We start from the raw sequence: 115,343 nt of genomic DNA on the forward strand, positions 1-115,343 counted from the left end.
GGCTCATCCATCCCCGATAAATCTATCTTTCCCCCGTAGGGCGTATGCGGTATTAATTCCAGTTTCCCAGAGCTATTCCGCAGAGATGGGTAGATTCCCACGCGTTACTCACCCGTCTGCCACTCCCCTTGCGGGGCGTTCGACTTGCATGTGTTAAGCCTGCCGCCAGCGTTCGTTCTGAGCCAGGATCAAACTCTCAAGTTGAGAATTCAATCATTGACTTAAATCACGTTATTCTGAATCGACGAGAACTTCACACCAATCCTTAAAACCAACCAAACGCTTCACAGCGCTCAATCAATCAGCAATCCGAAGATCGCCAAAAAGGACCAGGTGTATTCTCATTAAAACGTGACCGTCAAAGTCTCTTTCAAAGGACCAGTATCGCTACCAGTCCCGCAAGCCTCGCCGCCCACGTTTCTCTTTCTTCCATATTCAATTGTCAAAAAACAGACACACATTAGTGTCAAAACCATCAAACCAAAACTCGAAAGTTCAGCTTTCAAAGACCCAACAAACTCGCCAAGTCTTCCAGTTTTCTCCAGAACGAAGGACATCGTCGCTAGCAGCGCCGCCGCCCTCGTCAGTGAGCGGACTTATAGAGGAACACCTCAGACATAGTCAACAGCCCACCTGTAAAAAAACAGACATATTTTATAAATATATGATTTCAAACGATATTTTGGATTGATGACGGTCGAGCCGTTCGCTTGGCGGTCTAAAGCCCATACTGGCTCTTCCCTCTAAAACATGCGATATGGTGATCCACACTTGTCGGCGCGCCTGAACCGACGATCGCATTATAGAGAGAGATTGGACAATTCCGTGCGTGTTCTAGCAGAAGCCGTCATTCCTGAACTTCCACAGTATTATCGCGGCAAGGTTCGCGAGAATTATGACCTGCCCGACGGCAATCGCGTCATCATCTCGACAGACCGTCTTAGCGCCTTCGACCGTATCTTGACCTGCATTCCTTATAAGGGTCAGGTTTTGACGCAGACAGCGCGCTATTGGTTCGAACGGACCACAGACATCTGCCCGAACCATGTCGTCTCCTATCCGGACCCGAATGTGGTCATCGGCAAGAGGCTCGATATTCTGCCCGTCGAGATTGTAGTGCGTGGGTATCTGGCGGGGACGACGGGCACGTCCATTCTGACGCTCTATAAGAAGGGTGAACGCGATATGTATGGCGTTACCTTCCCGGACGGCATGAAAGACAATCAGGTCCTGCCAGAGCCGATCATCACACCAACCAGCAAAGAATTCGATGGCGGCCATGATGAGCCGCTCACACCGGCTGAGATTATCGAAAAGGGATTGCTGACGCAGTCACAGTGGGAAACGCTTTCAACCTACGCTCTGGCCCTTTTCAAGCGCGGACAGGAGGTCGCAGCCAAGCAGGGTCTCATCCTTGTCGACACCAAGTATGAATTCGGCACCGATGAAAACGGCACCATCATTCTGGCTGACGAAATCCATACGCCCGACAGCAGCCGTTACTGGATGGCTGACACTTACGGGCAGGCTTTTCAGGATGGCACCCGCCCTCAGAGTTTCGATAAGGATTTCGTTCGGGCATGGGTGGCAGAGCGTTGCGACCCCTATGAGGATGACATTCCGGAAATTCCTCAGGAACTGGTTCTGCAAACCTCCAAGGTCTATATCGAGGCCTTCGAGCGCATCACCGGGGAAACATTCAAGCCGGATGACAGCGAGACTTCGACCATTCAGCGTGTGCGGAAGAATCTGGAACCCTTTTTTCAGGGAGCGTAGTCTTGGCCAAAGCCAGCGCACAAACGTCATCATCACAGAAAAACGAAACGAGTGGACGGCAAATCCGTCCACGGCGATCTGGTGAAGAGACGCGCCGCGAGATTCTGGCGATGACCGAGCGGCTTTTTCGCGAGCGGGGGTTCGGGGCCGTATCGATCGCAGATATCGCCGCCGCGCTTGCCATGTCTCCGGCAAATGTCTTCAAGCACTTCAGCTCCAAGAACGCCTTGGTCGACGCCATCTTCCTGCAGCAAATTCGCTTGCTGGAACACAGGATCGATCCACTCGACGCAACTCATTCTCCCTTCCAAAGAATGCGGCATCTGGCACACAGCCTGATGGAGAACCATCGCCGTGATTTAAACGACAATCCGTACATTTTCGAAATGATTTTGATGACCGCTAAAAGAGAGCTTGCTTGCGGTCAACATTATGAGAATGTGATTACAGAGCAATTCGCCAAGATCATCCGCGATGGAATAAAGACGGGGACCTACCCTCCAACGGATATCGATCGATCATCTCGGACGGCTCTTTTTGCTTTGACCAGCGTTTTGCATCCTGCATTGATTGCCCATGAAGACGTCGACATTTTAGCAACACGATGTGATGAACTGATCCACTTACTTCATGCTGCACTGCGATATGGGATTGATAAGTGACGATAGCGACTATACGTCACTTTGCCTGATAATGTGTTGCGTCATGCGCGTTTTGACGCGCAATGAGCGCCGATAATTGCAAAAGATATGTATCCGCATTTTTGACCGCACAAGACAACCAATCGAGATTTGACCGCTGATATGAGAAAAACGATGAAAAGACGTCTATATCCTCTCTTCACCACATTGCTCGTGGCGGGCATTCTTGCCGGTTGCAGCGAAAGCGACGAGGCCAAGAAGGCTCCGGCGCAGGGCAATCAGCGCCCTCCCGCCCCCGTCAGCGTCGTTACCATGAAAAAGAGTGACTATCCGCTCACGACTTTGCTGCCGGGGCGCGCCGATGCCTTCCAGACGGCGGATATTCGTCCGCGCGTCGGCGGTATCATCAAGGACATCGCCTTCAAGGAAGGTAGCTTCGTGAAGTCTGGCGACCTGCTGTACAAGATCGATGACGACACCTATCAGGCGTCTCTCGCAGAAGCGCAGGCGTCTCTGGAGCGGGCAGAGGTCAGCGTGCCCGCCGCCGAAGCGAATTTGCAGCGCTACGAGCGCCTCGCCAATAGCGGTGCGTCGCAAAAAGAATTCGAAGATGCGCGCACGACGCTGCTTCAGGCGAAAGCCTCCGTTGCAGAGGCCCGCGCGACCTTGCAAACAGCACAGATCAATCTCTCCCTGACAGAAGTCCGCGCGCCCTTCGACGGCGTGACATCTGCTACCAATTTCTCGATCGGCAACGTCGTCACCGCCAGCCAGACCGGCTCACTGATGACCCTTCGAAAAATCAATCCAATCTATATTCAACTGAACGAGTCCAGCGTGAACCTTCTTCGCCTACAGTCTGCGATCAAGGCTGGAAAGCTGGAGCGACGCGACAACAGCGAAACGACGGACATTCGCCTGACGCTTGAGGACGGTTCAGAATACCCGAATGTGGGCAAGCTCGACATGTCGGAAATGGCCGTCAGCACGACGACAGGCACCGTTTCCATCCGCACCCTTTTCGACAATCCGGAAAACACCATTCTTCCAGGCATGTATGTGCGTGCAACGATTACCGTTGGTAAGGAAATCGGCTATCTCATTCCCCAGCGCGCGGGCAGCCGAAACGCGAATGGAGAGCTGACCGCAAAGTTCGTCACGGCTGAAAACAAAGTCGAGACCAGAACATTTCCAACCAGCCAGCTTTCTGGAAACAACTGGCTCGTCACGGAGAATGTTGCGGATGGCGACAGGCTGATCGCAGACGGATTTCAGTGGATAGCCGACAATGCCACGGTCAAACCCATACCGGCCGAAATCGATGAAAAGGGATCCATCATAGAAAAGCAGGACGCTCAGGCTGCTCCTGCTCCCGCGCCGAAATCATGATGTCTGAAGACATGCTCGGCAACATCGTGATCAGGAACTAGATATGTCAAAATTTTTCATTCGACGGCCGATCTTTGCTTGGGTGATTTCCATCGTCATCATGTTGGGTGGCGCATTGGCCATCAACACGCTGTCGATTTCCCAATATCCGGAAATTGCGCCGCCAACCATCCGCATCAGCGCAAGCTACACTGGTGCCAGCGCCGATACGGTGCGCAAAACCGTGACGCAGATCATTGAAGACGGCATGACCGGCCTTGACGGGCTGACCTACATGAACTCGTCTTCCACAACAGGATCTGCGAGCATCACCCTGACGTTCGACAACAGCGTCAATGGCGATATCGCCCAGGTTCAGGTGCAGAACAAGCTTGCGCTCGTGACGTCACAACTGCCAGCCGTGGTTCAGGATCTCGGCATCGGAGTCACCAAATCGACGTCGAGCATTCTGCTCGTCGGCGCGTTGGTTTCGACCGATGGAAAGCGTTCGTCAGCCGATCTCGGTGACATTTTTTCCACCCAGATCGAAGATCAGGTGAAACGCATCGAGGGTGTCGGCAACATCAATGCCTTCGGCTCCGCCTTCGCCATGCGCATCTGGCTCGACCCTTTCAAAATGAAGAAATTCCAACTCACGCCAGCTGATGTCACCTCGGCAATTCAGTCGCAGAACACGCAGGTGTCTGTTGGCTCCGTGGGCGGACTGCCGGCATTGGAAGGTCAGCAGATCAACGTCACGATGACGGCGCAAAGCCAGCTGACGACGGTTTCCGACTTCGAGCGCATCATTCTCAAGGTGGATAACACGGGTGCCAATGTTCGATTGAGCGACGTTGCACGCGTCGAGATCGGCCAGGAGACCTACGCCTCGACCTCGCGATCCAACCGTCAGCCAGCGTCGGGTTTTGCGGTGAACCTGGCCACAGGCGCAAATGCGCTGGATACGGCCGCTCTTGTCAAAGACAAGATGGCGCAGATCGCACCGACCCTGCCTCAGAACGTCAAGGTCATCTATCCCTACGATACGACGCCGTTCGTTTCGCTTTCGATCGAGAAGGTCGTGCACACGCTGATCGAAGCCATTGTGCTGGTCTTCGTCGTGCTGCTGGTTTTCCTTCAGAACCTGCGCGCCACATTCATCCCCATGATTGCGGTTCCCGTGGTGCTCCTTGGAACCTTCGGCATTCTCGCGCTCACCGGTTATTCGATCAACACGCTGACCATGTTCGCGATGGTGCTTGCCATCGGTCTTCTCGTCGATGATGCGATCGTCGTCGTTGAAAACGTCGAGCGTATCATGTCCGAGGAGGGGTTGGGACCGCTGGAAGCCACGGAGAAATCCATGGGCGAAATCACCGGTGCCATTGTCGGTATCGCGCTGGTTCTGACGGCTGTGTTCATTCCCATGGCCTTCTTCGGCGGCTCGACCGGTATCATCTACCGTCAGTTCTCCGTCACCATCGTATCTGCGATGCTGCTTTCGGCCGTGGTGGCCATCGTGCTGACACCGGCGCTTTGCGCCACGATGCTGAAGCCGATCGACCACAATAAGAAGAGCCGTGGCCCCGGCGCATGGTTCAACCGTAATTTCGACCGCACCACCACGGGATATGTGAGTTCCGTAGGTTACTTGCTGAAGCGTCCATTGCGCGTGTTACTCATGTTCGCAATCGTCCTGGGTGGATGTGCCTGGTTCTTCACCCGGCTGCCATCGTCCTTCCTGCCCCAAGAAGACCAGGGCGTTCTGATGACGATCATCCAGCTGCCAAATGGCTCCACGAGCACGCAGACGGCAAAGGTGATAGAGAAAGTCGAGAACTATTATCTCGACAAGGAAAAAGACGTCATCGACAGCATTTTTGCGGTCAACGGCTTCAGCTTTACCGGTAGCGGACAAAGCTACGCGCTCGTCTTTGCCAAGTTGAAGGATTTCGATCAGCGAACAGACCCGAAAATGGCCGCTTCGGCAGTTGTCCAGCGCGCTATGGGAACGTTCATGACCTTCCGCGAAGCGCAGGTCTTCCCGATCCTGCCGCCCGCCATTCAGGGCCTGGGTAACTCCAGTGGCTTCTCCATGTACCTGGTGGACAGCGGAAACCAGGGAAGTGAAGCGCTCGTGGCCGCATCGAAAGAGTTGATCGCAGCCGCAAATTCCAGCGGCAAAATCACGTCCATGCGTGCCAATGACCGTGATCAGGAAAGCCAGGTCAAGCTTGAGCTGGACCAGGAGAAGCTCGGGGCCATGGGCCTCAGCATTTCCGAAGTCAATTCCATGCTGACCACGATTTTTGCTGGCAGCCGGGTCAACGACTTCACGCTCAACAACAAGATCAAGAAGGTCTATGTGCAGTCTGATGCGCCCTACCGCATGCAGGCCGAAGACCTGAAATACTGGAACGCCCGAAATTCGGGCAACGAAATGGTGCCGTTTACATCCTTTGCGACCGCAAAATGGGTCAATGGATTGCCATCCGTCTCCGCTTATAATGCGGCAAATGCCTTCTCTCTGGAAGGTGCCGCCCCTCCAGGCGTCAGTTCCGGCGATGCCATGAACGAGGTGGACCGAATCGTCTCCCAGATGGATGGCGGCTACTCGGTGGCATGGACTGGTCTTTCCTATCAGGAACGACTTTCCGGATCTCAGGCACCATTGCTCTACGCACTTTCCGTTCTGATCGTCTTCCTGTGCCTCTCTGCACTTTATGAAAGCTGGTCGATCCCCTTCTCCGTCATCATGGCCGTTCCCGTCGGCGTGGTCGGTGCATTGCTCGCCGCACACTTCTTCGGACAATCCAACGACGTCTACTTCAAGGTGGGTCTGCTGACGACGATCGGGCTTGCCGCGAAAAACGCGATCCTGATCGTGGAATTCGCCAAGGAACGGCAAGAGCATGGATTAAGTCTGCTCGACGCGACACTCGAGGCTGCCAAGCTGAGATTGCGCCCGATCATCATGACTTCGCTCGCCTTCATTCTCGGCGTCGTTCCACTAGCCATTGCCAGTGGAGCAGGCTCTGCGGCGCAAAATGCGATCGGTATTGGCGTTCTGGGTGGTATGCTTTCTGCAACACTCCTCGGAATTTTCTTCATTCCCTCGTTTTTCGTCATGATTCGGCGTCTATCTAAACGTTAACAAACCAAAAATGTGCTAGCAAAGCCGGAAGACGCTGTTAGAAATGTTGGAAATTATGAACCGCATTTTTGTCAGCACGCAGCAGCACTCAGCTCGTTTTGACTGGTGTGTCATGTGCACCAAAATATTGGGATAACTTCATGCTGTCTATTCGCGCTACCATTCCTCTCACGTTGCTTTTGCTCTCGGGCTGTGTTGTCGGACCTGACCATAAAGAACCGGAAATTCAGCTGCCCGGCAAATTTGCCGAAGGTGGAAAAGCAACCAACGGCGACGTTGCAACAGTCGCTTGGTGGAACGCCTTCAACGACAGCCGTTTGAATGGATATGTCGCGACCGGCCTTGCGCAGAACCTAACCGTTCTCCAGGCAATCGAGCGCATCAATCAGGCTCAGTCGCAGATTACCGTTGCAGGAGCCGGCGCTCTTCCAAGCCTCACAGGCTCTGGCAGCCATACGACGTCTCAGACCAAAGGTAGCTTCCCAACCACCAGCAACGCGGTTCAAAACAACTCAAGTGGCGCGCTCGACGCATCGTGGCTGCTGGACCTTTTCGGCCAATACCGCCGCGCCAAGGAAAGTGCCAGCGCTTCCCTTGATGCAGCCTACTCGACTGCCGACGTACAGCGCCTAACGCTGATCTCTTCGGTTGTCGCGGCCTATATCGACGTTCGCTATTTTCAGGAACGCCTGGCAATTGCGCGCGAAAACCTCAAGTCACGTCGCGAAACACTGGACCTGACAAAGCTCCAGCTTGAAGCCGGCGCGGCTTCGCGTCTTGACGTCGTTCAGTCTGAAGGTCTGGTCAATTCCACGCTTGCAGATATGCCAGGTCTGGAAACCAGCTTCCGTCAGGCGGCACACCGCATCGCCACGCTGCTTGGCATGCCGGCATCGTCGCTGGTTGTTGAGTTGCAGCGCGGGGCACGTCAGCCTGTTGCCCGCAGGGCACCGCTCACCGGTATTCCGGCAGACCTTATTCGCAATCGCCCTGACATCCGCGTCGCCGAACGCAATCTCGCAGCGGCTGTCGCAGAAATCGGCGTTGCCGAATCGCGCCTCTATCCAAGCATCACGATCAGCGGCTCGATTTCGCCAAGCTACGTGAACCTTTCCAACAACGGTTCGCGCGGGACATCCAATTCCTGGTCCTTCGGCCCAAGTCTTGTTCTGCCTATCTTCGATGGTGGCAGCCTGCGTGCAAACGTCGATATCGCCAAGTCTTCAGCTCGCGAACAATATCTGGTATGGAAAGCCACCGTGCTGAACGGTATCGAAGAGGTTGAAAACGCGCTCGCTGCCGTGACCCGCGACAAGCAGACGGAAGATGCACTTCGCAGAACCGTCAAGTCCTACCAGGAAGCCCTGTCGCTCGCCACCGCAAGCTACCGCGACGGTGCGTCCTCTTTGCTCGACGTTCTCGATGCACAGCGTCAGGTGTCCACAGCGCAAGCCAATCTCGCGACTGCAGTTCAGACAACCGCTCAGGACTACGTGTCGCTTAGCGTTGCACTGGGCGGCGGCTATGCCGTCGGCAGCCCAACGACATCCTCTAACAACCGTATTGCAGCCAACACTCCCAAGGGAATGTAAGAGCCGCAATCCGGTTTGCAGACACATCAATCCCGCAACGAAAGTTGCGGGATTTTTTATGGGCAATGCAGCCAAAGAAAAAGCCTCGGATCACTCCGAGGCTTCTTTCAAAATAACAATGGCTGCGAAAATCAGTTCTTCGCGCGCTCGACGTAAGAATTGTCTTCCGTCGCGACAACGACGCGGATACCAGCATCGATATGCGGCGGCACCATGGTGCGGATGCCGTTGGACAGAATAGCCGGTTTGTAGGAAGACGAGGCCGTCTGGCCTTTCACGACCGGTTCGGTCTCCATGATTTCCAGCGTAACGTGACGCGGCAGGATGACAGCAAGCGGTAGACCTTCATGGATCGACAGAACGCAGGTCATGCCTTCCTGAAGGTAGGCTTTCTGGTCGCCCATGGTTTCCGTGTCCACCACGACCTGGTCGTAGTTTTCCGGGTTCATGAAGTGGAAGCCCTCGCCGTCTTCATAAAGAAACTGGAAGTTCAGGTCTTCAACAAATGCGCGTTCGACCTGCTCGGTCGTGCGCCAGCGTTCGGCAACTTTCACGCCATCCGAGATGCGGCGCATATCGACCTGCGTCACAGGTGTGCCCTTGCCGGGATGAAAGTTATTGGCGTTGAGAACGACGTAAAGCTTGCCATCGACGTCGATAACATTGCCCTTGCGCACGGATGAGGCGATAACCTTGACCATATGATTTCCTTGTAACTCAATGAAATGCGTCGTAAAGGACCGCGCGGCGGCACTGACCCAATGGACGTTTTGTATGTTTTCTGGGGCGCAACTACCTTAAATCCGTGGTAAATGCCAGCCTTCAAAAGCCTCGAACCGAAAACAGTGCTGCGGTTTTCGTATAAATCGATATCTGGGCGTGGTTGGCATCGGAAAGAAAGCAACAGATGGGCTCAGACCTCAACACAAAGTCCGCATGGTGGACGCCCGATGTGCATCAGGATCGCCGCCCGTTTCTGATAGGGCGAAACGCCATCCAGACCGCCATGCGTGGCTTTTTTGCTGCCAATGATTTTCTGGAGGTGGATACCGCGACCTTGCAGGTATCGCCCGGCAACGAAGCCCATCTTCATGCCTTTGCGACGACCGGGATAACGACGAGCGGTGAACAGAGCCCGCTTTATATGCACACATCACCTGAATTTGCCTGCAAGAAGCTGTTGGCCGCTGGCGAAAAACGGATCAACTGTTTTGCCCATGTTTATCGCAACCGCGAACGTGGGCCTTTGCACCACCCGGAATTCACGATGCTGGAATGGTATCGCACGGGCGAGACCTATGAGACGCTGATGCATGACAGCGCGCAATTGCTGGCGCTGGCTGCCGAGACCGCAAAAACCAAGACCCTGACCTATCGTGGGCACAGCGTCGATCCGTTTCTTGAACCCGAGAGGCTGAGTGTTGCGGAGGCGTTTCAGCGCTATGCCGATGTCGATCTGCTGGCGACGATTGACACGAGCGGCGAGACGGACCGTGATCATCTGGCATCGAAGCTCAAGGCATCGGGAATTCGCGTGGCTGACGATGACAGCTGGGCCGACTTGTTCAGTCGCGTGATCGTCGAGCGGGTCGAGCCAAAGCTCGGCTTCGGGCGTGCGACCATTTTGGATGAGTACCCGACGAGTGAAGCGGCACTCGCCCGCCGTTCGCCGAGCGACAACCGCGTCGCCGAACGCTTCGAGCTGTATGCCTGCGGTGTCGAACTGGCCAACGCTTTCGGTGAATTGACGGATGCTGCCGAACAGCGCCGCCGTTTCGAGGCCGAAATGGCGGAGAAGCAACGCGTCTACGGCGAAACTTATCCCATAGACGAGGATTTTCTGAAGGCGCTCGACATCATGCCGGCGGCCAGCGGCATCGCGCTTGGCTTCGATCGGCTGGTCATGCTGGCAACCGGCGCACCGCGCATCGATCTGGTCATGTGGGCACCGGTAACGGATTACGGCTCATGACGACGCGCAGCCTGAAATCGGCGGAAGACCTGTTCGATGCCGGTCTGATCGACAGCCTTACACTGGAGCGAATTCGCCCCGTGACTGAACGCTATGCTGTGGCGGTCACACCCACTGTCGCCGATCTCATCAATAACGACGATGCCAACGATCCCATCGGATTGCAGTTCATTCCACAGGAGGATGAGCTGTGGCATACGCCGCAAGAGCGTGCCGACCCTATCAGTGATGATGCGCATAGCCCTGTCCACGGCATCGTTCATCGGTACCCTGATCGCGTATTGTTGAAGGCCGTGCATATCTGCCCGGTCTATTGCCGCTTCTGCTTTCGCCGGGAGATGGTTGGACCGCAGGGCAATGGCACCATGTCGAGCGAAGAGTTGTCGGTGGCGCTTGGTTATATAGAGGCACACCCGGAAATCTGGGAAGTCATTTTAACCGGTGGTGACCCGCTCGTTTTATCCCCGCGTCGGCTGTCGGCCATCATGGAAGGTTTGAAGGCCATTCCGCATGTCAAAATCGTGCGCTTCCACACGCGTGTCCCGGTCGTTGATCCTGACCGGATCGATGCGGCACTTGTGGAAGCACTGAAATCCAGCGGCAAGACGACCTATGTCGCGCTCCATGCCAACCATCCGCGCGAGTTGACAGACGAAGCGCGGGCGGCCTGTGCACGCATGATCGACGCGGGCATTGCCATGGTCAGTCAATCGGTGCTTCTGAAAGGCATCAATGACGACCCCAAGGTTCTTGGTGATCTGATGCGGGCCTTCGTGGAAACGCGGGTGAAGCCCTATTATCTGCATCACCCGGATCTGGCACCCGGCACCAGCCACTTCCGGCTAGAGATCGAGGAAGGGCAGCGAATCGTCGCCGCCATGCGCGGACATGTTTCGGGTCTATGCCAGCCGACCTATGTTCTGGATATTCCCGGTGGCCATGGAAAAGCCGTCATAGGTCAGAATGCGGCGGCGAAACATGCCGATGGTTGCTATTCGGTTTCCGATTTCAACGGCAGGGATCACCGCTATCCGCCCTCGGAAGAATAAAAACCGCTAATAAACGCGGCTTTCCAGAGCGTTGTCTGCAACCTAGCTAAAGAAACAAAAATTTCACAATTCCGCCCCCATCCTGTCATCATAAAGAAAAATATTCTACCTATATTGATAATCATTGATTACGCCGCGAATCCGGAGTATCAGTGATTCAACTGGAGAGAGATTCTCTTCAGCATTCCGGATCCAACACCAATGCAGGGAGAGTGACATGTCAAAAATGAAACGCATCGCCGCGATCCTTGATCCGCGGTTTGTGAATGCCGGACACACATCCATGTGTTCCCGCTGCTGTCGAATGTGACTTAACCGTCCACCAATCTTCAAAATTCGATTCGACGAAATGCTGTGTGCCAAGCCACAGCGGGAGTATGTATAATGCAAAAGCAAGTTATTGAATTCGCTGGTGAACCCGTCGGCATCGTCGTGCCTGATGACAACCGCCTGAAGTTCATCGCCGTCAAGTTCCACGTCCATGACCTTGACGAGCAGCGCTTCGACAGTGCTGAAGACGTGCGTGTCGCCATTCGCAATCTCGTTCGCAACCAGAAGATTGCAGCGCTGGTCTGAGAAATGCGCATGTTTGCTCAATGCATGAAGGCGTTGCCTCCAGACGAGGCAACGCCTTCATTCGTTTGCAAATACCAGCATTAGAATGCGGTGAATGTCAGCGTCGTCAACGACCGTACGATACCTGGGATGCTAACGATGTTGTCGTTGATGAATTTGCCGGTATCCTGTTCGGGCGCAAGATAGATCTTCAGCAGAAGATCATATTCCCCACTTGTCGAATAAAGCTCGGAAACCAGTTCCGTCTTATAAATGGCATCGGCAACATCATAGGTCTTGCCGGGTGTGCATTGAAGCTGAACGAATATGGGCTTCATGATCTGTTTCCCGTCGCATATGGAATGATGCACAAAGCCAGTGAGCCTTGCGCGTGTGCTGCACTATTGTCCGAGCCGGGCGCGTGTTTCAAGCCCATCTGTTGATCGCCGATGACACATGCCAACGTCATCGCAGTTGCGAAAACCACATTCCGCACTGGCATGACATGATCACGATATGTCGGTATTCACTGATGCAACTGAGTTGTAAGCTGGTCAGCAGACAGCGCACTGCGCGCGAAGTTTCAATTCTTGGGTGATTTCGATGTATCATGATCCGCGCTCTCATGGCCTTTGGGAAAAAACCGCGCCGAAACCACCCGTGACATCGTCGCTTGAAGGCCAAGAAAGGGCGGATGTCGTCGTTGTGGGCGGCGGCTTTACCGGCCTTTCCGCAGCGCTGCATTTGTCGGAACGTGGCATCAAAGTCATCGTTCTCGAAGGCAAGGAGATCGGCTTTGGCGGTGCTGGCCGCAATGTGGGCCTCATCAATGGCGGCATGTGGGTCATGCCGAAAGAACTTCCCGATGTGCTCGGCCCCGTCTATGGCGAACGCCTGCTCGATCTTCTCGGCAACGCGCCGTTCCTCGTGCGCGAAATCATCGAAAAACACCAGATCGAATGCCAGCTTGAAAAAAACGGAACGCTCCATTGTGCCGTAGGTGAAAAGGGACTTGCCGAAATCCGCGAACGTTGCGCCCAGTGGGCTGCACGCGGAGCGCCCGTCAGGGTTCTCGACGCACAGGAAACCGCAGACCGCGTCGGCTCCTCCGCCTATAGCGGTACCTTGCTGGACGAGCGTGCAGGCACGCTGCAACCGCTTGCCTACGTACGTGGTCTGGCACATGCAGCGCAGACGGCGGGTGCCACGATCTACACCTCCAGCCCCGTCATCGACAGCCAGCCGGATGGTGAAGGGTGGGCGGTCAAAACCGTAAAGGGTTCGGTTCGCGCAGACTGGATCATCGTTGCGACGGAGGCCTACAGCACCGGCCCATGGAAAATCATGCGCGAAGAGCAGGTCTACCTGCCTTATTTCAACGTCGCGACCAAACCTCTGGGCGATAATGTACGCCAAACCATTCTGCCGAACCGCGAAGGCTGCTGGGACACAAACGAAATCCTCTCCTCCTTCCGCATGGACCAAGCGGGACGTCTCGTCTTCGGCAGTGTCGGCGCATTACGCAATACGGGTGCACGTGTTCACACTGCATGGGCAAAGCGCGCGATGAAGCGACTATTCCCGCAGCTGGGCGAAATCGAATTCGAATGTGAATGGTACGGCCAGATTGGCATGACCGACGATTCCGTGCCGCGCTTCCATAAATTCGCAAAGAACGTCGTTGGCTTTTGCGGTTATAACGGTCGCGGCATCGCGCCGGGAACCGTATTCGGTAAAACGCTTGCCGCCCATGTGGCAGGCGATATTGCCGAAGACGCCCTTCCTCTGCCAGTCACAGACCCGCAGGCCCGTAGCTTCCGCGCGTTGAAGGAAGCCTATTACGAGGCCGGCGCGCAGATCGCCCATTTTGCGAGTGAACGCATCTAAGCATCGATGGATGGAGGCCCCAGAGAAGGCCTTGTTTCGCATTAATCGATATATCCTTGAAAATATAATGCCCGCCGTCTAAACAGTTTCGATATATTCATCAGGATATGTCGCTAAAAGGGGCCAAAGGGCATGGGAATTCTTCGTCGCACTCTTATCAGAACCACTCTGGCAGCCATTATCGGCTCCGTGGTTGCAACCATCACCCTGTCGGCACCCGCATTTGCGCAGGACAAGGTCACCGTTTTTGCCGCCGCCAGCATGAAAAATGCGCTTGATGCGGCCAATGCGGAATGGGCCAAGGAAACCAGCAATGAAGCCACGGTTTCCTATGCGGCCAGTTCGGCGCTGGCCAAACAGATCGAAGCGGGAGCACCTGCCGATCTCTTCATCTCCGCAGATCTTGCCTGGATGGATTATGTCGCGGGCAAAAAGCTGATCAAGGAAGACACGCGCACCAACCTGCTCGGCAACCGTCTGGTGCTCGTGGCCCCTGCCGACAAGGCGACGCCTGTCGACATCAAACAGGGTTTCGACCTTGCAAAGCTGGTGGGTGATGGCAAGCTGGCCATGGGCGCGGTCGATAGCGTTCCGGCTGGAAAATATGGCAAGGCCGCGCTCGAAAAGCTGGGCGTCTGGTCTTCCGTGGAGGGTAAGGTTGCGGGTGCGGAAAGCGTTCGTGCGGCGCTGGTTCTCGTTTCTCGTGGCGAGGCCCCTTATGGCATCGTCTACCAAACCGATGCCGCCGCTGACCAAGGTGTCAAGATCGTCGGCACCTTCCCGCAGGACAGCCATGAGCCGATCATCTATCCGGTTGCCATCCTGTCTGAATCCAAAAGCCCGGCAGCGGCTGCCTATCTCGAATTCCTGAAATCGGCCAAGGCTGCCCCTTTCTTTGAAAAGCAGGGCTTTACCATTCTGAAGTAAGATTGACTTTCACGATCCTCATGGCTCCGGCAATCGTCGGGGCCATCACCTTTTGACGGGAATGGCGTATTGGACTGGCTCACCCTCAACGCGGAAGAATGGACGGCGATACGCCTAAGCCTCTGGGTGTCCAGCATCGCCATGTTCGCGAGCCTTCCCTTCGGCATATTGATCGCGCTTGCGCTGGCGCGCGGCCAGTTCTGGGGCAAATCGCTGCTCAATGGCATTGTGCATCTGCCGCTCATCCTGCCCCCGGTGGTGACCGGCTTCATCCTTCTCGTCACCTTCGGACGCCGTGGCGTTATTGGCCAATTTCTCGATCAGTATTTCGGCATCGTCTTTTCCTTTCGCTGGATAGGCGCGGCACTGGCCTGCGCCATCATGGCCTTTCCCCTAATGGTGCGCTCCATCCGCCTTTCAATCGAAGCGGTGGATCGCAAGCTGGAGGAAGCGGCCGGCACGCTGGGCGCTAGCCCAATCTGGGTGTTCCTAACCGTCACCCTGCCGCTCACCCTGCCCGGCATTATCGCTGGCATGATCCTCGCTTTTGCCAAGGCCATGGGGGAGTTCGGCGCAACCATCACCTTCGTCTCCAACATTCCCGGCGAAACGCAGACCTTGTCGGCCGCCATCTACACCTTCACCCAGGTTCCGGGTGGTGATGCTGGAGCGATGCGGCTGACGCTGGTTGCCATCGCCATCTCCATGGTCGCTCTGCTGGCCTCGGAATATCTGGCACGCATAGTTGGCAAAAGGGTGAATGCGGAATGACGCTGACACTCACTGTCAAACACCGGCTGGGTGCTTTCACGCTTGACGCGGACCTTACCGTTGGTAAAGGCGTGACCGCCCTGTTCGGCCGTTCCGGTTCCGGCAAAACCTCCGTCATCCGCATCATTGCGGGGCTGACGAAGCCCGATCACGGCACTTTGACGCTTGATGGAGCGGTGCTGGCAGACAGCGCCAAACGCCTTTTCACGCCCTGCCACAAACGCCGCTTCGGCACCGTCTTTCAGGAAGCACGCTTGTTTCCGCATCTCACCGTCGAGCAGAACTTGCATTATGGTCGCTGGTTTTCTGGCAAGGCAAGCAGCGCCACAGAAAGCGCAAAAATCATCGAGATGCTCGGCATCGGAGACCTGCTGAAGCGCCGCCCGGAAAAACTCTCAGGCGGGGAAAAACAGCGTGTGGCGATTGGCCGTGCGCTTTTGTCATCGCCGCGCCTGCTGTTGATGGATGAGCCGCTGGCCGCACTCGATGAGGCGCGCAAGGCGGAAATCATTCCCTATCTGGAACGGTTGCGGGACGAAACGAAAATTCCGATCATTTATGTCAGCCATTCCATCAGCGAAGTGTCGCGTCTTGCAGACCAGATCGTGGTGATGAAGGACGGCAAAGTCGAGGTCGCAGGCCCGGCAGCGGACATCCTCTCGCGCCCCGCTTTCACTGCCCAGTTGGAGCGCCGGGAGATCGGCAGCATTCTATCTGGCAGCGTTGAGGATTTCGATTCTGCGCACGGGCTTGCTACGATCAGGCTGGGCAAGGTGGCGTTACAAGTTCCCACATCGGCAGCTGAGGTCGGACACCGCGTTCGTGTCCACATCCCCGCCCGCGACGTGATGCTGGCGACGGTGACGCCGGAGGGGTTGAGCGCGCTCAACATTCTGGAGGGCCAAATCGCAAACATCGTGCTGTCGGCGGATGGCATGGCGATGGTGCAGGTGGATTGCGGTGGCGATATCATTGCGTCGCGTATCACTAAGCTGTCGGTCGAACGCCTGGCGCTGGAGCCGGGACAGCCGATCTTTGCCATCATCAAATCCGCAGCACTTGATCCTTACTGATCACGCTGTCTGTTCGCCTCAAGCCAATCGAGATCGGCTTTCAGGGTATCGTTCAAGCGCTGCTGCATGCCACGATAGCGCTCAAGCAATTCCTGCCCAAAGGCGGTCAAGCTAGCTCCCCCACCTTGGCTGCCGCCGCGCTGCGATTCGATCACCGGCTCCTTGAACATGTGGTTCAGCGCATCCACCAGCAGCCATGCCCGTCGATAGGACATATCCATGGCCCGCCCGGCAGCGGAAATGGAGCCGGTAGAGGCAATCAACTCCATCAGCTGAATTTTGCCCCGCCCAAGTCTATCGCCTGGTGGAAAATCAATGCGCAAAACCGTTTTCAGCGGCAATTTCTCGGTTTGATCGCTCATTCGGCACTCGCTCCGAAATGATCCCGCCAGGATTTTTGTGCTCCCTCATAGGGCAGAGCCGTCGCTTCATAAACGCCGCGCGCAATGGCACGGCTGACGACCATGCCTGCCAGATGGCAAAGCTCTGCAAAATCACTCGCGGCGCTCAATGCTCTTTTACCGGTTGCTGCCGCGAACATGGTGTCACCATCGCTGGCAAGATGTGACGGCAGAATGGCGCGGGTAAGCCCGCCATGCGCCATGATCGAAAGCCGATGCGCCTGCGATTTTGTGAGTACGGCATCCGTTACAACCGCACCGATTGTCGTTGCCGTTAGCGTCACACCTTTGATACGCATGGCAGTGTCGACAGGAGAAAACTGCGGCGGCAATCCAAGACCGCCGAATTCGTCGTCACGCTCGAAGGGGGCAGCCCAGAAATGCTGGCTTGTTCCCACAGTGGCGGAGCCCATTGCGTTAACCGCGACAATCGCCGCAACCTTATGACCGCCCGAAGTTACGGCACTGGCGGAGCCTAGCCCGCCCTTGAAAGTCGCAGTGGTAGCACCTGTGCCAGCTCCGACGCTGCCAAGCGCAAACGGCTGGTGAGTTACTGCCTTGAAGGCCTCATAACCCATATCGCGATAGGGCGAATGCAGGCCCCAATCCTTGTTGCCGCCATTCAGCAAATCCATCAGGATCGCCTGCGGCACGATGGGAACGTGGGTGGAGCCGACAGCAAGGCCACGCCCGATATCGCGAAGTCCGGATTGCACACCGCCTGCCGCATCCAGACCGAAAGCCGAACCGCCCGACAGCACGAAGGCATCGACCACATCCACCGTCATCGACGGGTCGAGCAGCGCCGTATCCCGCCCGCCCGGTGCGCCGCCAAGAACGCAGCCGGAGGCGATGGCAGGTTCGTCAAAGACGATGGCAGTGACGCCTGACCCAAGTTGGAGATCGGTGGCATGGCCGACAGCCACACCGTCGATAGCGATCAGCAGATTGTGCATGTTTTGGGTACCTCGTGAGGCTCATCCCTGCCGGTATCCCGCCGTCACCTCATCTTGTCAACGGCTCAGGAAAACACTGCCGTGCCGATAACGGGCGTAGACGGCACCGCCATATCGCGCGGCTCCAGCATGCCAGCAAGATAGGCCTCGCGCCCCGCCGTCACCGCCTTCGCAAAGGCACCCGCCATGATGACCGGATTTCCCGCACCCGCCACCGCCGTGTTGAGCAGCACGGCGTCGTAGCCCAACTCCATGACGGTCGCCGCATGGGATGGCCGTCCGAGACCGGCATCGACAATCATCGGCACCTCAGGAAAATGCGCGCGCATGGAGCGCAGAGCAGTAATGTTCAGCGGACCCATGGCGCTACCAATCGGTGCGCACCAGGGCATCAGCACCTTGCAACCGGCATCCACAAGTTTTTCCGCCACCACCAGATCATCGGTCGTGTAGGGAAACACCTCGAAACCGTCGTCGCTCAGAATGCGGGCCGCCTCCACCAGCGCAAAGACATCCGGCTGAAGCGTATCATGATTTCCGATCACCTCCAGCTTGATCCAGTTAGTCCTAAACACCTCCCGCGCCATCTTGGCCGTCAACACGGCTTCCTTGGCGGTGTGGCAACCGGCTGTGTTAGGCAGAATGCTTCGGTCCAACTCCCGAATCATCTCGAAAAACTGCCCACCCTGCTTGCCACCCGCCGTTTCCCGCCGCAGAGAAATCGTCAAGATATCCGTCTTGCTGGCGCGCACCGCATCCGCAAGAACGGCAGGAGATGGATACCGCGCAGTCCCGAGCAGCAGCCGCGACCCAACCTCACGTCCATAAAGTGTCAACATCGCCTATCCTCCCTGCATGGGTGAAAGAACTTCGATCCTATCGAATTCCTTCAACCGAAAATCATCGCGATCCTGCGCATGGACGAGATCGCCATTGACTGCCGTGGCCAGCCAGTCGCCTTCGTAATCCAGCGCGGTCAGCAGGTGTGAAAGTCTGTCGGTAGCAAGGTCATGCTCTTGCCCGTTGACGAGAATTTTCATGGGAAACCTCCTTTGACATCATAATATCGGTGGCCTGCCGCGCCATGGCTGGCGACAGTAGAAAGCCGTGCCGATGGGCACCGTTGATGAACAGCGTTCCTCGCCCTTCTCTGATCGCTGGAAGATTGTCGGCAAAGGCCGGGCGGATACCGGTGCCCGTCTCAATGATCTGCGCCTCACCAAAAGCGGGGTGTAGCGCGTAAGCCGCATTCAGCAATTCCATCATCGAACGGGCGGTGATCGGTCCCGCCTCATCCGTTTCGATCATCGTCGCGCCGACCATAAAGCGCCCTGCCTCGCGCGGCACAATGTAGAGCGGAATGCGCGGATGAAGCAGCCGCACGGGGCGTGACAGCTTCACCTCATAGGAAGAGAGATAAAGCATTTCACCGCGCACGCCGCGAAGTCCCGCAAGCTTGCCGGTCTGTGCCGCGCCGGTGCAATCGACCACGTGATCGAATGCACTCTCATCCATCGCTTCGCCGCCGAAGTGGAAGCCAACACCTATCGAAACAAGGCGTTCGTACAGTGCCGAGAGCGCCAGACGCGGGTCGAGATGCCCCTCGCTTTCAAAGAACAACCCACTACGAAAACGCCCGGCGAGGTCTGGCTCAAGCGCCGCAATCTCGTCCCCATCCACCCAACGATAGCCTGATGTGCGGGAGGCAAAGCGTGCAAGCTCTGCCTTGTCCCGTACCGAAGCCACGACCAGCGTGCCGTTTCGCTTCACCAGCCCCGGCGTCGCCTCCTCCCACCAGTCGAGCGCCGATTCGCCGAGCGTTAACACGGCTTCCTCAGCACTTTCGCGTTCACACCAGGGTGCCAGCATGCCGCCCGCGTACCAGGACGCACCGCGCCCTGGCTGCTCGGCGAGATCGCAAACTGCGATCTCCATTCCATGTCGGGCAAGCTCCAGCGCAGCCGTCAATCCGGCAACGCCTGCTCCATTGACGAGAATACGCATCTCATTCCCCTGCCACCGGTTTTTCCAATGGCATATAGAGATCACCACCCTGCTGGAATTTCTGCGCCATGGCCTCCAGACCTTCCTTCTGCGCCTCGGCGCGGATGTCATGCGAAATACGCATCGAGCAGAATTTCGGCCCACACATGGAGCAGAAATGCGCAACCTTATGCGCCTCCTTCGGCAAAGTCTCATCATGGAAAGACCGGGCCGTTTCCGGGTCGAGCGACAAGTTGAACTGATCTTCCCAGCGAAACTCGAAACGGGCGCGCGACAGCGCATTGTCACGGATCTGCGCTGCCGGATGCCCCTTGGCCAGATCTGCCGCGTGGGCTGCGATCTTGTAGGTGATGACACCGACCTTCACGTCATTACGATCCGGCAGACCGAGATGCTCCTTCGGCGTGACGTAGCAAAGCATAGCCGTGCCGAACCAGCCGATCATCGCCGCACCGATGCCTGACGTGATGTGGTCGTAGCCGGGCGCGATATCCGTGGTCAGCGGCCCCAGCGTATAGAAGGGCGCTTCGCCGCAGACCTTCAGCTGCTTGTCCATGTTTTCCTTGATCTTGTGCATCGGCACATGACCGGGGCCTTCAATCATGACCTGACAATCTTTCGCCCAGGCGATCTGCGTCAGCTCACCCAGCGTTTCCAACTCGGCAAATTGCGCCGCATCATTGGCATCAGCAATCGAGCCCGGGCGCAGACCGTCACCCAGTGAAAACGACACGTCATAGGCCCGGCAAATGTCGCAGATTTCCTCGAAATGCTCGTAAAGGAAAGATTCCTTGTGGTGATGCAGACACCACTTGGCCATGATCGACCCGCCACGCGACACAATGCCGGTGACGCGATTGACGGTGAGCGGGATGTAATGCAGCCGCACACCGGCATGAATGGTGAAGTAATCCACGCCCTGTTCGGCCTGCTCGATCAGCGTGTCGCGGAACACCTCCCAGGTCAGGTCTTCGGCAATGCCGTTGACCTTTTCCAGCGCCTGATAAAGCGGAACGGTTCCAATCGGCACAGGCGAGTTGCGGATGATCCATTCGCGGATATTGTGAATGTTGCGGCCGGTGGACAGGTCCATGACCGTATCGCCACCCCAGCGGATAGCCCAGACCATCTTGTCGACCTCATCCGCCATGGAGGAGGTAACGGCCGAGTTGCCGATATTGGCGTTGATCTTGACGAGGAAATTGCGACCGATGATCATCGGCTCGGCCTCGGGGTGGTTGATGTTGGCGGGAATGATCGCCCTGCCCGCAGCCACTTCCTGGCGCACGAATTCCGGCGTGACGAAATCGGGAATATTCGCGCCAAAACTTTCGCCATCGCGCATCAGCTTCTCCTTGATCGCCTCGCGGCCAAGGTTTTCACGTATGGCAATGAACTCCATTTCCGCCGTGATGATGCCAGCGCGGGCATAGGCAAGCTGCGTTACCGCCTTGCCATCCTTCGCTTTCAGCGGCTGGTGGCGTAGTGGAAACTCAGGCGTCAGGCGTTCGCCTGTGGCAAAACCATTATCCTCCGGTTTGACGTGACGACCGTCGTAAGCCTCCACATCGCCGCGCGCGACAACCCAGTCGTGACGCAAGCGCGGCAGACCACCGTCGATGCTGACGGCATGGGTGGGGTCAGTATAGGGACCGGAAGAATCATACACGATGACAGGTGGCTCGCCAGCGGTGGGATGTACGGCGATTTCTCGCATGGGCACGCGGATGTGTGGATGGATGATGCCGGGCTTGTAAACCTTGGTCGAAGCGGGCAGCGGACCTGTGGTAACGACAGGGGAGAGATTTTTAGCAGCAATGTTCATCGTGAGGCTCCAAAGCAAAAACAGTGGAGACCCAGTTCGAGCATGAAGACGAAAAACCACGGGAACGAATAGCGACGCATTCGGCAAGGCCGAACTGCTGTTCCCGCGTTTGCACCGTCCCTACGCCAGTATGAACTGGATCAGGTTCAACGGGTCACTGCGCGCGCTAGCAGTATCTCAGCCCCTTGCCGGAACTCCCCTGGTGAATGCTGCAATCAGAAACCCGACGCAGAAATTTGTCAAGCCATCTGTGGATGGCTGTCGAAAAACAGAAAGTTACGCTAAGTTAACCCATCCATTTATTTGAATGTTATTTTTTGGAGCGTAACTCGAAGAATGCGTTATGATGACGCGCTGTGAAGGGAGACTACTGAGAATGAATTCAACTATTCGTGAAATACTGTCGAAATTCGGCCAACTCCCGGTGCCGGTCGATACCATTGAAGATGAAGCTGACCTTTACGCAGCCGGACTTTCTTCTTTTGCATCCGTGCAACTGATGCTCGGCATAGAAGATGCGTTCGATATCGAGTTTCCCGATAGCATGCTCAACCGAAAGTCTTTTGCCAGCATCAAGGCGATCGAAGACACGGTCAAAACTATTCTCGATGGCAAAGAGGCGGCCTGATGAATCTGTCGGTCGCCCCGCCTGATGCAACGCTGACCGCGCGCGCCTCTCGCGTCGCGTCGATTGCCGCACGGCATGCCGACGATGTCGATACTGCCGCACGGTTTCCGATAGAGGCCGTTGAAGCGCTTCGGTCTGAACGGCTTTTGGGGATACAAGTGCCAGTTCATCTTGGCGGCGAGAGTGCAAGCATCGCGCAAATTGCCGATCTCTGCTGTATTCTTGGCCAATCCTGCTCCGCAACCGCGATGATTTTCGCCATGCACCACATCAAGGCATCCAGCCTTGTGGAACATGGCGAAGACAGCGAATGGCATATTGCCTTCATGCGCCGCGTGGCATCAGAACAACTGCTTTTGGCGTCTGCCACCACCGAAGGCGGCATCGGCGGAAACATGCGCAATTCCATCTGCGCCATTGAGGTCAGTGGCCCCGATTGCACCTTGGAAAAAGACGCCACGGTTATTTCTTACGGCGCGCATGCCGATGCCATTCTCATTACCTCGCGTGCCAATGCAGCAGCGGCACCGGCCGATCAGGTCATGACCGTTTTTCTGAAGGATCAATACACACTCGAGCGGACCCATATATGGGACACGCTTGGTATGCGCGGCACCTGTTCCGATGGCTTTCTGTTCAAGGGAAACGCACCTTCCGAGCAGATATTCTCCAAGCCTTTCGCTGAAATCGCAGCACAATCCATGCTGGCGACATCACATCTTTTGTGGAGCGGCGTCTGGTACGGCATTGCCTCCAACGCGGTTTTGCGGGCGCAAGCTTTCGTTCGTGCAGCCGCCCGTAAATCCCCTGGCGTAACGCCACCCGGTGCCATCCGTCTGGCAGAGGTATCGAGCAAGCTGCAGACTGTAAAATCGAACGTCATCGCCGGTCTCAAGGCCTATGAAGGCACCAAGTCCGATCCCGACAAGCTGATGTCGATGGGTTTTGCCATTGCCATGAACAACGTCAAGATTTGCTCGTCGGAAACTATTCTTGAGATCATCAATCATGCCATGCTGATCTGCGGCATCATGGGTTACAAAAACGGTACGCCTTACAGCTTAGGGCGGCATCTGCGTGATGCCCACTCCGCGCAACTGATGATCTCCAACGACAGAATTCTCAGCAACTCCGCCAATCTCCTGCTCGTCCAGAAGCAGGACACCAGCCTTTCGGGATAAGACCATGGACATGCAAACATCCTTTCTCGATCGCCTGTTTGAAAAGGGCCTGCTGATCGATACCGGCGTGGATGGCCTTTATGGCCGCAGCGGTCAGTTCGAAGATGTGATCGTCGCCTTTGAGCGCTTGATCGACAAGGTCGGCGGTCCAGACAAGGCTGAAGCCATCCGCTTCCCGCCCGGCATCAACCGCGCCTATTTCGAAAAAAGCGGCTATATGAAAAGCTTCCCGCAGCTTGCTGGCACAGTCCATTCCTTCTGCGGCTGCGAACTGGATCATGTCAGCCTGATCAAAAGCATGGACGAAGGCACGGACTGGACGAAAGACCAGAAGATCACCGACATCGTGCTGACGCCTGCTGCCTGCTACCCGCTGTATCCAACCATTGCCAAGCGCGGAAACCTGCCCGCTGGCGGCGGTCTTTACGACATTCAATCCTATTGCTTCCGCCATGAGCCTTCGAAGGACCCAGCCCGCCAGCAACTGTTCCGTATGCGCGAATATGTGTGCATGGGCACCGAAAGCGACGTGACGGAATTCCGTCAGCTGTGGATGGATCGCGGCGTGGACATGATGAAAAAGATCGGTCTCGATGTGAAGATCGATATCGCCAACGATCCGTTCTTCGGGCGTGCTGGCAAGATGCTGGCCAACAACCAGCGCGACCAGAACCTGAAATTCGAGCTGCTGATTCCGGTAACATCCACTACCAATCAGACCGCCTGCATGAGCTTCAACTATCATCAGGACGCTTTTGGAGCCAAATGGGGCCTGAACCTCGAAAACGGCGACGTTGCACACACGGCATGCGTCGGCTTCGGGCTGGAGCGCATTGCGCTGGCGCTGTTTGCCAAACATGGACTGGATGTCGAGGCATGGCCACAGCCGGTTCGAGACACGCTTTGGGGCTGAAGACGGCATGACGAGCATCTTTCCGGCCCTCAACGCTGAGACCTACGTTCCGCATCCGTTGCATTCGCTGGAGCGGATGTGGCCGGAAACCAATTGCTATGTCGATCTGTGGATCGAACTTCTGGCCTCAAGCAGTCTGCCGCCTGAAGCCATGCTCGGCTTTACGCTGGCCCAGGATTTTGAGGGCGACCAGTTCACTTTCTTCAAAGTGCCGCTGGAAGACCTCGAAGCGCTCTATGGCATCCGCGTCACCGAACTGGCTATTTTCGACAGGCTCGAAAGCCATATCGAAACGCAGTTGCAGCGCGGTCGTATCTGCCTGATCGAGATGGACAGCTTCTACATGCCGGATACACACGGCACCGCCTATCGCAAGGAACACGGCAAAACCACCGTCGCCGTCAACCGTATGGACATGGCAGGTCGGCAGTTGGAATATTTCCACAATGGCGGCTATTTCGCGCTGGAGGGAGACGACTTCTCCGGCATTTTCCAGCACCATCTGGCAGACGAAGACCTGCCCTTCCTGCCCTATACAGAATTTGCGAAATTTCCTGAAAAGCCAGTGTCCGATGTGGAAAGACGGGCGATAGCGCTGCGTCTTCTGGCATCGCATTTTTCAAGACGACCCACGCAAAATCCGATCAAAGCCTTCGCTGAAGTCTTTCCTGCGCAGGTGGAAAACGTGGCCGACCGGCCCTTCGGCTTTTTCCACAAGTATGCCTTCAACACGCTTCGGCAGTTTGGTGCGAACTTCGAACTGGCTGCCAGCCATCTGGAATGGTTGGGTGGTGAGCGACGCTTCGGCGAAGCATCTGCGCATGCACTTCGCATTTCGGAAGTGGCGAAAACCGTACAGTTTCAGCTTGCCCGCGCCATCGCCCGCCGCAAGTTTGATCCATTAGCCACCGCTCTTGATCCGGCGGTCGCGGCTTGGGAAGCACTGATGGCGGATTTGGAAACCTCGCTTGCCCAGACAAGCGAGGCCGCGTGACGGCTTCCTGCATCGATAAAGGGCAGTCTTTAAGCGAGGGCTGGACCCTGACGCTCACCGAGCCCGATGCCTATCTAACGCCGGTCGATATTCCTATCGATGCCGAGGAAATGACGGCACCCGTTCCCGGCACTGTTGCGCAGGCGCTGGAAACGCTGGGAAAGTTTGATCGCTTTCAACCAGAACCGCTGAACAACCTTGATGCCTGGTATCGACTGACATTGGTGTCTGGTGAGATCGGTCCGGCCATTCTGCGCTTTGAAGGACTGGCGACGATTGCCGAAATTTTCCTGAACGGCGCACTGGTTGCGCACTCCACCAGCATGTTCGAAGCACTGGATGTGGCCTTTGAACTAACCGGTGCCGACGAACTCGCCATCTGTTTTCGGGCCTTGGCACCACGCCTGGAAAAAACCGGACCCCGCGCCCGCTGGCGTCCGCAAATGATGAACTCTCAAGGCCTGCGGCTGATCAGAACGACAGCGCTCGGTCATATGCCCGGCTGGTGCCCGGAAATCCACGCCATCGGACCATGGCGACCTATTAGTTTGATCCGTGACAACAAGCGTGCATTCGAAATCCTGTCGTTTCAATCGCAACTGAATGAAGACGGCACTGGATTGCTGCATATCTCCGTCCGCAGCAAGTCCGCGGTCATAGAGCTGGAGTGCACGGGTGTTTGGGTGCCACTCCAGGCTGCGGCGGACAACACATTCAAAGGTGAACTAAGGCTCGAAAACATCGAGCCATGGTACCCCGCGACACACGGCAAGCCGGCGCTTTACGATGTGAACCTGCGCGTAGACGGCCAAACACAGCTGGCTGCAAGGACTGGTTTTCGCCGGATAGAGATCGACTATGGCGCGGATAAAAAGGGCTTTGGCCTGAAGATCAACGGCGAGCCAGTCTTCTGCCGTGGCGCGGTCTGGACGAATGCCGATATCGTCCGCCTGCCGGGTGACCGCGCAGATTACGAGCCCTGGCTTCGCCTCGCCGCTGAGGCCGGTATGAACATGATCCGCATCGGCGGCACCATGACTTATGAGACGCCGGAATTCTTCGCGATGTGCGATGAGCTTGGGCTGATGGTCTGGCAGGACATGATGCTGGCTAATTTCGATTATCCGGCTAAGGATGAGGCCTTTCTTGCCCATATCGAGCAGGAAATATCTCAGCTCCTTGCAAAAACTGCGCACTCCCCATCGCTAACCGTTCTGTGCGGTGGCAGCGAAATGTACCAGCAGGGCGCTATGCTGGGTTTATCGGAGCAGTTCTGGAAAGGTCCGCTGACGGAAGAGATTCTGCCTACACACGTCCGCCGTCTGCGACCTGATATTGCCTATGTGCCGAACTCCCCATTCGGCGGGGCGTTACCGTTCGTCCCGAATGAAAAAGTCGGCCACTATTACGGCGTCGGCGCCTATTGCAGGCCGCTGGAAGATGCGCGCCGCGCCGATGTGCGTTTTGCGGGTGAATGCCTTGCCTTCGCAAACGTCCCACATCAACGCACGCTCGACAAATACCTACCGGCAAAACCGGTTCACGATCCGAAATGGCGAGCCAGGGTGCCACGAGACAGAGGGGCGTCCTGGGACTTCGAGGACGTGCGCGACCACTATCTCAAGCTGCTTTATGATGTGGACCCGGTAATATTGCGAAGGGAGGATGTCGATCGCTATCTCGACTTTTCCCGCGCAACGATTGCCGAGGTCATGGAAGCGACGTTTGCGGAATGGCGGCGTGTCGGTTCAAACTGTCAGGGCGCGCTGGTGTGGACTTTGCAGGATTTGCTGCCCGGTCCCGGCTGGGGAGTTATCGATTCGACAGGCCAGCCGAAGTCTGCCTTCTACGGCCTGAAACGCGCGTTTCGGCCTCTGCAAATCAACCTCCTCGATGAGGGTACAAACGGTCTTGATATCCACCTCATCAATGAAACACCTGAAAATGTGGATGCGGTGATGGAAATCGCGTGTTTGCGCGATGGCCTCCAGCCGGTCGTCAGCGGCAGGCGTTCAATCAGTCTGCCAGCGCGCGCAAAGCAGGCGATTGCTGCGACCGACCTGTTCGGTGCATTTTTCGATACGACCTATGCCTATCGGTTCGGTCCACCATCACACGACGTCACGGTGGCAAAACTTCTGGATGCCCAAACCGGAGAATTGCTTGCCGACGCTTTCCATTTCCCAAGAGGCAGGCAAGCCGCTCTTCATCGTGCCAGCCTTGAAACCATCCTGACACAAACCGAAAACGGGCGGTGGATTTTGCATGTGACGACGGATCGTTTCGCGCATTCCGTCCAAATCGATGCTGACGGCTTCCGTCCCGCAGATGATGGCTTCCATCTTTCGCCGGGCGCAGGCAGACATGTCGAGCTTATCCCGTTCGGGTCTGCAAAAACCGAAATACCGCGCGGTGAAATTCGTATGCTGGGCAACGCCCAACTATTCCGTTTTTGAGGAATTGCGCTATAAGGCGCTTATTCATAATTCGTGAAAGAATGATCCGCGCCGTTTCCGGAGCCCCATCCCGCCTTTTCACGACAAAAGACGCATCTTCATTTATCTCTCTAATGTCCTTCGCCGTTACGCAACAGCGGCTTTGACGCAGTGACAAACATCAACTACCTTCCAGTCAGACCGGCAAGGCATAGAAGTCCTACATGGAAAAAAGTCTAACCCGCTACATCTGGAATCACACGCGGCGGCAGCAGCTTTTCATTCTGCTGATCGTCGCTTTTTCGATGATCCCCTATTTCCTTGCCTTCGATCTTCCCAAGCAGATCGTCAACGGCCCCATACAGGGAGATGGCTTCGAGGGCGTGAATTCCACTCAGCTCTTTATGCATCTGACGCTCGATATTCCCTATATGGGAACCGTTACGCTGTTCCCAGGCCTCGAGCTCACCCGTCTGGGCATGTTGATGGGTTTGAGTCTAACGTTCCTTGCGCTGGTCATCATCAACGGGCTCTTCAAATATTACATCAACACTTACAAGGGTCGCCTCGGTGAGCGTTTGCTACGCCGCATTCGCTTCCAGTTGATCGACCGTATTTTGCTGTTTCCCCCTTCCCATTTCAAGCGGGTCAAGGGTGCGGAAATTTCCAGCATGATCAAGGACGAGGTGGAACCGCTTGGTGGTTTTACAGGTGATGCGTTCGTTCAGCCGGCGCTTCTTGGCGGTCAAGCACTTTCGGCTCTCTTCTTCATTCTCGTTCAGAATTTCTGGCTCGGGCTGATTGCTGCTTTCATGGCGGCTATTCAGGTCGGTATCATTCCCCAGATGCGCCGCCGCCTGATAGAACTCGGCAGGCAGCGACAGTTGAGTGCGCGACAACTGGCTGGCAGAATCGGCGAAATGGTGGATGGTATCGGCACGATCCACGCCTATGACACCTCCAATTATGAGCGCGCGGATGCCGCCCACAGGCTCGGCGAAATCTTCAAAATCCGCTACGACCTGTACCAGTGGAAATTCATCGTCAAGTTCATCAATAATTTCCTCGCTCAGCTGACGCCGTTCTTCTTTTACTCGTTGGGCGGTTATCTAACCCTGAGAGGCAGCCTCGATGTGGGTCAGCTCGTTGCCGTCATCAACGCCTACAAGGAACTACCCGGCCCGCTGAAAGAACTGATCGACTGGGACCAGGCGCGCCAGGACGTTCAGGTAAAATACGAGCAGGTTTTTGAACAGTTCGATTCACCAACCATGATCGATTCGAAAATTCAGGCGCTGTCACCGGAAGCGGCAGCGGCGATCACCGGTCCAATCGTTATTGCCGGTCTGGCACTGGATGACGACAGTGGTACCCGGCTTCTGGATCAGGCATCTTTGACGATCAATCCGGGAGAAACCGTGGGAATTGTGGGCGGCTCAGGGGCCGAAGCCCTTGCCGATGCGCTGGGGCGGACCCTGTGGCCGACATCCGGAAAGATCACCTTCGGCGATAGAGACCTGCACGAATTACCGGAATCCGTAACCGGGCGACGCATTTCCTACGTTTCGGCGGACACGTATTTCTTCCATGCGAGCCTGAGAGAAAATCTCGTTTACGGTCTGAAACATGCGCCTTTGAAGGCTAAAGACTATGAGGGTGCGGAACTCGAACATAGAAAATGGGAAATTCGCGAAGCAAAGCTCGCCAAAAACCCCGATATCGATGTGAACAGTGACTGGATCGATTACGCCTCCAGCCCCTTTGGAAGCGATGAAGAGGAAAAATTCCTCAAGGCCATGCTGTCCGTTTTGGATACGGTTCAGTTGTCGCCCGACATTCTTGAGTTTGCATTGCGCTCGTCGATCGATCCTTTGACCGATCTGCATCTGGCGGCCAGGATCGTGGAGTTGCGGCAGGCGCTACGCATGGAACTCGACGAGGAAAATCTAAGCGGTCTGATCGTGCCGTTCGAACCGAACAGCTACAATGCCGAGGCCACCGTCGGTGAAAACATCATGTTCGGAACGATGCGCGATTCCTCGACCGCCAGTCGGAAAATCATCGACAGCGATTATTTCCGCTCGCTGATGCGCAGCAGTGGACTGTCCGAGACGCTTTACGATATGGGCTACACGATTGCGGAAAACGTCGTTGAAATCTTCAGCGATCTCGCGCCCGATCACCCGTTTTTCCAGCAGCTCACCTTTATGACGGCCGACGATATTCCGACCTATCAACAGACGCTGCAGCGCCTGCAGGGCAAGAGCTACAAGGATGCCAACGACGCCGATAGGCGCGCCATGCTACGGCTCAGCTTCTTCTATATCGAACCCAGACAGCGTTTTGGTCTTCTGACGCAGGACGTCATGGACAAGATCATCGAAGTCAGACACATGTTCCACCAGAACCTGCCCGATGATCTGCGCAGCTGGATCGAGCCATACGATCCCGAAAAATACGCGGCTTCGACCAGCCTTCTCGACAATATTCTGTTCGGCAAGATCAGCCACCGTTATGCCGATGCATCACGGCGCATCACCAAGATCGTTGCCGAAGCGATGAAAAAGCAGGGTCTTTACGAGAAGGTTCTGGCCGTCGGGCTTGAGTTCAATCTCGGCGCGGGCGGTAAGCGGCTGGGACCTTTGCAGCGGCAAAAGCTTAATCTGGCCAGAGCCTTGATGAGAAAATCGGACTACTATGTGCTCAATCGCCCATTGCCGGGTCTCGATCACCGCATGCAACAGGAAATCGTCGACAACGTGATCTCGTTCCTCAAACGTGATGAGGCCAATCCGGCGGTCATCTGGATACTCTCCAATGCTGCACTGTCAAAAATGTTCGACCGTGTTATCGTTATTAACCACACGACCATTGTTGCTGATGGAACATACGAGACTCTTCTGGAAGAAAACGGTACATTTAAAGAAATGATCGCCGCATAGTTGGTTTATCTTTGGTAGAACAGGAATACGGACGGGACAGGGCAATGCTTTTCAAAGACGAAATTCAAATGCTGAAACGCGTTCCCTTCTTCAGCGAGATGGAGCCTTCCAAGCTGAAGCTGTTGGCTTTCGCATCAGATCGCGTGTCCTATCACGCCGGTGACGAGTTGTTTCGGCAGGGTGATCTGGGAGATGCAGCCTATGTGCTTTTGACAGGCAAGGTGGACGTCCTGATCGATTCCCCTTCAGGTCAGATCAAGCTGACCGAGATGAGCGGCAATGCCATCGTCGGCGAAATCGCCATCCTTTGCGATAGCGTCAGAACCGCAACCGTCCGGGCCTCCACTTCGGTTGAGGCCTTGCGCATCGGTAAGGAGCAATTCTTCAAGCTTATGTCGGATTTCCCAGACGTAACGATCAAGGTCATGCGGGTGCTGGCGGAACGCCTGACACAGACAACCACCGAGTTGAGCAAAGCACGATCAAATTCCAACGCCTAAAAGAAACAGCCTTTTCCACCCACGTTTCTCAAAAGAAAAATAAAAGTGGCACTATCGTCATAAAACTGAAATGCTAACCCTACTAATGGCGGAGATATAACATGTCTCCCCGAACCGGGGTAACGGCAAAACAGATAAGACGATGCCTATCGGAAGAAGCCTTGCGGCTGTCCGTGGTAAATTGGGGTGTATCATGGCGTTGAATTCCGACGATCCAAGTCGGGACAATAAAGAAGAATTTCGGGTCAAGATTTGGGGAGCACGGGGAACGCTTCCCGTATCGGGAGACAAATTCCGGAAATATGGTGGCAATACGATCTGCATCGAAGTCAGATGCGGAGAGCATGTCCTTTTGTTCGATGCGGGTTCAGGGCTGTTGCCAGTCGGTCAGTCGCTCAAGGCGGAAGGCGTCGGCGACGTCAACATGTTCTTCTCTCACTGTCACTACGATCACATCATTGGATTTCCCTACTTCAAACCCTTCTTCAACCGCGAAAATGCGGTCCGCATATGGTCAGGCCATCTGGCCGGACAAAAGACGACACGGGAAATGCTGGCCGAGTTCATGAGCCCGCCATGGTTTCCGGCACCGCTCGATATCTGCTGCGCCCAGATCATCACCAGAGACTTTCATGCGGGAGACGTTCTGCCTGTCCATCCTGAACTGAACATCACGACCGGAATGCTCAACCATCCCGGAAATGCCATCGGCTACCGCATCGACTGGCAGGGCCGCAGCTTCGCCATCATCACCGATACGGAGCATGAAACGGGCAAGATCGACAAGACCGTTCTAAAACTCATCGAAAACGTCGACCTTTTCCTCTACGACGCAAGCTTCACCGAATCCGAGATGGAAACCTATCGCGGATACGGCCACTCCTCGTGGCAGCAGGCTGTTCATCTGGCCAAGCTGGCGAATGCAAAGAGCGTCGGTCTCATCCACCATGCCCCGTTCCGCACGGATGCTGAGCTTGATGTCATCGATGCCGATGCCAAAAAAGAGTTTGCGGGTGCATTTGCCGCATGGGATGGGCAGACGATACAGCTTTGACGCTGAAAAATGCCGATGACGTGATCGTTGATCTATTCTGCTTTTCCGACCGTTAGAGTATAGCGGCAAACGGCTATCAGCAGAGAACTCTCTGGCAATCTGCCGAACAACGAGCGCAAGCGGCAACCGGAGACAGTCAGCATGACCAAGATGGTGTCGGAAACGTCGCTAAGGCATGCGCGCCTTCTGTCCGGCCTGATTATGCTGAGCTTCGTGTTCACCCATCTGGCGAACCATGCGCTCGCGTTGATCTCGATCGATGCGGCAGAATATGGACGCATGTGGTTCAGCCTCGTCTGGCTCAATCCTCTCAGCAGCCTGATACTCTATGGTTCCGTACTCACCCATGTCGCACTGGTGTTGCGCTCGCTTTATCTGCGGCGCTCCTTCAAGATGCCGATCCGGGAAGCGCTCCAGATCATCATCGGCCTGCTCATTCCCTATTTGATCATCGACCACGCCACCGGCATCCGCATATCGCGCATGCTTTACGGCGTTGATGTCGGCTATGAAACCGTGATCCACAACTTCTGGATCCGCAATCCGTGGCTGGGGCTGCGTCAAAGCACGGCACTGGTGCTGATCTGGTTTCATGGCTGTCTGGGCGTGTTTTTCTGGCTGCGCTACCGCGAATGGTACAAGAAAATCTCACCCTATCTTTTGACCATCGCTGTGTTGCTGCCGATCCTTGCGCTTCTCGGCTTCAGCGATGCGGGCCGCGCGATGGAAAATAGTCCGCCACCGCTCCGTACACCCGTTGCAAATCAGGCCGAACTGGAAGCAACCGTCGACGCGGTTACCACCGGACTGAAAGCCACGTTCGGTGCCGCGATTGCTCTGGTTCTCGCCCTTCGTGGCCTTCGCAGTTGGCGGCAGCGTTCGAATTCGTTCGAAATCCGCTACGATCACGGCGCGCTGGTTCGGGCACCGGCAGGGTTGAGCATATTGGAAGCCAGCCGCTCCGGTAACGTCTCCCATTTTTCGGCTTGCGGTGGCAAAGGGCGATGTTCGACATGCCGGGTACGGATCATCGATACGGATGGGCCTCTGCCGGAAGCATCCTCGATGGAAAGAGCAACACTCCAGCGCATTCACGCGGACACCGATGTCAGGCTTGGTTGTCAGCTTCGCCCCAAACATAACCTCAAGGTGGCTCTGTTGCTCGCTTCCAAACAGCAACGCGACATTCCGGCCAGCGGCGAGCCGATCCGACCCGGTCGCGAAGAGGAGATTGCCGTTTTGTTTTGCGATCTTCGCAATTTCACGGCGCTGTCCGAGGCGCGCCTGCCCTATGACATGGTGTTTCTGCTCAACAGCTATTTTACCGTCGTGGGTCAGGCGGTGGAGGAGGCGGGCGGACGGCTGGACAAATTCATCGGAGATGGTGCCATGGCGCTCTTCGGTCTTTCAGGCGACACGGAAAACGCAAGCCGCAATGCGCTCAAAGCAGCGGCGCTCATTCTGCGCAACATCGAGACGCTCAACGAAGAATTGGAAAAGCAGTTCACAGTGAGGCTGCGCATTGTGGTCGGCATTCACGCAGGCCCATCCATCGTCGGTGTCATGGGCTATGGGGCTGCGAAAAACCTCACCGCTATCGGTGACACCGTCAATGTGGCGAGCAGGCTCGAAACAGCCGCCAAGGAGTTCAACACTGCCATTGTGGTATCGGAGCCGGTGTTGAAGCAGTCCGGGCACGACACCAAGGCGCTGCAAAGCCGTACCATTCCCATTCGCGGCAAAAGTTCGCAAATGAAGGTGTTTCTGATTTCAGAAGCGGAAAGTCAGCTCTTTCTGTAAGCCGCTTATATTTTCCGATAGAGGAAATAACGATCCGTCGGCACCGACGAAGGCACGGGCAGCGGATTGAGCGTTTTTTCTTCCAAGGGAAGACCGCTGATTGCCACCCCACCCTTGGCCAGCATGCCCGCAACCAGTTGCGGCAACCATGTCAGCGTCACGGCATCTTTTTCCGGATAACCTGTGCCGATATCGGCGTGCACCAGCGCCGCCTCTACACCCAGATAGGCCTGAGCGGTTTCGGCGATCTCGCCGATCACCAAATCCTTCTCGTCCGGCACCGATGACGCATGCGCACCCATGGCCCTGTCGAAAGCCACGATGCGGCGATCTGGAAACAGTTCGCGCAGATGGTTGAAAGTACGGCCGTTGCCAAGCCCAATCTCCATCACCGGCCCTTCAACCGGAAGGTCGAGATCGGCCTGGACATGGTTGAGAATATCCCGCTGCGCCGTCAGGCGACGAATGAAACTGTCCAGTCTGCTCATCTCTTATTCTTCCATCAGGCTTTGATGATGTGGCTTGCCACGATACCGCGCTTAGCAAAAGCGTTGCGCGTGTCGATGATCAGCGGCGACCATTCGCTCAGGCTTTTATAGTCGATATTGTCATGATCGGTTGCCACCAGAACCGCGTCGAATGCGCTGATGGTCTGCTGGTCCCATTTGACCGACTGCATGCCCAAAAGATCGATATATTCGCGGGTCCTTGGAATTTCCGCAACATAAGGGTCGAAATAGGAAGGCTGGCCGCTGCGCTCCAGAATAAGCTCGATCAGCTTCAAAGAAGGGCTTTCGCGAATATCGGGCACGTTCTTTTTGTAGGCCAAGCCTACGATCAGAACCTTCGAGCGGCTGAGCGCCTTGCCACGGTGAATATCCAATGCCTCCGCCAACCGGCTGACGATATGGCGCGGCATGCCGGTGTTGATCTGACCGGCGAGTTCGATGAAGCGGGTGGGCAACTCATATTCACGCGATTTCCAGGTCAGGTAGAACGGGTCGATGGGAATGCAGTGGCCACCAAGGCCCGGGCCGGGATAGAACGGCATGTAGCCGAACGGCTTGGTTTTGGCCGCATCGATCACTTCCCAGATATCGATACCCATCGCTTCGTAAACGACCTTCAATTCGTTGACGAGAGCGATATTGACGGCGCGAAACACGTTTTCGGTGATCTTTACCGCCTCTGCCGTGGCATTTGTTGAAACAGGAACGACCGTTTTGACAACGGAGCCATAAAAGGCCGTCATCAGTTCCGCCGCATCCGGACCTTCACCGGCCACCACTTTGGGGATGGTTGACGTCTGAAAATCGCGGTTGCCGGGATCTTCCCGCTCCGGTGAAAAGCCGAGGAAAAAATCCGCACCGGATTTCAGCCCCGTTTTTTCCAGAATGGTCTTGACGATACCATCAGTGGTGCCGGGATAGGTGGTGGATTCCAGAACGACAAGCTGCCCGGGGCGAAGCGTTTTGGCAATTTCACTGCAGGTATTTTCGACATAGGACAGGTCGGGATCGCGATATTTCGTCAGCGGTGTTGGAACGCAAATTGCAATCACGTCACAATCGGCAAGCTTGGAAAAATCACTGGTCGCGATAAAGCCGCCGTCTTGGCGCGCACCGTTCAACACATCGTGTGATACGGCTTCTATATAGCTTTCACCGGCATCGATGGCGGTAATCTTTCCCGGATCGATATCGAAACCGACCACCTTGAAACCGGAATGGGCGATGGTCATCGCCAGCGGCAGACCGACATAACCGAGGCCGATGACGCCTGCGGTCGCCTTTTTGGACTGGACAAGACCCAGAAGATGTTGTGCGTTAGAAGAGAAAGTCAAAGCTGATTGCGCCCCGCGCATGGAAGAACATGCCCATCAGTTGGGCGAGAACAGGCACAGTGTCAAGGTTTGCCCAGGTCAAATTCCCATTGACGAAACGTTGAATGGCGAAGCAAAACTCTCCCATGAAAATAGCATTCTATTGCCCACTGAAATCCCCCAACCACCCCGTGCCTTCCGGCGACCGATTGATGGCGCGCCTGTTGATGCGGGCAATGCGGCTTGGCGGGCATGAGGTGAAGGTGGTCTCCGAGCTTCGCAGTTTTCTGCGACAGCCCGATGGTGACGACCTGGAAAGCCTGAAACGGGAAGCGCAAGCAGAAAAGGAACGCATTGCTGCCGAATGGTTGCGAGACGGTAAGCCGGATATCTGGTTCTGCTATCACCCCTATTACAAGGCGCGGGATTATCTCGGACCCGAACTTTGCCAACGTTTCGGGGTGGCCTATGTCACCGCCGAAGCGTCCTATTCACCCAAGCGAAACAAAATGGGCTGGGCAGAAGCGCAGGCTGGACTTCTCACGGATCTACGCCTCGCCGCCGTCAATATTTGCTTCACCCACCGCGATCGGAACGGGCTGACAGAAGCCGACGCCGACATTCGCTGCACCATGCTGCTGCCCTTCATCGATGCATCCGCATTCACGAAGGTCGCGCTGTCGCCCACCAGCTATCGCTTGGCAACCGTCGCCATGATGCGCACAGGCGACAAACTCAGCAGCTATCAAGCGCTGGCCGGTGCCCTGAAGCTGCTACCGCAAGACCTGCCTTGGACACTGGATATCATCGGGGACGGACCCGAGCGCGAGACTGTCCATAGGGTATTCGACAAGATCGATCGATCACGTCTCATCTGGCACGGCGAACGAAATGCCGCTGATATCGCCAACATCCTGTCTCATGCCTCCATCTACGTCTGGCCGGGCCACGGCGAGGCCTATGGGCTGGCTTATCTCGAAGCACAGGCAGCGGGCTTGCCCGTGATCGCGGAACAGATCGCTGGCGTCCCGGAAGTCGTCAGAGACGGAGAAACGGGAATTCTGACCGAACCCGGTGATACGAGAGGCTATGCCGATGCCTTGATATCGCTCATGACGAATGACGACATGCGCAAAGGGATGGCGGAGACTGCGCGCCGCTTTGCGACTGATGAGCGCTCACTAGAAAACGCTGCCGCCACACTCAACAACATTCTCACGCAGCTGCCGGAACATACATCATGACCGAAAAATTGCTTCTGGACACATTGGATGATTTTGCCAGCAGAAACGCCATCGCAGACTTATGGCTGAGGGATGATGATGCCACTCAGCCCAGCTCCGCGCTGGACCGGCTTCTGGACCTGTCCGAGCGATTTTCGATACCGATGACGGTGGCGGTCATTCCTGAGCCGACGGACGAAGCACTGGCAAAAAGGCTTGAGCAGACGCCACACATCGACGTCGCGGTCCATGGTTGGGCGCACCAAAACCATGCTGGGCCGGAAGAGAAGAAGCGCGAGCTTGGGCTACACCGACCATTGGAAACCGTACTTGGAGAACTGCGGGCCGGGCTTGAGAAACTCGACTCATTGCATGAACCGCGTTTTGTCCCGCTACTGGTGCCGCCGTGGAACCGCATCGATGAAACCATTATCAAGCACTTGTCGGCGGCGGGTTATCAGGCACTGTCTGTTTATGGGCCTGAAAAGCCGGGCAAAATCCCTCTTCTCAACACCCATGTCGATGTCATCGATTGGCGTGGTAACCGGGGTGGCAAGGATCATGACCTGCTGTTTGCGGAAACTGCCGCACGGATGTGCGACGCGCATGATACAGGCGGCATGACGGGCATTCTGACACATCATCTGGACCATGACGAAAGCGTCTGGGACTTTTTACAGACACTTTTTACACTGACCGCGGATCATCCCGGATGCCGCTGGCGATCGTCGCGCCAATGGCTTGAGGCGTTGTCACCATGATTTCCAGGCGATCAAAAGGCCATCACCCTTCACATCCGCACGCGCAGCTTCCACCGCGCTGAGCGGCGAGCGATCTGGCAGGAAGGCCGCGACGAAATCTCCACCGGCCAGCGATACCGAGCCTGATCTTGCCACGACCGTGAAAATCAACGGTCCGGTTGCCCACCACGCGGGCGCTTTCGGCAGTGTCTCCAAAATCGCGGGGAAGGCCTCAAGCATCCGGGTAAAGACGGGATGGGAAGGTGGCGTGGCGATAAAGGAATTGGCCAACAGCGTGCTGCCCTGCCCCGTCTTGCGCGGCACATCTTCTGCAAAGGCCGTAAGACCGATCATCGGCAAAATATCGCCAAAGCTTAGATCGTCGCGGGCGGGATAAAAATCACAGTCGAGATAAATGCCGCCCAGCTTCGACAGGATGATGTATCGCGCTACGTCCACCGCACCGGGGTAATCCCGCTCAGCCAGCATCCCGGCAAAGATGGGATTGGAGAAGACGCCTTCCCGTTCAAGATCAGCCTCTCGCCACAGACGATATTCATAGCCGTGCTTTTCAGCATGAGCCGCCCAAGCCCCTGTCGATACCGGCACCGGTTTGTCGCCGATCCATATCTGGTGAATGATGTGAGGTACCGGCTCCCGATTTTTGGCGGCGATCAAACGCCGTTCATCCGCTGAAAAGCGGCCATAGGATTGGAAAACATCCGGCGAGGGAACGAGATGATATTGGTAGCCGACGCGGGAGACCGCGTCCCCTTGCGCCTTGACCAGAGCAAGACAGACGGAATGGAGCCTGCGGGGCAGACCCAGCGCGGTCGTTTCTCCCATCAGGTGGCCATCTTGCGCGTTAGAAAGTTCATCAAGAATAGCGCGCGCTTCCCCAAAATTCTTCTCGGCAATAGCGTGCCGGGCGGTGGCAAGCTTTTTGTCGAAATAAGCTTTGTCGGGCATGGCAGTCCCTCATGTCTTCATCACTCAGACATATCTTCGAAATAGATGTTTTTCCGCAAGCCCGATTTATTCGGAACTTCCTGAAATTTTCGTTGTTTCAGGAGCATAGACAGAAGTTGAGGCCTGCGATAACGTAACTTTTATGGCCCCTAAGTAACTGCCACAGGCAAAATAAAAAACGGTGAGGACACCCTTGGCATGAGTTCAGGCGCCGATCTGCTTCGCATCGAAAATCTGCAAGTATCGTTTTCCCTGATGGGCGAGAAAATCGATGCCGTCAGAAATGCCAGCCTCCGCATTTTACCGGGTAAAGTCACCGCACTCGTGGGCGAATCCGGCTCTGGGAAATCCGTCATCGGTCAGACGATCATGGGCATTCAACCGCGAACGGCACATGTTAAGGGCCGTGTCCTGTTTGCCGACCCCGAGCGCACATCCGGCGAGCCGGTGGATTTGCTGCGACTGGAGCAGGACGGCAGACCCATGCGAGCGATCAGAGGAAACCGCATTGGCCTGATCTTCCAGGAACCGATGACATCGCTTTCGCCGCTGCATACAGTCGGCAACCAGATCGATGAAGCGTTGCGGATCCATTCCGTTCTGACGCCAAAAGAGCGTCAGGAAAAGCTTGAGGAAACGCTGGATCTCGTCGGCTTTTCCAATCCGTCCAAGATTTGCAACATGTACCCCTTCGAGCTGTCTGGCGGCATGCGCCAGCGCGCGATGATCGCCATGGCGCTCATTTGCCGTCCGGCCCTTCTGATCGCCGACGAGCCGACGACGGCACTCGACGTGACGATACAGGCACAAATTCTGAAACTGCTCCGGGACCTGCAGAGCCGCCTGAACATGGGCATGTTGCTGATCACCCACGACCTTGGCGTCGTCGCCAATATCGCCGATGAGGTTGCCGTGATCTACCAGGGCGAGATCATGGAATCCGGTCCGGTCGATGAGATTTTTCGCAAGCCTTCGCATCCTTATCTCAAAGGGCTGATGGCGGCGGTCCCGCATTTCGACATGAAGCCCGGCGAGCGACTGAAGGCACTCCGCGATGTCGTCATCGACAAGGAAAGCCTGATCGGCAAGAAGACGGCGAACGTCGACAAGACGCAGGGCGTTCTGCTGACCGTCGACAATATCGGCAAGACCTTCACGACCCGCAAATCGAGCTGGTTTACCGCTGGCAAAGCTCACACGACCAAAGCGGTGGATGGCGTGAGCTTTGAAATCCATCGCGGCGAATGTCTTGGCCTTGTTGGCGAAAGCGGCAGCGGCAAGACCACCGTCAGCAAAATCCTCATGCGCGCCGTGAGACCGGATGAAGGCTCCATTACGTTCCATAGTCGCACCGGCGACATCGACGTTTTGAGTGCCAAGGACGACGATCTGCGCGAATTGCGCACAAAGATACAGATGGTGTTTCAAGACCCCATCTCGTCGCTGTCGCCGCGCATGACGATCAGCAATATCCTCAGCGAACCTCTTGAAATTCACGGTCGCGGCGATGGCAAGTATCGCGCTGAAAAAGTCCGCAATCTCCTCAAGGCCATCGGGTTGGGGGAAAGCGCGCTCAATCGTTACCCGCACAGTTTTTCCGGCGGCCAGCGGCAGCGCATCGGCATTGCCAGAGCGCTGACTTTGGGGCCGGAACTGCTGATCTGCGATGAGCCGGTATCGGCGCTCGACGTTTCGGTGCAGGCGCAAATCCTCAATCTGCTCAAGGATCTGCAGAAGGATCTGGGCCTGACCTACCTGTTTATTTCGCACAATCTGGCTGTGGTAGATTATATGGCGGACCGCGTTGCAGTGATGTGCGAGGGCAAAATCGTGGAGCTTGCACCGCGCGAAACACTGATGCGGAACCCGGTACACCCTTATACCAAGTCCCTGCTGGCTGCGGTGCCGTTCCCCGACCTCGACAGGCCACTCGATTTCAGCACCATCGCCAAGATCAGCGCCACCGGCAAATTCGACTGGGGCAAACAGTTCCGCGATAGCGACGAAGGAGGATTGGTGACTGCCGATCTGGGCGGCGGTCATCTCGTTCTCGCTAACGGAAATGTCGATGTTGCGGAGCTAAGATCGTGATTACGCGCCGAACCACACTTGCCCTCCTCGCCTCCGTTTTTGCGCCATGGAAAGCATTCGCAGCCTATAGCGATTCCGATTTCTTCAAGGAAAAGCTCGAAAAGGGTGATCTGCCGCCGGTCGATCAACGGCTACCCAAGAACCCTCGTGTCCTGAACATGAAGAGCCTTGGTCGTGAGCCGGGCAAGCATGGCGGCTCCGTGCGCATGCTGATTGGCGGGCAGCGTGATATTCGCCTGATGCCGATCAACAGCTATGCGCGCCTGGTAGGCTATGATGAGAGCTTCAATTTTCAGCCGGACATTCTGGAGAGCTATAACGTCGACCAAGAGCGTGTCTTCACGCTGAAACTGCGCGACGGCCACAAATGGTCCGACGGTAGCGATTTCACCACCGAAGACTTCCGTTATTTCTGGGAAGACGTGGCGCTCAACCGGGAGATTCACAAGGGTGGCCCACCGATAGAGTTGCTGGTCTACGACAAGCCGCCGATGGTGGAAGTCGTCGACCGCCTGACCGTGCGTTACTCCTGGGACGGTCCGAACCCGGACTTTCTGGCCAAGCTTGCCGGTGCATCGCCTGCACGTTTGTGCCTGCCTGCCGCCTATATGAAGCAGTTCCATGCGAAATATCAGACAGAGGAAAAACTCGCCAAGCTCATCAAAAAGAACAAGGTCGATGACTGGAGCAGCCTGCATGTGAAGATGTCACGGCAGGTGCGCCCTGAGAACCCCGATCTTCCGACGCTCGATGCGTGGCGCAACGTCACCTCGCCGCCATCCGAACAGTTCATTTTCGAGCGCAATCCCTACTACCACCGCGTCGATGAAAACGGTCTGCAATTGCCTTATCTCGACCGGTTCCTGCTCAACGTGACGTCATCGGAAATCATCGCTGCAAAAACGGCTTCCGGTGATAGCGACCTGCAATTCATGGGTCTCGATTTCAACGACTATACGTTCCTGCGAGACGCCCAGGATCGATATCCGATCAAGGTCAACCTGTGGAAACGCAGTCAGGGCTCGCGGGTCTGCCTGTTGCCGAACCTCAATGCGGCCGATAATGTTTGGCGCAACCTGTTCCGTGACGTGCGGATGCGCCGGGCTTTGTCGGTCGCCATCGACCGGCATGAAATCAACATGGTCTGTTTCTACGGATTAGCCAAGGAAAGTGCTGATACCGTGTTGCCGGAAAGCTCGCTATTCCGTCCTGAATTCGCGAAAGCCTGGGCCGACTTCAACCCTGCCATGGCAAATGCGTTGCTGGATGAACTGGGACTGACCAAACGCAACGACAAGGGCGTTCGCCTGCTTCCAGATGGCCGCCCCGCCCATATCATCGTTGAAACCGCTGGTGAAAGCACGCTCGAAACGGACGTGCTTGAGCTGGTGACGGATCACTGGCGGAAAATCGGTATATCCCTGTCCAGCCGACCCACCCAACGCGATGTGTTCCGCAAACGCGCCATGGGCGGAGAAGTGCTGATGTCGGTTTGGTTCGGCATGGACAACGCAGTGCCAACGCCTGATATGCTGCCAGCAGGCCTTGCCCCTACAGGCGACGATCAGCTTCAGTGGCCCGTCTGGGGCATCCATTATCTGTCCGGTGGACGCGAAGGTAAGGAACCCGATCTGCCGGAAGCCGAGCAGCTTCTTGCCCTGCTCAAAAAGTGGCGCATCAGTATAACGGATGAAGAGCGTCGCGAAATCTGGCTGGAAATGCTGTCGCTCTATTCGCAGCAGGTCTTTTCCATCGGCATCGTCAACAGTGCGCTGCAGCCCATCGTGCATGTGACAAAAATGCGTAATGTACCAGAAAAGGCGCTCTACGGATTCGAGCCTACCTCCTATCTCGGTGTCTATATGCCAGATGCGTTCTGGTACGACGGAGACGCATGACATGCTCAGATATATTCTAGGGCGCCTGCTTGTGATGATCCCGACGCTCATCCTGATTTCGATGCTCGTCTTCACCATCATCGAATTGCCACCGGGCGATTATTTCGAAAGCTACGTTTCTGAAATGCGCGCCATGGGTGAAACAGCCAATCTGGCCGAAATCGAAGAATTGCGCGCCCGTTACGGTTTCGATCAACCAGCGCCGATCCGCTATCTTCGTTGGGCATCCGGCATGCTGGTGGGCGATTTTGGTTATTCCTTCGAGTATCAATTGCCCGTCAACGAAGTGGTTGGCGACCGTCTCTGGCTGACCATTCTGGTGTCGTTCGTCACCATCATCGTCACCTGGATCATCGCATTTCCCATCGGCATTTATTCCGCCACCCATAAATACAGCTGGGGTGATTACGGCCTGACATTTGTCGGTCTTTTGGGTATCGCCATTCCCAACTTCATGCTGGCGCTTCTTCTGATGTATTTCGCCAATATCTGGTTTGGCACATCCATCGGTCACCTGATGGACCGCGAATATCTCAACCAGCCCATGAGCTGGGACAAGATGAAGTCTATCCTCGAACATCTTTGGATACCCGTTCTCATCATTGGCACCGGCGGCACCGCAGGTATGATCCGCAGGCTACGCGCCAACCTTTTGGACGAGTTGCAGAAGCAATATGTCGTCACCGCCCGCGCCAAGGGCCTGCACCCTTTCAAGGTGCTGACGAAATATCCCCTGCGCATGGCGCTGAACTTCTTCATTTCCGACATCGGCTCCATCCTGCCCGCCATCATTTCCGGCGCGGAAATCACAGCCGTGGTCCTGTCGCTGGAGACAACCGGACCCATGTTGATTCGCGCCCTGCAAAGTCAGGACATGTATCTGGCAGGTTCCTTCCTGATGTTCCTCGCCTTCCTCACCGTCATCGGCGTGCTCGTCTCGGATATCGCACTGGCCATTCTCGATCCGCGCATTCGCTTTGGAGGCGGTAACATCAAATGACCACTCTTCCTCAGCCCGGCGCGCCGCTGCCGCATTATGTGTCGACGGCACCTTTCGATCCCAACCTGATCGAACCGACGACATCGGGCATGGCTGCCTTCAGTAAAGCATCGCAGTTCAAACTGATGTGGTGGCAGTTCAAGCAGCACAGGCTTGCGGTGTATTCCGGGGCATTTCTGCTGTTCGTCTATTTGTCGATCGTGATCTGCGAGTTTCTGGCCCCGTATAATCTGCACACGCGCAATGTCGAAAGCATCTATACGCCACCGCAATCCATCCATCTGTTTCACGATGGCCAGTTCGTCGGTCCGTTCGTCTACGGGCGCACGATGAGCCTCGATATGGACAATCTCAAGCGGGTCTATAGCGACGTGCCGACCGACGTCCAGAAACTGCGGTTCTTCTGCCGGGGCGATGGCTACCAGTTTTGGGGCCTGTTCGATAGCGATGTCCATCTGGTCTGCCCTGCTGAAGGCGGACAGATGTATCTGCTCGGAACCGACCGTCTGGGCCGTGACGTTCTCTCGCGCATCATCTATGGCGCGCGCATTTCGCTGACCATCGGCCTTCTTGGTGTGGCGATGAGCTTCGTTCTCGGCATCGTGATCGGTGGCCTCGCCGGCTATCGCGGCGGCGTGTTCGATCTGATCGTACAGCGCATCATCGAGGTGCTGCAATCCATTCCGAGCATCCCGCTCTGGCTCGCACTCGCCGCCATCATGCCGGTCACGTGGAGCCCCATCCTCGTCTACCTCGGCATTACCCTCATTCTCGGGCTTCTGGACTGGACCGGCCTTGCTCGCGCGGTGCGCTCCAAGCTCCTGGCGCTGCGTGAAGAAGACTATGTTCTGGCGGCACAACTGATGGGCGCAAGCACGTCGCGCATCATCGGTCGACATCTCATTCCGGGCTTCATGTCCCACCTCATTGCGTCTGCAACGCTGACCATTCCGGGCATGATTCTGGGCGAAACCGCACTCAGTTTCTTGGGCCTTGGCCTGCGCCCGCCAATCACAAGTTGGGGTATTCTTCTCACAGAAGCGAGAAGCGTGAGCGTGATTGCCCTGTATCCATGGCTTCTTCTGCCCACCATACCGGTGGTGCTCGTCATCTTGGCCTTTAATTTCTTCGGCGATGGACTACGTGATGCGGCAGATCCTTTCAAATAACCACGGACCGTCCAGTGACATATCTACCCGATACGACGTGCTATCAGAGCCTGAACAAGAGGTGCCCGCTGTGAGCACCCGTCTGAACGATGCCCGCATCCTGATGTACAGCCATGATTCCTTCGGGCTGGGGCATTTGCGGCGCTGCCGCACCATTGCCCACGCTCTGGTCGAGGATTATCGCGGACTGAATGTCCTGATCATATCAGGTGCCACGATTGCCGGCGCTTTCGACTATCGCGCCCGCGTGGATTTCGTGAAAATCCCGAGCGTCATCAAGCTTAGAAACGGCGAATACACATCTCTCGACCAGCATATAGATCTTCAGGAAACGCTGAAAATGCGCCGGTCGATCATCTATCATACGGCAGAAAGCTTCCAGCCGGATATCTTCATCGTCGACAAGGAGCCTATGGGCCTGCGGGGGGAGGTCGAGGAAACCCTGACCTATCTCAAAGCCAAAGGCACCAAGCTCGTCATCGGCTTGCGCGACGTAATGGATTCGCCACAACTGCTGGAAGCGGAATGGAAGCGAAATGACGTTCTGAACAAGATAGAACGCTATTACGACCATGTCTGGGTATATGGCCCGCCGGACTTTCATGATCCTCTCATCGGTCTGGATGTGCCGCCCAAGGTACGCGAGAAGATGGATTTCGTCGGCTTCCTGCAACGCTCGAAGACGCAATCGGAAAGCACCTCGCACCGCACTGTAGGCGATTACATTCTGGTGACGACCGGTGGCGGCGGAGATGGCAGCGAATTGATCGATGATGTGATCAACGCTTATAAATCCGACCCGGAACTGACCCAAAAAGCTCTGATCGTGCTTGGCCCCTATATGCCCGGCGAACAGCGCCTTCGCTTCATGCAGAATACCTCCGACATTCCCTATATCGAAATCATCGAATTCGATAACCGCATGGAAGACATCGTGGCCGGTGCCAAGGCTGTCGTGTCCATGGGCGGTTACAACACGGTTTGCGAAATCCTGTCCTTCGACAAACCAGCGCTCATCGTGCCACGCATCGTGCCGCGTGAAGAGCAGTTGATCCGCGCCAGCCGCGCATCGGAACTGGGTCTGTTCGACATGCTGTTGCCGGAGGACGCCGAAAATCCGAAGAAGATGGCACAGGCACTCAAAGACCTCCTCAATCGCGCGCCACCATCGGCCAATGGCAGAAACCTCAAGCTTGATGGGCTGGAAAATCTTTCCAAACGGATTGCCGAGTGGCTTCAACCTGATGATACCGTCAAAGCCCTTAGCCCCAGCGCCTGAGTTCAGAAAGAGACGCGGATATAGTGACCGTCAAAAAGAAAATCGTGGTTCTTCTGAAGGGATATCCGCGCCTTTCGGAAACCTTTATCGCGCAAGAGCTTCTCGGACTGGAGAAAGCGGGTCTCGAACTGGAGCTCGTCTCCATGCGCCGCCCAACGGACAAAAAACGCCATCCGGTGCATGATGAAATCCGTGCCAATGTCACCTATCTGCCGGAATATCTGCATGAAGAGCCGTTGCGCGTGCTCAAAGCGCTCTGGGCCTGCCGGGTGAAACCTGGATTTAGCAAGGCCTTGCGCCGCTTAGCCCATGATCTGCGTCATGACTTCAGCCGCAACCGCTTTCGCCGCTTCGGACAAGCTGCCGTGCTGGCCCATGAATGGCCAACGGACGCGGGATGGCTGCACGTGCATTTCATCCACACGCCGGCATCGGTTGCCGCCTACACCCATCTGATGACGGGCACCCCCTGGACGATCTCGGCACATGCCAAGGATATATGGACCTCCGGCGATCAGGACCTCTCCAGCAAGCTGGATAGCGCCCGCTGGGCCGTCACCTGCACCGCAAGCGGTTTCAGGCATCTGCAAAGTCTCTCAGCCGATAAGTCAAAGGTTCACCTCAGCTATCACGGGCTCGACCTCACCCGCTTTCCGCATTTCGAAGGTCAGCGCACACCGCGTGATGGCTCCGACCTCAACGAACCCGTTCGGATTCTCAGCGTTGGTCGTGCCGTAAAGAAAAAGGGCATAGACATCCTGCTGCGCGCACTGGCCGCCTTGCCAACGTCGCTGCACTGGCATTTCACCCATATCGGCGGTGGTGACGAGCTCGCCACGCTCAAGGCCCTGGCCGCCGAATTAGGCCTTTCAGAGCGTATTGTCTGGACGGGTGCCATGGATCAGAAGCAGGTGCTTGACCATTACCGGCAAGCCGATCTGTTTGCACTTGCGTGCCGCATCACCAGCGATGGTGATCGCGACGGACTGCCCAATGTTCTGGTGGAAGCCGCAAGCCAAAACCTTGCCTGCATTTCCACCAACATCTCAGGCATCCCCGAGTTCTTCATCAACGGCGAAAACGGACTATTGACGGCACCGGAAGATGCGACCGCGTTTTCGCAGGCCCTGCAAAGCGCGATCAGCGATCCCGAACTTCGGTCACGTCTTGGAGCGGCTGCGGAAAACCGCGTGCGCACCTCCTTCGATCACCGCAACAGCATCACCGAGCTGAAAGCTCTGTTCGAGCAGGAATGGGAGAAGCCCCTGTGACCGCCACGAAATCTGCGCCACGCGTCTTCTTCTACGTTCAACATCTGCTCGGCATCGGCCATATTGCCCGTGCCAGCCGGGTCGCGCGCGCGCTGGTGGAAGACGGATTCGATGTGACGCTGGTGACCGGCGGCACACCTGTTCCCGGCTTTCCGGGTGAAGGCATACGCCACATCGAACTGCCGCCGATTGCCGTCAGCGATGGCAGCTTCTCCGGGCTCGTGGATGCAACGGGCCAGCCGGTGGATGATGCCTTCAAGGATAATCGCACCAGCATGCTGCTGGGTGCCTATCGCGGAGCAAGACCGGATATCGTCATCATCGAGGCTTTCCCATTCGGGCGCAGGCAGGTGCGTTTCGAACTCATGCCTCTGCTGAGCGCCATAGAACACAGCCTCGAGCGCCCGCTGGTGATGACGTCGCTGCGCGATATTCTTCAGGAACGGGCCAAGCCGGGTCGCGATGAAGAAACTATCGCGCTCGTGAAAAAGCACTTCGACGCCGTTCTCGTGCACGGCGATCCGAACTTTGTCCGTCTGGAAGATACATTTCCCCTGGCCGACCAGATAAGCCAGCGCATCGTCTATACCGGCCTTGTCGCACCCTCCAAGCCGCAGCCGCCGCAGGAACGGTTCGACGTCGTGGTTTCCGCAGGTGGTGGCGCGGTGGGTGCAGCCCTTATCCGTGCGGCTCTGGAAGCAGCACCCTTGATCAAAGGCATCAAGAACTGGTGCTTCATTACCGGACCCAACATGCCGCAGGCAGATTTCGATGCCATCTCGGCACAGGCCGGGGGTGACATCTCTGTTTTCCGCTTCCGTAAGGATTTTGCCAGCCTGTTATCCGGCGCACGACTTTCGATTTCTCAAGCGGGCTACAACACCGTTTGCGATATCTTGCAGGCAAAATGCCGCTCGCTTCTCATTCCCTTCGCCGCGGGCGGAGAGACCGAACAGGGCGCACGCGCGTCGCGGCTGGCCAAAATGGGACTGGCTCACGTACTGGAGGAAAGCGCCATATCTCCGCAATCCATGGCCGATGCCATGGAGCAGGCGCTGGATCTCCCGGAACCGGACAGCATCAATCTCGATCTGGACGGAGCCGCAGGTACCGCGAAAATATTGCGCCGCCTTTATGATGAGCGGTAAGCAGCGTTAATATTTGAGCTTTTCCCGCCTGAAGCCGAGGCCGATCAGCCTGCCGGCCAGATGCGCCAGCAAGGGAAATCGCATGATCGCCAGAACGAAAGCGGGCGGACCCTTCGCGCGCTTTACATCGGCTTGATCCTTTTTGTTGCGGCTTCGCATCATCAATTGCAGACGCTGTGTCGCCTTGGTTGGAAAGGAGCGACGCTTTTCGATCGCCGCAAGATCGGCGTCGGTTATCGAACGCCCGGACGACAAAACCGGAATAAGTAGATTTGCTGTCGCCACGGCGTCCTGAATGGCGAGGTTGACGCCGACACCGCCAATTGGCGACATCGCATGCGCGGCATCCCCGATACAAATGAGACCAGGCTTCCACCATTGTTTCAGCCTGTCGATGCGCACGGTCAAAAGATAAGCGTCGTCCCAGCTTGCGATTTCCAAAAGTCGCTCCTTCGGCAACGGGCAGACCTCCGCGACCCGCTCCCGGAAGGCTTCCATCCCCTGAGCCTTCAGCTCTGCAAACACACCCCTGCGGACCACATAACCGCACTGCCAGTAATCACCACGGTCGATCAGCACGAAACCCTGTTGCGGACCGGCATGACCCATGGTCTGGGTCGGGTCACCGGGCTGCTTCGAAAGCCGCATCCACACGACTTCGGTCGGAACGCCAAAACGCTGGACTTCCAAACCGGCCTTTTCCCGCACAACCGAGCTTCGCCCATCCGCGCCGACAACTAGATCAGCCTTGATCGTAAGTGGCCCCTGCGGTGTCTCGACACGAAGGCCCGTGACCTTGCCAGCATTTTGCACAAGCTCCATCACCGAAGCATTCATCAGCAGCCGGAAATTCTCGTATTGTCCGGCTTTTCCCGCGATAAAGTTGAGGAAGTCCCATTGCGGCATGAAGGCGATGAAGCGGTTCTTCACCGGCAACCACGAGAAATCGGCAATCGTTATCTTTTGCTCGCCGATGTCCGCATAGAGCTTTTCCGCCTTTGTGTGCGGTAGCGCCAGAAACTCCTTCATGAAGCCGAGTTGTTCGATGATCTCCAACGTCGATGGATGAATGGTATCGCCCCGGAAATCCCGCAAAAAATCCGGGTGTTTTTCAATAACCACCACATCCACATTGGCGCGCGCCAAGAGAAGCCCAAGCATCATGCCAGCGGGACCACCGCCCACTATTGCAACCGTCGTCCTTATCGATTGACCTGCTGTAATATCCAAGTTTTCCATTGGCAATACCAAACCCTCGCCGCTCAAATTGCGGCCTGTGGCACATTTTTTGGATGCGGCCAGCCGTTGACGTCGAAACGGAACAGCCATTCGGAACGTGCGAAGATGAAGGCGAACGCCATTGCCGTCCATGTTCCCAGCAGCAAACCTGCTGCCACGTCGCTCGGATAATGCGCACCGACAATGACGCGTGACACACCGATGACCAGCGCAAGTCCGATGAAAACGAAACGGAACCGCGGTACCAGCATGAAGAACGCGCCGAAGAAAGAACCTGCCGCCGCCGAGTGGCCGGATGGGAAGCTCTCATAGAGATTGTCATCGGTAAACGGCGTCAGGCTATAGGCACCCATGTCCATCAGCAGTTCTGGTCTGGCACGGCCGATCACGAACTTCAGCAGATGAACCAGAATACTGGCCGTGCCGATTGTCAGGAAGAAGTAGAGAAACAACCGCCACGCCGTTCGTATGCGGCTGGAATGGGTTGAGCCCGTCAGCACGCGCGCCGCGATATAGGCCGCGATCGCCAGCAGACCGGTGCTATAGAGCATCCAGCGAAACGTGCCGAAATTGGTAATTGCGTTGTTAAAGCCTACGATGGGACCGGGAAGGGCTTGCGCGCGTTGTGAGATAACCGGATCGAACGGAATGAAAACCAGTACCAGAATAAAGGTTGCCGCCAAAATCCAACCACTGGAAACAAAAAAGCGCCGCATGCTATTCCCTTGCGTTAACAGCCTCGAATATGCGGGCGGTGTGGGCCAAAGACAATAGTCGCTTACCTCCTTGTTATACCCACCTTTCGCTTGTAGAGGCTTCACGGAAACATTTGGAAAAACCGGATTGATATGACGCAACCGCAGGGCTCGACTTTACCTGAAAAACTGACCGTTCTGGGTGCCACAGGTTCCATCGGTACCAACACGCTGGATGTCATAGGCCAGCTTGGAGGCCGGGACCGGTTTGACATCATGGCTCTGACCGGTGCTGGAAACATAGCTCTGTTGGCGCAGCAGGCACGCACGGTGGGTGCGAGGTTAGCGGTGACGTCGGAAGACGACAATTATCACGCTTTGAAAGATGCACTGGCTGGCAGCGGCATCAAGGTCGCGGCGGGACGGAGCGGCTTGCAGGAAGCGGCCGAGATGGAGGCAGATTGGGTGATGGCGGCGATTGCCGGAACGCCAGGCCTCGAACCGACGCTGACGGCTGCCCGACGCGGTGCCAATATCGCACTTGCCAACAAGGAATGCCTCGTTTCCGCCGGAGACGTTTTTATCCGCACCGTCTCCCAAGGTGGTGGCCAGCTGATACCTGTCGACAGTGAGCACAGCGCCATTTTCCAATGCCTTGAGCCCGCAAACAAACAGAACGTCGAGCGCATCGTGCTGACCGCATCCGGCGGCCCCTTCCGCACCTTCAGCCGTGAGCAGATGGCGGGCGTGACGGCAGATATTGCCCGCGCTCACCCCAATTGGTCGATGGGCCTGAAGGTTTCCATCGGTAGTGCCTCCATGTTCAACAAGGCGCTGGAAATGATCGAGGCGAAGTACCTCTTCGATCTGAAGCCGAGCCAGATCGAAGCCATCGTCCACCCGCAGTCGATCATCCATTCGATGGTGGCCTATACGGACGGATCGGTCATAGCCCAGCTTGGCTGCCCGGATATGCGCACGGCAATCGCCTATGCCCTGACCTATCCGGCACGTGGCGAGATCAATGTGGAGCGACTGGACTTTACCAAGCTTGCGAGGCTTGATTTCGAAGCCACTGACGAGGTTCGCTTCCCCGCCCTGCGGCTGGCCAGAACTGCGCTGGAACGTGGCGGCGCGCAAGGTGCAGTCCTGAATGCCGCAGACGAGACCGCATTTCACGCCTTCGTCGATGGTCGGATCGGCTTCCTCGACATGGCCGATATCGTCGAGATCGTCATGGACAGAATGAACGACGGGCAGTCAGCACAGACGATAGACGCCGTGCTAGCCGCAGACGCTCAGGCGCGCGCCTATGCGCAAGAAGCTGTTCTGCAAAAGCAACAGGCCGCCTGAAGCCCTCACGCACAGATTGTCTTCCGCGCCTGCCTTGACTGGCATGCGAAATGTGAAGCCGTGTCAAAAAACTCCATAAAAATGTGGGTTGCCTGACTTCGCAATAGCGGCTATGTGCATTTTGTAATGTAATTACATTACATTCAATCTAGCACGATGAACGATTTTGAGGAACGCAAGATGATCACCAGACACGCCCTAGCGCTAGCGATCGGCACCACGTTGCTTCTCAGCACGGCAGCATTGGCAGAAGAAACCAAGGCACATTCTCACAGCCATTCGCATGATCATGCCAAGGGTTCGAGCGAGATTTACAAGGGCTATTTCGAGGACAGCCAGATCAAACCGCGCACGCTTTCCGATTGGGAGGGGGACTGGCAATCCGTTTATCCCTATCTGGTTGATGGCTCGCTCGATCCCGTCATGGCGCATAAGGCTGAGCATGGTGACAAAAGCGCCAAGGAATATCGCGACGAATACGACACCGGTTATAAGACCGACGTCAACCGCATCGTCATCAAGGGCGACAGCGTCACGTTTTTTCGCGATGGGAAGCCGTCAGAAGCGAAATACCTCTCCGACGGATACGAAATCCTAAAATACAAGAAGGGCAATCGCGGGGTTCGTTACATCTTCAAAAAGAGCGGCGGGGATGCGTCCGCTCCTGAGTTTATCCAGTTCAGCGATCACACGATAGCACCGCAAAAAGCCGGCCATTACCATCTTTTCTGGGGAAATGACCGCAGCACAGTTCTGGCCGAACTCACGAACTGGCCGACATATTATCCAGCCTCGCTCGATGCGAAGCAGATCGTCCATGAGATGCTGGAACACTAACGCGACACCAGCAATAAAAAAGGTCGCGACTTGCGCAAGTCGCGACCTTTGACCAGATGACTTGGCCGATATCAGGCCACAGCTCTTGCCAGAGCACAACGCGCCCAGAGCTGATGCAATGCGCCGACCAGCTGCTCCAGATCGGCATCGCTGTGCAGCGGTGTCGGTGTGATACGCAGGCGCTCGGTCTTGCGCGGCACCGTTGGATAGTTGATTGGCTGAACGTAGACGCCGTGATCATCCAGCAGAATGTCCGAAATCCATTTGCACTTGGCGGCATCGCCAACCATGACAGGCACGATGTGGCTGGGATTGTGCAGATGCGGAATGCCACTGGCATCCAGCATCGAACGCAGTGTCCGTACGCGCTCCTGATGGCGGGCGCGCTCGAACGGGCTGGCCTTCAAGTGCTGGATAGAAGCAACCGCACCGGCCGCGAGAGAAGGCGGCAGCGCAGTGGTGAAAATGAAGCCTGACGCGAATGAGCGAATGAAATCGCACAACGCTACCGATGCTGCGATGTAACCGCCCATCACGCCGAATGCTTTGCCCAAAGTACCTTCGATGATCGTCAGGCGATCCATCAGGCCTTCGCGTTCTGCAATGCCGCCACCGCGCGGGCCATACATGCCGACAGCATGAACCTCGTCCAAATAGGTCATGGCACCATATCGATCGGCCAGATCGCAGATTTCCTTGATCGGGGAAATGTCGCCATCCATCGAATAGACCGATTCGAACGCGATCAGCTTCGGTGCCGCAGGGTCTGCCGCTTTGAGCTTGGCTTCGAGGTCTTCGAGATCATTATGCTTCCAGATGACCTTCTCACAACGGCCATAACGAATGCCCTCGATCATCGAGGCATGGTTCAGCGCGTCTGAGAAAATGATGAGGCCGGGAATTTTCTGCCCAAGCGTGCCGAGTGTCGCCCAGTTGGAAATATAGCCGGATGTGAAGACCAGCGCAGATTCTTTGCCATGCAGGTCGGCAAGTTCCTGTTCCAGCTTGACGTGGTGATGGTTGGTACCAGAGATATTCCGGGTGCCTCCCGCACCCGCGCCACAGTGATCGATCGCCGCCTTCATGGCCTCGACCACCTTGGGGTTCTGACCCATGCCGAGATAGTCGTTGGAGCACCAGACCGTTACGTCCTGCTTCACACCATCTGTGGTGTAGCGGGTCGCGCGTGGGAAATTGCCTTGCTGTCTCTCGAGATCGGCGAAGACGCGGTATCGACCTTCCGAATGTAAGCCATCCAGCTCGGTCTTGAAATATGCCTCGAAGTCCATTTCATGCTCCAGAATTCTTGTGGTTGTTTTCGGTCCACGTCCCCGGACCGTCAACCCCTCTGACGCGTATTGCTCGAAACTGCGTCAATTCGCCCTTAGTTTTGAACCATTCCAAGGAGACTTATAAGAGATTTGACAAAGCGTAAAATTGATTCACATCAAAGCGAGGCGGAAATGGAACTTTTCTTCCCATACCTCGTTCAGTAGGGCACAATCGATTTGGGACGGGAGGCGTAGCCTGGCAAGGGGAGGCTTCCATAAACACATTCGACTTGTTAGATATCTGTTGCGGTCGGAGGTAGCAGTCGCCGCAGATAACCTATGGGACGCCTACCAAGAGCCATAGAGCTCGTATGTAACGTTGGAGAGAGTTCATGAAAAAGGCTATTATTTTCGCCGTAATCGGCTTGACGCTGGCAGGCTGCACGCAAACTGAAAAGGGTGCGGGTACAGGCGCAGTTGTTGGCGGTATTGCAGGCGCAGCAATCACCGGAAACGTACGCGGTGCAGCTGTTGGCGCAGCACTCGGCGGCGTGACAGGTGCCCTCATCGGCAACGCTTCCGAGCCAGGCTATTGCTACTATCGCGACCAGTACGGTCAACGTTATACTGCACGTTGCCGCTAACATCGCCAAATTGGCACGTTATGAAGCCCCGGTTCGCCGGGGCTTTTGCGTTTATGGTCGGAAAAAGCGCTTTTTCGGGTGCCCAATCTGGCCATTTATGCTTAAGCTGTCATGTTAACGGACGGTCAACCGCTAGGGCCGATAATAAATGCTCAACCATAAAGTAGCCCATGCCGATAGTGCGGACTAACCCAAAGAAGAGTATTGCGTTCTGGAAGGCAGGCACCGTTTTGGCGGTGGCAGCAACAGTGTCGTTTTATCCAGGGTTTGCCCGTCAGGCCTACGCACTCAAGATTTTTGGCATCACCATTTTCGGTTCCGACGACAAGAAGGACGAGGTTCTCGATCCCGTCTCCTTCACCGTCACGCTGAACGCGCCGGACGCAGATGCAAAGCTGAAAGAGAGCCTCGAAAACAGCTCGCTGCTGACATCTGAGCCAGACAAGCCCGCATCGGGCGATCTGGGTCTGATCATCCGGGCCCGAGATGACCGCGAACGCTTGATCGCGTCCCTTTACGAAAACGCACGATATGGCGGCATCGTCAAAGTGACGGTTGCGGGGCAGGATATCGATTCCATCCCGCCAAACCCCTCCTTTAATCGCTCAGGCCCCATCCCGGTTGTTATCGATGTGACGCCCGGTCCCGTCTTCACGCTGGGAACCGTCAGGCTTGAAGGCGACGTTACAGGACATGACCTTTCCGAATACGGGCTTGTTACGGGTGGCAATGCGGGTTCGCTGGCGATCATTCGCGGCGGCAACAAGCTGATCGAAGACCTCAAAGCAGAGGGACGGCCTCTTGCAGAACTGACCAAGAGGGAGGCCGTCGCCAATCATGCAAACAACACGGTCGACCTCACCCTGTCCGCCAAGGGCGGGCCGGTCGCGCCTCTTGGCGAGGTCGCGGTCAAAGGCCAGCGTACGGTCGATCAGAATTTCATCCGCAAATATTCGCGTCTCAACGGTGGTGAGCCCTACTCGCCGGAAAAATTGCGCAAGGCTTCTGATCGGTTGCGCAAACTGGGTGTCTTTTCCAGTATCACCATCAAGGAAGCCAACACGCTTGCTCCCAACGGCACCATTCCGCTGACCATCGAAGTTTCGGAAGGCAAGCACCGTTATCTCGGAGTCGGCGCACAATACTCAACGACAGAGGGCATTGGCCTTCAAGGGTATTGGGGCCACCGAAATCTGTTCGGCAAAGCCGAATCACTGCGCATCGAGGGTGCGGTTTCTCGCCTGGGTGAAGCGTCCAATGTGCAGGATATGGATTATTCCGCCGGCATCATTTTCACCAAACCCGGCGTCTTCAATCCGTCAACGACATTTACCGCAAGCCTCAAGGCCAAGACCGAGCATCCCGACACCTATGATGCGCGATCAGTCACTGGCTATGGCGGGTTCGCCTATGAGTTCAACGATTACGACACAGCATCCGCTGGATTGGAGGTCGAGTGGACGGATTCAGACGATGCATTTGGTAACAACCAGTATCTGACGACGTCTGTACCGCTGGAATTTGTGCGGGATATGCGCGATGACAAGCTGAACCCGACGGAAGGTTTTCGTGCATCGATTTCCGCCAAGCCCAGCTATGAGGCGCTCAACGGCACGTTCTTCACGTCCTTCGAAGGCTCCACGACAGGCTACAAGGGTCTTGGTGCCGACGATCAGGTGGTTCTGGCCGGAAAGATCGCCGCTGGTGCACTGATTGGCGTCGGCGCGCTGGAAGATATTCCACCGACCCGCAGATTTTACGCAGGCGGTGGCGGATCGGTGCGCGGCTACAGCTACCAGGAAATTTCGCCTTATAATGCCGCAAACGAAGCCACCGGCGGGCGCTCCTATGTCGTCACCTCGCTCGAGGCTCGCGTCAAAATCACCGAAACCATCGGCCTTGTTCCCTTTTTCGACGCAGGCGTGGTATCATCCGATCTTGCTCCGGATTTCTCGGATATTCGAGCCGGTGCGGGCATAGGTCTTCGTTATGCCACGCCTTTCGGCCCCTTGCGTCTTGATGTTGCCATGCCACTCCAAAAATACGAGGGCGGAAGCAGCTTCGGCATTTATGCCGGCATCGGGCAGTCGTTCTGAAAAGAACCTCAGATAACCAGCAGAGTGTAGATAGCTTCAGATGACCGCATTGATTCGATTGCTGAAATGGTTTGTCTATATTGCCGTTGGCATCATTGCGCTGGTCGTGGTTGCAGTCCTCTTCATCGGCTACACGCCGACAGGCGCACGGTTTGCCGCAAACCAGATTTCTGCACTCATTTCGACTCCCGATCAAAAAATTGAAATCTCACCCCCTTCCGGTCTGCTGACAGGCGATTTGAGACTGGATAGCGTCGTTCTTTCAGACCGCGAAGGCGTCTATGCGCGCGTTGGCGGCATCGAGGTCGACTGGTCGCCGTCCGCTCTTGTGAAGCGCACGTTTCATGCGCAACGAATTGCGGCCGCCAATGTGACCTTCGACAGGTTGCCTTTGCCATCGACAGCGCCAAAAAACCAGGATTCGAGCGGCTTTTCCCTGCCGGTTGCTATAGACATTGACGACATCTCTCTGCCGGACATCCGCCTTGGCGAACAACTCGCTAGCCGTCCCTTTGAGTTGGCAGCCACGGGTAACGGGACGGCGGCAAACGATGCCATCGCATTGTCTCTCTCTGCCAACCGCAAGGATGAGCCACAGGCGAAGGTCACCGCGGACATCGCCTTTGCGCCTGATGACAACGTGCTGAAACTCGATGCGGCTTTGAACGAACCGCAGGGTGGATTGCTGGCCACTCTTCTGCGCCTTCCCGATGCGCCGTCCGTAGCACTGACGGTGAGTGGTGAAGGTCCATTATCAGACTGGAGCGGCAAGCTAAGCGGAGCAGTGGCTGGCAACCCGGTTCTCGATCTCAACGGGCGTCATCAACTTGGCCCGGACGGGACGCGACGTGTCGAACTGCATGGTGGAGGTCAGCCGGATATGCTGTTGCCTCCGCTCGTCCGTCAGCTTTTTGCCGGTCAGTCGAAGCTTGATCTCGCTGCAAGCATATCGCCCGAGGGCCGCATCAGCGTCGAAAGCGGCAATCTGGAAACCGGAAAATTGCTGCTGACGGCATCCGGCGCGATGGATACGCAGGGCCAGAACGACCTCGTCGCCAATTTGATTGGCACGAACGGCCCCGTCGATGTTCGGCTGCCGCTGGAGGGCGGCGAACTCGCCGCTCTGGTCAACGGTGTCGATCTGTCTCTCCGTGGCGACGCGAATGCCGCAAAACTGAATATGAGCGCATCGTTGCGATCCCTAATCATGCCGCAGGGTCGTCTGGATGACGTGAAGCTATCGGCAAATAGCAATGATCTCAATCTGACAAACCAGACCGGCACGGTACAGACCTCACTCAGCATTGCCCAGTCGGCAATGACGACACCTGATATTGAGAGAGCCGTCAAAGCGCCGTTGAAGCTGAACGCGCCGTTGCGTATCTCCCCACAGACCATCGCATTCGAAGGTGCCACGCTTGAAAGCGCCAGCATCGGCGGCACTGGCAGCGGGACCTATGATCTGTCTGCGGGCACGATTGCATCCAACCTTCGCCTGTTCGTTCTTCCGGCCGTTTTGCCGCCCGCACTCGCAGAGAAATTCGACACCACCATCGCCATCGACGCCTATGTGAACAGCACAATAGGTGGCGCAACCCGCGTCGAGAACCTCGTCGTCAAATCCGGAACGCTGGAAGCCAACGGCGATCTCTCGCTGGAGAATGGCAATGTCACTGCAAAGCTCGGCGGGCGTTTGCCAGCGCTTGAAAAGCTGACCCCGCAAGCCTCGGGTGCACTTGGATTTTCTCTGGATGCTTCTGGCCCCATCAACGCTGCCGATTTCCAGGTCAGCCTGAACTCGGCCAAAGCGACGCTGGCTGGTCGTGCGCTGGAAGCCTTGAAAGTCTCAGCAAAGGGCAAAGCCGATTTCAGCGCACCGCAGGCACAGTTGCAGGCCAGCGGAACACTGGACGGACAGGTTATCGATGCGTCTGGCGAATTGGTTCAGGGTGAAAACGGCACGGCTATTCCGAAATTAAATGTTACGGTCGGGCGCAATGTTTTGACCGGAAACCTGCAATTCACACCGCAATTCCTGCCATCCGGCAACCTCTCTTTCGATTTCCCCGATCTTTCGCTGCTGGCCGCACTGGCTGCCCAGCAGGCCAATGGCGACGTCAAAGGCGACGTCGTGGTGTCCAATGCGGATGGAAAGATCGCAGCAACGATCCGTGCCGCCGGTGGCACCATTTCTCAAGGCACCACGACCATCTCCAAGCTTGCGGCCGATCTCAAGGTCGATGATGTCGTGGCGCTGGCTGCAAATGGCAAGGTTACCGCTGAAACGATCAATGCGGGTGCGGTCTCTATCTCCGGCCTTGACCTCGACATCAATCACTCCGGCACGGCAACCACTTTCGACCTCAACGCCCGTTATGACAACGCACCTCTGCTCCTCAAGGGAAGCGTCGATACGGGTGCTGCCCCGATGACGGTGAAACTGGACGCCCTCTCGGCCACCCCTCGCGGCATTCCGGTCAAGCTTTCACAGCCAACCTCCATAGCCATCAACAACGGAACAGCGCGCATCTCCGGCCTCGTTATCCAAACCGGAAATGGACGTATTGAAGTCAATGGCACGGCAGGATCGGCGCTCGATCTCAACACAGCCATCCGTGCGCTTCCCGCCAATCTGGCCAATGCGTTTTCCCCTGGCCTCGACGCATCCGGAACGATTTCTGGAACGGTGACCGCAAAGGGCTCGGCCTCTGATCCGACGGTTGTCTATGACCTGACATGGTCCGATGCCGCCCTCAGCCAGACACGCAGTGCAGGTTTGGGTGCGCTTGGCGTGAAGGCCAAAGGGCAATTCGCCAGCGGCACCTTGAGACTGGATACCAATGTCACGGCGCAGGGCGGGCTGACGATTTCCGGCGGCGGAACACTTGGCATCAGCGGTAACCGACCATTGTCGATGGCTTTCAAGGGAAACCTGCCGCTTGGCGTTCTTGGCGCTCAGACATCAGCACAGGGCTTTGACGTCGCGGGCACGGCAGCCGTAGATGTCAAGATCGACGGCACAGCCAGCTCACCCATCGTGACCGGCAGCATTACGACGAACGGCACACGCGTCACCGACGTACGCCGCAATCTGACGATCAACAATCTTGGCGTCACGATCAATTTTGACCGCGATAAAGCGACAATCTCCAGATTAAGCGGGCAGCTTGCAGGCGGTGGAACGATCTCCGGTACCGGCTCCGTCGGCATCTTGCCAGCCTCCGGTTTCCCGGCAGATCTGACCATTACGCTTAATCGCGCCGCCTATAATGATGGCACGCTGTTCACCACCCAGGCCAGCGGCACTCTGACGCTGAAAGGTCCCATACTATCCTCACCGGTCCTGGGGGGCACGATCACACTGGACAAAAGTGCCATCACCATACCGGAGCGCCTGCCCGCCTCGCTTCAGCAGATCGATGTGAAGCACAAGAACGCACCACGGGCGGTACGTGTGCAGGACCAGAAATTGAACGGTGACAAGGGCGGCAGCGGCAGTTCGTCGTCCATGGCATTGGACCTCAAGATCAATGCGCCGAGCGGTATCTTCGTTCGTGGTCGTGGTGTTGATGCGGAACTGACCGGCGGCGTGACCGTGCGCGGCACCGCCTCCAATCCCGAAGTCTCAGGCGGCTTCGAGATGAAACGCGGCAGACTGGAAATTTTGACCCGACGTCTGGATTTCACCACCGGCGACATCACGTTCGGCGGCGGATTGGTGCCGGTTCTCAACATGGCGGCCGACTCGACAGCTGGCTCCACGACCGTGACCGTATCAGTCACCGGGAATGCGAATGACCCAGCCTTTGCCTTCACATCGTCCCCGGCATTGCCACAGGATGAGGTGATGGCGCAGTTGATCTTCGGTCAGTCCATGTCGAAGCTCTCCGCATTGCAGATCGCAAGACTTGCAGATGCCGCAGGACAACTGGCCGGTGGGCGCTCCACATCGCTTTTCGATAGTCTGCGCAGCAATCTCGGTATTGACGATCTCGATATATCGACCGATTCCGAAGGTCAGGCGCGCGTTTCGGCCGGTAAATATCTCAATGAAAAGACCTATCTGGAACTGGAGCAGAGCGGAAGCTCCGGCGCGAAAGCCATCATCAATCTCGATGTCGGCAAGGGCGTCAAACTGCGCGGATCAGCGGGCGGCGACGGTGAAGGTGCTGCCGGTATTTTCTACGAAAAAGAATATTGATCGGCATGGGGCGGCGGGAACCCTTATGGTTTCTCGCATCTCTCCTTAATCGAATATCAATAATCGGCAAATTCAGAGATCCTTAAAGATAATGTTGTAGATGAATTGTTGTTGCCTTGAACAGTTCGCTGACTGTTCACGTCCGCGCGCAACAGCAAAAGCCGCAATGCGCACATGCGTGTGCCATTGTCATGGAGTGTCATCCACGTGCTATCTCTTCTTGGAACGCATGCGAAAGCCGTTCTAACCGCTCTTAGCCACTCACAGGCGATGATCGAGTTTGACACCGGTGGCATAATTCTTTCAGCCAACGAGAACTTCTGCCGAGCCATGGGCTACACCGCCGAGCAAATCGTCGGTAAGCATCACAGCATGTTTTGCGAAGCTGACTATGCCAAAAGTCAGGATTACCGCACATTCTGGAAAAATCTTGCCGATGGAAAATATCAGGCACAGCAGTACAAGCGGCTCGCTAATGGTGGACGCGAAGTCTGGATCCAGGCCTCCTATAACCCTATCGTCATCGGTAGCAGGGTAAAGAGCATCGTCAAGATCGCAACCGTGATCACCGAGGCCAAGACGAAGTCCGCTGAAGACTCCGGCAAGCTCAACGCATTGTCGCGCGCTCAGGCCATCATCGAGTTCACCACGTCTGGCGACATCATCACCGCCAATGAGAATTTTCTCTCCTGCCTGGGATACAGCCTTCAGGAAATCCGTGGGCAGCACCACCGCATGTTCTGCGACGAGCAGTTCCGCAACAGTGCCGATTATGTTGAGTTCTGGCGCAAGCTTGCGGCAGGGGAATTCATTTCTGCCGAATTCAAGCGCATCGGCAAGGGGGGCAAAGAGGTCTGGATTCAGGCGTCTTACAATCCCATCATGGACCAGGAAGGTCGGGTTTTCAAAGTCGTGAAGTTTGCGACCGATGTCACTGAACGCGTTCGCGCAGTGGATGAGCTGGCACACAGCCTGACAGCCTTGGCAAATGGCGACCTGACTGCCACCATTGAAACACCGTTCATTCCAACACTGGAAAAGGTGCGTCAGGATCTGAACGGCTCGCTGCAAAAGCTGCAGAGCGCTATGCGTGATGTTGCGGAAAGCACCGGCAGCATCGCCACCGGATCGCGCGAAGTCAGCGAAGCCTCGGATAATCTTGCCAAGCGCACGGAGCAGCAAGCCGCAGCTGTCGAGGAGACCTCTGCAGCGCTCAACGAAATTACCAGAACCGTCGCGCAGAACACAGTCCGCGCAGAAGAGTCCGGTCAGCTCGTTGCAAAAACAAAGGCAGGTGCCGAACGTTCGGGAGCTGTCGTTGGCAAGGCGATCGAAGCTATGGGGCGCATCTCGCAATCATCGAGCGAAATCAGCAACATTATCAGCGTCATCGACGACATCGCGTTCCAGACCAATCTCCTTGCCCTGAACGCCGGCGTCGAGGCCGCTCGTGCTGGTGAAGCCGGAAAAGGCTTTGCAGTCGTCGCCCAGGAAGTACGAGAGCTTGCGCAACGGTCTGCCAAAGCTGCCAAGGAAATCAAAACCCTCATCAACACCTCTGCCGAACAGGTGAAGGAAGGCGTCGAACTGGTTGGTGAAACCGGCAAAGCGCTCGATACGATCGTAACGCAGGTCTCCGAAATCAACAATCATGTCGGTGCAATCGTCGAAACTGCGCGAGAACAGGCCACCGGGCTGAAAGAGATCAATCACGCCGTCGAAGCAATGGACACCAATACGCAGCAAAATGCCGCGATGGTGGAAGAAACGACGGCCGCCAGCCACAGCCTTGCTCACGAAGCCGATGTACTGAGAAATTTGTTAACGCAGTTTAGATTTGGGAAACATTCTTCTGTTACAAATCATAGGATGAAGCCGGAAGACAAAGCCCCGGTTGTTCGTACACCAGGCAGGATGCCAAAATCCGGATACGCTAGCGTCGGTGCGCTTGCACTAGCCCAGAACAAGGATTGGGAAGAATTCTGATGGTTACGATTAATTCTACGAACTTTGGTGGCGATACCCTCGAAATCATCGCGTTTCGTCTCCACGATCAGGAGTTCTGCGTCAAAACGACCACGATCCGTGAAATTCGCGGCTGGGCTCCGTCCACACCATTGCCACACGCGCCAAAAGACGTAATCGGCGTTATGAACCTTCGCGGATCGGTCATTCCGATCATTGACCTCGCTTACAAGCTTGGCATGAAGAGCACCGTTGCCAACGAGCGTAGCGCCATCGTCGTCGCAGAAGTGCACAACATGGTCATCGGCATGCTTGTCGACCGTGTTTCGGACATTCTGACGATCCCAGCAAGCCAGGTACAGCCAGTTCCGGAAGTATCCGCTTCCTTCGACAAGTCATTCTCGGAAGGTATCATTGCCAACGAACACGGCATGATCTGCTTCCTGAACCTCGCCAAGATGTTCAAAGGCGCAGACCTAGAGGACATCGCTGCTTAAGCGTTGCGTTGATCACCTTTATTATCGAAGACTTCAAAACGCTGTTGGGCACCTGCCGGACAGCGTTTTTTGCTTTTGCGCGTGCCGATAAAAACGCTCCAAGCTTCACAAAACGGTTCTCCATCTGCAGGATATAAAGCCAAAATAAACAATTATCCGACATCGCTAAATCCAGCCCAAATTTAGTCTTGCGCGCGACAAAAATAAACTTCGGCGATAGTTGTCATCAACTTTGTATTAATATTAATAAGCTCTAATGCAATTAGAGAATGAATTTATCAGTGTGACCGAAACTCAATCGAAAACGCGCGCGACTTAGAAATGTACAGCCGCGGCTTTTTTCAGCTCACTTGGAGACGATATGCTTTGGCTGGGAAAAAATGCGAACAACAAACACGTCCTTGAGGCCTTTTCAGCCTCTCAAGCCATGATCGAGTTCGATCTGAAAGGGAATATTCTCAACGCAAACGAGAATTTCTGTAAGGCACTTGGTTACGGTTTGGAAGAGATCGTCGGCAAGCACCACCGCATCTTCTGCGATAAAGACTATGTGGGTACCCAAGCCTATGCCGAGTTTTGGAAAAGCCTGGCGGGCGGAAAATTTGACGCACAGGACTATAAACGCATCCGCAAGGACGGTACCGAGATTTGGATCGAAGCATCCTACAATCCTGTCTATCGCGGCGGTCGGCCCTACAAAGTCGTAAAAATTGCGACTGACATCACTGCGAAAAAACTGAAGGCAAAGGAAGATAGTGGCAAGCTGGAAGCGATCTCGCGCTCGCAGGCCGTCATCGAATTTCTGCCAACGGGCGAAATCATCACCGCCAACGATAATTTCTGCGCCACGCTGAACTACGCATTGACGGATATCGCCGGTAAGCACCATCGCATGTTCTGCGAGCCTGCTTACGCCGCCTCCAGCGAATACGCAAATTTCTGGAAACGACTGGCAGCAGGCGAGTTCATTTCCGATGAGTTCGTACGTTTCGGCAAAAACGGCAAGGAAGTCTGGATCCAGGCTGCCTACAACCCGATCTTGAACGACAAGGGAGAGGTCGTAAAAGTCGTCAAATTCGCGACGGATGTGACGCCTCGCATGAGCGCCATCTCAACTCTGGGCGATGCGTTGCGCCTTCTGGCGGAAGGAGAGCTCCGCCAACGTCTCGATAAACCCTTCGTCCCGAGCATGGAGAAGCTGCGTGGCGACTTCAACGAGGTGATCGAAAAACTGCGCTCGACCATGCAAACGGTGGCACAAAACGCTGCGACCATTGCCTCGGGCTCTGCAGAAATCCGCGTGGCCGCAGACCAGCTGGCGCGCCGCACCGAACAGCAGGCCGCATCTCTGGAAGAAAGCGCCGCTGCCCTAGAGGAAATCACCACGACGGTGAAGGATTCCAGCAAAGGCGCGGACGAAGCCGGAAAACTGGTCGGCTCAACAAAGGAAAGTGCAGAGCGCTCCGGCGACATCGTTCACCGGGCCATTGGAGCGATGGATAAGATTTCCCAGTCCTCCGGCGAAATCACCAATATCATCGGCGTCATCGATGACATCGCGTTTCAGACCAATCTTCTGGCCCTGAATGCTGGTGTGGAGGCCGCGCGCGCCGGTGAAGCTGGCAAAGGTTTTGCCGTTGTTGCCCAGGAAGTCCGTGAACTTGCGCAACGTTCTGCAAGCGCTGCCAAGGCGATCAAGGAACTTATCAATACGTCTCGCCAGCATGTCGCCAATGGCGTTGATCTCGTTGGTCAGACGGGTGATGCCCTCAAGCAGATCGCGTTGCAGGTCAGCCATATCGATGTCAACGTCTCGACTATCGTCAGAGCATCCAAGGAACAGGCGACCGGCCTGGCTGAAATCAACAATGCCGTGAACCTGATGGACCAGGCCACCCAGAAGAACGCCGCGATGGTGGAGGAAACCACCGCAGCAAGCCACGGACTGGCGCGCGAGGCGGAAAGCCTACGGGAGTTGCTGACCCAGTTCAACGTGGGCACGGCAAGCGCCTCCACCACCTATGACGCACAACCGGTTTCCAAACGGCTATCTGCCTGAAGGTAATCTCGTAGAGACTTTGAAAATAAAAAAGGCGGCCCGAGCCGCCTTTTCCGTCGAGATGAGATGATCAGGTAAACAGAACGAACGTCTTCTGCAACGTGATCCAGATACCCCAGGCGATGGGAATACCGACGATGGCCCAGGCGATCAGCGCCTTGGCATCGAAGCCACCCTTGCCGATGCCGAAGGAACCGGAAGGACCGGCGTCTGTCGACTTGGTCTTGGCCTGAAGCGATGCGACCTCTTCGTCCGACATGTACCATTTGTCCGCCAACGGCTTGACCATGAGGTTGGCAATCAACCCCAGCGCCAGCATGCCTGCCAGAATATACATTGTGAAGTCATAGACCTGAGCGCGCGGAATGCCCGCTGCGATCTGCGCTTCGCGAATGTAGTTCACGACGACAGGACCGATGATGCCAGCCGTTGCCCAAGCAGTGAGCAAACGACCGTGGATCGCGCCCACGAACTGCGTACCAAAGATATCCGCAAGATAGGCAGGTACCGTGGCAAAGCCACCGCCATACATCGAAACGATGATGCAGAGCATACCGACGAACAGCGCCTTGCTACCGATACCGGCAGCCCATGGAGCCGATGCGTAAAGCACGATGCCAAGGGCAAAGAAGGTGAAGTAGGTTGCCTTGCGGCCAATACGGTCGGACAGCGACGCCCAGAAGAACCGACCGCCGATGTTGAAGACCGACAGCAGACCGGTGAAACCGGCAGCAATGGCGGCGATGGAGGCCAGTTGTTCCGTCGTTAGATCCGAGAACTTGACGTCCGGCAGACCCAGCAGCGAACCGGCAAAGATTTCCTGAAGCATTGGCGACGCCATGCCGAGAACGCCGATACCGGCAGAGACGTTCAGGCACAGCACCAACCAGATCATCCAGAACTGCTTGGTCTTATGCGCGTTTTTCAGGTGAACGTGTCGTGTCGTGATCATCGAGTTCTTGGCAGCCGGGGCGGTCCAGCCCTCAGGCTTCCAGCCTGCTGGCGGAATGCGGTAGCCGAATGCACCAGCCATCATGAACACGAAATAGATCGCCGCCATGACGAGGAATGTTTCCCAGACGCCGATGGAAGCATCGGTGCGGAAATGGCGCATCAGGGTATCGGCCAAAGGCGCACCGATCATCGCACCACCGCCAAAGCCCATGATTGCCATGCCGGTCGCCATGCCGCGACGGTCGGGGAACCACTTGATCAGGGTCGAAACCGGCGAGATATAGCCAAGGCCGAGGCCGATACCGCCGATGACGCCAGCACCGAACCACATCAGCCACAGCTGGTGGGTCATGATGCCGACAGCCGCAACGGCCATGCCGCCGCACCAGCAGATGGCGGATACGAAACCGGCCTTGCGTGGACCGGCACGCTCCAGCCAGCCGCCCCAGATGGCAGCCGAGCAGCCAAGCAGCACGAAGAACAGCGTGTAGATCCAGCCAAGGTCACTGACGCGCCAGTCGCAAGTCGTCGTGAACAGGGCCGAGCCCAATGTCAAATCGGCGCAAGCGACGGAAGAGGTGATGCCGATCGCCTTGGTCAACGGCAGCCAGAAAACGGAAAAGCCGTAAGCCATGCCGATGCAAAGATGGATGCAGAGCGCAGCCGGTGGCACCAGCCAACGATTGAAGCCCGGCTTTGCGATAATTCTTTCACGGTCCAGAAGACCAGCACCCGTCGCCCCCGGCGCGAATGCTTCGTTCGTAGCAGTCATTGTGATGTCCCTCCATTCACCGCAAAGCGATAAATTTCGATTGTTGTTTATGTTCCGGCCCTGCTCGCGCGCCCTGCCATAATCGGGCAAGGCGCGCCCCACTCTTCCGAAACAATGTCCCAAGCCCCACAGGCTTTGCCGAAACCGGTTACCTCTGACGGGAACGCTTGTTTTCAGCAGCCTTTGTGTTGCAACCACTGCTCAGCAAATCATGTGCCAGAATGAAAATTATTATTTATCAAAGGGATAAAATGCGGCAGGGTGAGCGCTGAGACAAAATGTCCCACCTGCCGCGACAAAATGTCCAGCCTGCATGATTTTGAATATTGAGAACGACGAAGATCAGACAGTCTGCGGCAGCCAGATCGTAAATGTCGTGCCATGGCCGACGGTGCTTTCGACGGTGATGTCGCCACCTTGGCGCACGATCAGCATTTGGCTAACGGAGAGACCAAGCCCGGTGCCTTCCTGACGCTTCGTGGTAAAAAACGGATCGAAAATGCGCTCGACCACATCCGCGCTCATGCCAATACCTGTATCAGCCACAATGAACGAAACGCCTTGAGAGCCATGTCTTTCAGCATCATAGCTGCGCAGAGCAAGCGTGCCGCCTTGTGGCATGGCATGTGCAGCGTTGACGATGAGATTGACCAGGACCTGCTGAAGCTCCGTGCGGTTCATCATGACCTGCCCGTCAGCCCGGTCATCACGCACCACATCGATGCCCGCCCTGCTCAGCACATGTTTGACGAGCGGCATGCAATCTGAAATCACATCTGCAGGGTTTTGTCGTTCCACATAACCGGCGAATTCCTCCGGCCTTGCAAACTGCAAAAGCTTGCCCACGATCCGGCTGATGCGGTCCACCTGCTCGTCGATCAGGTTGAATTCCGTTGTCGCCGCATCTGCCTGCTGTCCCAGCACGGCCCGTGCCACCTCCAGATTGCCCTGTATAACGGCGATCGGGTTGTTGATCTCATGCGCAACCCCTGCGGTGATTTCACCGATGGTTGCCAGCTTCTCGGACATCACGAGTTGCTTAGTCGTCGCTTCGATTTGCAGGTTGGCGAGCTGCAATTCCTGCGTCCGCTCCTCCACGCGCACATTCAGTTCCTCATTCCACGCCCGCAACTCACCCTCGCGCTGCTGAAGCCTTGCCAGAAGACCATCGAGATGCACAGCCACCCGCCCGATTTCATCATTCATGGGTGGCAGGCCGGTTCTGGCACCCATATCCCCCTCCTCCACACTGGCAATGGTCTGGGTCATGCGCTCCAGCGGCTTGAAAATGCCACGCGCCCAGCGCAGAAACACCGGAATGCTGAGGATCGTGATCCCCAAAAAGGCAGCGATAACAGAGCCCAACGTCTCATATTTGGTGCGTGCGAACGGCGCTTCGAGAAAGCCGACATAGAGCATGCCGATCCGCTTGCCATAACTGTCGGTCAGCGGCTCATAGGCCGAGATATACCAGTCGTTGACGACATAAGCGCTGTCGAGCCACACACGCCCGTTATCCAGCACGGTCGATCGCACCGCATCCGACACCCGCGTTCCCAGCGCCCGGCGGTTTTCGAACAGGCGCACATTGGTGCTGATGCGCACATCGTCCAGAAACAGCGTCGCCGTTCCCTGACTACCGTCGGGAAGGCTTGCCTCGCGGTAGACCAGATCGTTGATCGTGTCGATGAAATCGAGATTCTGGTTCAAGAGCTTGCCGCCCACCAGCGCAGCCACTTCCCCTCCGGGCAGCATCACAGGGCTTGCGGCGTGGATCACCATGCCGCGCGTCTCGAACTGTTTTTCCGCTGATGCAGGCACCAGCTCCAACGTTGCGCGGTCACCCAGATCGGGTGAAATATCGCGCAGCTCTTTTTGCGAAAATACATCCATCGCAAAGGAAGGACTGCCGCCAAGCGCCTTGGCACGAACCGGCCAATCGGTGCGCACCTTTGCCACTTGCGAACCGGCGCTGGCCGTGACCGCACCATTCATGTCGATGACGAACAGAAAATCGAGACCCAGCCTGCCCCGGCTCGTTTCCAGATATTCGGCAAGCGGCAGCGACTGCTGCTGCACCAATATGTCGTGAAGCCGTGCCGAATTGGCGATGGCATCCAGACGCTCGCCGGTGTTCTCTAGAATTGTCGCCAGATATTGGTGCGCGATGGTCAGATCACCATTCACCTTGGAGATCAGCAAGGCATCAAACTTGGAACTCCACCGCGTCATCGTCACGCCGAGCAGCAGCGGCAACACCACCAGCATCGGCAAAAGCGCAATGGCAAGCAGGCGAACACGAACGGAGCGCGATGACTTCACTGTCTTGGGTGGCGACGTGTCTTCAGCCATGCCAGGACGACAGCTTGCGATCGATCGTCTTGCGGGAAACGCCCAAGCGACGCGACGCCTCATCCCTGTTGCCGCCCAGCTCCTCCAGCACGGCCAGAATGTGTCGGCGCTCGACATCATCCAACGTGCCACTGGCAACAGGCGATGGCGAACCACCGCGCAGATCATTGGGAAACCTGCCAAGAATAAGACTGCGCTCGATCAGATTGCGCAACTCACGCACATTGCCCGGCCAGTGATAAGCCAGCATCATGGACCTTGCAGCATTGTCGATATGGACCGGCGGCATCCCCAGTTGCTGCGAGAGCTTGTGCATGAAAAGGTCAGCCAGTTCCACCACATCGCGCTCGCGGTCCCTCAAGGGCGCGAGATAAATCTGCATGACATTGATGCGATAATAAAGATCGGCCCTGAACCGCCCCTTATCGACGTCGCTCGCCAGATCCGCATTGGTGGCGAAAACGAGCCTGATGTCCACCGGCACTTCGCGCTCCGCCCCAACAGGCCGCACCTTCCGGTCTTCGATTACCCGCAGCAACTTGCTCTGCAACGCCATCGGCATCTCACCGATTTCATCCAGAAACAGCGTGCCACCCTGCGCGTGCATGAAAAGCCCCTCGCGCCGATTATCCGCGCCTGTAAACGCGCCCTTCACATGGCCGAACAACTCTGTTTCCAGCATATCGGAGGGAATGGCTGCGCAATTTATAGGAACGAACGGCTTGCCGGCGCGGTCAGACAATTCGTGGATCGAGCGGGCCAGCACTTCCTTGCCAGTGCCGGATTCACCGGTCAGCAAGACGGATGTGGGAAGCGGTGCAACGCGGCTGATCATCTCCCGTGTCTGCTGGATGGTGGCGGAACTGCCCACCAAGCGGTCACGCAGGAAAAGATGATCGGACGCAGCCTTGAGTTCGTATTTCAGCGCAAAGTTTTCACGCTGCAACTGGATTCGGTCCAGCGAACGAGAAATCGCATTGAGAAGCTGGTTGGAGCGAAACGGTTTCAGCAGGAAATCGGCAGCACCGGCCCGGATTGCCAGAATGGCGGTTTCGAGATCGGCATAGGCCGTCATCAGAATGGCTTCCGCATAAAGCCCGATGGCGCGCTGTTCGGTCAGCCACTCCAACCCGGTCTTCTTCGGCATGATGTTGTCGAGGATGACGATATCGAAATGCCGCTCATCCAGCTTGCGGCTGGCCTCGGCGGTATCGGCGGCCTCGTCCACGAATTTGCAGCGCGGCTCCAGCGTGCGCATGAGAAAATTTCGGATTCCCGGCTCGTCATCCACGACCAGAATGGACGCCTTTGCAAGCCATGGACCGAACTCGGATTCTTGAGCCACACCTCGCGGCTTGGGAATCACTTCTTGCTGCACATCGTTCTCCCGCGATCCGCGTCCATCGACACGTGACGCTCCCTTCAACCAAGAGCGGTTCTAACGGATCGACCAGCGCATCATGCTCATTCTGAGTGGCTGGGCCACAGCGCAGCACCATAATTGACGAATAGCAGAGGCGGAGCCAAAAGCAAAATCGGCTAAACCTCTACGACGTAAAATGAGCCTGCGCTGTATCAACAGTCACGCGATCGAAATGTGTGAACACTTCGAAGTCTTCGCCCCGTGCGAGCGCAATCAACGTCATCCCCGCGGCATCTGCCGTTTCGATCGCAAGCGCCGTTGGTGCCGACACGGCAACCAATATGGCGCTTCCAAGGATTGCAGCCTTCTGCACCATTTCAACGGAGAGACGGCTCGTTACGACCACGACACCGTCCCGACCGTCATGCCCTGAGCGCAGCACTGCACCCGTCAGCTTATCAAGTGCATTATGCCGACCGACATCCTCCCGCACGGCAATGAATCCAATTTCCGGAACGTAAAAGCCCGCCCCATGAACGGCACGTGTTTGGTGGTGAAGCGGCTGCGCACCATTGAGCGCGTTCATTGCTGTAGCGATTGTTTCCGCGTCAATGCCGAGACGCACGTCCGACACATCGGGCACCGCGCGCACCGCCTGCTCGATGGATTCGATACCGCAAAGACCACAACCGACAGGCCCGGCCATATGGCGACGGCGAAGACGCAGGGCATCCGCCTGCGCATCGCGAAGCGTGACCTGCACGTCAAATCCTCGGTCTGCATCAAGGACATCGATGCAGTCGATCTCGTCAGCACCGGAGATAATGCCCTCCGTTAAGCTGAAGCCGGTCGCGAAATCTTCGAGATCAGCGGGTGTCGCCATCATCACCGCGTGGGTCGAGCCCCCGTAGGAAAAGGCGATCGGCACTTCTTCCGGCACGGAGCGTTTGCCGGTGGAAACAACGCCATCGCGACGCGACATTCTGATGACTGGTCTGGAGATGTTTTTGCCTGGCATCAGATGGGACCTTATCCGTTACGGACCGCACTGCATTACATGTCGTTCGTGGCCGATGCGGCATCTTGGCCGCGATACCCTCATATGAAAACAAAAAAAGCGGCCATCTAGGCCGCTTTCGTAAACCGGAGGGGGCGTCATTCCTTTGGAGAACCCGCCCTGTCCTTTCAAGCGGCGACGAGAACCTCGTGGAGGTTCGTCAGCTCGTACATGTACTTCTCAAGCTTCGTGCGATGTTCGTGATGACCGGTCTCGTCAATTTCTGCCTTGGCAGCATCGATCCGCTTCTGAAGCGTATCCGGTGTCATCTCATCGGCTGCAACGGCAGATTCGGCAAGCAATGTGCAGCCGCTCTGTACGATGTCGGCAAAACCACCGAACACAACGTATTTATGCGTTTCGCCGGAAGCGAACTTCACTTTGACGACGCCGGGCTTGATAGTCGTCATAACAGGCGCATGGTTCGGCAGAATCGTCATTTCGCCAAGCGTGGCGGGAATGACAACTTCAGTAACCGTTTCGGAAACAAGCAGACGCTCCGGAGAAACAAGTTCGAATTTGAAACTGTCGGCCATGGCTATTCACTTCTTTTCTGTTGCGCGACGAACAAAGGCGCGTGGAAAAGCCACGCGCCTTTTATTGATAGCATTATCAGGCGACTTCAGCAGCCATCTTCTTAGCCTTCTCGATGGCTTCTTCCATCGAACCGACCATGTAGAAAGCAGCTTCCGGCAAGTGATCGTACTCGCCGTTGACGAGACCCTTGAAGCCCTTGATCGTGTCTTCGAGAGCTACGAGCTTGCCAGGAGCGCCTGTGAAGATTTCAGCCACGAAGAACGGCTGAGACAGGAAGCGTTCGATCTTACGAGCGCGCGCAACGGCCAAACGGTCTTCTTCAGACAGTTCGTCCATGCCGAGGATGGCAATGATGTCCTGGAGAGCCTTGTAGCGCTGCAAGGTCATCTGAACCTTACGGGCAACTTCATAGTGCTCTTCGCCAACGATCAGCGGGTCGAGCATGCGCGACGTGGAGTCGAGCGGGTCAACAGCCGGGTAGATACCCTTTTCAGCGATCGAGCGCGACAGAACCGTCGTTGCGTCCAAGTGGGCGAACGATGTTGCCGGTGCAGGGTCGGTCAAGTCGTCGGCAGGTACGTAAATGGCCTGAACCGAGGTGATCGAACCCTTGGTCGTTGTGGTGATGCGTTCCTGCATCTGGCCCATGTCGGTTGCCAGCGTTGGCTGATAACCCACAGCGGAAGGAATACGGCCCAAGAGAGCCGACACTTCGGAACCAGCCTGCGTGAAGCGGAAGATGTTGTCCACGAAGAACAGAACGTCCTGGCCCTTGTCGCGGAAGTCTTCAGCGATAGTCAGACCCGTCAGAGCAACGCGCGCACGCGCACCTGGCGGCTCGTTCATCTGACCGTAAACGAGAGCAGCCTTGGAGCCTTCGCCGCCGCCCAGCTTGTTCACGCCAGATTCGATCATTTCGTGGTAAAGGTCGTTGCCTTCGCGGGTACGTTCACCCACGCCAGCAAATACCGAGTAACCACCATGCGCCTTGGCGACGTTGTTGATCAGTTCCATGATGAGAACGGTCTTGCCAACGCCAGCGCCGCCGAACAGGCCGATCTTGCCGCCCTTTGCGTAAGGGGCGAGAAGGTCAACGACCTTGATGCCGGTGACCAGAATCTGGCCATCGGTGGACTGCTCCACGTAAGATGGCGCTTCCTGGTGAATGGAGCGCATGCCGGAGGTAACCAGCGGGCCTGCTTCGTCAACAGGCTCGCCGATGACGTTCATGATACGACCAAGCGTCTCAGGACCAACAGGAACGGTGATCGGAGCGCCCGTATCACGAACGGCCTGACCGCGAACCAGACCTTCTGTCGAGTCCATGGCGATTGTACGCACGACGTTTTCGCCGAGGTGCTGCGCAACTTCGAGAACCAGGCGGTTGCCGTTATTGTCAGTTTCAATCGCGTTGAGGATCGCAGGCAGATCGCCTTCGAACGCCACGTCGACAACAGCGCCGATAACCTGCTTAACCTTGCCGGTCGCGCCAGTGATCGCTGCGGTTTTCTTTGGGGTAGCTGCCTTAGCCATTATCCTTACCCTCTTTCCTTAACCTCAGAGCGCTTCCGCGCCCGAAATGATTTCAATCAGTTCCTTGGTGATCTGAGCCTGACGCTGACGGTTATAGGAAAGCGTCAACTTGTTGATCATTTCACCGGCGTTGCGCGTGGCATTGTCCATCGCGCTCATCTTGGCACCCATTTCGCCAGCCACATTTTCGAGCAGAGCCCGAAAAACCTGAACCGAAATGTTGCGCGGAATAAGGTCTTCCAGAATGGAAGCCGCATCCGGCTCGTATTCGTAAATCGCCGTCGTTGCAGACTGCTCAACCTCGACCGCTGGTGCCGCAGCAGGAATAAGCTGCAGACCCGTCGGGATCTGGCTGATGACCGACTTGAATTCGGAATAGATCAGCGTGCAGACATCGAACTCACCGGCGTTGAAACGCGCAATGATCTTCTTGGCGATACCATCGGCATTCTCGAAACCCACCCGCTTCACGTCACGCAGTTCGATGCGCTCGATGATGTTGGATGAGAATTCGCGGCGCAGGCTATCGTAGCCCTTCTTGCCGACAGTCATGATCTTGACCGTCTTGCCCTGCGCGATCAGCTTGCGAGCGCGATCACGAGCAAAACGGGAAATCTGTGCATTGAAACCACCGCAAAGACCACGGTCAGCCGTGCAGACGACGAGCAGATGCACGTCGTCCTTGCCCGTACCGGTCATTAGAACCGGAGCAACGTCTGCTTCTACCGCTTGAGCGATATTGGCAAGCACGGCACCCATACGCTGCGAGTAAGGCCGGGCGGCCTCCGCAGCTTCCTGGGCGCGCCGAAGCTTCGCCGCGGCGACCATTTTCATCGCCTTGGTAATCTTCTGCGTCGCCTTTACGGAGGCTATGCGGTTTTTCAGATCCTTTAGTGAAGGCATCCGTTATCCGTCCCAGTCACGAGGCTAATCAGGAGAAAGACTTGGCGAAGTTTTCAAGAGCAGTCTTCAGCTTGCCCTTGGTGTCATCGCTCACAGCCTTTTCCGTGCGGATGGTGTCGAGAATGTCCTTGCCTTCCGAGCGGAGGTAGGAAAGCAGACCCTGCTCGAACTTGCTGATGTCAGCAACAGCGACCTTGTCCAGGTAACCGTTTACACCAGCGAAGATCACCGCAACCTGTTCTTCCGTCTTGAGCGGAGAGAACTGTGGCTGCTTGAGCAATTCGGTCAGACGTGCACCACGGTTCAGCAGGCGCTGCGTGGAGGCATCGAGGTCGGAACCGAACTGGGCGAATGCTGCCATTTCACGATACTGGGCAAGCTCGCCCTTGATCGAACCGGCAACCTGCTTCATGGCCTTGATCTGAGCGGCAGAACCAACACGCGACACCGACAGACCGACGTTAACAGCCGGACGGATACCCTGATAGAACAGGTCGGTTTCGAGGAAGATCTGACCGTCGGTGATCGAGATCACGTTGGTCGGAATGAACGCGGAAACGTCGTTACCCTGCGTTTCGATGACAGGCAGAGCCGTCAGCGAACCATTACCAGCATCGTCACCCATTTTGGCGGCGCGCTCGAGCAAACGGGAGTGCAGGTAGAAAACGTCGCCAGGATAAGCTTCGCGGCCCGGAGGACGACGCAGGAGAAGCGACATCTGACGGTAGGCAACAGCCTGCTTGGAAAGGTCGTCGTAACCGATCAGGGCATGCATGCCGTTATCACGGAAATATTCGCCCATGGCGCAACCGGCAAACGGTGCCAGGTACTGCATCGGAGCAGGATCGGAAGCCGTTGCGGCAACGATGATCGAGTACTGCAGAGCGCCACGCTCTTCCAGAACCTTCACGAACTGGGCAACCGTCGAACGCTTCTGGCCGATAGCCACGTAGACGCAGTACAGCTTTTCGCTGTCCGGACCACTGTCGTGAATGGCCTTCTGGTTCAGGATCGTATCGAGAATGATCGCTGTCTTGCCTGTCTGACGGTCGCCGATAACAAGTTCGCGCTGGCCACGGCCAACCGGGATCAGAGCATCGATGGCCTTGAGGCCGGTCGACATGGGCTCGTGAACCGACTTGCGCGGAATAATACCAGGAGCCTTGACGTCAACGCGCGAACGGCGCGTTGCGTTGATCGGGCCCTTGCCGTCGATCGGGTTGCCGAGAGCATCGACTACGCGGCCGAGAAGCTCTGGGCCGACAGGAACGTCAACGATAGCGCCAGTCCGCTTGACGGTGTCGCCTTCCTTGATGTCACGGTCGGAACCGAAAATAACAACACCGACGTTGTCGTTTTCGAGGTTGAGTGCCATGCCGCGAATGCCGCCTGGGAACTCGACCATTTCACCGGCCTGAACACTGTCGAGGCCGTAAACGCGGGCAATACCGTCACCGACGGAAAGCACTTGACCGACTTCCGAGACTTCTGCCTCGTTGCCGAAATTTTTGATCTGGTCTTTTAGAATTGCGGAAATTTCCGCGGCGCGGATATCCATCAGCCAACCTCTTTCAGTGCAAGCTTAAGGGTGGAAAGTTTGGTGCGAAGAGACGTATCAATCTGGCGCGAGCCAACCTTGACGATAAGACCGCCAAGAATGGATGGATCGATGGTCAGTGCGACCTTCACATCCTTACCAGTGACGCTCTTCAGCGCCGCTTTCAGTTCAGTTTCCTGCGCCTCATCCAGCGCATGTGCCGAAGTTACTTCGGCAGTAATCTCACCGCGATGAGCGGCAGCGATTTCACGGTAGGCAACAATCATGCCGGGAACAGCAAACAGACGACGATTGCCAGCAACGACCTTTAGAAAGTTTGCGGACAGACCAGAGATACCAGCCTTCACCGCAAGAGCAGAAATGGCACGCGACTGATCTTCAGAAGAAAAGACCGGGCTCGCAACCAGACGCTTCAGATCATCACTTTCATCAAGCAGAGCCTGAAACGTATCGAGATCGGCACCGACTGCATCAACAACACCCGCTTCCAAAGCGAGCTCGAAAAGCGACGACGCATACCTTTCCGCTACACCGGATGTTCCATGGGAGGCATTTGCCACGGGCACTTTTTCCCTGCTAATCGTCCAAGAAACAGGGGCCGATTTCGCGGCGCGCCAAATTCTTGAAATCGTTTCAATTTCCCCGAAAAAGACCGGAATTCCCCCCTGTCTTTTATCGATTTCGCGGTCCGTCTAGCATAGGAAGCCGGGACTCGCAACACGCGTGGTAACGGAAAGTGTCTTTTGAGCCAGAGCTGGAACGTTAATTTTTTCAAATTACGCAGTTGTGACCCGCAATGACATCATTATCGACGCAAAATCGTTTTTAGAACAACCCGAAGACGTACATCAACGGCAATGCAGCCAAGACGGAATGAACAACCAGGAGTAGGCAATTTCGCACCGTTGCTCCACCATCCGATAGGATCGAGAGAATGGCACCGAACACGGCAAGCGCAAAAGAAGCGCCGAATGCAAGATAGACCATGGGCTGCGCCAAAAGCAGCGCAGTTGCGCCAAAGCCGAGATAAAAGCCGCCGAGAGACGAGCGTAGAAGGACCAGCCCGTCCCGTCGATCCGTCATAAATTGCAAACCGAACAGGCGAAACGTCACCCCAGGTGCAAACATGATGAAAAGCCCGATTACGGCAGACACGGCCGCAGCGACAAAAGCCATTTGCTCGCCGAATTCGGTCGGAAAATAAAACTCCATGATAGTCCCCAAATCAGTGATCCCCTGCCGCCTTATGCCATGGCAGACGACACATCGAAAGAAGCTCAGAGAAAACTTTGTGGGTCTATATCCACCTGCACATGTACCGATCCACGCTCTTTCGGCCCGCCAGTGAGCATGGCCCGCATGAAGCCTTGCATGTCGGAGTTCCGCTTGCCGTGGACGAGCAGCCGGAAACGATACCGTCCGCGGATAAGCGCCAGCGGCGCTTCGGCTGGCCCCAGAAGCATGATGCCCGACGCCTGCGGTGCGGATGCGCGCAGTCCACGCGCATGGGTTTCGGCTTCCGCTCGCGTATCGGCAGAAACGATGAGAGAGGCCAAGCGACCGAACGGCGGCAGCAATGCCTTTTCCCGCTCGATCACTTCGCGTTCGTAAAATGCAGCGGCGTCGCCTGAAACAATGGCCTGCATGACGGGATGTTGCGGTTGATAGGTTTGCAACAGGCCATGGCTCTTGAGGCCGGTTCGGCCTGCTCGGCCCGTGACCTGTGACAAAAGCTGGAATGTGCGTTCCGCTGCGCGTGGGTCGCCATTCGCCAACCCCAGATCCGCGTCGACGATACCAACGAGCGTCATCAGCGGAAAGTTATGTCCTTTGGCGACGAGCTGCGTGCCGATGACGATATCCGCCTCGCCTTTGACGATGGCTTCCAGTTCCAGCCGTAAGCGTTTGATACCCATCAGGTCAGAAGACAGCACGATGGTCCGCGCCTCGGGGAAATGTTTCTCGACCTCCTCGGCAATACGCTCCACGCCGGGGCCACAGGCGGCCAGATGATCGAATGTGCCGCATTCCGGGCAGTGATCAGGCGTCGGCTGATTGTAGCCGCATTGATGGCACTGCAATTGGCTACGAAAGCGATGCTCGACCAGCCAGCTGGAACATTGCGGGCATTGGAAGCGATGACCGCAAACGCGACATAGCGTCAGCGGTGCATAGCCACGCCGGTTCAGAAAAAGCAGTGACTGCTCGCCTTTCTCGATGGTTTTGGCGATGCCGCGCAGAAGCACCGGCGACAGAAAGCCACCCCTCTCCGGTGGGTGGCGGCGCATATCGACCAGATGCAGGTCCGGCATTGCCGCATCACCAAACCGCGTATGCAGATGAATGGTGTTGTAGCGGCCCGACGTGCCGTTGACCTGGCTTTCCACCGACGGTGTCGCTGATACCAACACGACTGGGAAGTCAGCGATTCGCGCCCGAACAACCGCCATGTCGCGGGCATTATAATAGACGCGGTCTTCCTGCTTGTAGGCAGGGTCATGTTCTTCATCAACGATGATCAGGCCAAGATTGTCGAAAGGTAAAAACAGCGCAGAGCGCGCACCGGCAACCACCCGCACCTCACCCGTCACCGTTTGCCGCCAGACTTTTTCACGCATGCGCGGTGACAGATCGGAATGCCATTCCGCCGGTTTCGAGCCAAAACGGTCCTGAAAGCGATCCAGGAATGACGCTGTCAGCGCGATTTCCGGCAACAGGATCAGCACCTGTTTGCCCTGCCGCAGGGTTTCGGCCACGGCCTCGAAATAGACCTCGGTCTTGCCAGACCCGGTCACGCCATCGATCAGCGAAACCGCAAAGCCGCCCTTCTTGACGTCTTCCAGAATCTCTGACGCCGCCTGCTTTTGCGGCCCTTCAAGGCGAGGCTCGGTATAATCAGGATCGGGCTCAGCCACGACAGGTGGAGCGGGCAGGAAAACAGTTTCGAAAATGCCCTGCTTGGCCAAACCGTCGATGACGCTGGTCGATACGCCGGCAGCATTGGCGAGACCGCTTTTGGTCCAGGCATGCCCCTCACCAGCCAAGTCGATGACACGCCCGCGCGCAGGCGTCAGCCGTTCCGGACGCGCCTCGGTCAGCCGCAAACCTTCGATCATCGGTTCAGGGTCGAATGCAGCAGGCGCGCGCAGGGCCATGCGCGCCACCAGACCCGGAGGCGACAACGTGTAGGTGGCCACCCAATCGATGAAACGCCGCATTTCATCGCGCATCGGCGGGCAATCGAATTTTTTTGTTATGGGACGCAGCTTCTTGGGGTCGACAGATGCACCATCGGTCTTATCCCAGACGACACCGATAACCTGGCGTGGACCCAGGGGAACCTGCACGATGGAACCCGGCTCCACCACCATGTCGTTTGGAACTGAATAGCTGTAGGGCCCAGGCGCTGGCATCGGCACCAGAACGGGCACCGACGTCACAGGCGCACCGTGTGTCGGCTGTTGATCGCCAAACAGCGCCCCAAACAGATCGGTCGAATCTTTTGCCATGATGTTGGCGACCATGCCCTTTGCCAAACGAAAAGGGAACCTTTAGCGGAACACGCCGCGCCATGTCACCCGCATTTTAACCAAATACTGACGGCAGTTCTCTAGTGTCCATCCAGATATAAGGAAGATGCGACGTGGATGAAATCCTGACCTTTGCCAATCCTGACCTTCTAAGCGAACGCCAGTCATGGCTTGGCGCACTGGAGGGTGAGCGTCGTCTGTCGGACAACACGGTCGAAGCCTATGAACGCGATACCCGCCAGTTCCTGATGTTCATGACGGGATATCTCGGGCATCCGACGCGCATCAACGATGTCAGCAATCTGCGTGCCGTTGATCTGCGTGCCTTTCTGGCCTCGCGTCGAAAAGAAGGTGCCGGTGCCCGCTCATTGGGCCGGCATCTCGCAGGTCTTCGATCTTTCCTGCGGTATCTGGAGAAAAAGGGGCTGGTCAATGCCGCCGGTGCCACGGCCATGCGCTCGCCCAAACAACCAAAATCCCTGCCAAAGCCGCTCACAGACCGGCAGGCCCTGACGATAACCACAACGGAAGCACAGCTTTCCGAAGAACCATGGATTGCAGCACGCAATGCCGCGGTGCTGGCCCTGCTTTATGGCTGTGGTCTGCGTATCTCCGAGGCCTTGAGCCTAACGCCCGCCGACTTGACCAGCGGTACACGCAGTCTTCGGGTTACCGGAAAAGGCAACAAGATGCGCATCGTCCCGCTGCTTCCCGTTGTTCTGGAAGCCGTCGATGCCTATCGCGCACTCTGCCCCTATCCCCTGCCCACGGACGAGCCGCTTTTTGTCGGTGCGCGTGGTGCTAAACTCCAGCCTGCCATCATCCAGCGGGAGATGCAGAAATTGCGCGGTGCATTCGGTCTGCCGGAAAATGCCACGCCGCATGCGTTACGCCATTCCTTCGCCACGCATCTGCTGGCGGGTGGGGGCGATCTTCGCACAATCCAGGAATTACTCGGCCATGCCAGCCTGTCCACCACGCAAATTTACACCGGCGTGGACACCGCCAGACTGCTCGACATCTACGACAACGCCCATCCGCGCGCATAGCACATAGGGCCGAAAGAATGACGGTGTTTCGATCCATGTTTAAAAAGAAACAACCGCCAACAGTTTGTTAACTATAGCTATTAACCCTCCGTGCAACCCCCGCCGTTATAAACGACGGCAGAAAACCGGGGTGATTCGATGACCGTTCTTTCCAGGCCGCAGAGCCTGACATCGCTGCTGATGGGCCGTTTGGGTGATACGCTGTTGTGGCTGCTCGCCTCGCTGCATGTCACGGCCCTTGCCGTTCTGGCTTTGACCCTGCTGTCGCTGAGCCAGGCCAATGCAGCCGAGCAATCCATAACCTGCGCGGGAAGCGATCTTCTAGTCGACATGCAGAAAAGCGATCCGGCGCGCTATGACACCATCCTTGCGGAAGCCAAAAAAATACCAAACGGCAAAGGTGCTTTCTGGAAAATCGAAAAGGCAGACGTCGAGCCATCCTGGCTACTCGGCACCATGCATATTTCCGATCCCCGCGTATTGGCAATGCCCAATGGTGCAAAGGAAGCGTTTGCGAAGGCCGCTACTGTCATCGTCGAATCCGACGAGATCACCAGCGAAAAACAGGCGTCCGCATCCCTGCTGTCAAAGCCGGAACTGACGATGTTTCTCGACGGCAAATCCATTACCGACATGCTCTCGAAAGACGATGTCGCAAAACTGGAAAGCGGCCTCAAGGAGCGCGGTATTCCGCTTAATGCCGTGGTGAAAATGAAGCCCTGGATATTGTCGAGCTTCGTCGCCCTTCCCGCTTGCGAATTTGCCCGCAAGGCAAAAGGCGCAAGCTTTCTGGACATGCAGCTCGCCAATGATGCCGTCCGCGACGGAAAGCAACTGGTGGGTCTCGAAACTCTGCTGGAACAGCTGACCGCCATTTCCGAACTGCCCATGTCCTTCCACATTCAGTCCCTGATCGAAATGCTGCAAATGGGCGACCGCATGGACGATGTGATGGCGACGATGATCGATCTCTATCTCGCAGGCGATATCGGCACCATCATGCCCATGATGAAAAACATCGATGCCAAGGATGACAGCCAGACACAGGATGGATACGCAGCCTTCGAGCAACGCATCATCGACGATCGAAACCATGTCATGGCGGACGGTGCCGCGCCGCATCTGGAACAGGGTAACGTTTTCATGGCCGTCGGTGCGCTGCATCTGCCGGGCGACGTTGGCGTCATCGAGCTTTTACGCACTAGGGGTTTTACCGTCACAGCCGTTCAGTAAGACGAACTACACCTCCTAACCCACTGTAAATTTAGAATATTCTAAATAAAAAACCGCCCGCGTCATGCAACCATCTGGCGCGCAAACCATTCCCTCCGTCAAGCACAGCGCTGTCTAGCGCCGTTTACGACTTGTATCTGGAGAGGGGATTTCCATGACCGAACCGCAAACGCCCGAGGTCGGCAAACGCGTGGGCCTGACGGAAGGCGTCAACAAACCCGTATTCATATGGTCCGTTGCACTGACGCTGATATTCGTTATTGCCGGCGTGATAGTGCCTGAAGGCTCGGCTGCCTTTTTCAGTTCCATGCAGTCATGGATCGTTGCCGAACTTGGCTGGGTCTATTTGCTGTCCGTCGCCATTTTCCTCATGTTCATGCTCTATCTGGGCTTTTCCAGCCATGGCAAAATCAAGCTCGGCCCCAATCATTCGGAGCCTGATTACAGCTATGGTGCATGGTTCTCCATGCTGTTTGCCGCTGGCATGGGCATCGGTCTCGTCTTTTTCGGCGTGGCAGAGCCAGTCAAGCATTTTACCGCACCTCCCGTCGGCGACCCCGCTACCATCGAGGCCGCCCGCACCGCCATGGAGATCAGCTACTTTCATTGGGGTCTGCATGCTTGGGCGGTTTATGCCGTCATCGGCCTGTCGCTGGCCTATTTCTCGTTCCGCCATGGCCTGCCGCTGACGATGCGTTCGGCGCTCTATCCGCTGATTGGCGATCGCATATATGGTCCGATCGGCAATGCCGTCGATATCTTCGCGGTCATTGGCACCCTCTTCGGCGTCGCCACATCGCTCGGGCTTGGCGTGCTTCAGGTCAATGCCGGCTTCAACCACGTCCTCGGCTGGCCGATCAGTTTCTGGATACAATTGCCGCTGATCGTCGTCATCACGGGGATGGCTACGGTATCCGTCGCAACCGGCCTCGATAAGGGCATCAAGTTTCTGTCCAACCTGAACATGCTGATGGCCGTGGCCCTCATGCTGTTCGTGTTCGTCATGGGACCGACGACATTCCTGCTTCGCGCATTCGTGCAGAACCTCGGTGCCTATCTCGACCAGTTCGTTCTGCGCACATTCTACATGTATGCCTACGCCCCCAACCAGGGACCAGCCGACTGGCTGGGCGACTGGACCCTATTCTACTGGGGTTGGTGGATCGCATGGTCGCCATTCGTTGGCATGTTCATCGCCCGCATTTCGCGTGGCCGTACGATCCGTGAGTTCATTGCCGGCGTGTTGCTTGTGCCTACAGGTTTCAGCTTCGCGTGGATGACCGTCTTCGGTGACACCGCCATTTCCATGCATCTGACCGGCGCAACGACTGCCGTCTCAGAGGCCGTAGCTAATGACGTCACGCTTGCGCTCTTCGTTTTCCTCGAACAGTTCCCACTTGGCGTATACGTTTCATGGTTTGCCATGGCGCTCATCGTGTTCTTCTTCGTCACGGGTGCCGATTCGTCAGCCCTCGTTATCGATACATTGACATCGGGCGGACGCGAGGATGGACCGACGGCGCGGCGCGTTTTCTGGGCCATCGTCTCCGGTATCATCGGTGCCATTCTCCTCTCGACGGGTGGACTGGATGCCCTTCAAACCGCCTCGATTGCAGGCGCATTGCCCTTCACATTCGTCATGCTTTTGATGTGTTGGGGCCTGTGGAAAGGGCTGCAACGCGAAGGCCTGCGCCAGAACGCTTTGGTCCAGAGCCTGCGGCCCCGCCAATCGGCAAGCTGGCAGCGGCAGTTGCAAGGCATTCTGCACCATCCCGGCAAGGCTGAGACGGAACGCTTCCTTCAGGAAACGGCAACACCAGCGCTGGAGGCGGTTGCTCTGGAACTGGAGAAACGCAGCTTGACCTCGAAACTGGATAAGGAAGCGGACAGGCTTAAACTCACCGTCACGCCGGGAGAGGCCGAAGAATTTATCTACGGCATTCGTATGCGCCGTTATGAGACGCCGGGCTACAGCTTCTTTGAAAGCCAATCCAGCCGCCAGAAAGCAGAATATTACTATCGTGCAGAAGTGCTTCTGGCAGATGGTGGTCAGGATTACGACGTGATGGGCTTCACCAAGCAAGAGCTCATTCAGGACGTGCTTCTGCAATATGACCGGCACTTCCAGTATCTGCACGCCATCCGCGCGTAACCTCGTCGGCGAAAAGCATCCAAGAAAAGGCCGCATTCCTGGGGAATGCGGCCTTTTTGATGTCTATCGATTACATGTGGATCGGCTTGAAGAAGGTCGCGAGTGCGGCTTCCTTGACGGCTTCCGACATGGTCGGGTGCGCATGGCAGGTACGGCCGAGGTCTTCGGACGAGCCGCTAAACTCCATCAGAACAGAAATTTCCTGAATCAATTCACCGGCACCAAAGCCGAGGATGTGACCGCCAAGAACACGATCCGTCTCCTTGTCGGCAAGGATTTTCACGAAACCGTCGGTAACCTGCATGGCGCGCGCGCGGCCATTGGCCGTGAAGGGAAACTTGCCGACCTTGTAAGCTATGCCTGCGGCTTTCAATTCCTCTTCAGTCTTGCCGACCGAGGCGACTTCCGGCTGGGTGTAGACGACGCCGGGAATGACATCGTAATTCACATGGCCGTGCTGACCGGCGAGGATTTCCGCAAGAGCCACGCCTTCGTCTTCAGCCTTGTGGGCCAGCATAGGACCTTTGACCACGTCGCCGATGGCATAGATGCCTTCCACATTGGTCTTGTAGTGACCGTCAATCTCGACGCGGCCACGGCTGTCCAGAACGACACCTGCTTCTGCCAGACCAAGACCTTCGGTGTAAGGCTTGCGACCTGTCGAAATCAAAACGACATTGGCGTCCAGCGTTTCAGCCGCACCGCCCTTAACCGGTTCGAACACGACCTTGGCACCATCGCCAGATTTCTCGACTGCGGTGACCTTCGCGCCCAGCTTGAAATCGATGCCCTGCTTGGCAAACAGACGCTGCGCCTGCTTGGAAAGCTCACCGTCCATGCCAGCGAGAATGTTGTCGAGATATTCAACAACCGTGACTTTTGCACCGAGACGCGACCAGACCGAGCCAAGCTCGAGGCCGATAACACCGCCGCCAACGACGATCATCTTTTCAGGAACCTTTGTCAAAGCAATGCCGCCCGTGGAGGAGACGATGACCTGCTCATCGATATCGACCTGCACGCCCGGAATACCTGCAATGTCAGAACCGGTTGCGATGACGATGTTCTTGGCTTCGATTTCCTGAACCTCGCCCGCATCGTTGGTGACGGAAACTTTGCCAGCTGCAACAACCTTGCCGAGACCCTGAAAGGTGTCGATCTTGTTCTTCTTGAACAGGAAGGCAACGCCATCGACATTGGCCTTCACCACGCCGTCCTTATGGCCCATCATCTTCTCAAGATTGAGCGTTGGCGCAGCAACCTCAATGCCAAGGCTATCAACGCCGTGGGCGACATGCGCGAAAACTTCGGATGCGTGCAGCAAAGCCTTGGATGGAATGCAGCCGACATTGAGGCACGTACCGCCATAGGTTGCGCGCCTTTCGATAACGGCAACCTTCAAACCAAGTTGGGCCGCCTTGACCGCGCAAACGTAACCACCGGGTCCGGTGCCGATAACAACTACATCATAAGCCATGTTCTTGTTCCTGATTAACTACGGACGAGACTGCCGCCCGCCCTGTCCGATTTGACCTGATCTCAGGCCGCTTTTTCCGTTGCGAGTTTAATGCCGAGCGCGATAAACACCACGCCGCTGGTGCGGTCGATCCACTGACTGGCGCGCCCGAAAGCGGCACGCATGCGCGGTGTCGTCATGAACATGCTGACACCGACAAACCAGACGATCAGGCAGCTTGCCATCACCAGTCCATATCCGAACTTGATGGGGATGGGCGTGTGGACGCTGACGACCGTCGAGAAGATCGAGAGAAAGAAAAACACCGGTTTTGGGTTCAGCGCATTGGCCGCAAAACCGAGTGTGAACGCCTTGAGCGCCGATTGCTGGCTGGCGCGCGGAGTCTCGTCTAGCGCATCCACCACCGTCATATCCGTTTTGCCAGCACGCAGCGACTTGATGCCGATATAGATGAGATAAGCGACGCCAAGCCATTTGACGATGTTGAAGAGGTAGACAGACTGAGAGATGATCAGCCCGAGACCGAGGATCGTATAGGTCACATGGAACATCAAAGACGTTCCGACGCCGAAGCTGGTGATGATGGCCTGGCGGCGTCCATGCACCATGGCCTGACGCATGACCATGGCGAGATCAGCGCCGGGCGAAACAATAGCGAAAAAGAAGATCGCCATCAGCGAGGCCAGTTCAATCACATATTGGTGCATGAGCCTAAACCTTTAGAACAGCAACACGAAGAGCATGAGCAACAGCCCTACCATCGAACCAACCCATACCAGCGACCGCACATATGGGATTCCTGCGAGATAAAGTGGAATGTAGACGATGCGGCAGACGATCCATATCCATGCGCCAATCAGCGCAATCCCGATTGGGTCACCCGCCATGATGACGCCGAAGGCCAGCGCGATAAAAGCAGGATAGGTTTCCAGAAAGTTCGATAAAGCTCGCTCTGCGCGGCCAGCAAGCTTACCCTGCACTTTTTTGCCGTCGTCACGCGGACTAGCATTCCAATCATTGCCAAGTTCTTTTGTCGCCGTCAGAGCTTGCAGCGCGATATGCACCAAAATAATGATGACGCTCACCCCGATCAGGGGCAGAAATGGCGATGCGGCGAGGAAAGTGGGTTGCACAAGCAAACTCCTGAGACAATTTCAGCGGGATTTCAGTTGAAACCCCGCTGATGAAAAAAGCAAGTTCGATCAGAGATCGAGAACCAGACGCTCAGGATCCTCAAGGCTTTCCTTGACGCGAACCAGGAAGGTCACGGCTTCCTTGCCGTCGACGATGCGGTGGTCGTAGGACAGCGCGAGATACATCATCGGACGGATGACGACCTGACCGCCGATAGCGACCGGACGCTCCTGGATCTTGTGCATGCCCAGAATACCCGACTGTGGGGCGTTCAGGATCGGCGAAGACATCAGCGAGCCGTATACGCCACCATTGGTGATGGTGAAGGTGCCGCCCTGCATGTCAGCCATCGAAAGCGAACCGTCACGCGCAGACTTGGCAAGACGTGCCAGTTCCTTTTCGACTTCGGCAATCGACATCTGGTCGGCATCGCGGATAACCGGAACGACAAGACCCTTGTCGGTGCCGACAGCCATGCCGACGTGACAATAGTTCTTGTAGATGATGTCCGTGCCGTCGATTTCAGCGTTGACCGCAGGCAGTTCCTTCAGCGCGTGCGTGATGGCCTTGGTGAAGAAGCCCATGAAGCCAAGCTTGACGCCATGCTTCTTCTCGAACACGTCCTTGTACTTGGTGCGCAGGTCCATCACGGCCTTCATGTCCACCTCATTATAGGTGGTCAGCATGGCAGCTGTGTTCTGTGCATCCTTGAGGCGACGCGCGATGGTCTGGCGCAGGCGCGTCATCTTCACGCGTTCTTCGCGGACAGCATCACCTTCAGCAGAAACAGGGCGTGCCGCAGCAGGGGCAGCCGGGGTAGCACCAGGAGCCGAAACGCCCTTGGTGACAGCAGCCAGAACATCGCCCTTCAGCACCTGTCCACGCTTGCCGGAACCATCGACCTGATCAGCAGAAAGATTGTTTTCGGCCAGCAGCTTTCCAGCAGCAGGCGCAGGAGGCATGGAGCTTGCGGCCGGAGCCGAAACAGCGGCTGGTGTGGAAGCAGCAGGTGCAGCCTCAGGAGCCTTTGCAGGTGCCGCAGCCGGTGCGGATGGAGCAGCGCCCGCGGCACCTTCTGCGATCTGGCCGAGCAGCGCATCAAGACCAACGGTTTCGCCGTTCTGGGCAACGATTTCTGTCAACACGCCGGAGGCTGGTGCCGGAACTTCAACCGTCACCTTGTCGGTTTCCAGTTCCACCAACGGCTCATCAGCCTTGACGGTATCGCCAACCTTTTTGAACCATGTTCCGACAGTTGCTTCGCTGACGGACTCGCCGAGGGTTGGTACGCGGATTTCAGTGGCCATGATCTAGTTCCGTTTCATCAAATATCTGTTGTGCGAGGGTGCGTGTGGGAGAGGCTTACTCTCCCAGCGCGTCTTCCAGGAATGCTGCGAGCTGGGCGAGGTGCTTGGACATCAGGCCAGTTGCGGGCGATGCAGCAGCTGGACGGCCCGTGTAACGGACCTTCTGATACTTGGCATCGATATGCGCCAGAACCCATTCCAGATAAGGGTCGATGAACGACCACGCACCCATGTTCTTTGGCTCTTCCTGGCACCAGACCATCTCAGCGTTACGGAAACGGGACAGCTCGTTGATGAGCGCCTTGGCCGGGAACGGATAGAGTTGCTCGATGCGCAGCAGGTAAACGTCGTCGATGCCACGCTTTTCGCGCTCTTCGAGAAGATCGTAGTAAACCTTGCCCGTGCAGAGCACGACGCGGCGGATCTTCGAATCCTTCTGCAGCTTGATAGGACCGTCCTTGATGACCTCAGCATCATCCCACAGCAGACGGTGGAACGACGATTCACCGGCCAACTCCGTCAGCGAAGACGTTGCACGCTTGTGGCGCAGCAAAGACTTCGGTGTCATCAAAATCAACGGCTTGCGGAAGTCGCGCTTAACCTGACGGCGCAGAACGTGGAAGTAGTTCGAAGGCGTCGTAACGTTTGCGACCTGCATGTTGTCTTCGGCGCACATCTGCAACCAACGTTCCAGACGAGCGGACGAATGCTCCGGACCCTGACCTTCATAACCATGCGGCAGAAGGCAGACGAGACCGGACATGCGAAGCCACTTGCGTTCACCAGACGAGATGAACTGGTCGAATACGACCTGCGCACCGTTAGCGAAGTCACCGAACTGGGCTTCCCAAAGCGTCAATGCATTCGGACGAGCCAGCGAGTAGCCATATTCGAAACCGAGCACGGCTTCTTCAGACAGCATCGAGTTGATGACTTCATAGCGCGCCTGCGTCGGTGCAAGATTTGCCAGCGGAATGTAGCGCTCTTCGCTTTCCTGATCATAGAGAACGGAATGACGCTGCGAGAATGTACCGCGTTCGCAATCCTGACCCGAGAGACGGATCTTGTGACCATCGACAACAAGCGAACCGAACGCCATGGCTTCGGCCATCGCCCAATCCAGACCTTCGCCGGTCTCGATCATGTTGGCGCGATTTTCCATGAAACGCTGAATGGTCTTATGTGCCTTGAAGCCTTCTGGAATGGTCGACAGCTTGCGACCAATTTCCTTGAGCTGCTTCATCGGAGCGCCGGTCTTGCCGCGACGCTGCTCATCGGCATTGTCGGCGGCACGAAGACCGGACCACTGACCGTCGAGCCAGTCGGCCTTGTTTGGCTTGTAGGACTGACCCGCTTCGAATTCCTGCTCGAGATGAGCGCGCCAATCAGCCTTCATCTTCTCGAATTCGCCTTCGGTGATCAGACCTTCGGCAATCAAACGCTCGGCGTAGATATTGGCAACCGTCTTGTGCGCACGGATAACCTTGTACATTTTCGGCTGCGTGAAGGATGGCTCATCGCCTTCGTTATGGCCGAAGCGACGGTAGCAGAACATGTCGACCACAACAGGCTTGTGGAACTTCATGCGGTATTCGGTGGCAACCTTGGCTGCATAGACAACAGCTTCCGGATCGTCACCATTGACGTGGAAGATCGGTGCTTCGATCATCTTGGCAACGTCGGACGGGTATGGCGACGAGCGCGAGAAGCCCGGGTTCGTGGTAAAGCCGATCTGGTTGTTGATGATGAAGTGCATGGTGCCGGCAACGCGGTGACCGCGCAGACCGGAAAGGCCGAGAATTTCGGCAACCACACCTTGACCCGCAAAAGCAGCATCGCCGTGCAGCAGCAAAGGCAGAACCTTGGCGCGTTCGGACAGCGGAATGGTGTCGCCTTCCCAGACCTTTGCCAGCTGATCCTGCTTTGCACGGGCCTTGCCCATGACGACAGGGTTGACGATTTCAAGGTGCGAAGGATTGGCCGTCAGCGACAGGTGAACCTTGTTGCCGTCGAATTCACGGTCGGAAGACGCACCCAAGTGGTACTTCACGTCGCCAGAACCTTCAACATCGTCAGGCTTGAACGAACCGCCCTTGAACTCGTGGAATACGGCGCGATGCGGCTTGCCCATGACGTTGGTCAGAACGTTGAGGCGACCACGGTGGGCCATGCCGAGAACGACCTCTTCGAGGCCTTCCTGACCGCCGCGCTTGATGATCTGTTCTAGCGCTGGAATGAGCGATTCGCTACCGTCCAGACCAAAACGCTTGGTGCCCTTGAAACGGACATCCAGGAACTGCTCGTAGCCTTCGCCTTCGACCAGCTTGGAGAGAATCGCCTTCTTGCCCTCAGGCGTGAAGTCGAAACCCTTGTCCGGGCCTTCGATGCGGGACTGAATCCATGCCTTTTCGTCCGGGTTGGACATGTGCATGAACTCGACACCCAGCGTCGAACAATAGGTGCGTTCCAGAATCTCGACGATTTCGCGCACGGTCGCATATTCAAGACCGAGAACGTTATCGATGAAGATCTTGCGGTCGTAGTCACTCTCTTCGAAGCCATAGGACTTCGGCGACAATTCATCGTAATCTTCGACGGCACTGGCGATGCCCAGCGGGTCAAGCTTGGCATGCAGGTGGCCACGCATACGGTAGGCACGGATCATCATGATGGCGCGCACGCTGTCGCGGCTCGCCTGAAGGACTTCGGCTTCGCTGACAGGCTTGCCGGTTTCGGCGCTCTTGGCGTCAGCCTTGGCCTGAACCTTTTTCTCAAGTGCCTTTTCAACGGTTGCCCAGTTGCCGTCCAGCGCGGAAATCAGATCGCCATTGGCGGCAATCGGCCAGTTTGAACGCTTCCAGGAGGCGCCTTTGGCAGCCTTCTTCACATCCTCGGGATTGTCGGACAGACCCTTGAAAAAGCTCTGCCACTCCGGCGAAACGGAAGAGGCATCCTCTTCGTACCGGGCATAGAGCTGCTCGATATAGGCTGCATTCGCGCCGTCGAGAAACGACGTGATCTGAAACTGCTCGTTAGCTTCTTGCCTTGCCATTGTGCTTCATGCGGACGTGTCCGTCCGCCTCCTCAATCCCGTTGGTGGCCGGTATCGGCCCGTCGATTCGATTGTCTTTTGCCGCTTGTGCGGCATACCATGCTCTGCGGCGGCTTCGGGCAAGGTCGCTATTTCGCCACCCTGCCCGTTGCCCTATTCATGTGGTCTCAGCCCTTGAGGACTTCAACCAGTGTCTTGCCCAGACGTGCAGGAGATGGCGATACCTTGATGCCAGCCGCTTCCATGGCTGCGATCTTGGATTCCGCGTCACCCTTGCCGCCGGAAACCACAGCACCGGCGTGACCCATGGTGCGGCCCTTAGGCGCCGTGCGACCGGCGATGAAGCCCGCCATTGGCTTCTTACGGCCCTTCTTGGCTTCGTCGATCAGGAACTGCGCTGCTTCTTCTTCAGCGGCACCACCGATTTCGCCGATCATGATGATCGACTGCGTGGCTTCGTCAGCGAGGAACATTTCCAGGATGTCGATGAACTCGGTACCCTTGACCGGGTCACCACCGATACCGACAGCCGTCGTCTGGCCGAGGCCTTCGTTGGATGTCTGGAACACGGCTTCATAAGTGAGCGTGCCGGAGCGCGACACAATACCAACCGAACCCTTGCGGAAGATCGAACCCGGCATGATGCCGATCTTGCACTCTTCCGGCGTCATGATGCCTGGGCAGTTAGGGCCAAGCAGACGCGAGTTGGAACGGTCGAGGCGAGCCTTGACGCGAACCATGTCCATCACAGGGATGCCTTCGGTAATGCAGGTGATGAACGGAATTTCCGCTTCGATCGCTTCGATGATGGCATCGGCAGCGCCGGCTGGCGGAACGTAGATCACCGATGCGTCAGCGCCGGTCTTTTCCTTGGCTTCTGCAACAGTGGCATAGATCGGCAGGCTTTCACCCTTCGAACCGGTCCATGTTTCGCCACCCTTCTTGGGGTGAATACCGCCGACCATCTGCGTGCCGTAATAAGCAAGCGCCTGTTCGGTGTGGAATGTACCGGTCTTGCCGGTCAGACCCTGAACGAGGATCTTGGTGTCTTTGTTTACAAGAATAGACATTATTTCCAGTCCCTCAATTAGCCGTTGATCGCCGCGACGATCTTCTTGGCCGCATCGTCCAGGTCATCAGCAGCGGTAATCGCAAGACCTGATTCGTTCAGGAGCTTCTTGCCCAACTCGACATTGGTGCCTTCGAGGCGCACGACGAGTGGAACCTTCAAGCCGACTTCCTTCACCGCAGCGATAACGCCCTCGGCAATGACGTCGCACTTCATGATGCCGCCGAAGATGTTGACGAGGATGCCCTCGACCTTCGGGTCAGCCGTGATGATTTTGAACGCAGCCGCGACCTTCTCTTTGCCAGCACCACCGCCGACGTCACAGAAATTTGCAGGCTCTTTGCCGTACAGCTTGATGATGTCCATGGTTGCCATGGCAAGACCGGCACCATTGACCATGCAGCCGATGTTACCATCGAGCGCCACATAAGCGAGGTCCCACTTGGAGGCTTCGATTTCCTTGGCGTCTTCTTCGGTCTCGTCACGCAGCAGCTTCACGTCGTCGTGACGGAAAATTGCGTTGCCGTCGAAGGACATCTTGGCGTCGAGAACGCGCAGGTGGCCGTCCGTCATGACGATCAGCGGGTTGACTTCGAGAAGAGCCATGTCCTTTTCGACGAAGGCTTTGTAGAGCGCAGGGAAGAGCGCCTTTGCGTCTTCGGCAGCAGCGCTTGAAAGCTCCAGAGCCTTGGAGATCGCTGCGATATTTTCAGCCGTTACGCCAGCTTCTGGTTCGATTGCGATCGTATGGATTTTCTCAGGCGTGTCGTGGGCGACAGCCTCGATGTCCATGCCGCCTTCCGTGGACACCACGAATGCGACCTGGCCAACGGAACGGTCAACGAGCAGCGAGCAATAGAGTTCGCGGTCGATGTCTGCGCCGTCTTCGATGTAGAGGCGATTGACCTGCTTGCCAGCGTCGCCCGTCTGCGCCGTTACCAGCGTGTTGCCGAGCATGTCCTTGGCGTGAGAAACGACTTCTTCGATGGACTTGGCCAGACGAACGCCACCCTTTGCGTCGGGGCCGAGTTCCTTGAACTTGCCCTTACCACGGCCACCAGCATGAATCTGGCTCTTGACCACGTAAAGCGGGCCCGGAAGCTGCTTTGCGGCAGCTTCGGCTTCTTCGACCTTGAGGATAGCAACCCCTTCGGCCACCGGCGCACCATAGCCCTTCAGAAGAGCTTTGGCCTGATACTCATGAATATTCATGGATTAATCCCTGTTTGTAGCCTGAGCGGCAATTACTTCAGCGACGGAGCAATATTGATGCAGGCTTCGCAAAGACCAGCAACCGCGCCGACGGACTTCTGGAAGGCAGCTTCCTCGTCCTTGTTGAGTTCGATTTCGATGATGCGCTCGATACCGCCAGCACCGATGATCGTTGGAACGCCAACATACATGTCGTTGACGCCGTACTGACCCGAGAGGTAGGCCGCAGCTGGCAGAACGCGCTTCTTGTCCTTGAGGTAGGATTCAGCCATCTCGATGGCGGAAGCAGCAGGCGCATAGTAGGCCGAACCGGTCTTGAGCAAACCGACGATTTCCGCACCGCCATCACGTGTACGCTGAACGATTTCTTCCAGACGCTCGGCAGTCAGCCAGCCCATCTTGACGAGGTCGGTCAAGGGAACGCCGCCAACGGTGGAGTAACGCGCCAATGGCACCATTGTGTCGCCATGGCCGCCAAGAACGAACGCGGTCACGTCCTGAACGGAGACGTTGAATTCTTCCGAGAGGAACAGACGGAAACGGGCGCTGTCGAGAACGCCGGCCATGCCGACGACTTTGTTCTTCGGCAGGCCGGAGAACTTCTGGAGCGCCCAGACCATCGCGTCGAGCGGGTTGGTGATGCAGATCACGAAAGCGTTCGGGGCATATTTCTTGATGCCAGCGCCGACCTGCTCCATGACCTTGAGATTGATGCCGAGAAGATCGTCGCGGCTCATGCCGGGCTTGCGGGCAACACCGGCGGTCACGATGCAGACGTCCGCGCCTTCGATGGCTGCGTAGTCGCTTGCACCCGTGAGTTTTGCGTTGAAGCCTTCGACCGGACCGGACTGGGCAATATCCAGACCCTTGCCCTGCGGGATACCGTCGGCAATATCGAAGAGGACGATGTCGCCCAATTCCTTCAGGCTGGCGAGATGGGCCAATGTGCCACCGATCATGCCAGAACCAATAAGTGCAATCTTTTTGCGAGCCATCGAATGCTTCCTCTTGAGCTTCAATTCAATTCGCCGCGAGCGTGTAGCGGCCTAAATTGTCGCACTCGACTTAGCTTTATTGGTCCGAAATGGCAACCGATTCTTTGGAGCTGAGGATTTTCAATCGTTTAGATCATAAATTTCTTACGTAAACGTAAGAAATTTTGTTATCAAACTGTCATTAGGCTGCGCGTCTTTGATTGTGCAAAGCTAGATAATCGGCGCTTCGCATCTCGAACAGGCGCGACGCGGTGCGATCAAACTCAAAACCTTCCGTCCCCTTGCGCGTGACAAGAAGCTCTTCCGGCATGGCTGCAGCAGAGGCAAACACCCGGACCGTATGATCGTAGAGTGCATCGATAAGGATGATGAACCGTTTCGTCTCGTTGCGCTTATCCGCATCGAGCAGCGGAATGTGGTCGATAAAAACCGTGTCGAACCGATCGGCGATGGCGAGGAAATCCGACGCGCCTAAGGGCTTCTCACACAGCTCCGTAAACGAGAACCGTGCGACACGGCCCGCCGCTTTCGCGACCGGAATCAACCGGCCTTTCATGGCAATTTCCGTCGGCGTGATTGCACTGCCCGCCGTGAGCTCTTTCCAGGCCATATCCATCGCGCGCTCCGCCGCGTCATCCAGCGGTGTCACGTAGACCGGAAGGCTCTTGATCTTCTCCATGCGGTAATCGGTCGGGCTGTCCAGTGATACGACCTGAACATGCGCCTTCAGCATATCGACGAAAGGGAGGAAAAGACTGCGATTGAGCCCGTCCTTATAGAGGTTATCCGGCACCACATTGGACGTTGTGACCAGCGTACAGCCATGGGCGAAAAGTTCGGTGAACAGCCGCGCCAGGATCATCGCATCGGCAATATCGGTGACAGTGAACTCGTCGAAACAGAGAAGCTCTGCCTCCCCCAGTATCTGGGCCGCAACGGGTGGAATAGGGTCAGCCTGTTTGGTCTCGCCATTTTTCAGCTTCTGGCGATGGGCATGAACACGATTATGGACATCGGCCATGAACTCATGGAAATGGCAGCGGCGCTTCTTCTCGACCGGCGCGACCTGATAGAACATATCCATCAGCATGGTTTTGCCACGACCGACGCTTCCGTGAACGTAGAGCCCTTTGACCGACGGCTCGGAGCCCGCCTTCTTGGCAAACATCCAACCCAGCGCGCTTTTCTTTTTGGCCGGTTTGCGGATTTTGAGATCGGTGAGAATGTGATCAAGTTGTGCTGCCACACCAAGCTGGGCAGGGTCGGCCGTCAGTTCACCGGACTCCGTCAAGACGTTGAGCTGCTCAACGACGCTGTGATTATAGTCCGGCAATGGCTTCATAAATATGCCTCATCCGCGGGCAACGTAGCCGTTACCCGCGTGATAGAAATTATCGGCTGAGGCTGAGCGGCTGACCGCTGTTGGTCGTGCCATCGTAACGGGTAGCACCTGTTTTATAGACGCGACCGATCGTATCGCCAGCGCGGTTCTTAAACAGAACCATTTTGCTGGAAACTTCCCAGGAACCCATCGAAGACAGTTCGCCCGCACATCCTCGCGTACCACCGCGTGAACCACTACCCAGGTTCGTCAGCGTCAGGAACATGTCGCAGGATGCACCGCCATTGGCGACACGCCAGTTGCCGACCATGGCTTCCTTGGTCACATCCATGGCAGCAGCCGGAGGCGCAGATGCGACGTTGGTGCCACCGGGTGCCGCGTTCGCAGGCGCTGTCGGGAACTGAGTGGAACCGCCAGGAGGTGGCAATGCGCCGGACTGGACAGATGGCACTGGCTGCGCCTGGAGCGGAGGCGTGTAACCGGGATTGCTACTTGGAGCGCTATTGTTGTTGTAATCGAAGGAGGTACGCTGGCAACCGGCGAGGCTCATAACGACCGCTAGACCCGTCACCACATATCTAAACTGCATCTCAAGCTCCCGATTTTCTGCTTCGGCAAGACCATGTCTACACAAAACGGCTGAATTATTACCAAAGCATTAGCTAACGCAAGCTGCTACCGCGATAATTGCAATTTCAGTCGATTTTTATAGAAATTTCTAGCCCCATTATCATCAAACAGGCCACGACGGGGGTCGCGGCCTGTTCACCATCATCAATTAAAGCCGAATTTAGACCCGACGCTCGACCATCATCTTCTTGATTTCGGCAATTGCCTTGGCCGGGTTCAGGCCCTTTGGACAAGCCTGCGCGCAGTTCATGATCGTGTGGCAACGGTAAAGGCGGAACGGGTCTTCGAGGTTGTCGAGACGCTCGCCGGTCGCTTCATCGCGGCTGTCGATCAGCCAGCGGTAAGCCTGTAGCAGAACGGCCGGACCGAGATAACGGTCGCCATTCCACCAGTAGCTGGGACAGGACGTGGAGCAGCAGGCGCACAGAATGCACTCGTAGAGACCATCAAGCTTCTGGCGGTCATCATGGCTCTGCTTCCATTCCTTCGCAGGCGTCGGCGAAACGGTCTTCAGCCAAGGCTCGATCGAGCGGTGCTGGGCATAGAAATTCGACAGATCAGGAATGAGATCCTTCACGACAGGCATATGCGGCAGCGGATAGACCTTCACCGTTCCCTTGATTTCGTCCATGCCCTTGGTGCAGGCCAGCGTGTTCGTGCCATCGATGTTCATGGCGCAGGAACCGCAAATGCCCTCACGACAGGAACGGCGCAGCGTCAGCGTCGGGTCGATGTTGTTCTTGATGTACAAAAGTGCATCCAGAACCATCGGGCCGCAATCATCGATATCGATGTAATAGGTATCGATATGCGGGTTCTGGCCGTCATCCGGGTTCCAGCGATAGACGCGATATTCGCGCACATTCTTGGCACTGGCAGGCTTCGGCCAGACCTTGCCTTCGGTCATCTGAGAGTTTTTGGGAAGCGTAAGTTCAACCATGTCCAGTTCCTCTCAAATCAATAGACGCGAGCCTTCGGCGCGATCTTCTGAAGATCGATGCCATCTGCGATCAACTCGGTGTGAACCGGGCGGTAGTCCAGCTTCACGTCACCCTGCTCGTTGACCCATGCCAGCGTGTGCTTGCGCCAGTTGACGTCATCGCGGCCGCCGAACGGGCCGTCCACGAAGTCTTCACGTGCATGGCTGCCACGGCTTTCCTTGCGCGCTTCCGCGCCATAAACCGTGGTGATGGCGTTGGCCATGAGGTTTTCGAGTTCGAGCGTTTCCACCAGATCCGAATTCCAGACCATGGAGCGGTCCGTCACCTTGATATCCGGCAGTTCCTTCCAGATGGCAGAAAGACGCTGGCAACCGCTTTCCAGCGATTCCTGCGTGCGGAACACGGCAGCATCGTCCTGCATGGCGCGCTGCATCTTGTCGCGCAGCACAGCTGTTGGTGTGCCGCCACTGGCGTTGCGCAGACGGTCGAAGCGATCCATGATCTTGTCGCAGGCTGCAACATTGAGGGCCGGAATAGCGCTGGCGCGATCAATGACTTCGGAAGCCCGAATGGCAGCAGCGCGGCCGAACACCACAAGGTCGATCAGCGAGTTGGAGCCGAGACGGTTCGCACCGTGAACGGAGGCGCAACCCGCTTCACCCACAGCCATAAGACCGGGCAATATACGTTCCGGGTTTTCGCTATCGGCGTTCAGCACTTCGCCCCAATAGTTGGTGGGAATGCCGCCCATATTGTAGTGAACCGTCGGCAGAACTGGGATCGGCTCGCGCGTGACGTCCACGCCTGCGAAAATCTTGGCGCTTTCTGAAATGCCCGGCAAGCGTTCATGCAGGATAGCCGGATCGAGGTGATCCAGATGCAGGAAGATGTGGTCCTTGTTCTTGCCAACGCCGCGGCCTTCGCGAATTTCCATGGTCATGCAGCGCGAGACGACGTCACGCGAGGCGAGATCCTTCGCGGATGGCGCATAACGCTCCATGAAGCGCTCGCCTTCGGAGTTGACGAGATACCCGCCCTCACCGCGTGCACCTTCTGTAATCAGGCAGCCTGCACCGTAAATGCCGGTGGGGTGGAACTGAACGAATTCCATGTCCTGAAGCGGAAGACCGGCGCGAGCAACCATGCCGCCGCCATCGCCCGTGCAGGTGTGAGCAGACGTAGCAGAGAAATAAGCGCGGCCATAACCACCCGTCGCCAGAACCACCATCTTGGCGGTGAAGCGGTGGATCGTGCCGTCATCAAGGTTCCAGGCAACGACACCCGTGCAACGGCTGCCATCATCGGACATGATGAGGTCGAGCGCGAAATATTCGATGAAGAATTCGGCGTTGTTGCGCAGCGACTGGCCGTAAAGCGTGTGCAGAATGGCATGGCCGGTACGGTCGGCAGCGGCGCAGGTGCGCTGTACCGGTGGGCCTTCGCCGTAATTCTGCATGTGGCCGCCAAACGGGCGCTGGTAAATCTTGCCTTCGGCGTTGCGCGAGAACGGCACGCCGTAATGTTCCAGCTCATAGACCGCCTTCGGCGCTTCCATGGCAAGGTACTGCATGGCGTCGACATCGCCCAACCAGTCGGAGCCCTTGACGGTATCGTAAAGGTGCCACTGCCAGCTATCCGGCGTCATGTTGTTGAGCGAGGCGGCAATGCCGCCCTGCGCCGCAACCGTGTGCGAACGTGTGGGGAAAACCTTGGTGATGCAGGCGGTCTTGAAACCCTGTTCGGCCATGCCGAGCGTGGCGCGAAGACCTGCGCCGCCGGCACCCACGACGATCACGTCATAGGAGTGATCGACATAGGTATATGCCTTGCCAGTGGTGGAAGGTGAACTGATCGATGCCATGACGGATTATCCTGCGAATGCGATTTTCAGAATGGCGAACAGACAGAGGCCAGCAACGATGATCGCGAAGAACGTGTTGAGCATCACGAGAGCAAGCTTCAGATATTCAGCGTGAATATAGTCTTCGATGATGACCTGCATGCCGAGCTTCATGTGAATGACGCCGGAGATGACGACAAGCGCCATGACCACCGCAACCAGCGGGTTGGCAAGAGCCGCGACGACTTCCGCATGCGGAGCGCCGCCATACATGACCAGGAAAACGACGAAGAACAGCAGCAACGGAACATTGGCGACGGCTGTAACGCGCTGACGCCAGAAATGCTCGGTGCCATCCTTGGCGGAGCCGAGACCGCGAACCTTGTTCAGGGGTGTACGCATATCCATGAAACGATCTCCTTAGCGCACGATGTAGGCGATGACCCAGATCAGCGCGGTCAGACAGATTGACACGACCAGCGAGACTTTCACCAGCTTGGTGGTGAAGTGCTTATCGAAGCCATGGCCCAGATCCCACATGAAGTGGCGAAGGCCACTCAGCATGTGGTACATCAGCGCCCAGGTGTAGCCGATCAGGATCAGCTTGCCGATGATCGACCCCATCGCCCACTGCACCCATTCGTAATAGGCACCGCCGGATGCGGCCGCGACCAGCCACCAGACGACAAGCAGCGTACCGAAATAGAGCGCAGCACCGGTAATGCGGTGCACGATCGACGCAAGCATGGTCGGAATCAGCTTGTAAACTTGAAGATGTGGCGACAGAGGCCGGTTATTTGTCACATTCGCCATCAGAACCTCGCGGCGTTTTTCCAGTGCGCTTCGACTGTTCGAGCGCGCCCCAAAGCAACAGCACATGATGAGAGAATGTGCATTGCACCAACCGCGACCTTTAATAGCACCACGGCACAACGACAAGCACATTTCATGGCCGAATTGAATTTAATCGATTGGTTCTGTCGATTCAGATGAAAAAACTGTCTGCCTCGATAAAAAGTCCAGCATTTCCAAATAGGAAATGCCAAAATAATTGACTTTTACGTAAGTCGTCTGTGTGCTATTTAACCTTTTGGTAACCATAAATTCCGGAGGTTTTCAGTCATGTTTTTATATCGAATCACCTGCCGGTTCGCCGCCGTCGCGGCCATCTTTTCAATCGCCGTGACAGCGGTTGCAGCAGAGGATTTCGGAAGCCACCGCAATTTTGGTCACCATCAAGCAACCGTTGGCTCGAATGGCCTGCCGTCCGTTATACCACGGATCGGTACGTATAGCGGCGCAATTTCTGCTTTAAGGGTACGTCGCAATGGCAATTACTTTGCGATGGACAACGGCCTGAGCCGCGCCGGGCAAGATAGGCGCGCAACGATGCCAGTCGCACCAAAAGCGCGGATCATTCATGTCGATGCCCAAAGCATCGGCTCGGCATGCGCTTATGAAAAAGGCGTCTGCGTCATCCGCCCCTGATGGGGTTCAGACGAACCGCCAGACAGTGGTCTTCTTGATCTCACTGTCCTCAAGCGCACGTGTGACCGGCACCTCATAAGTCGCACAAGCTTCCAGCTTGTCCTTCGGAAGGTATGCACGCCCGGGATCACCCACCAGAACGGTGACGCCTTGCCGCGCCAGCACGGCAAACCAGGGAATGAGCGCCTCGGCAAAAGCCTGATCGTAAAACACGTCCCCCGCCAGCATTACATCGGCGTTGACAGGCGTGTTAATGAGATTGTCACCCGCGAACGAGACATCGACTGCATTCTCATGCGAATTCAGCCTCACAGCCGTTTTGGCCCATGGGTCGATATCCACGGCTGTCACATGTGCCGCACCAGCCTTTGCCGCAGCAATGGCAACGAGTCCGGAACCGCTGGCGAAATCCAGCACGCGCTTGCCGCTGACGATGTGGGGATTGTCGAGAACATAACGCGCAAGACCTTGACCGCCCGCCCAGGCAAAGGCCCAGAAAGGTGGCGGCAGACCGATGGCCTGCAATTCATCCTCCGTCTTGAGCCAGAGGTCGTGCGCTTCCGATGCCAGATGCAATGCAATTTCCGGCACATGCGGCGGCCGCATGATGCCGGTATTGGCAAGAATGAACTGCTCCGGATCGGTTTTCAATCCGCTCAGTCCGGGGAGTGCGGCGGATTGTCGAGCTTACCCATGCGGCAAACTTCGAGATATTCCTCCAGCAACACCGGCTGCACGGAAAGCCGCATGGAGGTGACGAGAGCCATGTCGGCGAGCTTCGGATTGGCTTTCACGTCTTTCAGCGTAACGGGTGAGGGCACATCGCACACGGCCTTGATGTGCACACAGTCCCAGCGCGCATCGCCCTCCGCCGTCGAATCGGGGCGTGACAGTTCACACACCTCGACAATGCCGACGACTTCAAGCCCCTCATTGGAGTGGTAGAAGAAGCCCTTGTCGCCAATCTTCATGGCACGCATATTGTTGCGTGCCTGATAATTGCGAACGCCGCCCCACTCTTCGCCGGCGTCACCCTTGGCCTTTTGCTGTTCCCACGACCAAGTGGATGGCTCGGACTTGAAAAGCCAGTAATTCGCCATGCTATTCAAGCTCCAGGATTGTTGAAGACCCAGTTATAGGGCTTCACATCGACGCTTTCGAACAGACCAGCTTTGGCGTAAGGATCGGCATTGGCCAGCGCCTTTGCAGCATCGATGTCGGCGGCTTCGACAATCACCAGACTGCCATTCGGCTTGCCTTCGGCATCCAGAAACGGACCGGCGATCTTCAATGTGCCGTCAGCATTGAGCTTGTTGAGATGTTCAAGATGCGCGGGTCGGGTTTCCATACGCACATGCAGATGGTCAGGCTTGTCTTTGCAGATGAAGGCAAACAGCATTTTCGTCTCCTCTTGAGCCCTATTCAGTGGTGATGGGCCGTGTCATCAATTGTTGAATGGCGGTTTTGATATCCAGCCTGCCATCAATAATGGCCGCAACGGCATCCGTCACTGGCATGTCGATGCCGAGACCATCGGCAAGGCGTGAGGCGACGGAGGCCGCATAAGCGCCTTCCACCAGCCCACCGTGAAACGCAGCAGGTTCGCCGCCCTGCCCCAGCAGAATGCCGAAACGCAGGTTTCGTGACTGGTGGCTGGTGGCCGTCAAAACCAGATCCCCTAGACCAGAGAGACCACGAACCGTATCGGCCTGACCACCCATGGCGACCACGAGACGCGACATCTCGGCCAACCCACGTGAGATTAGTGCCGCCCGCGCCGAATCGCCAAGTCCTGCGCCTTCGACAATGCCGCCTGCGATCGCCAGCACATTCTTCAACGCGCCACCGAGTTGGACACCAATCCTGTCCGTCGAAGCATAAAGCCTGAAAGTCCGCCCGGAAATCGTCTGCGCCAGCCGCTCGGCCACGCTGGCGTCGAGAGCAGCAACCGCCATGGCGGTCGGTAGTCCCTTTGCAATATCGGCAGCAAACCCCGGACCGGACAATACGCCGACAGGATGATGGGGCAGCTCACGCTCCAGCACATCCGTCAGCAGTTGGCCCGAAGAGCGATCAATGCCCTTTGCACAGGTCACGATAACGGCATCCTTAGCCAGGTAAGGACCGTAGTTCCGGGCAGCATCCACCTGCGCCTGAGATGGCATGGCGAAGAGAACGACGCCGGCATCCCGCAGCACATCCGGCTCGGCTGAGTAGTTCAGCGCATCCGGTAAAGAAATGCCGGGCAGTGCAGCGTCATGCATCCCATCCACGCGTAAATCTGCCATCAAGGCTGCATCACGTCCGAGCAGCGTCACGTCGTGGCGGTTTTCCAACGCGACGACCACAGCAATGGCGGTGCCGAAAGCGCCCGAACCGATCACGACGACTTTTTCACGCTCCATCATGCCTTCGCTCCCCGCTTGCCGAAGCCGATCAAGGTCTGCGCTTGCGCATCCAATGGCCAGCGAGAGCGTGGCTGCGTATCGAAGCCGTCAGGCTCCATGCCCAGCGCCATGCGTTCCAGACCGGCCCAGGCAATCATGGCCGCATTGTCCGTGCACAGCTGTAACGGCGGTGCAATAAACCGAAACCGGTGCTTGTCGCACAGATCCTGAAGCGTGCGGCGGATCTCCTGATTGGCCGCAACGCCGCCGGCCACAACGAGTGAAGGTTCCCCTTCAACCGAAGGGTACTCCTCCAGAAATCGTTGCAGGCCACGGCCGATACGGTCCTTCAACGTGCGTGACACGGCCTTTTGAAAGGAAGCGCAAATATCGGCTATATCCTGCTCGGAGAGCGGAGCGATCGCGGTCGCCGCCTGGCGGACCGCCGTCTTCAAGCCGGAAAAGGAAAAATCAAGCCGCGCTTCGCCAACCATGGGCCGGGGCAGAGCAAAACGATCCGCATTGCCGCTTGCTGCAGCTTTTTCCACCGCTGGTCCACCGGGGTAAGGCAACCCCAAAAGCTTGGCGGTCTTGTCGAAAGCTTCGCCCAAGGCGTCATCGATCGTCGTGCCCCAGCGCTCATACTGCCCGACACCGCGCACGAGAATGAGCTGGGTGTGCCCGCCGGAAACCAACAGCATCAGATAGGGAAATGACAGACCGTCGGTCAGGCGAGCGGTCAGCGCATGACCTTCCAAGTGGTTGATGGCGTAAAGTGGTTTGCCGCTCGCCATGGCCATCGCCTTACCGGTCATCAGCCCGACGATGAGCCCACCGATCAGACCCGGACCGGAGGTGGCAGCGATCGCATCGATATCGGCAAGTGTAACACCCGCGCCGGTCAGCGCCTCTTCAACGAGGGTATCGAGCGCTTCCACATGGGCGCGTGCGGCAATTTCCGGCACCACGCCACCATAGGCGCTGTGTTCTTCCAGCTGCGACAAAACGACGTCGGAGATGATCTCTCCACGGCCGTCGGCATGCCGAACCACCACGGATGCAGCGGTTTCGTCGCAACTTGTCTCAATGCCGAGGATACGAAGAAAGGGGGTCATCAGCCGGTTCGTTGATTGCGGTGCTTCAGAAACTTGGGTACGAACACCTCCGGTAACAACGGATAGAAGCGGATGCAAACAAAACCTTTCCGAATCGGCACACGCGGAAGCCCCTTGGCGCTGGCGCAGGCCCATGAGACGCGAGATCGTCTTGTGAAAGCCCATGGCCTTGCGCCTGAAATGTTCGAGATCGTGCCGATTACCACAAAAGGTGACCGCATCGCGGATCGCGCTTTGTCTGAGGTCGGTGGCAAAGGCCTGTTTACCGAGGAGCTGGAAACCAAACTTCTGTCCGGAGATCTGGATTTTGCCGTGCATTCCTCCAAGGACATGGCGACGAAACTGCCTGAAGGCCTCTATCTCTCGGCATTCCTGCCCCGCGAAGACGTGCGCGATGCCTTTATCGGTCGTGCCGCTCCAAAGCTGCTGGAACTTCCCCATGGCGCGACAGTCGGTTCGGCATCACTGCGTCGGCAGGCTCTGATCCGCCGCGTGCGGCCGGACATCAACGTCATCCTGTTTCGAGGTGCCGTGGCAACGCGGTTGCGCAAACTGGAAGACGGCTTGGCCGATGCGACATTGCTCGCCTTCGCAGGTCTCAAGCGGCTGGACATGGCAGATATTCCGACGGAGTTGCTGGAAACGAAAGACTTTCTCCCTGCCCCTGCACAAGGCGCCATCGGGATTGAAAGCCGCATCGGCGATACACGCGTCGGCGATCTGCTCGCGGCCATCAATCACTGTCCCACCTATGATGCTGTGTCCTGCGAACGTGGTTTCCTGTCGGTGCTTGATGGTTCTTGCCGCACACCGATTGCCGGTTACGCCACCTGCGATGGCGATGAGCTGCATTTCTCCGGCCTTATCCTGACGCCTGACGGGCGGACGGAACACAGTGTCGAAATATCAGGAAAGTGCGCGCAGGCTTTGGCGCTTGGCAAGCAAGCCGGGGAACAGGTTCGCGCTGCCGCTGGCACTGGTTTCTTCGAAGGCTGGAGCTGACCATGCGCGTCGTCGTCACCCGCCCACGAGCGTCGGGAGAGAAGACGGCAGCACTTTTGCGCGAACGTGGTCATGAACCGGTTCTGATACCTCTGACAGAGCCCGTTCACCATGCTGACGTCGCCATCGACGCTTTGGCAAGGCCATTGCAAGCACTTGCCGTAACAAGCGCGGAAGCCATTCGCGTGTTGGCGGGAGCTGGTCTTGCTGCGCCAGCGATCCTGCATATGCCACTGTTTGCCGTGGGGACCGCTTCAGCAGAGGCAGCCCGCAAAGCGGGTTTCCACAACGTCACTGCGGGCGACAGTGATGGTCCGGCACTGGCTCAATTGATTGCTGACCAGATGAGAAGCGATACCGGATCGTGCAGCAATCTTCTCTATCTTGCCGGAACACCCAGAGACGCTGGGTTCGAAAAGCGGCTCTCAGAATTGATGGTGCCGTTCGAAACTGTCGAAGTCTATGAAATGCAGCCCCTCTACTGGAACCCTACGCAATGGGAAGGCTTCACAGATAAGCAAATAGATGTTGTCCTTTTGTACTCCAGTGAGGCGGCTCGGCTGTTTTTCAAACTCGTCACCAGTCAGCCTGTTTTCAAGCAATGGGATCACTGTAAGTTTATCTGCATCAGCAAAAAGGTTCTTTCAGATATTCCGCCCGCGTTTCAACACAACGCGATGGCCAGCACTGCCCCCAGCGAGGCCGAAATGTTCGATCTCCTCGACCTGTTAGCGGGAACCTAATTCCCTCTTGCCTCTTTCCTTTGCCGTCATCACTAACTAGGTTTAGGGAAATGCAGGCAAAATGAGGTTGTCATGGTATCGGGAAAACCGCCACGCCACTCCAAGTCCAACGCCGAGCCGGTCACCATTGATCTGGACGCCAAGGACGTGAAAGAAGTCGGCAAGGAAAAAGATACGGCCTCCGTTGAGGACGCGACGATGGCTAAACCCGAACAGAGCACACCGCCTGAACAGACCTCGCCCGCCGACGCTCCGAAAGACAACCCTCGCCCTATCTGGGAAGAGCCGGTAAAAACGCCGATTGAGCCGGAATCCAATGTCCACAAGACCGATAGTGTAAAGGCCGAAGCTGCCACTGGCCAAGGGCCTGCGAAAGCATCAACTGTTCCTCCTTTAAAGGCAGAAACACCCAAGCCGGACCAGCCAAAATCTGAGCTACCGAAAACCGGGCCGACCAAACCTGCTGATGCCAAAACATTCACCACCGCAGCGACACCATCGAAGAGCGCCACGGAGAACAAGGCTGGAAATTCCGGCCTTTTGGCTGCCGGTATCGTTGGCGGCCTGATTGCGCTTCTAGCCGCTGGCAGCATGCAATATGCGGGTTATCTGCCACCATTCACCGGCAATGGCGGCTCTTCGGACGAGTTGACCGCACTCAAGACACAAGTCGCCAGCCTGCGCGAACAGATCGCCAATACGCCACAAACAACAGCAGACACGTCCGCACTTGAAAACCGTATTGCAGCGCTCGAGAGCTCTGCCGCATCTGGCGGTGGCGATGTCGCCAACAAATTGACGGCGCTTGAAAGCACAGTTTCCACCCTTCAGTCCGAAAAAGCCGCGCAGGACAGCGCCAACGCCGATCTTACCCGCCGTTTGGGCGAAGCCGAAACCAAGATCAATGAACCGCGCGACGATATCGAAGTCGCGCGCGCAATCGCTTCTGCCGGCCTGAAGGCGGCTATCGATCGTGGCGGACCGTTCCTTGCGGAACTCGATACGTTGTCTCGTGTCACACCGGATGAACCGGCTGTACAATCGCTGCGGCCCTTCGCAAATACGGGCGTTCCGTCTCGCGCCGAACTGACCCGAAATTTCCCCGACGTCGCCAATGCGATGCTGGACTCGCTCAACCAATCCGATCCCAATCAAGGTGTCGTTGATCGCTTGACGGAAAGCGCTCTATCTCTCGTCAAAGTCCGGCCGGTGGGCAATGTCGAGGGAGAGGGTGCCGACGCGAAAATTGCGCGGATCGAAGACAAGCTTCGCAATGGCGATTTAAAGGGTGCAGCACTTGAGTGGGACGGTCTGCCTGAACCAGCAAAGGCGGCATCCGCTGACTTCAAAAAATCGCTCGATGCCCGCGTTCAGGTTGAAGACCTCGTGAACGGTACGTTGACACGCGCCATCACCAGCACCGGACAGAAGGGGTAAGACATGACAAAAATCATCGGTTTCGTTGTCATCGTCCTTCTCATTGGCTTCGGTTTTTCCTGGCTGGCAGATCGTCCAGGCGTGCTTTCCATCGTCTGGCAGGGCCAGCTGATCGAGATGAGCCTGATGGTCGCGGCATCCATTGTCGCGGCCTTGATCGCAGCGGTGATGATCGTCTGGTGGCTTTTCAATACGGTCTGGAACTCGCCCCATGCCGCGCGGCGTTATTTCCGTTCCCGCAAGCGGGATCGCGGTTATCAGGCGCTCTCGACAGGACTGATTGCAGCGGGAGCGGGCAACGCCCTTCTGGCCCGCAAAATGACGGCGCGCACGCAAGGTCTTCTAAGCGCCGATCAGGAGCCTCTTATCCATCTTCTGGAAGCGCAGGCCGATCTCATCGAAGGCAAATACGATGCGGCCCGCCGCAAGTTCGAAGCCATGGCGCAGGACCCGGAAACACGTGAGCTTGGTCTGCGCGGACTTTACATGGAAGCACGCCGCCAAGGCGCCAACGAAGCCGCTCTCGAATATGCCGAAGATGCGGCAAAGAACGCACCCTATCTTCCGTGGGCAGCTCAAGCGACGCTGGAAAGCAAATCCCGCAGCGGCGAATGGGACGACGCCATTCGTTTGCTCGATCAGCAGAAGGCAGCACAGGTCATAGGGCGGGGCGAAGCGGAGCGGCTGAAAGCTGTTCTCTTGACCGCAAAGGCGGAAGAGAAGTTCGAGATCGACCCAAAAGCTGCGCGTGAAGATGCCAAGCAGGCACTGAAACTGTCCAAGGGGCTCGTCCCTGCCGCGCTGGTGGCCGCAAAATCTTACTTGCGCGAAGACAATCTTCGCAAGGCTGCCGCGGTTCTGGAGCCGGTCTGGAAGATTGCCCCGCATCCGCAGATCGCTCAACTCTATGTGCGCGCCCGTAGTGGCGATACCGCCGTTGATCGCCTCAAACGCGCTGAGCGGCTTGAAAGCCTGAAACCCAACAATGTCGAGTCACTGTTTGCGGTAGCACAGGCAGCTCTTGACGCGCAGGACTTTACCCGCGCCCGCGCCAAGGCAGAAGCTGCCGCGCGGATTCAGCCCCGCGAAAGCATCTTTCTGCTGATGGCAGACATCGAGGAAGCGGAAACAGGCGATCAGGGCCGCATTCGCCACTGGATGGCGCAGGCGCTACGTGCACCGCGCGACCACGCATGGGTCGCGGATGGCATCGTCTCCGACAAATGGCTACCTGCGTCACCCGTCACGGGCAGACTGGATAGTTTCGAGTGGAAAGTCCCCTTCGGCCAGGTCGAAGGACCCGTGGAAGACAATGGGATAGACCATGCGCTGTCATCTCTGCCGGATGTTGCCAAACCGGAAATCCGTGAGAAAATCATCGAGATTCCAGTCCCGGTGAAGGTGGTCGATCCTGTCGTACTAAACGAAGCCAGACCGGTGGCTGACAAACCGACCCATCCGAAAAATGAAGTCGTTAATCCTGTCGAGGAAAAGCGCCCGGATGCTGTTCCCTTCTTCGGCGGTTTGCCGGATGATCCTGGTGTGAAAAAGCCCAATGCCGAACCGGACGAAAAGACCCGCCTCAAGCTGTTTTGATCGATTTTAAGGACAATCATGTTCGAACGTATCCAGTCTTTTTTCCAGAATCTCACGCAAGGCGGATCATCAGAAGATTTCGCGCCGGATGATTTGCGCGTTGCCATCGCAGCCCTGTGCTTTCAGGTCATGGAAGCTGACGGCACCGTCTCGAACGTGGAACGCCAACGTCTGCGTGAGTTGCTTCAAGAGCATTATGATCTGAGCTCCAGCAAACTGGATGCACTGATGGAAGCAGGGCGTGAGGCTGGCCGGGAAGCGGTGGATTATTATCGCTTCACCACTGACATAAGGCGGCATCTCAATGAAGAGCAGCGCATCGAACTGATCGGCGTTCTCTGGGACATCGTTTATGCGGATGGTGAACGCAACGAAATGGAAGACCACGTCATCTGGCGCGTCGCCGATCTGTTGGGCGTTTCGGTACGGGACCGCGTTTTGCAACGCCAGCAGGCGGCAACGCATGTGAATGTTTCCGAAGAAAGCGACAACAAACAAGATGCTGTTTGAGCCATCCCGTCAGCAGCGGAAACAAGACAGCATCTTGATCGTTCTCCACCAGGAAAGATCAACACCCGGCAGGGTCGGTCAGATGCTGATCGAAAAAGGGTACAGGCTGGACATCCGCCGCCCCGCACTGGGTGACGAACTTCCCGCAACACTTGGTGCGCACAAGGGTGCCGTGATCTTCGGTGGCCCTATGAGTGCCAATGACTCCGAACCCTTCATCAAATCGGAAATCAACTGGCTGAAAGTCCCCCTGAAAGAGAACAAGCCTTTTCTCGGCATCTGCCTCGGCGCACAAATGCTGTCCAAGCATCTGGGCGGAAAGGTTCAGGCCCATCGGGAAGGCAAGGTGGAAATTGGCTGGTATCCCCTGAAGACGACAGAAAAAGGTCGCTTGTTGATGAAGCATTGGCCGCAAATGGTCTATCATTTCCACCGGGAGGGTTTTGATCTACCCCACGGTGCAGACCTGCTTGCGTCCGGAGAGACTTACCCCAACCAAGCCTTCCGATACGGCCATAATGCCTGGGGTCTGCAATTCCACGCCGAACTCACCCGCGCCATGATGCACAGCTGGGTGGTACGCGGAGCCGAACGTTTCGGCATGCCCAACGCGCAAGTCGGCAGCCAGCATCTGGAGGGTCGGATGATGTTCGATACGCCGCTCAGAAGTTGGTTATCGCATTTTCTGGATTTGGTGTTTGAGGGCCAGTCCCAGAGCGCGTGCCCAGCTAGCTACGCAACACTTCCGTCAGTTTGACACCGATGATGTTGTCGTCATTGTCGGAGACGATTTCGCCCCGGCCTATCGTCTGACCGTTAACCCGGATTTCGACCGGATCGCCAAAGCGCTTGTTCAAGAGAACGACCTGATCTTTCGTCAGCGACATCAAAGCAGAGACCGGAACCTGTGCGTGGCCGATGACGACTTCCATCGTTAGCGGAATGTCATCGAAGCTTTTACCAGATACGGGTTGCGAACCAACCAAGGCGCGGCTGTTGTCGTAAACCGGCCTTCCCCAGTCGGTCAGTTGCGCTCTCACGGCCTGCCGGTCCGAAATCGGAGAGTTCAGCGCGTGCTCAACGCGATAAGGCTGGTTGAAACTCGCGCCGACAGCGGGCCATGAGAAAGGTGCTGCACCGTCACTTGAATCCATCATGGAACACCTTCAACAAATCGAATCAGCCCTCTCATAGGGTCGGTGTCATCATAGTCGCGCTGCTGATGGAGATTTATGAGCCAGTGATTTAACCGTTAACGATGAATTAACATCCACAGGCAAGTCTCGTTATACGGCGTGTCCGCGGGAAAATAGCGTCAAAACGGCACAGATACCCGAATTGACGCAAACTTCGGTGGCAACCAAATACATCGTGTCGCAAAGCTGAACATGTCGGTGCCGTTCCACCGTTCAGGTTAAAACAAAAGGACGTTATTCATGACATCCCGAAAACCGCATCGCGTCTCTTGAAAAAGCCTCCAAATCAACGGCACTTGCCGGTTGCTGTATGAATGACTAAATGTCACCCAACAACGATATGGAGACATTGATGCTTGCCCTGTTTCAGACAATCGATCTGGCTTTGAACCTTTATACCTGGGTGCTGATTATCAGTGCCATCTTCTCCTGGCTCTATGCCTTCAATGTCATCAATTCTTCGAACCAGTTCGTGGGCGCGATCGGCAGTTTCCTTTACAATGTCACCGAGCCGGCGCTGCGACCCATCCGTCGCGTTCTGCCAAACCTCGGCGGCATCGACATCTCTCCGATCATCCTGCTGCTGATCATCTTCTTCATCCGCTCGCTGATGTGGAACACGATCTACCCGCTGGTCGCCTGATTTTTTCCCCATCGGCATAAAAAATCCTCCGGATCGCTAGCGACCCGGAGGATTTGCAGTTTCAAATATATGCAGAAGCTACAATCAGCCTTGCGACTTGTAGCGCTCGATAGCTTCGAGAATCAGCTTCTTGGCAATGTCGACATTCTGCCAGCCGCCCATCTTCACCCATTTACCGGGCTCCAGATCCTTATAGTGCTCGAAGAAGTGCTCGATCTGCTTCAGCGTGATTTCCGGCAGGTCCGTGTAGTTCTGAACCTTGTCGTAACGCTGCGTCAGCTTGGGAGATGGGACAGCGAGAATCTTCTCATCCTTGCCGCCATCGTCTTCCATGATCATCACGCCGATCGGGCGCACATTGATAACGCAGCCAGGCACAAGCGGACGTGTGTTGCAGATCAACACATCGATAGGGTCGCCATCCTCAGAAAGAGTGTGCGGGACGAAACCGTAGTTACCCGGATAAGTCATCGGGGTGTAAAGAAAACGGTCAACGACCAGCGCGCCCGCTTCCTTGTCCATTTCGTACTTGATCGGGTGGCCGCCAACCGGGACCTCAACAATCACATTGATATCATCAGGTGGGTTCTTGCCGATAGAAATAGCATCGATACGCATTCGCTTCCCTCGATTAGGTGGGTTGGACTGGCATGTCGATACTGGGAAAGTCGCCGCTTGGCAACACAGCTTGGCCGGTTGCGACAAAACTCCCCATGCAAACGGTGGGTTACCGTTACAGGAGCTCAGAAAATCAGAGGTGCGAACTGATATGAAAGCGGCTTAGCCGAAGGATTTGACGACCGCAAGCATGCAGTCGCAAATCTTCGGCTGAAGCAAAACCCGACGTCGTGCGTTCAGCAACTTACTGGTCGATGATGGTCCCGCGGCCGTCATTCCAAACGCGCATGTTCTGCTGCTCGTGACGGCGTGGCTGCACGGGAATCGGAGCGGGTTTGAGACGGGCGGAAAACAGACGCGCTGCACTTAGCACCGCCAGGGTGCCGATAAGCGCAATCGTCAAGGACGCGGTGAAAAGTGCGGCAAGAGCCAGAATTGCGATGCTGGAAGCCGCGATAAAGAATGTACGAATGCCCTGCATGATTCAAACCTTTCTGTCCAGACGAATGTGGGCCTTCTTTCCGCTGCTTGCAAGAGGGTTACCGCCGTCTGTAAGCTTGCGAATGTCACAAAAGGTTGACACAAGTGCGGCATGGCCGATTTTTATTTCAACAATACTGCTCGTCCCCGCCGTTCACTTCTTTCGGTGCCCGCCATAAACACGCGCGCACTTGCAAAACTCCAAACGCTGGATTGCGATGGCGTGATCTTCGATCTTGAAGATTCGGTTTCACCTGACATGAAGGACGAAGCGAGACGCAATCTCGTGGCCTTCTTCAAAGAAACGACTTTAGCAGGTCGTGAGGCAATCATCCGCATCAACCCTGCCACGACGACTGTCGGACAGGCAGACCTCAAAGCGGCGCTTGCCTGCCATGCCGATGCCATCCTTCTGCCAAAGGTTGAACAACCCTCGGATATTAACGACGTGGCCGACCTGCTGGCAGAGACCGATGCTCCCGACACTCTGAAAATCTGGGCGATGATCGAAACGCCAAAAGGTGTACTGAATGCAGCCGCCATCGCCGAAGCATGTCACACGATAGGTGCGCGGCTTGGTGGTTTCGTTATCGGCCTCAACGATCTGCGCAAAGACACCCGCGTACCCATAGGGGCCGAGCGAACCTATCTCGTACCATGGTTGATGCAGGTCGTGCTTGCGGCCCGCGCCTATGGATTGGACGTCATTGATAGCGTGTCGAACGATTTTCGTGACCTCGACGCGTTTGCAGCGGAATGCGAGCAAGGCCGCGCCATGGGTTTCGATGGCAAGATGCTAATCCATCCAGCCCAGATCGACGCGGCAAACCAGGCTTTTGCCCCGGATGCGCAGGCGTTGACGGAGGCGCAGGAGATAATTGCAGCTTTTGAAAAACCGGAATCTGTGGGATTGAACGTCATCAATTCCAAAGGGCGGATGATCGAGCGACTGCATGTCGGCCCGGCTGAAAGGCTGGTCGCCATGGCGCAGATCATCGCCGAACGAAAGGCAGGAAAAACATGAAAGTCTATCGCTTCATCACCGGTCCCGACGACGCGAAATTTTGTCACCGCGTTACCGAAGCGCTCAACAAGGGCTGGGAGTTGGCGGGGTCACCGACCTATGCGTTCAATGCGGCAACCGGTGTCATGCACTGCGGACAGCCGGTGACCAAGACAGTCGAAGGCAAAGAGTACCATCCGGACATGAAACTGGGCGAGCAGTAAGGCTTGACCTAAGCAACGGCGGATCAGCGATCCGTCGCTGCCTCGTCAGCGCTTTCCTCGATACGCTCCATGTCGTCATCCGACAGACCGAAATGATGGCCGATTTCGTGGATCAGGACGTGGGTGATGATGTCGCCCAGCGTCTCCTCGTTTTCAGCCCAGTAGTCGAGAATGGGGCGACGATAGAGGATGATGCGGTTGACCATCTCACCGGTTTCCATGGTGAAACGTTCCGAAATGCCGCGTCCTTCGAACAGGCCAAGCAGATCGAAGGGCGTTTCCAGCGCCATGTCCTCGAACACCTCATCGGTCGGAAAATCCGCGATCTCGATGATCAGGTCCTTGGTCAGCGCGCGAAACTCTTCCGGCAAATGGCCATATGCCTCGATGGCAAGCGATTCGAACGCTGAAAGTGTCGGCGCGTGGCGATCCCGCCAATCGTCGGTTTTGTCTATGCGGGCCATTTCTGCTCCTTGTTGAGAGGCCCATATAAACCCTCGCCGACGAAATTTCGAGGCCTGTTTGCCACAACTGGTGAAATCCCCTGAGATTCTTGGTCATCAGGGTTATTTCCACCCCCCAACGAACTTGACAGAAACGGTCTGCTGGCGTATCCGGCACGTGAAATTGAGGGCGTATTGCGTCTTCCGTTCATATCGCTTTGTCAAAAGCGGTTTCACCGGCGTGTTTCCAGAAGCATTCTGCCTCCGGAATTCAGGCTATTCGACTGATAAAAAGACGGCCAGACCGCATTTGCGGGCAGAGCCGGAACGAACATGAAAGGGTAAAAAATGTTCGCAGTCATCAAGACCGGCGGTAAGCAGTACCGTGTAGCGGCCAACGACGTGCTCACAATTGAAAAATTGGAAGCAGAAGCTGGCGCAACTGTAGAATTCACCGAAGTTCTCGTGATCGGCGTTGGCGCTGACGCACAGTTCGGCGCGCCTTTCGTTGCTGGTGCAACGGTCAAGGCTGAAGTTGTTGAACACAACCGCGGCAAGAAGGTCATCGCCTTCAAGAAGCGTCGTCGTCAGAACTCCAAGC

Annotated in this window: 100 protein-coding genes, 1 rRNA gene and 1 riboswitch (1 of these 102 running past the window's edge); of the genes, 52 read left to right on the top strand and 49 right to left on the bottom strand. The window is 56.5% G+C overall.

The window, feature by feature from the left end:
• Positions 1–204: ribosomal RNA gene (locus DSM25558_RS06005) — 16S ribosomal RNA — on the bottom strand; the annotation flags it as partial.
• Positions 205–825: 621 nt separating this feature from the next.
• Between DSM25558_RS06005 and DSM25558_RS06010 the strand changes: the two genes are divergently transcribed.
• The 5 genes from DSM25558_RS06010 to DSM25558_RS06030 all read left to right on the top strand — a co-directional run bounded on the left by DSM25558_RS06010 (position 826) and on the right by DSM25558_RS06030 (position 8,531).
• Complete coding sequence (locus DSM25558_RS06010) at positions 826–1,776, top strand: phosphoribosylaminoimidazolesuccinocarboxamide synthase (RefSeq protein ID WP_077102840.1); 951 nt, start codon at positions 826–828, stop codon at positions 1,774–1,776.
• Positions 1,777–1,778: 2 nt separating this feature from the next.
• Entirely contained in the window at positions 1,779–2,438 is a 660-nt protein-coding gene (locus tag DSM25558_RS06015; RefSeq protein ID WP_077102842.1) for a TetR/AcrR family transcriptional regulator, read from the top strand.
• A gap of 153 nt (positions 2,439–2,591) precedes the next feature.
• Complete coding sequence (locus DSM25558_RS06020; protein ID WP_077102844.1) at positions 2,592–3,806, top strand: efflux RND transporter periplasmic adaptor subunit; 1,215 nt, start codon at positions 2,592–2,594, stop codon at positions 3,804–3,806.
• 43 nt (positions 3,807–3,849) lie between these two features.
• Positions 3,850–6,939 (top strand): efflux RND transporter permease subunit, encoded by a 3,090-nt coding sequence (locus tag DSM25558_RS06025; protein WP_077102846.1) that lies wholly within the window; start codon positions 3,850–3,852, stop codon positions 6,937–6,939.
• A gap of 140 nt (positions 6,940–7,079) precedes the next feature.
• Complete coding sequence (locus DSM25558_RS06030; protein ID WP_077102848.1) at positions 7,080–8,531, top strand: efflux transporter outer membrane subunit; 1,452 nt, start codon at positions 7,080–7,082, stop codon at positions 8,529–8,531.
• A gap of 131 nt (positions 8,532–8,662) precedes the next feature.
• Here the strand turns inward: DSM25558_RS06030 and efp are convergent, their stop codons facing one another.
• Positions 8,663–9,232, bottom strand: a complete 570-nt coding sequence (efp, locus tag DSM25558_RS06035; RefSeq protein ID WP_077102851.1) for an elongation factor P — start codon at positions 9,230–9,232, stop codon at positions 8,663–8,665.
• Positions 9,233–9,438: 206 nt separating this feature from the next.
• Between efp and epmA the strand changes: the two genes are divergently transcribed.
• The 3 genes from epmA (at position 9,439) to DSM25558_RS06050 (ending at position 12,128) form a co-directional block, all read left to right on the top strand.
• Entirely contained in the window at positions 9,439–10,503 is a 1,065-nt protein-coding gene (gene epmA, locus DSM25558_RS06040) for an EF-P lysine aminoacylase EpmA (protein WP_077102853.1), read from the top strand.
• Positions 10,500–11,552 (top strand): lysine-2,3-aminomutase-like protein, encoded by a 1,053-nt coding sequence (locus tag DSM25558_RS06045; protein WP_077102855.1) that lies wholly within the window; start codon positions 10,500–10,502, stop codon positions 11,550–11,552. The genes epmA and DSM25558_RS06045 overlap by 4 nt, the downstream gene beginning before the upstream one ends.
• Positions 11,553–11,936: 384 nt before the next feature.
• The gene (locus DSM25558_RS06050; protein WP_077102858.1) at positions 11,937–12,128 is read left to right on the top strand and encodes a hypothetical protein; all 192 of its coding nucleotides are present in this window, start codon (positions 11,937–11,939) and stop codon (positions 12,126–12,128) included.
• An 80-nt stretch (positions 12,129–12,208) separates the two neighbouring features.
• On the opposite strand, the gene DSM25558_RS06055 is transcribed toward DSM25558_RS06050, so the two are convergent.
• Positions 12,209–12,445: an Lrp/AsnC ligand binding domain-containing protein gene (locus DSM25558_RS06055; protein WP_077102860.1), complete on the bottom strand. Its 237-nt coding sequence runs from the start codon at positions 12,443–12,445 to the stop codon at positions 12,209–12,211.
• A 265-nt stretch (positions 12,446–12,710) separates the two neighbouring features.
• Here DSM25558_RS06055 and DSM25558_RS06060 point away from each other — a divergent pair, with 265 nt between their 5' ends.
• The 4 genes from DSM25558_RS06060 to modC all read left to right on the top strand — a co-directional run bounded on the left by DSM25558_RS06060 (position 12,711) and on the right by modC (position 16,765).
• Positions 12,711–13,994 (top strand): NAD(P)/FAD-dependent oxidoreductase, encoded by a 1,284-nt coding sequence (locus tag DSM25558_RS06060; RefSeq protein ID WP_077102862.1) that lies wholly within the window; start codon positions 12,711–12,713, stop codon positions 13,992–13,994.
• Between the two features lie 132 nt (positions 13,995–14,126).
• The gene (modA, locus tag DSM25558_RS06065) at positions 14,127–14,921 is read left to right on the top strand and encodes a molybdate ABC transporter substrate-binding protein (RefSeq protein WP_077102864.1); all 795 of its coding nucleotides are present in this window, start codon (positions 14,127–14,129) and stop codon (positions 14,919–14,921) included.
• A 69-nt stretch (positions 14,922–14,990) separates the two neighbouring features.
• Positions 14,991–15,692 (top strand): molybdate ABC transporter permease subunit, encoded by a 702-nt coding sequence (gene modB / locus DSM25558_RS06070; RefSeq protein ID WP_077102866.1) that lies wholly within the window; start codon positions 14,991–14,993, stop codon positions 15,690–15,692.
• Positions 15,689–16,765: a molybdenum ABC transporter ATP-binding protein gene (modC, locus tag DSM25558_RS06075; protein ID WP_077102868.1), complete on the top strand. Its 1,077-nt coding sequence runs from the start codon at positions 15,689–15,691 to the stop codon at positions 16,763–16,765. Before modB ends, modC begins: the two co-directional genes overlap by 4 nt.
• Here the strand turns inward: modC and DSM25558_RS06080 are convergent.
• The 6 genes from DSM25558_RS06080 to thiC all read right to left on the bottom strand — a co-directional run bounded on the left by DSM25558_RS06080 (position 16,759) and on the right by thiC (position 21,951).
• Entirely contained in the window at positions 16,759–17,127 is a 369-nt protein-coding gene (locus tag DSM25558_RS06080) for a winged helix-turn-helix domain-containing protein (protein WP_077102870.1), read from the bottom strand. The genes modC and DSM25558_RS06080 overlap by 7 nt on opposite strands.
• The gene (locus DSM25558_RS06085) at positions 17,124–18,122 is read right to left on the bottom strand and encodes a P1 family peptidase (protein WP_077102872.1); all 999 of its coding nucleotides are present in this window, start codon (positions 18,120–18,122) and stop codon (positions 17,124–17,126) included. The genes DSM25558_RS06080 and DSM25558_RS06085 overlap by 4 nt, the downstream gene beginning before the upstream one ends.
• Positions 18,123–18,187: 65 nt before the next feature.
• Complete coding sequence (locus DSM25558_RS06090; protein WP_077102873.1) at positions 18,188–18,961, bottom strand: thiazole synthase; 774 nt, start codon at positions 18,959–18,961, stop codon at positions 18,188–18,190.
• A 3-nt stretch (positions 18,962–18,964) separates the two neighbouring features.
• Positions 18,965–19,162, bottom strand: coding sequence for a sulfur carrier protein ThiS (thiS, locus tag DSM25558_RS06095; RefSeq protein ID WP_077102875.1), 198 nt, complete (start codon positions 19,160–19,162; stop codon positions 18,965–18,967).
• Entirely contained in the window at positions 19,131–20,126 is a 996-nt protein-coding gene (gene thiO, locus DSM25558_RS06100) for a glycine oxidase ThiO (protein WP_077102877.1), read from the bottom strand. Before thiO ends, thiS begins: the two co-directional genes overlap by 32 nt.
• 1 nt (position 20,127) lies before the next feature.
• Positions 20,128–21,951 carry a phosphomethylpyrimidine synthase ThiC gene (gene thiC / locus DSM25558_RS06105; RefSeq protein WP_077102879.1) on the bottom strand — a complete coding sequence of 608 codons (1,824 nt, stop codon included), beginning with the start codon at positions 21,949–21,951 and terminating at the stop codon, positions 20,128–20,130.
• 99 nt (positions 21,952–22,050) lie between these two features.
• A riboswitch (TPP riboswitch) is annotated at positions 22,051–22,162 on the bottom strand.
• 165 nt (positions 22,163–22,327) lie between these two features.
• Between thiC and DSM25558_RS06110 the strand changes: the two genes are divergently transcribed.
• The 9 genes from DSM25558_RS06110 to DSM25558_RS06150 all read left to right on the top strand — a co-directional run bounded on the left by DSM25558_RS06110 (position 22,328) and on the right by DSM25558_RS06150 (position 34,398).
• Positions 22,328–22,579, top strand: a complete 252-nt coding sequence (locus DSM25558_RS06110) for an acyl carrier protein (RefSeq protein WP_067645693.1) — start codon at positions 22,328–22,330, stop codon at positions 22,577–22,579.
• The gene (locus DSM25558_RS06115; RefSeq protein ID WP_077102881.1) at positions 22,579–23,760 is read left to right on the top strand and encodes an acyl-CoA dehydrogenase family protein; all 1,182 of its coding nucleotides are present in this window, start codon (positions 22,579–22,581) and stop codon (positions 23,758–23,760) included. Before DSM25558_RS06110 ends, DSM25558_RS06115 begins: the two co-directional genes overlap by 1 nt.
• A 4-nt stretch (positions 23,761–23,764) precedes the next feature.
• The gene (locus DSM25558_RS06120) at positions 23,765–24,673 is read left to right on the top strand and encodes an amino acid--[acyl-carrier-protein] ligase (RefSeq protein WP_077102883.1); all 909 of its coding nucleotides are present in this window, start codon (positions 23,765–23,767) and stop codon (positions 24,671–24,673) included.
• Positions 24,674–24,680: 7 nt separating this feature from the next.
• Positions 24,681–25,667, top strand: coding sequence for a DUF1839 family protein (locus DSM25558_RS06125; protein ID WP_077102885.1), 987 nt, complete (start codon positions 24,681–24,683; stop codon positions 25,665–25,667).
• Positions 25,664–28,123 (top strand): glycoside hydrolase family 2 protein, encoded by a 2,460-nt coding sequence (locus DSM25558_RS06130; protein WP_077102887.1) that lies wholly within the window; start codon positions 25,664–25,666, stop codon positions 28,121–28,123. The genes DSM25558_RS06125 and DSM25558_RS06130 overlap by 4 nt, the downstream gene beginning before the upstream one ends.
• Positions 28,124–28,326: 203 nt before the next feature.
• A complete protein-coding gene (locus DSM25558_RS06135; RefSeq protein WP_077102889.1) occupies positions 28,327–31,044 on the top strand; it encodes an ABC transporter ATP-binding protein in 2,718 nt (905 codons plus the stop codon).
• Positions 31,045–31,088: 44 nt separating this feature from the next.
• On the top strand, positions 31,089–31,544 hold the full coding sequence (locus tag DSM25558_RS06140) for a cyclic nucleotide-binding domain-containing protein (protein ID WP_077102891.1): 456 nt from the start codon (positions 31,089–31,091) through the stop codon (positions 31,542–31,544).
• A 193-nt stretch (positions 31,545–31,737) separates the two neighbouring features.
• On the top strand, positions 31,738–32,598 hold the full coding sequence (locus tag DSM25558_RS06145; protein WP_077102892.1) for an MBL fold metallo-hydrolase: 861 nt from the start codon (positions 31,738–31,740) through the stop codon (positions 32,596–32,598).
• Positions 32,599–32,739: 141 nt separating this feature from the next.
• Positions 32,740–34,398, top strand: coding sequence for an adenylate/guanylate cyclase domain-containing protein (locus tag DSM25558_RS06150; protein ID WP_077102894.1), 1,659 nt, complete (start codon positions 32,740–32,742; stop codon positions 34,396–34,398).
• 5 nt (positions 34,399–34,403) lie between these two features.
• On the opposite strand, the gene DSM25558_RS06155 is transcribed toward DSM25558_RS06150, so the two are convergent.
• On the bottom strand, positions 34,404–34,886 hold the full coding sequence (locus DSM25558_RS06155; protein ID WP_077102896.1) for a class I SAM-dependent methyltransferase: 483 nt from the start codon (positions 34,884–34,886) through the stop codon (positions 34,404–34,406).
• Between the two features lie 14 nt (positions 34,887–34,900).
• On the bottom strand, positions 34,901–36,262 hold the full coding sequence (locus tag DSM25558_RS06160) for a nucleotide sugar dehydrogenase (RefSeq protein ID WP_077102898.1): 1,362 nt from the start codon (positions 36,260–36,262) through the stop codon (positions 34,901–34,903).
• A 104-nt stretch (positions 36,263–36,366) separates the two neighbouring features.
• On the opposite strand from DSM25558_RS06160, the gene DSM25558_RS06165 reads away from it, so the two are divergent.
• Both DSM25558_RS06165 and DSM25558_RS06170 read left to right on the top strand, forming a co-directional pair.
• A complete protein-coding gene (locus DSM25558_RS06165) occupies positions 36,367–37,464 on the top strand; it encodes a glycosyltransferase family 4 protein (protein ID WP_077102900.1) in 1,098 nt (365 codons plus the stop codon).
• On the top strand, positions 37,461–38,204 hold the full coding sequence (locus DSM25558_RS06170) for a polysaccharide deacetylase family protein (RefSeq protein ID WP_077102901.1): 744 nt from the start codon (positions 37,461–37,463) through the stop codon (positions 38,202–38,204). The genes DSM25558_RS06165 and DSM25558_RS06170 overlap by 4 nt, the downstream gene beginning before the upstream one ends.
• Here the strand turns inward: DSM25558_RS06170 and DSM25558_RS06175 are convergent.
• The gene (locus DSM25558_RS06175) at positions 38,196–39,152 is read right to left on the bottom strand and encodes a glycosyltransferase family 32 protein (protein WP_077102904.1); all 957 of its coding nucleotides are present in this window, start codon (positions 39,150–39,152) and stop codon (positions 38,196–38,198) included. The genes DSM25558_RS06170 and DSM25558_RS06175 overlap by 9 nt on opposite strands.
• A gap of 198 nt (positions 39,153–39,350) precedes the next feature.
• Between DSM25558_RS06175 and DSM25558_RS06180 the strand changes: the two genes are divergently transcribed.
• The 7 genes from DSM25558_RS06180 (at position 39,351) to DSM25558_RS06210 (ending at position 49,008) form a co-directional block, all read left to right on the top strand.
• Positions 39,351–41,243, top strand: a complete 1,893-nt coding sequence (locus tag DSM25558_RS06180; protein WP_077102906.1) for an ABC transporter ATP-binding protein — start codon at positions 39,351–39,353, stop codon at positions 41,241–41,243.
• The gene (locus DSM25558_RS06185) at positions 41,240–43,141 is read left to right on the top strand and encodes an ABC transporter substrate-binding protein (protein ID WP_077102908.1); all 1,902 of its coding nucleotides are present in this window, start codon (positions 41,240–41,242) and stop codon (positions 43,139–43,141) included. The genes DSM25558_RS06180 and DSM25558_RS06185 overlap by 4 nt, the downstream gene beginning before the upstream one ends.
• Position 43,142: 1 nt before the next feature.
• Positions 43,143–44,141, top strand: coding sequence for an ABC transporter permease (locus DSM25558_RS06190; RefSeq protein WP_077102910.1), 999 nt, complete (start codon positions 43,143–43,145; stop codon positions 44,139–44,141).
• Positions 44,138–45,310, top strand: coding sequence for an ABC transporter permease (locus DSM25558_RS06195; RefSeq protein WP_077102912.1), 1,173 nt, complete (start codon positions 44,138–44,140; stop codon positions 45,308–45,310). Before DSM25558_RS06190 ends, DSM25558_RS06195 begins: the two co-directional genes overlap by 4 nt.
• A gap of 70 nt (positions 45,311–45,380) precedes the next feature.
• Positions 45,381–46,589: a glycosyltransferase family protein gene (locus DSM25558_RS06200; RefSeq protein WP_077103133.1), complete on the top strand. Its 1,209-nt coding sequence runs from the start codon at positions 45,381–45,383 to the stop codon at positions 46,587–46,589.
• Positions 46,590–46,612: 23 nt separating this feature from the next.
• Positions 46,613–47,860, top strand: a complete 1,248-nt coding sequence (locus DSM25558_RS06205; RefSeq protein WP_077102913.1) for a glycosyltransferase — start codon at positions 46,613–46,615, stop codon at positions 47,858–47,860.
• A complete protein-coding gene (locus DSM25558_RS06210) occupies positions 47,842–49,008 on the top strand; it encodes a glycosyltransferase family protein (protein WP_143240028.1) in 1,167 nt (388 codons plus the stop codon). The genes DSM25558_RS06205 and DSM25558_RS06210 overlap by 19 nt, the downstream gene beginning before the upstream one ends.
• 6 nt (positions 49,009–49,014) lie before the next feature.
• Here DSM25558_RS06210 and DSM25558_RS06215 read toward each other — a convergent pair whose 3' ends face one another.
• Positions 49,015–50,247, bottom strand: a complete 1,233-nt coding sequence (locus DSM25558_RS06215) for an FAD-dependent oxidoreductase (protein WP_077102917.1) — start codon at positions 50,245–50,247, stop codon at positions 49,015–49,017.
• A 23-nt stretch (positions 50,248–50,270) separates the two neighbouring features.
• Positions 50,271–50,963 (bottom strand): phosphatase PAP2 family protein, encoded by a 693-nt coding sequence (locus DSM25558_RS06220; RefSeq protein WP_077102919.1) that lies wholly within the window; start codon positions 50,961–50,963, stop codon positions 50,271–50,273.
• A 132-nt stretch (positions 50,964–51,095) separates the two neighbouring features.
• Here DSM25558_RS06220 and dxr point away from each other — a divergent pair, with 132 nt between their 5' ends.
• Positions 51,096–52,295 carry a 1-deoxy-D-xylulose-5-phosphate reductoisomerase gene (gene dxr, locus DSM25558_RS06225; protein ID WP_077102921.1) on the top strand — a complete coding sequence of 400 codons (1,200 nt, stop codon included), beginning with the start codon at positions 51,096–51,098 and terminating at the stop codon, positions 52,293–52,295.
• A gap of 180 nt (positions 52,296–52,475) precedes the next feature.
• Complete coding sequence (locus DSM25558_RS06230) at positions 52,476–53,132, top strand: metal-binding protein ZinT (protein ID WP_083716334.1); 657 nt, start codon at positions 52,476–52,478, stop codon at positions 53,130–53,132.
• Positions 53,133–53,203: 71 nt separating this feature from the next.
• Here the strand turns inward: DSM25558_RS06230 and hemA are convergent, their stop codons facing one another.
• A complete protein-coding gene (hemA, locus tag DSM25558_RS06235; RefSeq protein WP_077102925.1) occupies positions 53,204–54,421 on the bottom strand; it encodes a 5-aminolevulinate synthase in 1,218 nt (405 codons plus the stop codon).
• A 374-nt stretch (positions 54,422–54,795) separates the two neighbouring features.
• Here hemA and DSM25558_RS06240 point away from each other — a divergent pair, with 374 nt between their 5' ends.
• From DSM25558_RS06240 to DSM25558_RS06265, 6 genes are all read left to right on the top strand, one after another.
• Positions 54,796–55,047 (top strand): YMGG-like glycine zipper-containing protein, encoded by a 252-nt coding sequence (locus tag DSM25558_RS06240; protein ID WP_077102927.1) that lies wholly within the window; start codon positions 54,796–54,798, stop codon positions 55,045–55,047.
• Between the two features lie 170 nt (positions 55,048–55,217).
• Positions 55,218–57,143 (top strand): autotransporter assembly complex protein TamA, encoded by a 1,926-nt coding sequence (locus tag DSM25558_RS06245; RefSeq protein ID WP_077102929.1) that lies wholly within the window; start codon positions 55,218–55,220, stop codon positions 57,141–57,143.
• A gap of 40 nt (positions 57,144–57,183) precedes the next feature.
• Positions 57,184–61,344, top strand: a complete 4,161-nt coding sequence (locus DSM25558_RS06250; protein WP_077102931.1) for a translocation/assembly module TamB domain-containing protein — start codon at positions 57,184–57,186, stop codon at positions 61,342–61,344.
• A 174-nt stretch (positions 61,345–61,518) separates the two neighbouring features.
• On the top strand, positions 61,519–63,330 hold the full coding sequence (locus DSM25558_RS06255; protein ID WP_077102933.1) for a methyl-accepting chemotaxis protein: 1,812 nt from the start codon (positions 61,519–61,521) through the stop codon (positions 63,328–63,330).
• Positions 63,330–63,806 carry a chemotaxis protein CheW gene (locus DSM25558_RS06260; protein WP_077102935.1) on the top strand — a complete coding sequence of 159 codons (477 nt, stop codon included), beginning with the start codon at positions 63,330–63,332 and terminating at the stop codon, positions 63,804–63,806. Before DSM25558_RS06255 ends, DSM25558_RS06260 begins: the two co-directional genes overlap by 1 nt.
• Before the next feature lie 361 nt (positions 63,807–64,167).
• A complete protein-coding gene (locus DSM25558_RS06265; protein WP_083716336.1) occupies positions 64,168–65,865 on the top strand; it encodes a methyl-accepting chemotaxis protein in 1,698 nt (565 codons plus the stop codon).
• A 70-nt stretch (positions 65,866–65,935) separates the two neighbouring features.
• Here the strand turns inward: DSM25558_RS06265 and DSM25558_RS06270 are convergent, their stop codons facing one another.
• The 11 genes from DSM25558_RS06270 to DSM25558_RS06320 form a co-directional block, all read right to left on the bottom strand.
• Positions 65,936–67,591, bottom strand: a complete 1,656-nt coding sequence (locus tag DSM25558_RS06270; RefSeq protein ID WP_077102937.1) for an OFA family MFS transporter — start codon at positions 67,589–67,591, stop codon at positions 65,936–65,938.
• A 342-nt stretch (positions 67,592–67,933) separates the two neighbouring features.
• Entirely contained in the window at positions 67,934–69,943 is a 2,010-nt protein-coding gene (locus DSM25558_RS06275; protein WP_077102938.1) for a sensor histidine kinase, read from the bottom strand.
• Positions 69,936–71,321, bottom strand: a complete 1,386-nt coding sequence (locus DSM25558_RS06280; protein WP_244554126.1) for a sigma-54-dependent transcriptional regulator — start codon at positions 71,319–71,321, stop codon at positions 69,936–69,938. The genes DSM25558_RS06275 and DSM25558_RS06280 overlap by 8 nt, the downstream gene beginning before the upstream one ends.
• A 169-nt stretch (positions 71,322–71,490) precedes the next feature.
• Positions 71,491–72,324, bottom strand: a complete 834-nt coding sequence (gene fdhD / locus DSM25558_RS06285) for a formate dehydrogenase accessory sulfurtransferase FdhD (protein ID WP_077102940.1) — start codon at positions 72,322–72,324, stop codon at positions 71,491–71,493.
• A 167-nt stretch (positions 72,325–72,491) separates the two neighbouring features.
• Complete coding sequence (locus DSM25558_RS06290; RefSeq protein WP_077102942.1) at positions 72,492–72,899, bottom strand: F0F1 ATP synthase subunit epsilon; 408 nt, start codon at positions 72,897–72,899, stop codon at positions 72,492–72,494.
• A gap of 76 nt (positions 72,900–72,975) precedes the next feature.
• The gene (gene atpD, locus DSM25558_RS06295) at positions 72,976–74,433 is read right to left on the bottom strand and encodes a F0F1 ATP synthase subunit beta (RefSeq protein WP_077102944.1); all 1,458 of its coding nucleotides are present in this window, start codon (positions 74,431–74,433) and stop codon (positions 72,976–72,978) included.
• Positions 74,434–74,457: 24 nt separating this feature from the next.
• Positions 74,458–75,336, bottom strand: a complete 879-nt coding sequence (locus DSM25558_RS06300) for a F0F1 ATP synthase subunit gamma (RefSeq protein WP_077102946.1) — start codon at positions 75,334–75,336, stop codon at positions 74,458–74,460.
• Between the two features lie 28 nt (positions 75,337–75,364).
• Complete coding sequence (atpA, locus tag DSM25558_RS06305) at positions 75,365–76,894, bottom strand: F0F1 ATP synthase subunit alpha (protein WP_077102948.1); 1,530 nt, start codon at positions 76,892–76,894, stop codon at positions 75,365–75,367.
• Positions 76,894–77,460, bottom strand: a complete 567-nt coding sequence (locus DSM25558_RS06310; RefSeq protein ID WP_200800728.1) for a F0F1 ATP synthase subunit delta — start codon at positions 77,458–77,460, stop codon at positions 76,894–76,896. Before DSM25558_RS06310 ends, atpA begins: the two co-directional genes overlap by 1 nt.
• A 259-nt stretch (positions 77,461–77,719) precedes the next feature.
• Entirely contained in the window at positions 77,720–78,106 is a 387-nt protein-coding gene (locus DSM25558_RS06315) for an AGROH133_08824 family phage infection protein (protein ID WP_077102952.1), read from the bottom strand.
• A 65-nt stretch (positions 78,107–78,171) separates the two neighbouring features.
• Positions 78,172–80,403, bottom strand: a complete 2,232-nt coding sequence (locus DSM25558_RS06320; protein WP_077103137.1) for a primosomal protein N' — start codon at positions 80,401–80,403, stop codon at positions 78,172–78,174.
• A gap of 134 nt (positions 80,404–80,537) precedes the next feature.
• On the opposite strand from DSM25558_RS06320, the gene DSM25558_RS06325 reads away from it, so the two are divergent.
• The 3 genes from DSM25558_RS06325 to DSM25558_RS06335 all read left to right on the top strand — a co-directional run bounded on the left by DSM25558_RS06325 (position 80,538) and on the right by DSM25558_RS06335 (position 84,858).
• Positions 80,538–81,473, top strand: coding sequence for a tyrosine recombinase XerC (locus DSM25558_RS06325; RefSeq protein ID WP_077102954.1), 936 nt, complete (start codon positions 80,538–80,540; stop codon positions 81,471–81,473).
• Between the two features lie 138 nt (positions 81,474–81,611).
• A complete protein-coding gene (locus DSM25558_RS06330; protein WP_077102956.1) occupies positions 81,612–82,706 on the top strand; it encodes a TraB/GumN family protein in 1,095 nt (364 codons plus the stop codon).
• A gap of 154 nt (positions 82,707–82,860) precedes the next feature.
• Positions 82,861–84,858, top strand: coding sequence for a BCCT family transporter (locus DSM25558_RS06335; RefSeq protein WP_077102958.1), 1,998 nt, complete (start codon positions 82,861–82,863; stop codon positions 84,856–84,858).
• 70 nt (positions 84,859–84,928) lie between these two features.
• Here DSM25558_RS06335 and lpdA read toward each other — a convergent pair whose 3' ends face one another.
• The 14 genes from lpdA to sdhC form a co-directional block, all read right to left on the bottom strand.
• Positions 84,929–86,335 carry a dihydrolipoyl dehydrogenase gene (gene lpdA / locus DSM25558_RS06340; protein ID WP_077102960.1) on the bottom strand — a complete coding sequence of 469 codons (1,407 nt, stop codon included), beginning with the start codon at positions 86,333–86,335 and terminating at the stop codon, positions 84,929–84,931.
• A 62-nt stretch (positions 86,336–86,397) separates the two neighbouring features.
• A complete protein-coding gene (locus DSM25558_RS06345) occupies positions 86,398–87,042 on the bottom strand; it encodes a LysE family translocator (RefSeq protein ID WP_077102962.1) in 645 nt (214 codons plus the stop codon).
• Positions 87,043–87,054: 12 nt separating this feature from the next.
• Complete coding sequence (locus tag DSM25558_RS06350; RefSeq protein ID WP_077103139.1) at positions 87,055–87,468, bottom strand: MAPEG family protein; 414 nt, start codon at positions 87,466–87,468, stop codon at positions 87,055–87,057.
• A 69-nt stretch (positions 87,469–87,537) separates the two neighbouring features.
• On the bottom strand, positions 87,538–88,776 hold the full coding sequence (odhB, locus tag DSM25558_RS06355; protein ID WP_077102964.1) for a 2-oxoglutarate dehydrogenase complex dihydrolipoyllysine-residue succinyltransferase: 1,239 nt from the start codon (positions 88,774–88,776) through the stop codon (positions 87,538–87,540).
• 55 nt (positions 88,777–88,831) lie between these two features.
• Positions 88,832–91,828 (bottom strand): 2-oxoglutarate dehydrogenase E1 component, encoded by a 2,997-nt coding sequence (locus DSM25558_RS06360; RefSeq protein WP_077102966.1) that lies wholly within the window; start codon positions 91,826–91,828, stop codon positions 88,832–88,834.
• Between the two features lie 167 nt (positions 91,829–91,995).
• On the bottom strand, positions 91,996–92,898 hold the full coding sequence (gene sucD, locus DSM25558_RS06365) for a succinate--CoA ligase subunit alpha (RefSeq protein WP_077102968.1): 903 nt from the start codon (positions 92,896–92,898) through the stop codon (positions 91,996–91,998).
• Between the two features lie 17 nt (positions 92,899–92,915).
• Positions 92,916–94,109: an ADP-forming succinate--CoA ligase subunit beta gene (gene sucC, locus DSM25558_RS06370; protein WP_077102970.1), complete on the bottom strand. Its 1,194-nt coding sequence runs from the start codon at positions 94,107–94,109 to the stop codon at positions 92,916–92,918.
• Positions 94,110–94,141: 32 nt separating this feature from the next.
• Positions 94,142–95,104 carry a malate dehydrogenase gene (gene mdh / locus DSM25558_RS06375; RefSeq protein ID WP_077102972.1) on the bottom strand — a complete coding sequence of 321 codons (963 nt, stop codon included), beginning with the start codon at positions 95,102–95,104 and terminating at the stop codon, positions 94,142–94,144.
• Positions 95,105–95,285: 181 nt separating this feature from the next.
• Complete coding sequence (zapE, locus tag DSM25558_RS06380; RefSeq protein WP_077102974.1) at positions 95,286–96,446, bottom strand: cell division protein ZapE; 1,161 nt, start codon at positions 96,444–96,446, stop codon at positions 95,286–95,288.
• Between the two features lie 49 nt (positions 96,447–96,495).
• Positions 96,496–97,035, bottom strand: a complete 540-nt coding sequence (locus DSM25558_RS06385; RefSeq protein ID WP_077102976.1) for a protease inhibitor Inh/omp19 family protein — start codon at positions 97,033–97,035, stop codon at positions 96,496–96,498.
• A gap of 201 nt (positions 97,036–97,236) precedes the next feature.
• Positions 97,237–98,016 carry a succinate dehydrogenase iron-sulfur subunit gene (locus DSM25558_RS06390; protein ID WP_077102978.1) on the bottom strand — a complete coding sequence of 260 codons (780 nt, stop codon included), beginning with the start codon at positions 98,014–98,016 and terminating at the stop codon, positions 97,237–97,239.
• 17 nt (positions 98,017–98,033) lie between these two features.
• Positions 98,034–99,878, bottom strand: a complete 1,845-nt coding sequence (gene sdhA, locus DSM25558_RS06395) for a succinate dehydrogenase flavoprotein subunit (RefSeq protein ID WP_077102980.1) — start codon at positions 99,876–99,878, stop codon at positions 98,034–98,036.
• A 6-nt stretch (positions 99,879–99,884) separates the two neighbouring features.
• The gene (gene sdhD / locus DSM25558_RS06400; RefSeq protein ID WP_077102982.1) at positions 99,885–100,265 is read right to left on the bottom strand and encodes a succinate dehydrogenase, hydrophobic membrane anchor protein; all 381 of its coding nucleotides are present in this window, start codon (positions 100,263–100,265) and stop codon (positions 99,885–99,887) included.
• 12 nt (positions 100,266–100,277) lie between these two features.
• Positions 100,278–100,670: a succinate dehydrogenase, cytochrome b556 subunit gene (gene sdhC / locus DSM25558_RS06405; RefSeq protein ID WP_077102984.1), complete on the bottom strand. Its 393-nt coding sequence runs from the start codon at positions 100,668–100,670 to the stop codon at positions 100,278–100,280.
• Positions 100,671–100,979: 309 nt separating this feature from the next.
• On the opposite strand from sdhC, the gene DSM25558_RS06410 reads away from it, so the two are divergent.
• Positions 100,980–101,345: a hypothetical protein gene (locus tag DSM25558_RS06410; RefSeq protein WP_077102986.1), complete on the top strand. Its 366-nt coding sequence runs from the start codon at positions 100,980–100,982 to the stop codon at positions 101,343–101,345.
• A gap of 6 nt (positions 101,346–101,351) precedes the next feature.
• On the opposite strand, the gene DSM25558_RS06415 is transcribed toward DSM25558_RS06410, so the two are convergent.
• Genes DSM25558_RS06415 through tsaD form a run of 5 tightly spaced genes read right to left on the bottom strand, consistent with a single transcriptional unit; the run spans position 101,352 to position 104,847 of the window.
• The gene (locus DSM25558_RS06415) at positions 101,352–101,996 is read right to left on the bottom strand and encodes a class I SAM-dependent methyltransferase (protein WP_077102988.1); all 645 of its coding nucleotides are present in this window, start codon (positions 101,994–101,996) and stop codon (positions 101,352–101,354) included.
• A 5-nt stretch (positions 101,997–102,001) separates the two neighbouring features.
• Complete coding sequence (locus DSM25558_RS06420) at positions 102,002–102,445, bottom strand: EVE domain-containing protein (protein WP_077102990.1); 444 nt, start codon at positions 102,443–102,445, stop codon at positions 102,002–102,004.
• 5 nt (positions 102,446–102,450) lie between these two features.
• Positions 102,451–102,744, bottom strand: a complete 294-nt coding sequence (locus tag DSM25558_RS06425) for a YciI-like protein (RefSeq protein WP_077102992.1) — start codon at positions 102,742–102,744, stop codon at positions 102,451–102,453.
• Between the two features lie 19 nt (positions 102,745–102,763).
• Complete coding sequence (locus DSM25558_RS06430) at positions 102,764–103,750, bottom strand: NAD(P)H-dependent glycerol-3-phosphate dehydrogenase (RefSeq protein ID WP_083716347.1); 987 nt, start codon at positions 103,748–103,750, stop codon at positions 102,764–102,766.
• A complete protein-coding gene (tsaD, locus tag DSM25558_RS06435; protein ID WP_077103140.1) occupies positions 103,750–104,847 on the bottom strand; it encodes a tRNA (adenosine(37)-N6)-threonylcarbamoyltransferase complex transferase subunit TsaD in 1,098 nt (365 codons plus the stop codon). The genes DSM25558_RS06430 and tsaD overlap by 1 nt, the downstream gene beginning before the upstream one ends.
• A 72-nt stretch (positions 104,848–104,919) precedes the next feature.
• Between tsaD and hemC the strand changes: the two genes are divergently transcribed.
• The 6 genes from hemC to DSM25558_RS06465 all read left to right on the top strand — a co-directional run bounded on the left by hemC (position 104,920) and on the right by DSM25558_RS06465 (position 110,892).
• Positions 104,920–105,849 carry a hydroxymethylbilane synthase gene (gene hemC, locus DSM25558_RS06440; protein ID WP_077102996.1) on the top strand — a complete coding sequence of 310 codons (930 nt, stop codon included), beginning with the start codon at positions 104,920–104,922 and terminating at the stop codon, positions 105,847–105,849.
• A gap of 2 nt (positions 105,850–105,851) precedes the next feature.
• The gene (locus tag DSM25558_RS06445) at positions 105,852–106,592 is read left to right on the top strand and encodes a uroporphyrinogen-III synthase (protein WP_077102998.1); all 741 of its coding nucleotides are present in this window, start codon (positions 105,852–105,854) and stop codon (positions 106,590–106,592) included.
• Positions 106,593–106,664: 72 nt separating this feature from the next.
• Positions 106,665–108,029, top strand: a complete 1,365-nt coding sequence (locus DSM25558_RS06450; protein ID WP_077103000.1) for a COG4223 family protein — start codon at positions 106,665–106,667, stop codon at positions 108,027–108,029.
• 3 nt (positions 108,030–108,032) lie between these two features.
• Positions 108,033–109,625 (top strand): heme biosynthesis protein HemY, encoded by a 1,593-nt coding sequence (locus DSM25558_RS06455; protein ID WP_077103002.1) that lies wholly within the window; start codon positions 108,033–108,035, stop codon positions 109,623–109,625.
• 18 nt (positions 109,626–109,643) lie between these two features.
• Complete coding sequence (locus tag DSM25558_RS06460) at positions 109,644–110,135, top strand: tellurite resistance TerB family protein (RefSeq protein WP_077103004.1); 492 nt, start codon at positions 109,644–109,646, stop codon at positions 110,133–110,135.
• A complete protein-coding gene (locus tag DSM25558_RS06465; protein WP_077103006.1) occupies positions 110,125–110,892 on the top strand; it encodes a glutamine amidotransferase in 768 nt (255 codons plus the stop codon). Before DSM25558_RS06460 ends, DSM25558_RS06465 begins: the two co-directional genes overlap by 11 nt.
• Here DSM25558_RS06465 and DSM25558_RS06470 read toward each other — a convergent pair.
• Complete coding sequence (locus tag DSM25558_RS06470) at positions 110,864–111,292, bottom strand: FliM/FliN family flagellar motor switch protein (protein ID WP_077103008.1); 429 nt, start codon at positions 111,290–111,292, stop codon at positions 110,864–110,866. The genes DSM25558_RS06465 and DSM25558_RS06470 overlap by 29 nt on opposite strands.
• Before the next feature lie 361 nt (positions 111,293–111,653).
• On the opposite strand from DSM25558_RS06470, the gene DSM25558_RS06475 reads away from it, so the two are divergent.
• A complete protein-coding gene (locus DSM25558_RS06475) occupies positions 111,654–111,974 on the top strand; it encodes a YggT family protein (RefSeq protein WP_077103010.1) in 321 nt (106 codons plus the stop codon).
• Positions 111,975–112,058: 84 nt separating this feature from the next.
• Here the strand turns inward: DSM25558_RS06475 and ppa are convergent, their stop codons facing one another.
• Both ppa and DSM25558_RS06485 read right to left on the bottom strand, forming a co-directional pair.
• Entirely contained in the window at positions 112,059–112,592 is a 534-nt protein-coding gene (gene ppa, locus DSM25558_RS06480) for an inorganic diphosphatase (protein ID WP_077103012.1), read from the bottom strand.
• Positions 112,593–112,836: 244 nt separating this feature from the next.
• A complete protein-coding gene (locus DSM25558_RS06485) occupies positions 112,837–113,073 on the bottom strand; it encodes a hypothetical protein (RefSeq protein ID WP_077103014.1) in 237 nt (78 codons plus the stop codon).
• 111 nt (positions 113,074–113,184) lie between these two features.
• Between DSM25558_RS06485 and DSM25558_RS06490 the strand changes: the two genes are divergently transcribed.
• Complete coding sequence (locus tag DSM25558_RS06490) at positions 113,185–114,096, top strand: HpcH/HpaI aldolase/citrate lyase family protein (protein ID WP_077103016.1); 912 nt, start codon at positions 113,185–113,187, stop codon at positions 114,094–114,096.
• On the top strand, positions 114,093–114,299 hold the full coding sequence (locus DSM25558_RS06495; protein ID WP_045230874.1) for a DUF1737 domain-containing protein: 207 nt from the start codon (positions 114,093–114,095) through the stop codon (positions 114,297–114,299). Before DSM25558_RS06490 ends, DSM25558_RS06495 begins: the two co-directional genes overlap by 4 nt.
• Before the next feature lie 23 nt (positions 114,300–114,322).
• Here DSM25558_RS06495 and DSM25558_RS06500 read toward each other — a convergent pair whose 3' ends face one another.
• Positions 114,323–114,763: a metallopeptidase family protein gene (locus tag DSM25558_RS06500; RefSeq protein ID WP_045230875.1), complete on the bottom strand. Its 441-nt coding sequence runs from the start codon at positions 114,761–114,763 to the stop codon at positions 114,323–114,325.
• 327 nt (positions 114,764–115,090) lie between these two features.
• On the opposite strand from DSM25558_RS06500, the gene rplU reads away from it, so the two are divergent.
• Positions 115,091–115,343: the 5' portion of a 50S ribosomal protein L21 gene (gene rplU / locus DSM25558_RS06505; protein ID WP_042620033.1), read on the top strand. Its footprint extends 62 nt past the window's final position; only the first 253 of its 315 coding nucleotides appear in the window; its start codon is at positions 115,091–115,093; the stop codon falls past the right edge of the window.

Origin of the sequence: Agrobacterium sp. DSM 25558 (genome assembly GCF_900100825.1) — a bacterium.
GTDB lineage: Bacteria > Pseudomonadota > Alphaproteobacteria > Rhizobiales > Rhizobiaceae > Agrobacterium.

Excerpts from the sequence above, each read along its gene's own strand:
- DSM25558_RS06020 (WP_077102844.1), top strand. The coding sequence starts at position 2,592 with ATGAAAAGACGTCTATATCCTCTCTTCACCACATTGCTCGTGGCGGGC.
- DSM25558_RS06025 (WP_077102846.1), top strand. The coding sequence starts at position 3,850 with ATGTCAAAATTTTTCATTCGACGGCCGATCTTTGCTTGGGTGATTTCC.
- DSM25558_RS06030 (WP_077102848.1), top strand. The coding sequence starts at position 7,080 with ATGCTGTCTATTCGCGCTACCATTCCTCTCACGTTGCTTTTGCTCTCG.
- efp (WP_077102851.1), bottom strand. The coding sequence starts at position 9,232 with ATGGTCAAGGTTATCGCCTCATCCGTGCGCAAGGGCAATGTTATCGAC.
- epmA (WP_077102853.1), top strand. The coding sequence starts at position 9,439 with ATGGGCTCAGACCTCAACACAAAGTCCGCATGGTGGACGCCCGATGTG.
- DSM25558_RS06045 (WP_077102855.1), top strand. The coding sequence starts at position 10,500 with ATGACGACGCGCAGCCTGAAATCGGCGGAAGACCTGTTCGATGCCGGT.
- DSM25558_RS06050 (WP_077102858.1), top strand. The coding sequence starts at position 11,937 with ATGCAAAAGCAAGTTATTGAATTCGCTGGTGAACCCGTCGGCATCGTC.
- DSM25558_RS06055 (WP_077102860.1), bottom strand. The coding sequence starts at position 12,445 with ATGAAGCCCATATTCGTTCAGCTTCAATGCACACCCGGCAAGACCTAT.
- DSM25558_RS06060 (WP_077102862.1), top strand. The coding sequence starts at position 12,711 with ATGTATCATGATCCGCGCTCTCATGGCCTTTGGGAAAAAACCGCGCCG.
- modA (WP_077102864.1), top strand. The coding sequence starts at position 14,127 with ATGGGAATTCTTCGTCGCACTCTTATCAGAACCACTCTGGCAGCCATT.
- modC (WP_077102868.1), top strand. The coding sequence starts at position 15,689 with ATGACGCTGACACTCACTGTCAAACACCGGCTGGGTGCTTTCACGCTT.
- DSM25558_RS06080 (WP_077102870.1), bottom strand. The coding sequence starts at position 17,127 with ATGAGCGATCAAACCGAGAAATTGCCGCTGAAAACGGTTTTGCGCATT.
- DSM25558_RS06085 (WP_077102872.1), bottom strand. The coding sequence starts at position 18,122 with ATGCACAATCTGCTGATCGCTATCGACGGTGTGGCTGTCGGCCATGCC.
- DSM25558_RS06090 (WP_077102873.1), bottom strand. The coding sequence starts at position 18,961 with ATGTTGACACTTTATGGACGTGAGGTTGGGTCGCGGCTGCTGCTCGGG.
- thiS (WP_077102875.1), bottom strand. The coding sequence starts at position 19,162 with ATGAAAATTCTCGTCAACGGGCAAGAGCATGACCTTGCTACCGACAGA.
- thiO (WP_077102877.1), bottom strand. The coding sequence starts at position 20,126 with ATGCGTATTCTCGTCAATGGAGCAGGCGTTGCCGGATTGACGGCTGCG.
- thiC (WP_077102879.1), bottom strand. The coding sequence starts at position 21,951 with ATGAACATTGCTGCTAAAAATCTCTCCCCTGTCGTTACCACAGGTCCG.
- DSM25558_RS06110 (WP_067645693.1), top strand. The coding sequence starts at position 22,328 with ATGAATTCAACTATTCGTGAAATACTGTCGAAATTCGGCCAACTCCCG.
- DSM25558_RS06115 (WP_077102881.1), top strand. The coding sequence starts at position 22,579 with ATGAATCTGTCGGTCGCCCCGCCTGATGCAACGCTGACCGCGCGCGCC.
- DSM25558_RS06120 (WP_077102883.1), top strand. The coding sequence starts at position 23,765 with ATGGACATGCAAACATCCTTTCTCGATCGCCTGTTTGAAAAGGGCCTG.
- DSM25558_RS06125 (WP_077102885.1), top strand. The coding sequence starts at position 24,681 with ATGACGAGCATCTTTCCGGCCCTCAACGCTGAGACCTACGTTCCGCAT.
- DSM25558_RS06135 (WP_077102889.1), top strand. The coding sequence starts at position 28,327 with ATGGAAAAAAGTCTAACCCGCTACATCTGGAATCACACGCGGCGGCAG.
- DSM25558_RS06140 (WP_077102891.1), top strand. The coding sequence starts at position 31,089 with ATGCTTTTCAAAGACGAAATTCAAATGCTGAAACGCGTTCCCTTCTTC.
- DSM25558_RS06145 (WP_077102892.1), top strand. The coding sequence starts at position 31,738 with ATGGCGTTGAATTCCGACGATCCAAGTCGGGACAATAAAGAAGAATTT.
- DSM25558_RS06150 (WP_077102894.1), top strand. The coding sequence starts at position 32,740 with ATGACCAAGATGGTGTCGGAAACGTCGCTAAGGCATGCGCGCCTTCTG.
- DSM25558_RS06155 (WP_077102896.1), bottom strand. The coding sequence starts at position 34,886 with ATGAGCAGACTGGACAGTTTCATTCGTCGCCTGACGGCGCAGCGGGAT.
- DSM25558_RS06160 (WP_077102898.1), bottom strand. The coding sequence starts at position 36,262 with ATGCGCGGGGCGCAATCAGCTTTGACTTTCTCTTCTAACGCACAACAT.
- DSM25558_RS06165 (WP_077102900.1), top strand. The coding sequence starts at position 36,367 with ATGAAAATAGCATTCTATTGCCCACTGAAATCCCCCAACCACCCCGTG.
- DSM25558_RS06170 (WP_077102901.1), top strand. The coding sequence starts at position 37,461 with ATGACCGAAAAATTGCTTCTGGACACATTGGATGATTTTGCCAGCAGA.
- DSM25558_RS06175 (WP_077102904.1), bottom strand. The coding sequence starts at position 39,152 with ATGCCCGACAAAGCTTATTTCGACAAAAAGCTTGCCACCGCCCGGCAC.
- DSM25558_RS06180 (WP_077102906.1), top strand. The coding sequence starts at position 39,351 with ATGAGTTCAGGCGCCGATCTGCTTCGCATCGAAAATCTGCAAGTATCG.
- DSM25558_RS06190 (WP_077102910.1), top strand. The coding sequence starts at position 43,143 with ATGCTCAGATATATTCTAGGGCGCCTGCTTGTGATGATCCCGACGCTC.
- DSM25558_RS06195 (WP_077102912.1), top strand. The coding sequence starts at position 44,138 with ATGACCACTCTTCCTCAGCCCGGCGCGCCGCTGCCGCATTATGTGTCG.
- DSM25558_RS06210 (WP_143240028.1), top strand. The coding sequence starts at position 47,842 with ATGGGAGAAGCCCCTGTGACCGCCACGAAATCTGCGCCACGCGTCTTC.
- DSM25558_RS06215 (WP_077102917.1), bottom strand. The coding sequence starts at position 50,247 with ATGGAAAACTTGGATATTACAGCAGGTCAATCGATAAGGACGACGGTT.
- DSM25558_RS06220 (WP_077102919.1), bottom strand. The coding sequence starts at position 50,963 with ATGCGGCGCTTTTTTGTTTCCAGTGGTTGGATTTTGGCGGCAACCTTT.
- dxr (WP_077102921.1), top strand. The coding sequence starts at position 51,096 with ATGACGCAACCGCAGGGCTCGACTTTACCTGAAAAACTGACCGTTCTG.
- DSM25558_RS06230 (WP_083716334.1), top strand. The coding sequence starts at position 52,476 with ATGATCACCAGACACGCCCTAGCGCTAGCGATCGGCACCACGTTGCTT.
- hemA (WP_077102925.1), bottom strand. The coding sequence starts at position 54,421 with ATGGACTTCGAGGCATATTTCAAGACCGAGCTGGATGGCTTACATTCG.
- DSM25558_RS06240 (WP_077102927.1), top strand. The coding sequence starts at position 54,796 with ATGAAAAAGGCTATTATTTTCGCCGTAATCGGCTTGACGCTGGCAGGC.
- DSM25558_RS06245 (WP_077102929.1), top strand. The coding sequence starts at position 55,218 with ATGCCGATAGTGCGGACTAACCCAAAGAAGAGTATTGCGTTCTGGAAG.
- DSM25558_RS06250 (WP_077102931.1), top strand. The coding sequence starts at position 57,184 with ATGACCGCATTGATTCGATTGCTGAAATGGTTTGTCTATATTGCCGTT.
- DSM25558_RS06255 (WP_077102933.1), top strand. The coding sequence starts at position 61,519 with ATGCGTGTGCCATTGTCATGGAGTGTCATCCACGTGCTATCTCTTCTT.
- DSM25558_RS06260 (WP_077102935.1), top strand. The coding sequence starts at position 63,330 with ATGGTTACGATTAATTCTACGAACTTTGGTGGCGATACCCTCGAAATC.
- DSM25558_RS06265 (WP_083716336.1), top strand. The coding sequence starts at position 64,168 with ATGCTTTGGCTGGGAAAAAATGCGAACAACAAACACGTCCTTGAGGCC.
- DSM25558_RS06270 (WP_077102937.1), bottom strand. The coding sequence starts at position 67,591 with ATGACTGCTACGAACGAAGCATTCGCGCCGGGGGCGACGGGTGCTGGT.
- DSM25558_RS06275 (WP_077102938.1), bottom strand. The coding sequence starts at position 69,943 with ATGGCTGAAGACACGTCGCCACCCAAGACAGTGAAGTCATCGCGCTCC.
- fdhD (WP_077102940.1), bottom strand. The coding sequence starts at position 72,324 with ATGCCAGGCAAAAACATCTCCAGACCAGTCATCAGAATGTCGCGTCGC.
- DSM25558_RS06290 (WP_077102942.1), bottom strand. The coding sequence starts at position 72,899 with ATGGCCGACAGTTTCAAATTCGAACTTGTTTCTCCGGAGCGTCTGCTT.
- atpD (WP_077102944.1), bottom strand. The coding sequence starts at position 74,433 with ATGGCTAAGGCAGCTACCCCAAAGAAAACCGCAGCGATCACTGGCGCG.
- DSM25558_RS06300 (WP_077102946.1), bottom strand. The coding sequence starts at position 75,336 with ATGCCTTCACTAAAGGATCTGAAAAACCGCATAGCCTCCGTAAAGGCG.
- atpA (WP_077102948.1), bottom strand. The coding sequence starts at position 76,894 with ATGGATATCCGCGCCGCGGAAATTTCCGCAATTCTAAAAGACCAGATC.
- DSM25558_RS06315 (WP_077102952.1), bottom strand. The coding sequence starts at position 78,106 with ATGGAGTTTTATTTTCCGACCGAATTCGGCGAGCAAATGGCTTTTGTC.
- DSM25558_RS06320 (WP_077103137.1), bottom strand. The coding sequence starts at position 80,403 with ATGGCAAAAGATTCGACCGATCTGTTTGGGGCGCTGTTTGGCGATCAA.
- DSM25558_RS06330 (WP_077102956.1), top strand. The coding sequence starts at position 81,612 with ATGACCGTTCTTTCCAGGCCGCAGAGCCTGACATCGCTGCTGATGGGC.
- DSM25558_RS06335 (WP_077102958.1), top strand. The coding sequence starts at position 82,861 with ATGACCGAACCGCAAACGCCCGAGGTCGGCAAACGCGTGGGCCTGACG.
- lpdA (WP_077102960.1), bottom strand. The coding sequence starts at position 86,335 with ATGGCTTATGATGTAGTTGTTATCGGCACCGGACCCGGTGGTTACGTT.
- DSM25558_RS06345 (WP_077102962.1), bottom strand. The coding sequence starts at position 87,042 with ATGCACCAATATGTGATTGAACTGGCCTCGCTGATGGCGATCTTCTTT.
- odhB (WP_077102964.1), bottom strand. The coding sequence starts at position 88,776 with ATGGCCACTGAAATCCGCGTACCAACCCTCGGCGAGTCCGTCAGCGAA.
- DSM25558_RS06360 (WP_077102966.1), bottom strand. The coding sequence starts at position 91,828 with ATGGCAAGGCAAGAAGCTAACGAGCAGTTTCAGATCACGTCGTTTCTC.
- sucD (WP_077102968.1), bottom strand. The coding sequence starts at position 92,898 with ATGTCTATTCTTGTAAACAAAGACACCAAGATCCTCGTTCAGGGTCTG.
- sucC (WP_077102970.1), bottom strand. The coding sequence starts at position 94,109 with ATGAATATTCATGAGTATCAGGCCAAAGCTCTTCTGAAGGGCTATGGT.
- mdh (WP_077102972.1), bottom strand. The coding sequence starts at position 95,104 with ATGGCTCGCAAAAAGATTGCACTTATTGGTTCTGGCATGATCGGTGGC.
- zapE (WP_077102974.1), bottom strand. The coding sequence starts at position 96,446 with ATGAAGCCATTGCCGGACTATAATCACAGCGTCGTTGAGCAGCTCAAC.
- DSM25558_RS06385 (WP_077102976.1), bottom strand. The coding sequence starts at position 97,035 with ATGCAGTTTAGATATGTGGTGACGGGTCTAGCGGTCGTTATGAGCCTC.
- DSM25558_RS06390 (WP_077102978.1), bottom strand. The coding sequence starts at position 98,016 with ATGGTTGAACTTACGCTTCCCAAAAACTCTCAGATGACCGAAGGCAAG.
- sdhA (WP_077102980.1), bottom strand. The coding sequence starts at position 99,878 with ATGGCATCGATCAGTTCACCTTCCACCACTGGCAAGGCATATACCTAT.
- sdhD (WP_077102982.1), bottom strand. The coding sequence starts at position 100,265 with ATGGATATGCGTACACCCCTGAACAAGGTTCGCGGTCTCGGCTCCGCC.
- sdhC (WP_077102984.1), bottom strand. The coding sequence starts at position 100,670 with ATGGCGAATGTGACAAATAACCGGCCTCTGTCGCCACATCTTCAAGTT.
- DSM25558_RS06410 (WP_077102986.1), top strand. The coding sequence starts at position 100,980 with ATGTTTTTATATCGAATCACCTGCCGGTTCGCCGCCGTCGCGGCCATC.
- DSM25558_RS06420 (WP_077102990.1), bottom strand. The coding sequence starts at position 102,445 with ATGGCGAATTACTGGCTTTTCAAGTCCGAGCCATCCACTTGGTCGTGG.
- DSM25558_RS06425 (WP_077102992.1), bottom strand. The coding sequence starts at position 102,744 with ATGCTGTTTGCCTTCATCTGCAAAGACAAGCCTGACCATCTGCATGTG.
- DSM25558_RS06430 (WP_083716347.1), bottom strand. The coding sequence starts at position 103,750 with ATGGAGCGTGAAAAAGTCGTCGTGATCGGTTCGGGCGCTTTCGGCACC.
- tsaD (WP_077103140.1), bottom strand. The coding sequence starts at position 104,847 with ATGACCCCCTTTCTTCGTATCCTCGGCATTGAGACAAGTTGCGACGAA.
- hemC (WP_077102996.1), top strand. The coding sequence starts at position 104,920 with ATGCAAACAAAACCTTTCCGAATCGGCACACGCGGAAGCCCCTTGGCG.
- DSM25558_RS06445 (WP_077102998.1), top strand. The coding sequence starts at position 105,852 with ATGCGCGTCGTCGTCACCCGCCCACGAGCGTCGGGAGAGAAGACGGCA.
- DSM25558_RS06450 (WP_077103000.1), top strand. The coding sequence starts at position 106,665 with ATGGTATCGGGAAAACCGCCACGCCACTCCAAGTCCAACGCCGAGCCG.
- DSM25558_RS06455 (WP_077103002.1), top strand. The coding sequence starts at position 108,033 with ATGACAAAAATCATCGGTTTCGTTGTCATCGTCCTTCTCATTGGCTTC.
- DSM25558_RS06460 (WP_077103004.1), top strand. The coding sequence starts at position 109,644 with ATGTTCGAACGTATCCAGTCTTTTTTCCAGAATCTCACGCAAGGCGGA.
- DSM25558_RS06465 (WP_077103006.1), top strand. The coding sequence starts at position 110,125 with ATGCTGTTTGAGCCATCCCGTCAGCAGCGGAAACAAGACAGCATCTTG.
- DSM25558_RS06470 (WP_077103008.1), bottom strand. The coding sequence starts at position 111,292 with ATGATGGATTCAAGTGACGGTGCAGCACCTTTCTCATGGCCCGCTGTC.
- DSM25558_RS06475 (WP_077103010.1), top strand. The coding sequence starts at position 111,654 with ATGTCACCCAACAACGATATGGAGACATTGATGCTTGCCCTGTTTCAG.
- ppa (WP_077103012.1), bottom strand. The coding sequence starts at position 112,592 with ATGCGTATCGATGCTATTTCTATCGGCAAGAACCCACCTGATGATATC.
- DSM25558_RS06485 (WP_077103014.1), bottom strand. The coding sequence starts at position 113,073 with ATGCAGGGCATTCGTACATTCTTTATCGCGGCTTCCAGCATCGCAATT.
- DSM25558_RS06490 (WP_077103016.1), top strand. The coding sequence starts at position 113,185 with ATGGCCGATTTTTATTTCAACAATACTGCTCGTCCCCGCCGTTCACTT.
- DSM25558_RS06495 (WP_045230874.1), top strand. The coding sequence starts at position 114,093 with ATGAAAGTCTATCGCTTCATCACCGGTCCCGACGACGCGAAATTTTGT.
- DSM25558_RS06500 (WP_045230875.1), bottom strand. The coding sequence starts at position 114,763 with ATGGCCCGCATAGACAAAACCGACGATTGGCGGGATCGCCACGCGCCG.